Genomic DNA, 88,431 nt, shown 5'->3' on the forward strand with positions numbered 1-88,431 from the left:
TGTAAATTTTCTTCCTTTTAGATAAGTATATTTTTCTGTATTTCTATTTTTTAATGGAAATTCATAATACTCACCTTCTTCAACAGCCTCATCCAATCTATAGTCTCTACTATAAAAGGTAGGAGTATCGTTTGTTACTTTTATGGAAATAATACTTCCACTTTCTTTTACACTATGATTCATATTCGCAACATCATCTAATCCACCAACTATTCTTCTTTTATATCTTCTTGGATTATATTTTTTTAATTCTTCTTTTATTACCTCACTTTCAATTTTTTTTAAATCTTGTGAAACATCTTTATCAATTATTTTAATACAATCCTTTTTTATCTGTGAAACTACCTCTTCTAATGATTTAGCCATCAGAAATTATCTTCCTTTTTTGCTTTAATTGTTTTAGTTGTTTTAGTCGATGTATCACTCTTCTTTTTACTAGCTTCTTTCTTTACTTTTTTATTTTTCTTAGCCTTGTCATTATCTTCATTCTCTAATTTTATTTCAAATTCATTTATCATACCTTCTAATTTATCTTGTTTTGAAAGTAGTTCTACTATTTCATCATTAGATAAATTAGATAATCCATACAATTTATCCAATACATTTAACAATCTCAAATTAACTTCTTGAATTTCCCCAATAATTTCTATTACAGAAACCATAGTCTTTTGTAATACCAAACTAGGATTAGCAAATATTTTATTAATAATCTTCTCATCTTTTGGTATTTTTATATCTGTTAATCTACTGATAATTTCCTTAATTGTCACAATTGGTGGTACTACTAACTTCTTATTTTTTACATCTGTATACTGTAATAATACTGATTGTATTTCTTTTTGTTTTTCTTCGTTAGGGTTATAAATAGTAATTGTCTGCTCTACCCCTTCATTATCTCTAAATTTTATTATTTCTTTTATAGGATTAAAACCTAAGTTTTCAAGTATAACTGACATCAAAAAACCTCCTTATATTTTAAAAATAAGGTATAGATAGTTTTATCTATACCTACATAAACTTTATTAACTATTTTGCATTACAAATTACTTGTGAGAATGTTTTTACATTTTCGTTATCTTTTAATTTTACTGTTAGCATAGATTTACCTTCTGCTAAATACTCAACCTCGCCTGAAGGTGTTATTTTTGCTATTTTATTATTGTCTAAAACTAAATCCACCTGTGAGTTGTCAACTATCATAGGAGCATAAACTCCTCCTCTAATACCATATATCTTCAACATTGCTTTTTCACTTGGATTTAAAATTATTTCAGATTCAGTGAATATTTTTTGTATAGGCTCATTCGCTTTATCAACCCTTCTAATCTTAATTTTTGCATATTTACCCTTTCCAAATGCTAACGCCTTACCTGATAGCTTAGAAGTAGACGCACCGTCATGTTGTAAACTTAATTCTATATTAGAAGTTATTTTGAATCTTGGAATTTCTATTTCTATTTCCTTGTATCCTTCATGTCCTTGTTTAGACATTTTTAGTGACATAACTAATCTAATAGTCTTACCAAACTTATTTCCATCAATAGTAATCGTATCTAGGGACTCTCTTACTTGATATGTACAAAATACAGTTTCTCCATCTTTAAACTCTGGTATATTTAAATTATTACCTATAGCTGTTTTTGTTAAAATAATTTCCCCATCTGCATTTTTTACAAATACCTCGCCACTAATTGGTGTGTCGTTTAAAGTTACTTTCCCATTTTCAATTATATGTTCTTCGTCTTTATTGTAAAAATTATCTAATTCTCTTGTTATTTCAACACCATTCGTTAAAGCAATAAAAGCTTCTTTTACCTGTGAATCTTCTATTTCTACTTCACATTTTTTATCGTAATCAAATTGATACTGAGTCAAAGACCCGTATCCTCCTTTTATCTCTTTGTTACTTGAACTAATTTTGAAATCACTTTTTATAAGTGTTTGTGCGTCGAACAACAATGCATTTGTTGTTATGTCGAACCCCATTACATCCCCGACTGAAATAAGAAATTCTTTAGTATTATCCATATTTGTTCCTCCTTTATTATTGAATTATTTTATGTTAAGAAATTTCTTTGAATTTATTCAATTCACTACCAGAAATTAATATCTCATCATATTTATTTGTTTTTGGAATATGTTGTAAGCAATTAGGTATATCCTCTATTGGAATCATCCCAGAAGCCGACATAGACCAAATTTTAAAACATTCCATCATCCAACTCATACGATTAATGTTAAAATCAAACTGATATATAGTCATCTTTTTTATTTCTTCAATTGGTGTTTTTGTTGCAACACTATAAGTGGCTATTTGTTCTTCAAGTGTAGCCATTTTACCCTTTTGTTTTTTAGCAAAATATTCAATTGCCTTTTCCATGGATTTTTTAACTTCGGGATGTAAGTTTTTAGGTTGGTCTATATACATATTATTTTGCTTTAAAATTATTTCTCTTATTTTATCAAATTCCATACCTCTAATAGTCATCACTTTGTTATTTTCTACACTAACAAATATAACAGGTCTTCCTGTTTTTAAATCTGTAGCAATTGAAAAATCCTGTTCTCTTAATGCTATTTTCAACACCGAAAATAAATCCTCTAATCCATTAGGCAATAATTTATCTCCATCTTCATTAACAGCCATACATACCAACGAATTATAGAAATCAAAATATGACATTGTTAAAATTGTAGGGTCATTAAAACTTGCAGAAAACCCTTCTTTATCTATCATAATAGAATAAGATTTGTTATAAAAAGTGTCTATATCCTTCATTAACACAGGATATATTTTGATATTTTTATAACATTTATAATCACCCCATATATCTCGCAAATCACTTTTATTTTGCATTTTAAATCACTACCTAATATTCATTATTTTAAAAGTGCAGGTGGTTTTTAGATATCTATTTTGAACCTTACCACAATCAAAACCTTGTAATTCTAAGTTATTCAATCCGATTTTCAATTGCCTTCCATCAAGTAATTTTCTAATTTTGTTTAGAATCTCGATACTTCTCGAAATTCTTTTATTGTTTATATCTATCGCTTCCATACTTTTATGGACATAAATATCTATCATAAAATAATTATCTTCTATACAATAATTATCTCTATTGATATCTCCACCCGCAATGTGTATATTTATGATATTTCTCGAATCATTTTGCACATCAAATAAATAATCATATTGAAAAATATTTTCATTATACAAATCTTCATAAACTTCTTCTTTTGCATAAGGATTGACATAAATTATATTACCATCTTTATCTGTTTCATTTCCGTAATACAAAAGCTTCTTTAAGTCTATTGAATCCTGACTATCATCCAAAAGTAATATATTAACTATTTCATAAAATATATCATTGAGATTGTTATTCCCCGTATATTTTTTCATTGTAATTTTATCCTTTGTTTTACTTTATTTTTGGCTCTATTATGAATTTAACTGGATTAGTTGTTTTTAAATCAATAGTCTCTATATTATTTTTTATATAGCCTAACATTTTTTCACCACTTAAAAGAACAGTATTGAAGATTTTTTTATTAGAACCAGTATCTATCATAGTGACATCATATAAATCATTCTCATAAGACAAATCTTCTTTCATTTCTACCACAGCCTGATATTTAGATAACTCTTCTTTAGCCTTTTCAACAGTGTCTACAGTAGCTTTATCTACTATTATCTTAATTTTCCCATCTGAACCACAACAAAACTTACCTTTGCTATTTTCATCATCTAAAGCACCGTCTTCAATTTCAGTAACTTGTACACCATCTTTAGTTAACACAATAAATCCATCAACTAATGAGGTATTTAATTTCATATTTTCATCTAATTGCTTAGACCTAATTACTGCTACATTTGTATAAGTAGTTTTGTCAAAATTATCAAATTCTAATTTATCAATTAACTTTATTGACATATCATCACCCTTTCAGTTTTTTTGCATTTTTATCTTTTATTTCCTTTCATTTACTCCATATTACTTCACTTTTCAAGTGTAATTTTGTAATAAAATATGAGCTTTATATTAATTTTTTTAAAATTATTTCTTGTTCATCAAAACTTAGCCCATCAAGAGTTTTACATTTAATAATAAATTTTTTGCCTATATTTTCTTGTTTATTATAAGCTAACAAAACTATACTGTTAGATGTTTTATTTCTAATCTTAACTAACTCGTTGGTATTCTCACTTAAAACACTCCATTCAACTACTCCATCAACCTTATTACCTTTACTATTATACAGTTCTACTGTCCATTTAGATAACTTCCCTATCTTCATAAAATCATTTCCGATAATATTACAAGTGCCACTATGTACACTTGTATCTGTAATTTGTATTGGAATATTAATAATTTGCTTATCATAACAAACCTGTATATTCGTATCACCTTTTGACAAACTTGTTATTATTCCATTTTCTATTTTTGCAATTATACCATCAACTTTATAGGTAATTTTATTTAATTCTTCTTGTGATAATATTTCTTTATTTCCCTGAAATAGTTTAGGATTTAATTGATAAGTTTTATTAATTTCTAGTTGAATAGTTTTGTTGTCTATTTGCAATTTTATAGGTTCTTCTTTTTTTAAATGAGAGTTATCTGCTAAGTTATTTTTAAAATCATCAAGATTATGTTTTTCCTGCTCTCTAATTAATGTTAATTTTAATAAACCATTTTTCTCGTTGACTTGCTTAAAAGTAAAATCATCTATTAACGAAACAGAAAATATACTATTATTATTGAACATAAGTCTTTGCTGTAATTGTATTTTTTTTGTCAAATCATTATAAGGTATTAAAATACTTCTTTGGTCATTGCTTAGTATAAATTGTTTTTCTTCTAATCCATCCGAATATAGTGTTGCATTACTTAATATACAAGGATATTGATATACTTTATTTTTATATTCAAAAATTATAACGTTATTACAAGGTTTAATTATTAAAGTCTTATGAGATGATATTGTATTTTTTTCTTCAAAAACAATCATATATAATTGTTTATTCCAAAGTATCAAATCGCCTACACTATTTGTTTCATCATGTTTACAACAAAGTATTTTACAGTCAATATTTTGTGAATCATTAAAATGATAATCCTGTATAGTACATAGAATTTTTTTGTTTAATGAAGTATTATTATCTTTATACATTTCTACTTCATATTTATTTGGTGCATTATTTAAATAATATTCAAAATTTTCTTTTTCCTGTTTTATTAATTGTTCTTGGGAGGTTATACCGGATACTATTGATTTTCTTCTATACTTATTTAAATAAGAATAATCCATATTCGTACTTTCCCCTCCCTATTTATATTTTAAGTCATTGTAGGTATAACTAATTATATAATTTTTTAAGTTTCTTCTAGTTTTTTCTTCTAAATTGTTTAATTTATCTAATGTTTGCCAATTAGAACTTAATTTAAAATCTCTATCTCCTAACGATTGCCTTATAAGTTGTAATCTTTGTACTTGTGGTTGTAACCAATGTAACACCATTCCTAAACTAAGAATATAAATCTCTTCCAAATCTAACTCTATTTCAAATTTTTGTTTTTCCTTGTTTAAATTCTTTATTAAATTTTTTTTACATTTTTTAAAATCTACTATTGAATTTTCTAAATAATTAAATAAGAAAGATTCTATGTCTTCATTTTCTAATTTCAACAAATCAGTATCATCTATCTGTGCTAAGAATTTATCATAAATTCTTTGAAATGAAGTAGCCAAATTAGCCACCTCCTTTATTCAACTACACTTAAATCTAATTGCAGTTTTTCTTCTAATAAATCTATAATTCTAATATCATATAACTCTCTATTTTCAATCATTTTCCTAGCCTTTGAAGCCAAAATATTTCTTGCTCCTAAAGGAAGCTTCTCTAATTTTTCAGATATTTTGTTTAAAGGTTGTCTAAAAAATTCTTCTAAATTTTCTATTGGAACTATTGAATTATAGAGACTTTCTAATCCTAAATATTTTATCGCAGAAGGGTTATCATCTATAACTAACCAAGGTTCAAATAGAAAAACTGGTTTAGATGCTTTCATACTTAACAATTCTCCATATTCAATATATTGTTCAGCACCATAATCATCAAAACGCCACGTTGCCCCACTTCTTTCAGATACATAAGTTAATCCACCTACGACTACACTTCTACATGTTATCATTTCATCCCTATTAGGCGGTTTTAGCTCCTTTTTCTTTGTAGTTGTATTTGTTTTTTCTTTAACATCTACGTTTACCACTTTTGCATCTGTATCTTTAACTTCTTTTTTTGTTGCCATTTAAAAATTCTCCTTTCAAAGATATTAAAATAAAAAGGCTAGATTTATTTCTAGCCCTTAAAATTGTTTTATATTATGCTATTTCAAAAGAGCCATACATAGCATTAAATACTACACCCACTCCAAATTTCTTTTGAAAAGCATATTCCATAGACATATCCATATTGGTTATTCCATCACTAACTTCCTTTATTATAGTTTGTCCCTCATTAACTAGTTTTACTGGTTTTATGTTGTTTGGTATTATTAATAACTTTTTGTCATTCAATAAGAAATCAAATGTATTTGCTTTATGTACCTGACTTATAGGCATACATTCTATACCATCCCAATGTGAGATTATACCTTTTAGATTTTTAGCTTCTTTCATTCCTTCTGAAATCCACTCACTGTTAATTGTTCCTGTCATTTTATTTAAAGCAGTTCTTGTTCCAACTATAGTTATAGGTGCATTACCACAAGAACTAGAAACATGGTCACATATTTCTAACATTCTACTTTCAGTAAAATCACCTTTTTCTCTAAACGCAGATGGTAGATAAGATGAAGCGTTCATGAACGAAGTATATATTTCACCATTAATAAAATCATCATAAGATTTCTTTACTTTATTAACAAAAGCTACCCAATCTACTCTACCAGATAAAAACCTCGCAAAATCTGCATATATTTTAGCACCGTAAAATTTAGTTGGTACATTAAAACTTTCACCAACATTTAATTTTTGTCTTCTTATATCCCAATGATTTCCACTAAATCTACTTATTGTTAATAAACTTCTATCTTCAACATAAAACTCATTTTTATCTCCAAAATCTAAATCTTTTCTTTCAACAAATCTTTCAAAGAACATATTCTGATCCCAACCTTCTACTATAAGTTGGTCTATTGTTTCTTCTATAACTTCAAATATTTCATTTTGATGCCTTCTAAATATTTTATAGTCTATTTTGTCTGTACCCACCATATCAACAAAAGCTTTTCTTATTACCTCGCTTGAATCTTTTGCTGAAAAATTTGGGACTTGTCCTCTATAAGTATCTAAACATAATTTTGCTAACTCTTTCATATTTGTTTTCCTCCTTGAATTCTGTAATTTGTTTTAAAATTATTTTATTTAAGCTTTTTTAACCTGAACTGGTATAATCTTAGTCATTCTTCCCATATGTCCTGGCATACCAATTACAGTTGTTGTTCCTATTGATTCTAACGATAATATTTTTGCTACAAACACTTCTGTTCCATCTAAAGCTTCCACTTCCTTTAACTTAAATGAACCTTCTTGTGCGACAACATAATTGCCCTTCTTTGCACCATTTGATTTATCAATAACATCTATCATATTATCACTTACAGAAAATATATCTGTTTCACTTAATTCATAAGCTCTACTTGCTTCATTTGCTGGTATTGAATAGTTTTCTAAAGCATAATCACTCATTGTTCTTTCTTCGTAATTTATTTCAGGATTGGCTACAAGAACTATCTTATCTTTTTTAATACTATCAGCCGTAGGTTTTACAAGAGAATACACTTCTCTTTCACCATCTATTAATTCACCTAAATGTCCTATAAATCCATTTTGTAACTCTTCATTTGTCTGAACAGAGTATATATGTCCTACATAACAACTTTTAACTTTATCTAATCTAACTATACCTTTCTTTTCCATATTATTTCCTCCTTAAATTTGTTAATTTATTTTACTTAATAGATGGTTTTACTTTTCAACATATTTGTTTAATAAACCACCATAACCATCATCTTGGTCTTCTGTTTTTTCCACTTGGAATTTTACAGTTTTCTTTTCTTCTGTTGAGTTTTTAGAAAACTTCCTTTGATTTTTAACATATAATAACGCTAATTCTTTTTCTAAATCCTCTAATTTCTGAAATTTATTAGAAGTGTTTTTTAGTTCACTAAATTCTTTAACATCTTCTAATTCTTCGTATTGTGAAAACAATTCATTCTCTGCTTGTTTTCTATCTTCTTTTAATCTTGAAGATTTAAATTCGGATAACTTTTTATTTTCATTTTCTAAATTAGAATATTTTACTTGTAATTCTTTATATTCTTTTGTAGGTGTTACATTACATTTTGAAATTGTTTTTTTAATTAAATTACTTGAGAAGTCTTTTACTATTTCATCAAATTCTTTCTTTAATTTTGAAAAATCAGCAGTTACATTTACATCTTCTCCAACAATTTCCTTCCAATCACCCCTCATATAAGGTTTTTTACTATCATAATCTAATTTGGCAACATCTCCTGTAATTGTATAAGGAATACCATAATAGTAACTCCAAGTTTTACAGTCCGTAACTATTGCTAAATTTTCAGAAACAATCAAGTCAGAAACACAATATTCTGCTGTTTCTATTTTATCTCCACACCAGTCTTCAATTGTAATTGTTCTCTTAGCTAATTCTTTTCTTAATATCTCATAAATTTGATCATTACTTAAAGTATATTTTGTTTTACCCACATTATCTTCCTCGCTTTCCTTCATATATTCTTTAAACATTTCTAACTTATTTTGAATTTCCTTTGCAAAATTTTTATATGAAAACTCTTGCAACTCAACTGACGCTGAACGCATCGCAGGTTGTACATCTTTTCCTAATATACAAGCACCAAAGAATTGAAATTTTGTATAATGAAATAACTCATCTTCATCAAAAAAACCATCATAGTTTTCGTGCAGTTCCATTGATTGCTGTTTTTTTACATCTCTATTCATAATGTCCTGTATATCAGTCCATTTATTCCATATAAGTCCTTCACAAGTTAAAAAAGTTCTTTCTATACCATCATCACAAACTCTACTTTCCAATTTGGCATTATTTGTTTCAGGAATAACACCTACCGCCTGTCCTAAATATTTAATTTTACATTCCCCATTTTGTACTGTTAAAACTTCTCTATGATCAGAACAATCTTTTTCTCCATCGCTATTATCTTCTATATATGTCAATATAGGCGTATTTGCTAATGATGGAATAGCTTTCTTAGTAACCTCTTCATCAAAATAACTACCATTTAAGTTTTTCCCTAGATGCATAAGCCAAATTTTAACTGTTGTAAATCGAGTATCTTTGACATCAAACTCATTTAATTTCTGAAAGATAATTGGAACATTTGTATTTAGTCTCTTTTTTTTCATTTGTTCACCTCCTCTCAGCAATATCTATCCCTATTAGAATCATTTTCTCTGGTTTGTTCCCCAGCTTCTTGTAAGTCCTCTGTATCTTTCCTCGGCTTACCAACTTTTTTTTCTTCATTAGTTTGAGTATGGCTACTATTAAGTGGTAACCAACTTTCATGTAATTTCAATACATCATTTTCTAACCATGTATTGATTTGCATATCTATAGGAGAAAGTCCTACCAACGAACCTAAAATTGTTTTTACAGGTACTCCATATTGTGCTAACTTGAAATGCTTGTCTATCATTTTTTCTTGGTTATTAATAGTAACGTCCAAAAAACTAAATTTATAGTTAAATTGGTTATTAGAAAATTTTATTTTTCTATTTATCCATCTAGTACACTGTTTTAAAATTTTAAAAACAATAGATTCATCTGTTTTTATAGATAAATCTACAACAGAACCACTATTACCTTTTGAATTAAATAAATTTCCATTTACTCCAGCACTAGACCAAAATAAGTCTTCGGCTTCAATAACTCTATCGTTATTAAGAGTATCTCTTTCAAATTTAATAGAATCAATCTTCATAGGGGTTAGTATAGCCCCTATTTGGTCAGGCAAAACATTTAACGCTTGGGTATAGAAATCCTTTGCTGTAGTAAAATCTAACATAGGGACATCAGGTTCTTTATTACTCATTGGAATATTCATTGATAACAATTGATAATTTCCTATTTCTTCTTTTGCTTTTTTAAGCAGTTTATAATCATTAATATCATATAAAGCTTCAAATACATTGGCAAAAGGAGGTATGGGATACTCTATTTCTTCATTTATTTTAATACAAATAGTTTTTTTACTATTTAATTCTTGATATCTGTTATTCTTCCTATCCTTTAAATATCTATTGTATTTTGTTTCGAATTCTTTTCCATATTCCTGTAATTTTTCTTTTTTATTATCAAAAAACGTAAAGTCAAATTGATAATTATAAACACCATCTTCTATTGAACTTATAGAGCAATAATCTGGGTCTAAATTTTTAATAAAATAAGAATCTGTCGTTTCATATTCGTATCCATAAAAAATATCTTCTTTAAATGCTATCGTTAATATCTTTGCAAACTCATGGGCAAGATTCATTTTATCAATCTTTCTACATATCGTATAATATTCTTTTAAAAACTTTTTTTTATTAATTTTTGAAAAATCTATTATCCCTGTAGGTTTAAAATCATAATAAAATAAAGACATATTAGCAAAATAGTTAATAAGTCTTTTATAATGTGCTGAATTAACATATAAAAATCTTGATATTTCTCTTAGTGCTTTTTCATATTTTTGTGGATTTTGTAAATAGTCTATAACATCTTGTTTTTTATATTTTTTAAAAAAACTATTCTTTTTATTATTTTTGTTTAAATCATGTACTACTAAAGATGCTAAACTAGAAAAGAATATTTGCATTTTTTGTTTCTCTTTTTCTTCTTCTGAAACTTCTGTTACTTTTACTTCAGGCAAACTTTCACCTTCTTTCTTTTTATACACTAAATTATTTTACATTTAAATTTTTCTTATATTTGGTGCTTTAAAACCAAACAAATCTGATATATTTAAATTAGATTTTCTTGGCTTTTGCAAATCTCTTTCTTTTTCAGTTATATAATAATTTCCATATGCAATTGATATATATCTATCTTTTGTCCCACTTCTAGGTTCTACTAATTTAATCTTACTATCTCCTGTCAATTCGTAAGATAAATTTATCATTTCATTAATTAATAAATCAGTTTGCAAATTAGGCATTTCAAAATTAGCTTGTTCTTCTGGATTTGCATTATTGTATTCTTTTTTCTTTGATAAATAATCTTTTGCTTCTATTGAATTTACTAGAAATTTAATTTTTCCTTTTTCTAAAGCGTTTTTCATAAAAGTATGTATTTGATGATTTAAAGTAGCATTTGCTTTTATACTATATATTACAGGTAAAGCTTGTTTGTTTTTGATTCTTTCTGCGACATTTTCATCATTAAAACAAGTCCATGCAGAATATTCACAGTCTCTCTTTTCATCATATAACACTTTCCCTAATTCGTCACTTATTCCAAGTCCTGCATTTTGTGTGTCTAAGCATATTATATCTGCATTAAAATCTGTAAAAATTTGTTTTATTCTAATTGCTTGTTCTGTTGTATTACCACCATTAAAAGCTTCAATGTAAACAACTTGTCTTTCATAAGAATCCTTTACAGGCAAAGCCCTTATGCAAGAAATTGCGGTATTATCATTACCTTTTCTTTTAACCATAGCTATATCGACAGAAACAACCCTTAATTCGCCATTTTGTTTTGATATATCAAATGTATTTTTTTTCTTTTCTACAAAATCTATATGTTTTCTTGGATAAAATGCTTTTTTAATTGTTTGTTGCTTACTTAATAAATTAAATTCATAATAAGCATTTTCAGCTCCACCAACCATAAGATTTTGATATTCCATAGCAAAGGACATATTGTCTAATTTCTTCTTTTCTTTAATTAATTGTTTCTTTGTTCTTATACCATGTTTTAATGTGATAGCATAATCAAATCCTATTAACAATGAATCTTTTGTTTTATACATCATATTTACAGCCATTTTCATGTGTTCCCACATCCAATGTGACTTATGCCATGCAGAAGATATATATATTTCCATAGGTTCTTCTTTTAAATGCTCATATTCTTTCTTTTTCAAGTATCGTGCTGGTCTAACAATCAAAAATGGAGAAAGTACAGAATCTATAATTTCCTTTTTTATCATTCTAAATTCTTCATAAATTATTACGGTGGCTCTTAAACCTCTAGCATTGTCAGATGCAGGACACACCGTAATAGTTGAACCATTATGAAATATGACTTCTGTTTGATTAGAACTTGTTTTTATGTCTTTGATTTCTCTAGCTAAGTTTGGACTATCAGGTATTAATTCCTTTTGTATTTTTTCCGTTACTATTAAAGATGCTTGACCTTTTGTGGCTGAAGCAATGACAATCTTGCTATTTGGAAAAAGTATACATCTAGCACAAGCAAAAATAGCTATTATAAAAGATTTTGCAGCAGCACGACAAGCTACTACTACAATTAAAGGATACAAATTCATCAAATAAATTAATATTTTTTGATACAAATGTAATTCTAATTGTAAATAATGTTCTACAAATCTATGTAAATTACGTCTATAAAAAGTTACCCAGTCTATTAATTTTTTCTCGAACTCTATTTTTTTACTTACTTTCTTAATGTGATTTTTAGGCTTTTTAGCTAAGTTTTTAACATTCATATTCTTTTTTCTTTCAGTTTGATAATTTTTGTAAGAAGCCATTATTCATCACCAGCTTCTTCATCTTCATTCCCATCTTCTACATTAAAATCTTTATCAAAATCTCTTGAGCCTGTTAATAAGTTTTTTAACGGTCTGTATATCATTCTATCTAAATATTCTAAGAATCCATCAAAATCAACATATATCTTTTTATCTTTAAAATATTCAGCAGGTTTATATTTTTCTATATCTTTAATCCATAGTCCTAAAGCACTCATATTTTCAGGGTCATTTGCGACATTAGCATCTTTAGGAGTTAACCCACCATCAGATAACAATTTTCTATACGTCTCCTCTAGCTTGTCTACATTTTCTCCTTTTTCTCTTGACTTCATAATTTCTAGTTCCTTTAAGCATAAAAATTTATATGTTTTTTCTTCTGCTAATGTATCGCATTTATATCTGGTAGTCCATTCCGTAAAAGCACTATCCAAGAATTCATAATCTTCGGGTGTGTAATCTTTTCCTCTACCCCAAAAACGTATCATTTCTTTTGTAATTTTAAAATCTGAATTAATTGTAATCTCAGGAATTCCTTCTTGTCTTTTAATATTCTTCTTTTCAATTTCTAATTTTTCTTCTGTTTCTCCATCTTTCCATGTAGCATTTTTTGCTATTCCTCTATTTAAATTTAATCTTGTAATATAATCACCTAGAGGATTCTTAGGTTTCTTCCCTAATACTTTTAAAAATATATCATTAAAAAATGGCTTATTTAAGTAATTTTTTAATACATCTTTTAATGCAGTAGCATCTATATCACCATTTACATCACAAGCTAGTATTTGTAAACACTTCTTGCAAATTGGACAAATTCCATTATATAGTTTTTCATACTGTGGTAAATTACTTGAATAAAAACCAGCTTTGGTCATTTTGCCTTCGCAATTCTTACATTTTATTTTTTGTTCACTAGCCATTTTCCATTCACTTCCTTTCTTTCCCAAATAATAAAAAGAAGCTACATAGTAGCAACCTCTCTAAAATTAATTTTCTTTTTTCAATTCGTATTTAATTTTTAAAATCATATCTAGCAATTTTTCTCTAGTCATTACAGTATTATTACAATTAGGTATTTTACTAAATTCATTTTGAAGTTTATTTAAATTTTCTTTTAAAAACATATAATTATCTATATCACCAATTTCAGGAATTGAATATATCTCAAATTCATCATAATAATTAATAAAATCATCTATTCTTAATTTTTTTAGCCAATTACAATTTGCATTTTTATTAAATTGTTTAAAATTTTCTTCTGTAGTTTCATGGATACTAACATTTGTAGGAAACATTTTTCTTGTTAAAGTTTTATATCCATTGTTAAAACTATTAAATGATATAATCTGATTTGCACTAATATTTGATATATTATAAGGTAAACTTTCATCAAATATTATTAAATCAAAATGAGGCTTTAAACTCCTTGTTTCTTCATTTTTGTACCAATATATTTCAGAAATATTTCTGTCTTCATATTCTATACTTAATGATGTATAATATCTATCATTTGTTTTGTTTGTCTTAATATTTTTTATGTTTGAATTGTTTGATAACTTTTTAATTTCATCTATTTTTGAACAAAAGTATACAAAAAAACTATTTATAGGAGCTACATATAAAACTCTCCTTGGTCTGCTTCTTAAAACTTTACACATAGCTGTAAATGTTTTTCCTAAACCTCTTGATCAATTTACTATCATTGTAGAATTTTTATCTTCTACTACTTTTCTTTGATAATCATAAAGAAAAATAAACTCATCATTGTAAAATTTACTTTCATTAAAATTGCTTGTCTCTAACATAATCCACTCTCACTCTCTTATTTTATAAATAATAAAAACACACCAATACTGATGTGCTTTATAATACTTACAAAAATATTCAATAATAAATAAAGCCACCATCATTTAGACAGTAGCTTTGTTTATTAAATTGTTATTAATTAACTTTTAATAAAATTCCTATTTTAACCTATTCCTCTGTTCTTTCTAAACAAAATTCTTCTAAAACCATACCTGCAAATTCAGTTAAAGCATGTCCCAAAACTTCCTCTTTACATTCATTATCCAATATTAAACCAACATAATCCTCTATCAAATCAGCTAACTCTAAATAACAGTCGACTGTTTCCTCCATTTCATTGTCTTCACATTCTTCACAACATTCACAGCAATCACAATTGTCTTCATCATAATCTATTATTTCTACCTGAAACTCTACCTCGTCTCGTCCAGTCTCTAAATAATTAAATAAAGTAGGATTATCCTTTAGAATTTTATTATCTATAATAAAATAATTACTACTTGTTATTTTTATTTTATTATTAGATTTTAATGGCTCGACACAGAAACATTTCTCTCCAAATTTAGTAACATAATATTCATTCACATCTGATTGTAAGTCAATTCCTTTATATTCTTTATAATCCATAATACCAAACTCATACATTAACAAATCTGCTAATTCATAGTTGCAAATTGCTTGTATCTCATCCTCTTCAGTGAACTTATCTACCACATATTTTATAAATTCATCATAATTATCTAATCTCATATTTAAAATCTCCTTTATAATTATATTTCATTAAATTATTTTATATTATTTTGTTTTTTAATTTAAAATAATATCATATGTAATTCTTCTACCTCTACCTTCTTGAAAAATATCAAATATAATTCCTGCTTTTGAACCTGTTAATAAATCATCACTATAATCATCACTTCCCATAATACTAGGAGTTATTATTATCTCACAATTATTGTTAATACCATTCATAACTGTTTTATTCATTTTGTGATGTAAATGTCCTAAGTACAAATAATCTATAAAAGTCCTATATTGCATAGATAAGTTTTGTATTGCTTTTTCTATGTTTTTTATTTTATGTTTTCCAAAAATTTTATATCCAAATATGTCTAATTTAATATTTCCATCCTCATACTCAGGAATTATTATCCTATTATTTTCAGATAACATGTCTTTTATGTACATAAACACAACTCTTTCCATATTCTCTTTAGGAAACATATCTGCTTTAGTACCTAAAGGTCTTATTTGACTATGGTTTCCTGTATAAGAGTGATGATAAGTTATTTCAATATGCTTAGATAATTCATTTAAAAAATTAACCATATATCTTGCATACCTTATTACCATATCTGTCATCCCCATTTGCAAACTCATCAATTGAGATACTCTTAAACACATTCCTTCTATGTTATCTCCTAGATTCAAAATATGTATATGATTCAATTTTTGCTCATTGCAAACATTTAATATTTCTTCTGTAATTTGATTCATCCTTTGATAAAATATATCCTCAGAATAATTATTATTTAAACTTGAAAATATTTTCCCGAAATGTTCATCGGCTAAAACAACTACTCCTTCTTTTGGTGAATTATTTTCTTTAATTATTGGTTTAAATTCTGGCACATTCACTCGTCCTATAGACTTTTGCAATTCTTCAAATAATAAATCATTTCTTGATTTTTCTCTGAGAATTTTATTATATTCTATAGATATAGTTTGTTTCTTTTTTCTCTCTTCTTCTAATTCAATCTTTTTCATTTCTATTTCATTTAAAATATCATCATCTTTTATATTATTCTTCATTTTATTTTTAAAATATTTCATTACATTGTAAGAACTGAACTCTGTTGTATTACAGGCTTTTCTCAGAGAATCTCTATGTATATTTAGATTTAAATAATCAATAATGCTTTGCCAATCTAAATCTTGTGGGTTTTCTTCGCATTTGATTTCTATAAGTCTTAACCCGTATTCAAAATCCGTTTCATTTTCTTTTTTTAAATATCTATTCGACATTACCTCTCTCCTTTTAAAATACAATTATTGAATTATTTTATATTTAATTAATCCAATAAGAACTCACATCCATTTTCACAATAAACCACTACTGTATTAACTCCAATTGCTTCTGTACTAAATTCATCTAATATTATTTCTCTACCACATTCTTTACATCTGATTTTTTGTCCATATCTTTCTTTCATATTCATCTTTTAAAAATTCTCCTTTTAAAATATGTATTATTTATATTTATTAAATTATTTATCCATTCTTAAATCACTATATTGACTTTTACAAATATTTTCTATGATTTTAGACCTTTCTTCAAAGATTACTCCTGCTGTAACCAATCCGATTATCATATTCTGTAAAAAATCTATTGCTTTATTATGTTTTATTTGTAAATGCTCTCTTGTTTCTTTATCAACATAACCTAATTTACTTCTTACTTCATTTGCTTTAAATCCTAATAAATTTTGATTTATCATATTACTTTCTCTAATCATTAAATAATTAATATCAAATTCAGTAACATTATTATGCTTACTAGAATAATCTTTTATAATTGCTTCTTTCATTAAATTATAATTTTCTTTCTCTGGTTCTCTAACTTCATTATGTTGCTGAAGTCCTCGAATTGATTTTTCAATTAATATAAAATATTGTCTAAACCTATATGAGTTTTCTGTTCTTGCCATCATAGATAAATGTTTTGCCATTTCTATAGATATAGAAAAATCTTTAGCAAAATTTCCTTCAGACCTTGATTTGTCTCCATTCGTCTTAAAGAAGAGTGACTTCCAATCAATATTTTCTTTGAAAAATTCATTGTTTAATATGTTTTTCTTACTCCATCTTGACCAGTTTGTTTCTTTTAAACCTAATTTAAGATATAGTTCTCTAGCACTGTCAATTTCTTTCGCCTCATTTATTAATAATTCTGGAAATTTTCTTTGACATTCCATTGTTAATTTAACTTCTTCTTCATTAAAACCTAAAACTTCTTTTAAAAATCTTTTACTAAATTTTTTCATACTTATGCCTCCTACAGCTTAAAAATTAGATAACTAAAAAGCTATCTTTGAAGAAGGAATTAAATCCGTTCTATCCCTTCTCCTTAGTATCTAAATCGCTGTAGGAGTGCGATAGAGTGTTTAATTCACTCTTCAAAAATAGCTTTGAAAATTCATTATTAAATTATGTAAATTTGGCATGGACTGAGGGATTCGAACCCTCACTAACAGTTTTGGAGACTGTCGTGCTACACATTACACTAAACCCATATACTTTTTCTATAAATACTAAAAATTCACCCATCATGTAAGATAAAAGATGAATTTTATGATATCTACAAATTATTTTAAATTTAATAAAGAGGCAGATATAACTATCTACCCCTAATTAGTTTAGTCTATGCTTGTACAAGTCATAGCTATATTACATTTTTAACTTTTTAAAATATTCTTTTTCAATTTTATCTCTTTTTATCCATTGCTTAATGGAATCTCCATAATTAAACCATTCGTTTTTTACTCTTTCTAAACTAAAATAATTATGCAGACTGCATTCATAATCCATATTGCAATTATCTATTTTATGTATTAATTCCAAATTACAGTTAGATGTTTCTAGTTGTTTAATTCTTCTTTTTAAATTTCTAGTAAATCCAATTTTAACTAGATCAGCAGATGTATCTAATATAAAATAGACTGTACCATTTTTATTATTCATATAATTTCCCTTTTCTTTTATTCTTCTGGAATCTCTTCAACTTTATCAGTTATTGATATTTTTACAAACTTACCATTAAATTTATTTATTAAGTATTTTAAATCTTTTTCCCCTTCGTCTTCTAATTCAGCCATCAACATTCCTTCTTGTAGACTATCTACATTTAATGTACCTTCAATATCTAATTTATGAGTTGTTATTATTTTTTCATTTATTGACTGCTTCGCCATTATAAAATCTCTCCCTTAAAAATATTATTTTATACTATTAAAAATCTGCAAATAACTTACTTGCACTAGATCTTACATCTTCATCAAGCACTACTATCCCTACTAATGGATTCCCTTTTGCATATTTTATAAATTGAATCAATCCGTTATCATGCACATATTTTGCCTCAGCTTGTTTCCAATCTCCTACAAAAGCCACACATGAGTTACTTCCTATTCTTGAACCTATTAATTTAAATATTTTCTTATTTAAATCTTCACATTCATCAACTAAAACAAATGTATCTTTTAAACTCATACCCTTCATATAATATGGTATTTCCATTTCCAATTGTCCTTTTATTACCATATCATTTAATTGAAATTCTCCACCATCTAAATTTTGTTCTATTGGTTTGTAAAATTCTCTTATTTTATCTTCCTTTGTACCTTTTAGATAACCAATTTCCTCACCTGATCCTAAAGGATTTCTTACTAACATTATCTTAGAATAATTTCCTTTATCTAAAACATGATATACTGCTGATCTAATACTGAGAACAGTTTTCCCACTCCCAAAATTACCTGCTATTATTTTAATAGGAATATTCTTATCCATTAACAAATCTAAAGCACATCGTTGTTTACTATTCCATCCCTTGATAACTTTTGATGGAGGTAGTTTTATTAAATTCAGCTTCCCATTATTAAATCTATATTCATAAACTTTATCTAAGTCTGTATTTTTCAAAATTAAATATTCATTTTCCAATAAATTCAATGAATTGTTTTTCTTTTCATATTGTAAAAATAATTTATTAACATCATCTGTATTTCCTATGAATTCTTTAAAGCCTTTATATTCATCTTCTTGTTGAATTAGTCTCATTGAGTCTAAGTGAAACATTTCCTTGGCTATTTTATAAGCTAAAATATCATTACTTATAAACTTAACTTCATTTCTCTGACTTTCTTCATAAGCAGTTGCAATAATTAAATTATCATTACTCTGCTCTAAATGCTTTTCATCACAAATCTTTCTATGTTTGTCTTCACATAATATTATTTTATACTTATCTTCGTTGTGAATTATATGTCTTAATGCGATTCTTCCTCTAAATTTAACTTCATTGTCTTTTCTGGAGTCTGTTTTTATTGATTCTAATTCTTCAATAACTATACTAGATAAATACAATTCACCATATTCCTCTAATAATATATCTAAGTTATTAGTATGTAATAAAATGTTTGTATCTATGAACACTTTGATATTTTTATCCATTATAATACTCCCTTTCTTACAGAGGTGAGAGAATCTGAGTTCTCTCACATATAAGTTTATTTATGTATAATTATACATTTGTTAAAAATTATTTTATATTTATTTTATTTATGTGCTTCTTTTACTTTTTCTTTTAATTTTTTTCCTACTTTGAATGCAGGTACTACTGATGCAGGTATAGTTATTTCTTCTCCTGTAGACGGATTCCTGCCTTGTCTCTCAGCCCTCTGTCTAGTTTCAAAAGTACCAAATCCTATTAACTGTACCTTTTCTCCGCATTCTAGTGCTTCCTCAACACTTTCTATAAATGCCTTTAAAGCTAACTCTGCATCCTTCTGTGTTAATCCTGATTTCTCACTCATTTTTATTAATAAACCTTTTTTATTCATAATTGTACTCTCCTTTTTATAATTATATTTTTTAAATTATTAAGTTATTTTACATAAAATAACGAATTTATTACATTTATTTATTGTTAAAATATATTCCATTTTAATCCATCGCAACTTTATTTCCTTCTAATATTTTCCATTAGATATTACTTTTTAATTTTTAAATACAATATTAAATTCAATATCCTTATTAAATCTAATAGGAATATATCTACCCTTACAAATTAAATTATAATGATAAAGCCCAATTAAATCTGTATCTTGTACAAAGTCAAGTTCTAATTTGTTTATATAATTTATAAAATTAATATTCTTATCTTTACAGGAATATATATTATCTTCTTTTTTATTGTATGAATCAATTATTTCTTTAAGTGTTTCGATGTCTTTTAATTCTATATGGTCTATTTTCTTTATTTCAGAATAAAATAATTTTTTAATCTTATCTATTTGAATATTTCTAATAGATTCATACAAATCTTTGTACTCCCTTATAATATTCTCATAAGTATATATTAATTTTTTATAATTTTTTCTATTTCCATTAAACAAAGAGTTCATATTATTTTTCAAGTTATACTTAATTCTATATAATACATTTCTTCTTTTTATATAGAAATTTAAAGCATTTTCAATTGCACTATTATAATTATCTGTGTAAATACGCATTAATCTTTGGTATATCTCATACAAGTGAATAAACTCTTCTGGATAATATGTTTCCATATCAAAGGTTAATAGTTCATATTCGACTTTTTTAATATGTCTCTTTATCAAATCTAAATCACTTTTGATTTCTCTTTCTAAAAAACAGTTCATATAAAATTCTCCTTTAGTGATTGGTCACTACCCTTTATTTTTATATAAATCCTTGTAGATAACATACTTTATTTATTTTATTTTTAAGTCACTCATTAGTAAATAAGCCAACTTATTTAGTTTATTATTTGTTTGGAATTGAAATATTAATTCTTTATTCTCTTTTTTTTAATTTCCTCTTAAAAATTCCTCACCTGATACAAGTTTCATTTTCAACACTCCTTTTTAATACCTTCCCTTTTAAAATAGGAGGGAGGGATTGGGTAAATACAAATCTACCCATATCAATGAAAAAAATTATCTATTTAATTAAGTTACTTCCTATTGTCAAATTATTTTATATTATTTAATTTATTTATATTTTTATTTATAACAACATCTTCACTATTACACAAAGCTACTTTAAATGGACTGGTAATTACATTGTAGTTCATAGGTAATTTCATTTCTATTAATTCACATAATGAAATTGCATCATTTTGATTCATTAATAATTTACCATCTTTATTTCTTGGTATTTCAAATATAATAATCTTATCTTTCTTTACTTTTTCTTTTTCATGAAAAAATTTATTATATTTCTCATTAGATTCTTTTTCTTGTTGTTTTCTTTTTTCACATTCTTTTTTATATTCCTTTTCATTTTCTTCAAATTTTATATTCCATTCTTCTAATAACTCATTATATTTATTTTTTATATCTACATCGTAATCTTCTATTGTTTCTGCAACATATGTAATATTGTAAATTATATTTCCATTAGTATCTCTTGTTTTCTTTTGAATTTTTGTATACTTTTCTAATTCTTCTAAATAAATTTCTTCATTTACTTCAAATTCAAAATCCATTTCTTTTTCTAAAACTTTAACTCTTTCTAATGTTTCAGTATTTTCCACTAAGCTTGGTTTACTGTATTCGGATTCATATAAGCTCCAATATTTTCTAACCTTTCTTCCTAAGAATACACTTTTTACATTTTTCTTTTCCATAATTTAAACACTCTCTTTCTGGCTATGCCAATATATTTTTATTTTAAGAACTATGTTCTATATCAATATACCTATTGTTAAATTATTTTATACTAGCATCAGACCGTATTCTCGGCTAGACCATGCTAATTGCGTTGACTTGTACTTCGTCCACTAATACTGCACTCGGTTCGCATTGTTAAGAGGCGTAGTGGGTCAATTTTTTAAGTCGTCTATTAACGCAAGACCTCTCGTATTTTATATTTTTAAAATTGTCTTGATTAATTGGAGCTTTACTCCGTTGTTTATATTTTAGCACCAAGGGAGTCATTCATACTCCCTCATATTTGTCTTATATTACTATCTCAATCATCTGATTAAAATTTATTTGTCAAATTGTTTTATTTATAAATTCTTGATTTTATTAAAATAGTATTATTTACTACTACATTATAACAAACTGCACATTTTATTTAAAATCATGCTATAACCATTGATATAGCTATATTGTAACTATTTTTCTATTTTCTTAACACGCCATTTTTTCGTTCATTTCTTAGTCTTCTCATACTTTCTCTTGCTACATTTTTTGTTTGTTCTTTTTTATTTTTTTTAGCACAACTTAAACAATACTTAGCTTTATTATTTTTTATCCTTATCCATTTTTCACAATTTTCACCTTCACATCTTTTCCACTTCTCTCCTTTATATATTAAGTATTGATATACCACTCCATCAAAATCAATAATTATTAAATCATCTTCCCTTTTAACACTTTCTTTGTCTCCAAAATTTAATTTAATATTTGTTTTAGTATTTATATTACTTGTTGTTATGTATTCTTTTTTATATAATTCATTCATTATTCTTTTTTGTTTATCACCTCTTAATCCCACCTTAGCTTCTCTACAAATTACTGAACATGATTTATTAACCCAATAATCATTATTTTCTCGCTGCATTTGCATTTTTGAAATTTTAGCATAAACCAACATTATAAATGCTATTTTTTCTAATACTAAATTATCTAATTGCCTAATTGTTTGTAATTCATTTTGACTAATTCTTATTTCATTTATATCATTCATTTTTACTTCAAATTTATAAATTGATTTATCTCTATAAAATCTATTAACTATGCCTTTAACTGTTTTATTCCATTTAGTATAAATAAATTTATTGCCTAATGTTTTCTTTAAGTCTTCCATAATAAGTTTGTAAACTTCTTTTCTTTCTTTGTTTTGTAAGCAATAATCTTTTGTTAATAAATATATAATATCAGTAATCTTAATTTTTTCAGGTATACGATGATTTTGTTTATATTCTTTTAATATTTCTGTTTCATTTAATATCTCATCTAGCATTTATATATCATCCTCCTCAACTTGCACATTTTCTAATTCATAATATTCACCTTGCCAATATGTATTAGTTTTCTTATTTGTTACAACTGGTATATTTATTGAATGATTATTTTTCTTTAATAATCTATCAATGATTACATCCCCACACATATCCCATACAAATTGCTTATTTTGATTAGAGCCATAGCAAATATCTAATAATATATCACAAACCATATCCTCATTGTTACATACTCCAAATATTTTTCTTTGATACTTATCAATTAATACTTGTCTATTATCTTCTGTGTTTTCTTCGTTTTCATCTGAGTTTTTTTGGGACATTTTATATAGCTTGGCTTCTTTTTTATATTCATTATAAATTTCATTAATTATCTCTTTATCTTTTTTTGAATACTTAGCATTCAATTTTAAAAAATCATAATCAAAATTATTATTTTCTTGTCTAATGTTTGTTTCAATATCTTTAAATTTATCTTCTAATATCCAGCAAAGTCTGTTCATTAAACTTTTTTCTATAGATACTGGCATCATTAAATTATAATATTTAATAAATTCTTCTTGATCTTCACTTTTATTTTCTTTTTTTATTAATTCATCCAATGTTAAACCAAATTTTATTAAACAGTTTGTATTATTATTTTCTATATATTTTTTGTATTTTCTCTTTAATTTTGAGTAGTTATATATAAAAAAATATGGTTTTTTATTACTTAATAATTTTTGATTAAATTTCTTCCACTCTATAGTTTTTTCATCATCTTTTTCTTTTATAATTACACCATTTTTATCTACCTTGTATTCATAGTTTATCTTCAACTCTTTATAATTGTACCAATGTGAAGGTACTTTTTTAGGTATGATTCCTTTTATTGAGTCAATTATCTCCTGCTGATATCCTTGCATACAAGCTATTCTATATGACATTTCTTCATATTCTGGAGTATCTGCCTTAAATTTAACTAAAACATCATACATACCAGTACACTTGTTAGTTACATCACCAACATTATTACCAAATCCATTTTTATTTGCTTTTTTTAATAATGTTTTATTTATCTTTTTCTTTTCTGCTGATTTTTGTTCGCATATGATAGGTAATGTTTCTCTTGTGTTTGTTATTAATATTTCATTATCTGTAGTAATATTAGCGTCCCCGTCAAAATCCTCTCCATTCATAGTTTCAGCAGTACAATCCCAAGCATTAATTATTAAACAAGTTTTCATAAATCTATACCATTTTCTTGTATCTTCATTTTCAATTAAAGGCATTACCTTTATATTGTTATGTAATGTCATAGGAGCTCTATATGCTACAATCTTATTTACATCTCTATCCAACCACGTTCTTGAATAAAATTCATTAGCTTTTAGTATCCCTGTAATCTTCATACCATACATATACTGACATAACGCATACAAATCCCCACTTACTATTTCATATGACCCTTGTACTTCTATTACTCCTTTTTTAGAATCATTTATTTTTTTTCTAATCATTCTATATACTTTTTGCTGTATAAAAGGGTCTTTTTTCATTCTTTTATCTATCATTAATGCTTTTAGATAATCATAATCTTCTTTTAAAAAATCTTCTTTCGTTAGTTTACAACCTTTCAAAAATAAAATCATTTTTAAATAATCTTCTGATAAAGCACCTTTTATTGAATCTACTGTTGGTTGTACTAAATCTTTGATCTCATTATCAGTTAGTTTGTATGATTCTAAAAATTGATAATTCATATTTCTTGTTTTTTCTAAATATTCAGGTAGTATTTTAGCTACACAAAATTCAAAATCATTTTCCTTGCAACATTCAAGATAATGATCTATAGAATCATAAGCTTTCCAAAGTTTTAACATATTTGTTGTTAATATTATATCTACTTTTCTTATGTCTATCATATTGCCCCAAGCATCTTCTACCATGTAGTTATGTGCTACATCCTCCGCAAACTCTAGAAACGGAAAAGTAAACAACATACCTTTACAAAAGGCATTACGAATATTAAAACCACTAGGAGTATAAGTTGCTTCTTTTTCTTTTTTATCATTATATTTATAGCAACCCATATCAATCGCCCATTGCTTACTCAATTCTTCACTTATCATTCCACAACCATCAGTAAATTGCCTATTAATTTTATAATTTTCTCTCTTGTTTAAGTCAAATCCTCCTTTTTCATTGTCAGATAATAACAACACATCCCTTTCTATTTCATGTTCCCCATCTTTTATAACTAACACTCCCTTTGGTTGTGTTACTGGTGTAGAACCACTAAATGCTAATGCCTTATATGCTTCAAATTTTGCAGGTACATATTTTATTTTTTCATTTCTTCCATTATTTAACCTTTTATCTAATTCCTTATGTATATCCTCATCACAAAATAAGACTGTATCCTTTTTAACACCACCACTTGTACCTATTGTCCTAATTCTATTAGTTTTATTTAATTTAATTCCTTTTTTAGAATTTGCCCTATTCCAATCTGCTATAGATTCAAAAACAATAGAATTTAATTCTTTAACCAAAATTTTATCTTCTAATTCTTTATATTTTTGTTTAATTTTTTCTATGTTGGTTTTGGTTTTCCCCTTCTTTTTTAATTTTTTAATCTCTAGTTTTAACCTATCTATTTCTTTTTCATCAACTTCTTGTCCAGTCATTTTTCTTATCATTCTTAAAGCTATACTATCATTAATAGATACTATCTCTTTATTTTTTTTAGCTGTTTCTACATCTAATTCTAAGTCCCAATTAAAATCTTTAAATCTGCTTGAAGCGTTTTTGTAAATTTGTCTTTGATTTATAATTGCTTTAGACATATCTTGCATAATTCCCTCCTAAATTATCTTATTTATATATTTAAACAAAAGGTGCAAAAAATATTTCATTATAAATTATTTGAAATAATGCTTTATCTTTAAACATTAAAATTCCCCATACAATATCATATAAATGTATTTTTACTCGTCTTAAAGTTTTATCATCGTGAGTATTAAATTTTATATGTATATAATTATTTTTAATAACATAGTTCTTAATTATTACTGGTACTTGCACAGATGGATTATGATTTAGACTTTTCATGAACCATAATATGTTTTTAGTTACTTTTATTAATTCATTATAATAATCTATATTATCAAACATTAATTTTAAAAATTTATCTGAATTAAAATTAATACAAATAAAATCAACTTCTGATTTCCAATTTAAAAAGTCACTAAATTCCTTATTACTTTTTGCTATATCATTGGCAATCAACTCTGTAAATAAAACTATTTCTTCATTTTGTGTTTTTAATTCAAAACCTGTTAAATCTTCTGTTTGTATATCAATAGATTTAAAATACTCCTTATTTAATTTTTCGTTATCTTTATATTCAATATAATTTTTATATAACTCTTTTAGTTCTTTCAAAGTTTTTGTTTTTAAATTTTCAATATCATATTCTTCTTCATTGTCCATATCATCCATTGCACATTTAACATCATGTAAATATTGAAGTTTTCTAAATAAATCATTCCAACTACCTTCTGGAAACGTTGCTCCTTCTCCTCCGTTTGTTAAATTACATTTACATTGATTAATATTTCTATATTTTTCTATTAATTCTATTTCATAATTAAAGGCTTCTTTTTCTGTTAAATTTTCTTTTACTTTTCTTACACTACATTCGTACTTATTATAATAATTTTTAAAATATTGATTTCTTTTAGTCGTGTTTTTATATCTTTTATTTTTACCTTTTCCTACATAGAATACTTCTTTACTATCCATATTGTACCACTCATAAACATAAAAATTATTATCCATTCAGCCCCTCCTTAATTATTAAATTATTTTATCTTTGTTTTTAATCACTAGAAAAAGGTCTATTTCTATCACAAGATATTGAAATTTCATTTTCTTCAACTTTAATTTTTATATTACTCCAACCTTTGCCTTCTCTAAATATCATCATTTTGTCTAAATCATTCCTATTTACTCTTTCTAAAAAATCTTTTAAAGTCATATTACATCACTTCCTTCCTCAACGGTACTTTGGTTAAAAAAATGCTTTAAAATGAAATTAAACCATAAAATGAACAACTATAAATAAAAACACTATATCTTCATTTAAACCCATTTTTAGTAACCAATTCAAGGCGTTTGTAGAGGTTTTAATATTATATATTTTTGTGATTCTGGGATAGTTTTTGTTTTAAAAAATTATATCCGCATTAGTTTAAATAAAATACTTGATTTATTATATTTATTAAATTGTTTTATATTGTAAATTATTTATAAAAAACTTTTAATTCTTCTGCATTAATGCAATCAATCATAACAACTTCTTTTTCATATAGTTTTAATTTTATTTCTTCTTTTACTTCACTCAAATTATCATAATGATTGTCAAATTCTTGGAAACATAATATTACCATTCCCTTATTAATTATATTTAATAAATCTTTTATTTTCATTCCTATATGCCTTTCATAATAGGTTTTAAATCGTACAATATATTTGTATTATAAACTAACTTGCTAATCTTGAATTGGTAATTTCAACTGCTCTTTCATTAGCATCACATCCTATATAATTCCTTTTACCGTTTTTGGCACTTTCAATCATACTTCCACTACCACAGAAAAAATCACCGATTAAATCTTCTTCATTTGTGTATAAATCCCTTATTCTGTCCATTAATTTTAAAGGTTTCTGTGTTGCATAATCCAATCTTTCACTTGATGTTCTTCCTACCATTGGTATGTTCCAAATACATCTCATACCCACTAGCGTGTACCATCTTCCACATTTATCTTGATATTCTTCCACACCTTTAAACCTATAAGGTTTATAATCTCTGTTGTAGCTTATCTCTGTCATATAATTAAACTTTTGCTTTTTAGGATTTTTAGCATAAATTATTATTTCATCATTTTTTTGTGATAATTTATGCTTACTACTTCCACCACTTGAATATTGCCATTGAACCACATTTATACAGTTTTTATATCCAAAGTAAATATCACATATATCCCTAATCCAATGAGATATCCTATAATCCATTTGTAAAGCCAACGTTCCAGTTTCTTTTAAAAGCCTTTGTATTTCCTTTATTCTAGGTATATAAAAATTGTATACTTCATCTTTATTATAAGACAAGTCTTTATAATCTTTGAAGTTTCTGCCAGTAGCATATAAAATATCCCCATATATGAGGTCTATAGATTCATTAGATAACTGTTTCATGAAATCTAAATTATCCATACAAACTACTTTGTTTATTTCCATATAAAATCCCCCTTAATTAATATTCTGATAGGTAAGGCTTTGAAGTTATCTCCACCTTTTCCCCCAGTTAACACCGGACATGAGAGTTTCCAACTCATCCGGCGTCCCATCAATACTTACTTATTTACTATATTTCACAATTTCCAACCATTTTACGAAATCTATTTAACTTACTAATTTGGTCTTTATTAAGCTTAGCTATATTTTTATATTTTTCTATGGTTTCTGTTACTGTAGCATGTATTAGTTTGTGTATAGTATTACTAACAACTATTAAGTTTTTATATTTATCTGTTCCACCTTTCCCCTTCGGGATTTTATGGTGTATCTCTATTTCTCCATGCTCTAGTACTTTGCCTGTTATTCCACATTTCCCATTTTGACTTATATATAGTGAAATTCTATTATCATTAAACTCTGTTGTAGCACCCTTAACAGGGTTTTCGGTAATATATTTTAGTAATTTCACATTATATTTATTTAAATTTTCATGTATTTTATTTCTGCCTTCCACAGTATAATTATTTACACCCTTTGGAAAAGTGAACCTCACATGGCTGAAGCCACGTGCTTCCCTCATTACTTTAGGATTTCCTGCTTCCACGACCTCGTAACCTACTATCTCCACAGGCGTTAATTCCCGTAGTTCCTACGGTACTTTATTTATAGCTTTATATTAGCTAACTTTTTCTAATTAAGTATATTTATTCTAATTTTATATTAACATATGTCGCCACTAACTCATAACTGAAGTCACGAGTATGCGTGGCGATTCTTCAATTAAATCTATAATTATTTTTATTTCATCTATTGTATCTGTGTATGTCCACAATACATCATCTAAACATTTATCTCCTACGAATATTCTCCACAGAGAACCTCCTAAATCGTTTTTATATTCTAGTAGACCTTTGCTATTAAATATTTCTTTTCTGCCATCTAACAGTCTTATATGTACAATTTCACCCAAATTTTGATTTAATATATCTGTTATATAATAATTTTTTAAATCCTCTTTTTTAGATTCTAATATTCTGTAATTGCATAGCTTAGAATCTCCTTTAAACTCCCCTATTATTTGTCCTTTAACTTTTAATAAATTTTTCATAATTATATCCCCTTTCAAATTTTAAAGTTTTGTTTATTAATTGTTTTTAATTTACTTTTGAATGAAATATACCTTTTTTTATTTATCTTTGATTATTGCTATTAAATTTTTGCACTACCTATAAAATTTGAATATCTAAGCCTTACTTTTATATTTATTTTTTGGTTTAATATCTTTTCCTTTTATTACTGGTGGAAATATTTTTAATACCTTTTCTAAATCTTTTTCATGAAATTTTATTTGTGTCTCTAAGCTGGTGTTAAAATAATCTATTATTTTGATTCCTTTTAACTTGTCCATAGTTTTAGTCCTTTGCGTTACAAACGGAGTATACAACATCAATATTTCTTCTGTAGCCCTATAAATTTAAATTCCACGATAACATTTAATATATGTATTATCTCCATTATTAATTGCTTTGCTAGTTTCTACATCTCTTTCACATAGGACTCTGTATTTTCCAATATATTTTTTTATATCAATCTCCTCCTATTTAATCATGTTTTTATTTTACTAAATTATTTTATATTAAACTTTCTAATTTTTTAGTTAAAAATTTTCTTCTATCTTCATAGTTAAATTCATTTTGTATTTCTATTAAATCTGAATCATACTGTTCTAATATATGTACTAATTCTAACTCTTTTTCACTAAAACTATTTCTAATGGGGAAATGTTTAGCAAAACCTTTTCTTTTTCTATATTCTTTAGCTGACATTCCAATAATGACTTCATTTAATAAACAAAACTCAGCTATGAATTGATTATTATGCATATATTGGGGAATTGTTTTTATTACCTCTTTTTTATATTTTATTAAAGCACCTTTTAAAGTTTTGCATTTTATAAGAGTATTTTCTCTATCTAAATTCCATTCATATCTATTTTTAAAGGCTTTTTCTATGTATATAAAGTATTTTCTAGCAATTTTACTTTTTTCTTTTAATTCTTTACCTGTTCGTCCACCTTTTGCTCCTGCAACCATAGATATTTCTTTTGCTATTTCTATAATCATAAAATATTCTTTATTATAACCTAAAGCTACCATTCTATTGGAATTACTAGCGTCCCCTTTGAAGGTGTCGCTTCCTTTTATCCATTTTATATTATATTCTTCGTCTTCTTCTAAGTCCAAATCTTCTATCTGTTGTTTTATCCATGTTGTAAAATCTCTACCTACTCCTAACTCATTATGTATAGTTCTTGCATTGATCCAATTTTGATTTTCTCCTTGTAACACAGGTAATTTTTCTTGATACTCTAAAATCATATTTATCTCTTTATCTTCTAAAGCATATAATTTTAATTCATCTTTGGTTAGTTTACCTTTTTTTAAATTTTTGCTTGTTTTTGTTTTTTTCATTCTATCATTTCCTTTCATTCTTAAATTATTTTACGGTACTAATTCTATTATTTAATTCCCTTATCGTTGCCACGCTTATATATTATCAAATTGTTTTATATTAGTCAAGCCTTATTATGAAAAACTTTCTATTTTACAATAAAATTGTACATTTATATTCTTAAATTGTTTTAAATTCACTGTAAGTTATTAAAGTTTATCATATATTTTTTTTATTTGCCTTGCTCCAGTAGTATCTCCTACTTTCTCTAAATGATTAAATTTCTGTTTTAAACTTCTTTTTTTATTACTTTTTTTCTTTCCTGAAGTTGTTTGTGATTTTAGATTATTATCTTCTTTAAATCTTTTTGCATATTCTTTTAAACAATCTCTATCTTCATATCTACAATAGTAATTAACATCTTGTTTTACTTTACCCCTAACAATTCTGTATCCCCCATTAATATAGTCTATTAATTGTAATTCTTTTAAAATAGCATTATAAGACATTATTGCTTTTATACCTATTCCCACATCATACTCAATTTTATCAAACGAAGGATAACAAATTTTATTTTCCTTATTCATTCTCATAATTAGGTAACAAAAATATCCTATTAATTTAAATTTATCTGTGTTCTTTTTGCCTTTACAATATTCTAATATCTTTCTGATTTCATCGTCATACACTATAAAAAAACTATTATCAAATACATAATTTAATTGTACATAATATATTTCTCCTTTTTTTAATTTGCTTATGTCTGTAATTTCTTTCTCTAAATAAAAATCTTGATAATATTCAAAAATATCCATCTCTTTTAATTCAATTAAACAATTTCTTATTTTTTCTATCATTTTTGTTTGAGTTCTATTTACATATAAAATGTCTAACAATTGATTAATTGAAAAACTACAATGATTTCTTATTGTTATAGTTTGTGAAATTAATATGTATATAATCAAAGATTCATTAGATAAAATATAATTGTCCTTTGAATTTTTATTATCTAATATCATATAATTAGATATTTGTATAAACCAATCTTTATCCATTAATGCACTCCTCCTTTCTATATTTATATCTTTTAACATTTACACTCTTTCCTTTGTAACTAGGAAAAACATTACATAGATATGTTATACTTATATTGGTAAATAGAATTTTATTTACATCGTAGAGTCTGAGTAACTAAAATTTGGACACTAAAGAGAGTGAAACAATATATACTAATATAACAATATATACTAATAAGTTAATAAGATAGACTTATAAAGAAACAAAACCTTCGTACCTCAGTTTTTGTTTCTTATACTTTATTATTTTTTTATTTTTCGTTTCCTTTATGTTTTTATCTTACCAAATTATTTTATATTAGTCAACTATTATTTTTAGATTTTATTAAATTATTTTATATATTTTTAAAACTCTTTCTAAACTATTTTAAAGCATATTATCTTTTGCTAGTCTTATTATACCTATTTATTTTTATTCCTCTTTATATCCCCTCTCATAAAGTTCTAAATTTATAATTTTAGGTATAAGGAAGATTATCTTCCAAATAACCTTCCCAAAAATGATTTTTTCTTTTTTGCTTCCAATTCTTCTTGTTGCTTTTTTCTTTCCTGTAAATTATGTTTTAACATATCAATCATTTCTATATCTCTTGAAGTAGCTTGTCTCTCTTTATCATCTACATAAGATTTGAATTCTGAAATAGATTGGTCTAACTTTTCAGATATTATCTCATCTACTGTCAATGCTATAGTTTCATTAAGTTTATCGTTCATTTCTTGCTTAATTACAATTCCTTTATTTTGTTTTTCATCAATTTTACTTAATAACTCATTTGAAAAACAATTTAATTTCCTATCTATTTCTACTGATAAAGCTGAGATTATAGTCTGAATGGCTAATGGATTACTAGAATCTACTACACTTTGTTCTATTTCATTTATATCAAAACCTTTTGAACTACAATAATCTGACACTTGTTTCAAAGTTAATCCATCCTCTTTAGTTAATTTTTTTATAAATTTTAATTTTTCTATGTCTATTTTTCTATATCGTTTATTTTCTACATCTAATAAATCTTTAAACACTCTAGTCCAATATGTTATTGTTGATTTTGGTAAGCCTACCTTTTGTGCAACCTGAGAAGTTGTGTAAAAAAAAGGTTCCCCTCTAATAACTTTTGTTTTTGAATCTTTATTTTCTATTTCATCATCTACATCAAAAAATTCAGCATCAACTACTTTATCTTCACTAAAATTTTTCATGGAAAATCACTCCTTAAAGAAAAGTATAGTTAAAGTATACCATATATAAATAAAAAGATATAGGTTTGTTTTAATCCAATTAAACAGAACTTTAACTTTACTTCACTTATTATTTTAATAGCTTTTACTTAACTTTACTTTAAAATAATAAGTGTATTACATTTATTATTTTTAAATAAAAGATAAATGGTAAAAATATTTTAATTCAAAATATAAATCTTAATAACTATTGTTTTAATTATATTTTAATACCATATAAGTTCTATTTAAATACTATTATTGTTCTATTTTAAGTATAATAAATATTAGTTATTCTTACATTTCAATTCAATTTAAAGTATTTTATAATTCTATTTATATTCTATATAAGTTCTAAATTATTACCATTTTCATACTAAATAAATAATAAATAAATACTATTTTATAACACTATTGCATATACCACTATAATATAGTATTATATTGGTAAGGTTAAATAAGTTCTAAGTTATTTCCAAATAAGTTACAATTTAAGCATAAAAGCTTTCTACATTAATCAGCTTTAGTTAAAACTTTATTTTATTTTATTACTTAATTGATTAGAGGTGAGTTATAAATATGGACTCTGTCATATTTACAGAAAACGATTATAGGATATTAAAAGCTATAATTGATAGAAATGACAATAAAAAAGGTTTGTGTAAAGGCAATGGGACTACGATTAAAGAAATTATAGAAAAAACTTGTTTGTCAGATAAAAAAGTTAGACAAACATTAAAAAGATTTGAAACATTAGAATTTGTAAGTAAAGGATTAAAAATTGTAAAAGCAGATACTTTTTTACTTACAGAAAAAGGTTTTGAAGAATTAAATAGTTTAAGAGAAAATATTTTTGGGGAGGTATAATATATGGAAAAAGAGAAAAATCTAATTATAGGTTGTGGAGGAGCAGGCAATAGACTGGCAAATACTTTAATGAACTTAGATAGGCGTTATACCACTATATTTTTAAATTCTAATATGAGTGAAATGGAAAATTTAAAACACTTTGATAGCGAAAGACGTTGTTTTTATATTCCTAACGCTGATGGTTGTGGCAAAGACATGGATAAAATGGAAATGTTTTGTAAAGAAGAAGCTCCAAAATTTATGGTTATGATAAAAAAATTCACAACTCATAAGTATGTTACATTCTTAACTAGTGCAAATGGTGGAACAGGTGCTGAGGCAACTATTATGTATTCAGAGTTAATAAAAAAAGCTTGTCCAGAAAAATCTATAAATGTAATAGCAACTTATCCTTCTTTAACAGAAACAAGTATTGATTTTGATAATGCTACAAGATTTTGGAATGAAATGATAAATCTTAAAAAGAAAGGCTATATTGATTCTATAAGATATATAGATAACAATAAAGGTGATGAGGAAGAAATAAACATAAGAGCCATGAAGGAATTAAATGAAAGTTATGACATGGCAAATGGTAAACTAGACACTACTGATTCAGCAAAAGTACATTGTACAAACGGATATAAAGTATATTTAAAATTAGATAAAAATTGTTCTGATTTGGAAGAAGCCATAGATAAAGCTATAAAAGAAAGTGTTTTCTATATGCCTGATATCTTTGAATGTGATAAAATGATTGCAGACATCAACACACAAGATTTTGATTCACAATTAATTGAAGAAGAATTTGAATATTATGATTTTGGTAAATTTAACGAAAATACAAATGGAGAAACCAAAATACTTTTAGGCGGTTGCGAAATGCCAAGAGAAACTATTGAATTAGTACGTGAAGCATTAAAAGAAACTAAAAAAAGAAAAAGAAGAAGAAATATCCAAGAGGATTTAATTATAAGAACAGAAAATAACGAAGATAAGAAAGAAAATATAAAAACAAAGACAAAAACTAGATTGTCAGCAGATGATTTAAATAATATGTTTGCGGATGACAGTTTTTGGGATGATTAATAATACAATTAAATTAATATTTATACATTAAATAGGTTTTTAGTTAGCTTTAAAGGCAAGTAGGTGTTTAATTTCAGCACCTACTTAACCCTACCTGAAAAAATACCTAGTGAATTATGATACATTATTTACTTTAAACATTACTCTCTGAATTTCATTACTTTTTAATTTGAAAAGTAAAAACTTAATGTCATTTTCGTTCATCAACTCTAAATTTTTAACACTTCTTGCAACTTCAATACTGTTTTTATTAAACTTGCCTGTAGAACATATAATACCTTTATCAGCATTAAACATTTGCATTGAACCTAATAATTTAAAACAAATATCTCTACCAATACAACTGTTTTTATCATAATATTTACATTCTACATAAGTAGTTTCAATTACTCCATTCACTTTTCTTTTTAAAATAATATCTCTGCCATAATCGTGAGTAAATTTAGTTAGTTTAACATCATAATAACCTTGATATTTAAATACTTCTGCCATCATTACTTCAAACTGTCTAGGTGTTAAATAGTTTAATTTACTTATTAACTCATTTAAATTATATCCGTTATTATAGCTTATATTGAAGTTTCTAATTAATATGGGTAAATATTTAATTCCTTTATACATTTCCATACAAATATAACGAATCATTTCAAAAAATCTTATTGTAAATTTAAAAAAGTTTTTTTCAAATTTGCTTAATTTTATAATATTTAATAAATTATAATTGCTTTTATAGAATTTTGTTCTTTTTTTCATATATACCACCTCAGTTATATATATCTATATTATAGACAAGAAATAATATTATATTCTATAAATAGTAGTGTCATTTTGGGGTGTTACTGCATAGTATATATTAATAGATAAATAAAGAAAGGATGAATATATATTTTGTATACTGTAGTAATTATAGGAACAGGCTTCATTGTAGGCATAATTAGATGTTATATATATAAGAAAAATAAAAATTCTAATAAGATTCAATATTATAATTATAGTAAGTATGCAGTTAAATATAAAAGATTAAATAATAATATAAACCAACAATCAAAAAATATATTTTGATTAGATAATGTAGGTGAAATTTATGGATTTTATAAATAAAAATATTAATAAACAAAGTAGTAAAATTAAGCAAGAAAAATCAAAAGAAGATGAAATAAAAATAAATCAATTAATTTATAATTGGAAAAATACTTTTGGAAATTTAGAAAAATGGAATAAAGAATATAATGGATATACACTTTCTAATATTAAAGTAGAAACATATGGTTTTAGCTCTAGAGTATATGCTCCTTGGGGAATGAATCTTTTTGCACTTAGCAATTATACAGATATTATTGAAACAGGGTGTAAATGCGAATTTTTATATGAAATTCCTCAACATAGACAATTTGCTTTAGCTAAATTCATATATCCTGAACAAATAAAAATTAATAGTTGGGATTTTACTCCTGTTAAAGTTAAACCATATGAGTTTTGCCCAGGTTATGATATAACAGGGAAACCAATAGTTTTTAATCTAAATAACTCCCCACATATTTTAGTGGCTGGACAACAAAGAAGAGGGAAAAATGCTTCTGTAGATAACGCAATAGTTTCATGGATATATTCTTGTACTCATAGAGAAATAATGTTTTACATGTTTCAATGTGCTAAAAATGACCTTGTAAAATATAAAGAATGTAGTCAAGTTTATTGCTATGCAAGTACTTTAGGTGAAATTTTAATTGCCCTAAAACATTTAGAAAAGGAATTATTCAGAAGAACAAAGCTATTTGAATCAATGGTAAAAAAAGCTGATGGTAATGACAATATTTTTCATTATAATAAACTACATCCTTATAATAAATTACCTTATATTATAGTTATTATAGATGAATTTATAGAACTCATGCCTGATAATTCAACTGATGATAAAGATATAAAAATAATTAAAAATGAAATATTAAAAAGGCTACAAATGATAGGTCAATGGGGAGGTAGTTTAGGTATTAACTATTGCCCATTACATCAAAAACCTTCTGCTAAACTTATGCCACCTTTTATTAAAAATCAATCTAGTATTAGAATATGCTTTGGATTTGAAGACTTAGTATGTTGTGCAATTGTTTTAGGGGATGAGTTAGCAAAACATGCTTATAAACTTCCGCCTAGAAAGGCATATTTCTCAAATAATGAACAAAATGGTTACCTATACACTCCTAATTTAAAAGGTCGCATAAGAATGTTTATAAAAGATTCCATTAAACCAAATCATAGAAATTTATTCAGTGATTTAGAAAAATTAAAATCTTCTAATAAGAAATTACAGATAAATAAAACTTCATTAAGTAAAAATATTCAAAATAAAGAAGATTACTTACATAAAGATAAGGGAGTAGCACCAATTCCTAAAAATATAAATAAAAACTACACTAAAGAACTTAACTTTGATAAAGTAGACCCTTTCAAAAGTACATTCGATAATAAAAAATTAATTAATAATATTAAAAATAACATTCCTAATTTTGTTCCATATAATGCCAAAACAAATCCCGAAATAATAATAGATAAAACTAAATTTGACCCATCCAAAACTAAAAAACCCATTAAAAATAAATAAAAATTTTATAATATTGTTTATAAAAGGAGTGACTCTTATGCCTTTGAGAATATATTATACAGATGAAGATCATAAAATACTACAATTTGTTGAAGAATATGGTTCTATAACAATTAAACAATGCCAAAATATGTTCTATAATAGACAAGATAAAGGATATGAAATGGCTAGAAGACATTTAGCAAAACTAACTAATTATGGAAAACTTAAAATGGCAGTTAGAGATTTTAATTGTGGAGGTAGAAATGTTTATTATATAAACAAAAAACTTAATTTTCATAATTTATTAACCTTAGATTATTATTCAAATTTAATAAAACATGGGGCTAAAATTGTATACTTTAAGCAGGAGCAACCTTGGTTAAATAATAAGTATTTCAGCGATGCTTATTGTTGTTATATTATTGGTAATAAAGTTATATTTGATATTATAGAAGTCGTAAGAACTAAAAATATTGAAGTAGATAAATATATACAAATCTTCAATTCAAACGAAGCTCATGATTTAAGTAAATATATATATAATCAGCTTGGAGGAGAAAATTTAGAATTATTTCCCCATTTAATTGTTATAGACGATGTTAAACATAAAAAAAAATTATACATTAACGATGATATCAAAGTCATACAATTGAATTTTAACTTAGATAACTTTACAAATATCTTTATATAATTTGTAATCCATACCACAATGTATTACCCCAACATGTCATTATACAACCTCAAGACCACACTTACCTCATAAAATAACATTGATATATAATGGTTTTAAATTTCTAAATAGAGGGTTATAAGCGATAGTAAAATAACCCTCTGATAAAATGTAATACAATACATATCACAAAAGATAGATACATTCTCAAAAGTTTAAACTTTCATAATATTATTAAATACTAATAAAAACTAAAGATATATTTAGTAACTAAAATTATAATAATATATATTTATTATTGAGTATTTTATCCAATTTATTATAGTAACAAATACTTAAATAGGTAAAGGGCTGGATGCTATCTTCCTGTAAAAGTAAGTTTTATTATAATAAATTAATAAAATTTTTAATAATAAATTCTATATTGTTATTTATTTAAAGTTATATATAAATATATTATATAAGTTTTTTTAATTATAATATTTGATATTTATTAAGAAAGTTAAAAACAAATGTTAGATACATAAACAAAATTTAAATTGATTAACGAAAGAGTAAAAATTAAAAAATAAACCGATGGAGGAGTTTTTGATGAACTTAATTTATATTTTATTAGGTACTTTATTTATAAAAACATTGCACATTAAAAAAATTAAATTTAAATATTATAAAAGAAGTTTTAGTAAATTGTGTGACTTTTTATTTGAATTTATTTGCAATATTGTGCAATTAATTAACATGATATTGGCTTTTGTATTCTCAATTATTAAAAAGATTAATAAAAATATCTCTCAATACAAGAGAGTGAAGTATTCTATTAATAACAATAGTAAAGTAATTAATTTTGAGAAGTATAAGTCAAAAAAAGCAAAATAATTGTAAAATACATTTTATAAAAAGCCATAAGTTAGTAAATTAATTGGATTTATATAATAATTGTTATATTTAATAAAGGAGGTATTTTTATGTCAATGGGGATAATAATTACTATGGGTTCAATTTCAGTTGGTGGTGTAATAGTACAAAAAATATTATCTCAAATGGGTAAAATTGATGAGGCAAATATGATTGGTATTGTAGTTATTAGTATGTTAAGCTCCACAGTAATAGGTTGTATTATAAAAGTTTTTGAAGAAGTGGCTACATTAGGTCAATAAATTTAATAATATATTTAGGGAGGAAAATTTATGGATTTAATTCTATATGGAATCTTTTTAGCACATTTGTATTCATATAAAGCCTACTATATAAAAATTTTTATATTTTTCTCTATTACTTTTGTTATTAAGAGAATAATAAAACAGGGAAACGTTGATTATGCAAATTTAATTGGATTAGGAGGATATAGTTTAACATTATTAGAGTTCATAAAATTAATTAATGCTATGGCAAAAGCAGGTTTTAGAATGACCAATTAATTTTAAGTATATTAATTATTTAAGTTTTTATTAGAGATTTATCGGTACAAACTAATGTTCTCAATAAGATTGAGTTGTTTTAAGTATTTTTTAAGAAAATTTAATTTAAAATATAGCAAAATCGAACAAATGTATTAATATTAATGTTTAAACTACTTTTATTGGTAAAAACTACTTTATCGATAGAAAGGTTGTAAGTAATATAAACGTTGATATTAAAGGGTTTGTTCGATTTTGTTTTTTGTATTTTGGGTTACTGTCAAAATGTGTACAAACCTTGATATTATAAGGTTTTGTCGAGATTGAAAAATTAACTGTGTGGTGTGAATAGAAGTGTTGCGACAATTAATAATGATTATTGATTAATAATAAATGTAAATATACCCCCGTATATAGGTTTACATAATAATTCAGCTTAATATACATTAAGCTAAACTTATTATCCATTTTTTACTATTTTATATTTATATTATTACTTTTTATATATACATATAAAGCTTATATCATATTTAATAATAGGCTCTCTAAAATACTTCGAGATTGTTCTAGATAAAATGTATGAGTATTTATACCTTTGAAAAAATAAACGCTTAGAAAGGACGTAGGAAGGTTTTAAGCATATAAAATACTTTGCAAGTCTATTTTTAAAAATTGCATACTTAAAATATAAGAAAGATAGTTATTATTAAATACTATTTAATTTTATTTTTATAAATTATTTATATATAGTGTTTATATTATTATAAATGTAAAGTAAACTTTACATCGGATTTTATTGCAACAAAGTTCTTTTACACGAACACTTCTTATTATCCAAAAATATATTATACTATTTAAATATCTATACTACTTAATATATGTATCTAATAAATAATTACTATTAACTCATTATTGCTATTATTACTTTAAAACAATTTAATTAAATAACATTTAAACGTTTTATAAGTGCAAAAAACTTGGGAATAATTATATAAAATGGTAGAAAACCTTGACAAATATAAAATAATTTGATATAATAAAAGTGTAGTAAAGGAGGTGCAAAACGTGAATTTAGGTACAATAAAAGACCTTTTAGACTTCTTATGTGCTTTATTAAATGTATGGATTCTAATTTCGCAGTTAAAAGACATACATAATAAAAAACATAAGAAAAAGTCTAAAAGGTCTAAAAGAACTAAAAATCACAGGAAAGGGCGTTAAGCCTTTTCCCACCTAAATTCATTATATCATGATGGGAATAAAAAACAACAGGAAAATTTTGCTATCAACTTTAATTTTATTTTTAATTTATAGTATTTATAGTAAAAATATATTAATAATAGTCTTAACTATAATAAACTTAATATTATTATTCATTAATAAAAAAAGATAACTTAATATATATTTTTATAGTAGTTTTTAAGCTACTATATTTTTTTATTTAAATACAAAATAATTCAATAAACTAGTTGACAATATGTTGTTATAAGTGTATAATATAATTAAAGGTTAAGAGATATTTTAGGAATAGATTAATATAGAAAATAAATTTATTCATATGATGTCTTAAGATAATGAATCAAAAAAATATAAACTCATCTAATAAACTCAATTAAATCATTTCAGGTTAACAACTGCAAGTGTAAGAACATAAATCAATTAATAAAAAATAATTTAATAAATTATATGAAAGGATTTGCAAGTCAATTTGAGGAAATATTAAAAGCAATAGAAAACGAAAAAGTTATTAATTTAAATAATTATAGATAAAAAGGGAGGGTGTTAAAATGAAAAAAGTAACTAAAAAAGAAGTAAGAGAGTTTTTAAAAGAATGCAGGGAGGATAATCCTTTTGGTTGGAGGCTCTGGAGATGTGGAGCATTTATATACAATGACAAAGTTAGTTTATTCGTTGCTTATCATGGGCAAGGATTAAATGAGATAGTATACAACCAAAAATATGATGATATTGTAGAATTTGAGGATTTATGCAACACATATGAATATAATTTAAAAACTGCAACAAATATAGCACACGAACAAATAAAAAATATGATAGAAAATTATTTAGAAAAATAAAAGATATTTTAACAATAAAATAAGTTAGTATTAATGTGAAAAATAATTTAATAAAAATAAAGGGAGTTGTTTGAAAATGAAATTAAATTCTAAAAAATTCAATTTTAATTTTTTCTTAGGAGGTGTTAAAAAAGTACAGTCTTTGGAATCTGGGGCTTTAGAAAATGGTGGAGCTACAAAGTTTGAAAGTGGAATATATAGCAATATAGAAAAAGACGAGTATATAAACATAAACAAAGAAAATAATAAAATAAGTTTGTTTGTGCCAGACACAATAAATGTAAATAATAAAACAGATAATAGTAAATACATAGAATTTTGTATTAATCAATTGCAAAATTTATATAATGATGTTAATTTAAAATATTATAACACTCAAGGCAGTTGGTATTCAGAAGATCTTAAAAAAGTTGTATATGATAATATAACAATTCTAACTTTACAACTTAATACCTTAACAGAAAAGGATATAGAAAATTTTATAGATTTAGCAAATTGGATTAAAACAGAAATGCATCAAGAAGGTGTAAGCATAAATATAAATGATGCTTTAGCAATAGTATAAAAGGGCTTTAAAGCCCTTTATTTTAACTTTAACTTAACTAATGTATATGTTATAATAAAAATTATAATAAACTATAAGGAGTTTTAAAATGGATTTAAAGGAGAACAAAAAAAACGGATATGTGATTCATAAAGTAACAGATAATAATTATTGTTTATGTAAAATTTTGAATGAATATAATACAAAAGAAGAATGCAATAAAGATTTAATAAAACTACTTACAAACAAGAAAAAAGAAAAGGACGTATTAAAAGATTATAGTAAAAAAGATATATTAAAATAGAATTATAAAAATTCGATATAACAGAAAAGTTTTAATAATTCATGTAAAATAATTCTATAAAATCCATTGACATTTTATCTGATAAGAGTATAATAATAATTGTAAGATAAATATAAACAATTTAATAGACATAAAAGGAGTTGTGTTAAAATGAATAAAAATTTATTTGAAGAAATATCTAATTACATTGTAAAAACAGTACAAGAAGAAAGCACACTAGAGGGGTTTCCGTACACTATTAGCTATGCTGTCATTCAAGAAAGATTTGGGAAGGAAATAGATGAATATATAAATGATAAAATAATAGAAGCAACTTCTAAAAAAGAAGAAGTAGCAGATATATTCACAGATACAGACGGGTTTGACATTACATTATACAATGATAATAATAAATAACCTTCTGAGATGCTCCAGAATAGATTTAAATTAATTATTAATGTATTTGTATGTATAAAAATATAATAGTCTTATATCGTCTTAGAATTAATTATATACAAAATTCATGTAAATATAAAATAGTTTAATAATTTACAAAAACCTATTGCAAAATAATTTGATTATGGTATAATTATAAGTGTGATAGGGGATTAATAAATTAAATAGTAAGGAGTTGTTTTAAAATGAAAATATTTGTAAATGAAATTATAGGAAATGTATATAATAAAAGTGAATATCTTGAATTATTAAAAAGAGAAAATGAACTATGTGATAATTTAGATACTACAACACCTTTTAAAAATAATGCAGTAAAAGATATTTTAGAAAATAAAAGTATATCTTATAAAATAATAGATAGTTGGAATTTAAATGTTGAGTTTGATATAATAGAGCTAGATAAAGAAAATTTAATAGAAAGTATAATAAAAATTACTAACATAGAATTAGTATAGTAGATTTAAATCTACTATACTATGCTATAAATTACAACTTTTATATTAATAAAAAGAGGTGGGATTATATGAAGGAAATTAAAAAAGCATTTCAAAAAATGTATAAGGAATATAATAAAATTAATAATACAGAGTTAACGGGTAATTTTAGGGAAAAGAACAAAATCGCTTTAATATCTTTTGGAAAATATAGTATAGAAAACGGGATAATTCAAGATAGACACAATAATAATCATGGTGAAAATGAGCAACTATGGGAAAAACAATTACAAAGAGATAGAGATACTTTTATGCGTTCTGACCAGTTTAAAGAATTTATAAATTTTTCATGTTCAACTTATACGGAGGAAGATAATATAAATTGGAGTGTTGGATCTGGTATTATAGTAATGTCAAAGCAAATTAGATTTAAATTTTAATAAAGAGGTGTTTTAAAATGTTAAATAAATTAGAAGAAATTAAAAATATAGATTTTGGAGAAATAAAAACTGAAGAAGAATTTAAAAAAGTTCTTGAAATATCAAGTAGTGAATGGGAGAAAATAATCACATTTTCACAATGTAGTTCAGACGAAACAACTCCCGAAGGTTTAGAGGATATTAGAATAGGAATTAATGTTATAGATGAGGAAGGGTACAGTAATGTATTAAACTTTGATTTAGTATACAATATCAAAAATGAAAAAACAGAAGAAGATGGATATAGACATTATGATTTAGATAGTTTAAATCATGTTATAGTTTATTTTTAGAAGCAGACAGGGCATAATTTATAATATAGATTTTGTAAAAAACTATAAAGAAGAGTTTGTAAAAGAAATTAAAAATAAATTTGGTAATATGCTAGAAATTGCTTAAACTAGTATTAATATAAAAAATAAATTTTATCATATAATGACTTTACCAGAAGGCTTTTAAAACCATTTAAATCAATTTAAGGTGTAATTATATTTGTAAAATTAAAATCGTTTAAAAGTCCTTACATTAAGTTTTAGATTAGAATAAATATTTTTTATTAAATTAAAAATAATTTAATAAAAAGCATTGACATTACTTATAATATAGTGTAATATTATAATTGTAGTAAGGAGATAGAAAAAATAAATAATAATTCAAAACAATTTAATAATTAAATAAACGGGAGTTGTTACATAAATGAAAATATTAAATTTAAAAATAGGTCAAAAGGTATCAATTTTAAAATCACACGATTTAGTACCAACTTTATACAAAGGAGTTTTAAAAGGTTATTATTTTAGCAATTTTGCACAATATAGAAATGCATTATATATGTATATACAACGTCCAAGAGCTAAAAAAGTAGATAGAATTATTTTAATAGAAAATGAAACATTTTTCATTTTTGATAGTTATAAATTTAAAGACACACATAAAAAAGAAGTAATAAAAGATACTAAAGAAATAACACATACATTATTGAATAGATGGACATATTCAGATTTAAAAGATAACAAAGATTTAGTTTTTGCTCATAAATACAGTGAAAAATTTGAAGGTGTTGAAGATGATTTTAATACATTTGTAGACCTAACAGGAGATTATATATGTTGTAATAACATAAAGCCGAAAGAAGCTGTTAAAAGTGAAAAATATATAAATTACATTAAAGAGTTAATACAAGGCTTTAACGTAAATAATCTATTAGTTACTGCTAAAGAATTGGAGTTTTGTATATTAGAGGATTGTTTAAAACAAGCTATAAATTATAACTGGTAACTTAAAATAATTTAATGAATTCCAATTAGGAGGGTTTTATATGATATTTTGTGCAGATATTAGAGAGAAAAAAACAGGAAATACAATTAAAACGGTTTTAAAAACTGCTTCACATGATGAAGCATATCAAGCCGTTAATGAATATAATAAAGAGTATGGAACATTCGCAATACTATTACAAGAATATCCAAAGAAAAAATATTTTATAGATATTTACAAAGATGAAATAGAATAGAATAGAATAACTTAAAATGTAGATTTTAAATCAAAATATCTTATATTAACAGGAGGATTCACAATGACAAAAATAAAAGTGTTTAATTTTGAAGTTTCTAATTTTGCATATCATGCAAGTGGTGAAGATTTAATTAGAGAATGGTATAAAAAACAAGTAAAAAAATTAGTACCTTATAGTGATATTGAAAAAATATTAAATAAATTTTTAGAAAATAAAACATTGATAAGTTTAAACGTTAATACTGTAGATGCTTATTATCATAATAATGGTAGGGCAAACATAATCCAGTTAGTTTATACTATAATTTATTCTGAATAGAAATAAAATCCTAGGCTATAGACATATAACAGATTTAAGCCTATAGCCTAAATTTAAATTTTAATATGAGTTATCAAAAATAAAAATTCTATAACAGAAAAGCTTTGATAATTGATATAAAAATTTAAAGAGGAGTTGTTACATAAATGAAAAAAGATTATATAATTGAGCAAACAGCCGAAACAGTTTGGTTTTATAAATTTACAGATGTAAATGAAAAAGGTGAAAAATTAATTCTTGAATTGTCTTTATGTGAAGATTGGAAGAAAGATAAAAATTCACTACCTAAACTATGGAAAAAAGAAGGATATATTGACAGGGTTTTAGAAACGTATTGGAGCATTCAAACGTATGTCGAAGATACAGAAGGAAACAGTTATGGTATGTATAACCCACAAAGCAAAAGAGAAAATGGAAGAAATGTTATAAATTTTGATTGGATGTTTGAAGCTACAGAAGAGAATAAGGAAAAATTAATTAATGAGGTTTACAGACTATTTTCAGCAGCTAAAGGAGAAACAGCAACAGAAGAAAAGCATAGAAAAATAAGAGAATACGCAAAAGAACACAATATTGATATTTATAAGACTATTCCAAAAGGGTGGAAAGAATTAAATGGTGCTTTAACTGCTCCGATGGGTACGGTTTGGGTAAGTAACATGGAATTATTTAAAAGTGGAAATTTAAAAAGAGGTATATTACTTGCAGATTAGTAGTTGGTAAATAAAAAATCAAAGGAGTTGTTTTAAATGAATAATAATATAGAAGGTTATCACAAGGATTGGAACAAAATTCAAGAGGTTAAAAGCAATTTATTCAAAGGTATAAAAATAGATAGTTTAATAAATCTAAGAGATACAGCAGAATCAGAAGTAACAAAGAACAAAATTCAAAATATAATACATGATATAGGCAACATGATGAATGGTATTAGTGATAGTTTAGACGATTTACAATCATGTGCGGAAAGCCCACTCCTTCAGGTGTGGGATGGATAGCACACAATAATATAAAAAACATTTTTAATAATTGTGTATAAATATATTGACTACATACACAATAAGTTATATAATATACTTATGGAAAATAATTATAGAAGTACTAAAACAACAGTAAGTTTAATTAATTATCATTTTGTGTTTTGTCCAAGATATAGAAGGAAAATATTTAATATTCCTAATGTAGAAGATAGGTTTAAACATATAGTCAAATATATATGTAAGGAGTTGAATATTGAAATAATTGCTATTGAATGTGATAAAGACCATACACATATGTTTCTAAATTGTCTTCCAACATTAAGCCCCTCAGATATAATGCAAAAAATAAAAGGTGTAACAAGTAGGATATTAAGAGATGAATTTAAGGAATTATCAAAGATGCCTAGTTTATGGACTAGAAGCTATTTTGTTTCAACTGCTGGAAATGTGTGTAGTGAAACTATTAAAAGATATGTAGAAAATCAAAAAACAAGATATTAGAAAGTGAGGTGAATATTCATGAGTAAAACTCCTAAACAAAGATATGTTTTAAATTTAAAGTTAAAAACTCAATTATTTCAAGAAGATATATTAGATAAGCGTTTTGATATAGGAAGAAAAATATATAATGCTGTTTTAGGTCAAGCTTTAAAGAGATATAGAGAAATGATTAAAACTAAAAGATGGAGAGAAAATCAAAATAATATATTAAATGTATACAAAGTTCACAAAGATGGTAAAGAAAGAAATAAACTTTACAAACCATATTTTAATATTAAAAACGATATGTTGAAAGAATTTAGATTAAATGAATATTCACTTCACGCAGATGTTAAACCAATACAAAGACATTTTAAAAAGAATATAGATAGTTTCAGTGCCCAAAAGATAGCAAGTAGAGTTTGGATTTCCTTGAATGATAATTTATTTGGAAAAGGCGAAGAAGTACATTTTAAAGGTATAAACAAACCATTGAATTCCTTGGAAGGTAAATCTAATGGTACTGGTATTAGATATAATATAGAAACTAATATGTTCTCATGGAATGGGTTAGAAATACCAGTTAAATTAGATATTAATAATAAATATGAAACAGATGCTTTAAGAGATAAAATTTGTTTTTGTAGAATTAAAAGAAAATTTGTTCGTGGAAAATACAAATACATTTTACAATTAATATTAGAAGGAATTCCTCCTATTAAAATTAATAAGCAAGGTGAAGTTAAGAATGATATAGGTTTAGGCGTTTGTGGTATTGATATTGGCACTCAAACAGTTGCTTATATATCTGATTATGATTGTAAATTATTAGAATTAGTACCTAGAGTTCAAAATATAGAAAATGAAAAAAGAAAAATATTAAGATATATGGATAGAAGTAAAAGAGCAACTAATCCTAATAATTTTAATGAAAATGGTACTATCAAACGTGGTATTAAATTGGAGTGGAATTATTCAAAGAGGTATATAAAAGCAAAGAATATCCTTAAAGATTTATATAGAAAACAAGCAGATGTAAGAGAACAAGACCATAATATAATGATTAATGAAATACTAAGAAATTGTGATACTGTTTATGTAGAAGATATGAACTATAAGGGATTACAAAAACGTAGCAAAATCACAGAAAAGAATGATAAGGGTAAGTTTAAAAGAAAGAAACGTTTTGGTAAATCATTAGCAAATAAAGCACCAAGTATGTTTTTAACTATGTTACAAAATAAATTAAAAGCTAAGGGTGGTTTATATAAAGAGGTAAATACTAGAGAAGTTAAAGCATCTCAATATAATCATTTAAATCAAGAATATAATAAAAAGAAATTAAGTCAAAGATGGAATTATTTTAATTATAATGAAGAACAAATTAAAGTTCAGAGAGATATTTATAGTGCATATTTAATAAAAAATGTAAATGATGATTTAAAAAGTATAAATAATGAATTATGTATAAAAGATTTTGATAAATTTCTAAAAATGCATAACAAAGAAATATTAAGACTACAAGGATTAAGTAATTTAAGTAGTATGGGAATATAAAAAACAATAAACGTCTTAAAACGGGCGTTATACTATCGTTAATATGGTCATGGGACTGTTTGATAGTGAAAGTCTTAGGGAAAATAATTAGTGATATTATACTTTCGAGGTAATATAGAAGTTATTTAGTACCTAAGAACCCCATGCCTTTAGGCTTGGGAGTTTCAGAGGAAGATTTGCACGACTTGGAAATGAAGGAATATACAAAAGATTGGACTGCTCAAGAATGGGCAGAATATCATATGTCATGCAATAATATAGATTAAGATATAAATAATTATAGGGGTTATAGGGATTATTTTAAATCCTATACAACAGAAAAAGTCCTGTAACTCCTATAATAACAAATAATTTAAAAGGTGGTTATCGAATATGAAAAAGTATATAATTAATAACACTAATAATTTAACTTTTCAAACTAGAGACAAAGCGGACGAATATGCAGAGGAAGTTTTAAAATTAAAAAAATATATTATTACTGATAAAGTTAGTAATCAGATATGGGAATATGAACTAACAAAAACAGGATATAAGTACAGAATATCATCTCTTCAAGCAAGTTCAAGTAAATACGGCAAATGTAAATGTTGTGGTAAACATGTTAGTGAAGTATTCCTTCAAGATGAAGCAAGATATCTTAAATATGAAGAAAATGAAGAAATTGATAACGGATATACCTGTCATAGATGTAATAATTATGTTGGTCATAAAGAATGTTTAGAAGCTAAAAGAAGATAATCGTATATAATATAATTTAATAAAAGGTAGGTTTTATAAAAATGAAATGAAAAGGATGATTTATTATAAAATTTAATACAGAAAAAGAGGCTATGGAATTTGCAGGTGAATCTTATAAAAAACAAGATTGTATGACTATTATGAAACATTCACAAAATACAAATAAGTTTCTTAATGAATTTACAAGCAAATACAAAAGACAGATTGGAGAGCCTAACATACAATACGAAAACAATCAATATTTTTATGTGGAGTTTGATAAAGAGTCTTGTTTTAATTGTAAAGATTTAATATTAAGTGAAGAAGAAGTAAAATCTAAGCATCCATATCAATATTATAATATTCAATATGAAGAAATGCTTAAAGATAGTAATAATTGGGTGTTTGACGAGTATATAACAAAAAAAATGATAAAAAATAGAAATGAGATATTTAAGGGCATATGTAAAGTTTTTATGAGAATAGGTTAACCAAAATAAAAACATGTATTTTGGTTTCAGTGGGAAATTTATTATATATTTTCTTATTAATCTTTTTATGTATTCTTGCATGGGGTTAATATGATGTAATAAATGTCAAATTTTATTAAAAATAATTTTAAAATATAAATAATTACTATTGACTTATATAAAACAATTTGATAAAATATAATTAAAGATAAGGACAGAAATTAAATAAAAGGGAGTTGTTGAGAAATGAAAAAATTAATAAATAATTATAAAGAACTTAAAAAAGGTATTTATCAATTAAAACCTTTAAATAATAAAGGAGAATATGCAAATATAAATACTAATACAGGAATCATTATATATTATAAAAAAGTTACTAATATGCCTATGCCTGCGAGTAAAATTACAATTAAGGAATTTGAAAAGGAATTAAATAAAAATAATGCTAAATGGTTATTAAAAGACTATAAAGCATGGCGAGGGAAATATCCAGAAGCTTATAATAATATGATAGATAAAATTAATCAAGGAGATATTTTACAATAAAAATTTTAGGAGGTGTATTTAATGGAGCATTATAATATTAATTTTGAAAAAGCAAAATTAATGAATATATATAAATATTCAAAATATGTAAATAACATAGAAGAATATTTTAAAAATTATAAAAATCAAGATAAGGAAATTTTAGCAGATTTAGAGTTCGGAAATATTGCTATAGAATTGAATGTTGATAATGTTGACGGTGTAAAATCACTAGATTACTATGTTTGTTCCAAATGTTCTGAAGACCATTGTAGTAACGGGGGATGGTATAGTGATTATAAGCCATTAGATGATAAAGCGGATTTAGATAATTTAGAAGAAAATATGTATAATTGTTTAATGAAATATGCAAAAGAAAATAATTTAAAATGGAGCAAGTTAAATTAAAAAAGGAATATACAATAACTTCAAAAGCTGAGTAATATCAGCTTTTTTATATTATCTTACTTTACTAGAAGGGATTTAAAGGCATTTAGAATATATTATAGTATAATTACACTTATAAAATTAAAACCGTTTAAAACAGGTTAGAACAAGTTTTGTATTAAAAATAAAAGGTTTTATTAAATTAAAAATAATTTGATAAATTCTATTGACATTGTATATAATATAGTGTAATATAATAAGTGTCAGGAGGAAATGAAAACTTACATAGTAATTCAAAATAATTTAATAAAAATAAAAGGAGTTGTTCAAAAATGAATAAATTAATAGGATGTATAAATAATTCAAGTTGCAAAGTAATAAAAACTAGGTGGTTCTATTTAGATAACAAAAATAATATATGTAAAGATGTAACTAAAGAATTATTTATAATAATAGATAAATTTAATAAAAAACAAAGACAAATAAAAGATACTTATCATGTTTTCAATATACCATATGAATATAAGAATGGCTTAACAGAATATAGTCTTGGTTGTGGTTTATCTCATTATTTACAAGAGGATTTGTTTGACGAACTTAACAAAGTAGGTAAAAACATATTAACTTTTAATTTAACAGAGTGTAAATTGCAAATGTTGACTAAAAATGATATAAATAATATCCTTAACTGTAAAAATAGTTGGGATTTAAATATTGAAGAATCACTAATTGAGAATTTATAAAATAAATTAAGTTAAAATATACTAATGACTTCTATTTTTACAATACTATTAGAATTATGATAAAATAAATTATATAACAAAGCTAATATTAAAAGGAGATTATAGAGACAATGATAAAAATTGAAGTTATAAATAAAATAGGTGTAAAGATAGATGAATATATTAATAATACAGGAGCGACAAAGACATGGATTGCTAAACAATTGGGATATAAAACAAGACAGTCATTAGATGGAGCTGTAAACTCAACAAATTTAACTATAAAGACTATAGGATTATTTTCAACTTTTCTTAATTGTAAGCCAGAGGAACTATACGAGATAAAGGTAGTGAAAGAATAGAAATTTATATTTTAAATAAAGGAAAGATAAATTTTAAAATATAGCAAATTATATATTGACATTCTTAATTAATAGGTGTATTATAATATTTGTAAGGTGATTGAAGGAAATTAAGTAAAAAATAAACACCTTGCAAATATTATAATAAAGGATTGATAAATTATGATAAAAAATTTATTAAATGTATTAAAAAAGACATCTATGATAAGTTGGGTCACAAATGATGATGTGCCTACTATGTTTAATATTAAAGTTAAAAATACCAACAATGAAATTATTATGATAGGGAATGTACTCGTACAAGAAGCTACAGCAGAAATGAATATCTTACATAATTACGAATTAAAAATAAATAAAAATAATTTGACTAAATTTAATAAAAGTTTAGATGATATCTTAACAATATTTTGTAATGATTATAACAAAGAATTAATATTAAATTGTTAATATAAAATAAAAATAATTTAAAAAATATTTATTAATGAGGAGAGTGTATTAAATGAAAAAAGAACAAATGGAAACAAAATTAATTAATTTTAATGGAGATGAATTGTTAGGCATTAAAACAAAAGAAAATAATATTTATTTAGGTGTTAAAAAGGCTTGTTTAGATATTGGATTTAATGAAAGACAATCAAAATATCAAGTCGAAAAATTATCAGATGATTTAGTTTTAAATAAAGGTGTCCGAAATTTTGTACTACCTTCAAGAGGAGGAAAACAGGAAACTGTATGTTTACACGAAGATTTAGTTACTCTATGGTTAGCTAAAATAACATTAACTCCAAAAATGCAGAAAGAAAATCCAAGAGTAATAGAAAAGTTAATTAAATATCAATTACAATGTGCAAAAGTTCTTCATGATGCTTTTATGGGTACGGAAGAAAAGAAGAAAGATTTCTACAATGAAATAGGATTAAAAGGTAAAATAGTAGAACTTCAAGACAATGTACAAGGTTTAACAAATGAATTACATCAAACTAGAGAAACGTTAGATACTTTAATAGATAACTCTGTAATTAATAGTTATCAAGCACAAAAATTAAATAAATTAGCTAGAAATAGAGTTAAAGAATTATCAGGTGGAAGTATTCAAACAAAAGAATATAAAAAGAATTCAAGAATGTATTTTAAAAGATTATGGAATAATTTAAATGACACTTTAATGGTAAGTACATATAAAGATATAAATCCAATGGATTATGAAAAAGCTATTCACATAATTGAGTCATGGGAAAATACAGTATATTAAAATATATCAATAAAAAGTTGGGTATAACTAAAAATTATATCCAACTATATAAAATAATTCAACAACAAATGAAAGATTACAAAGGGTTTGATTTTAAGTATTTATAATCTTTACTGCTAGAAGATAAAAAAGATGTTATAATAAATATAAGAGGAGTTGGGAAAACATGTATAAAAATGAATATTTGGAAAAAGGCATAGAAAATGCAAAAGGGAATGAATATTTGTTGCGAGGGTATATTCATACTCAAAATAATAAGTATAATGAATTAGTAATTAATGATTTAGGTTTTATCAGTAATAACATAGATGAATTAAAAAATTTTAAAGATGAGCTTGTAAAAGCAAATATAAAGAAATTTATATTAACAGAATCAAGTTCAGGACTTATGAGTAATTTGCATTGGTTAGATAAGGTTAGCATAAAAATTAAAGGTGTGAAGAAAGTTTCATATATAGATAAATGGGAGAAGGAAGAATGTTTCAAAGAAGGGTTAGAAATGATAGTGAAATAAGTATTTATTATCGAAGTATTGAATAAGTATAAAATATAGATATTAAGGAGTGTTTTATTGTGGAAAAATATATAGTATGTGGCAAAAATAAAATACCTACAGATAAAGAATATAAAATAGGTGATAGATTTATGACTAAAAATTTAACACCTATTAAATGTACAAAAATTGAAGAAATTAATAATGAAATATTATATCATTTCATTACTAATGATGAAAATTTTAATATAGATGAAGCGTTAAATATGCCAGAAGACCCAGCAATTGATAAGCTTTTAGACTTTTTGCAAGAAAATTATAAAAACCAATTGAATAATAAATAAAGATATTCTTAAGTAGCTAATTTAAAATTAGCTACTTATTTTTGTTTTTCTACTAGAATGAATCTCACCACACTATTTGCCAAGCTTTAGCTTGTGCAAAGGTTCAGTAGGGGTATAATAACACCTATAAAATTAAAATCGTTTAAAACAGCTTAGAATAGCATTTTGTGGATACAATAAAAGATTTTCTTTAATATAAAATAATTTAATAATTTCTTGACAATATGGATAAAAGTGTTATACTTATAAGTATAGAAAGAAAATACATCAATCAAATTCAATTCAAAAAATCTATTTTGACACCTGCAAGGATTAAGACACAAAGCAATCAATAAAAAATAATTTATAATTTTAATCAGGTAGATAAATGATAAAAGAATTAAATCTAAAAGCGTATTAATCAATACAGAGGTGATAAAATTTGTTTTTTATTATATGTTTTATAATTCTAATAATATATGCATTTAGCTAACTATGTTATAATTATTGTATTATAATATTTAATTTTGGAGGATAATTATGGCAGTAAAAAATAGATTAAAAGAAATAATAGATGGCAAAGGTATAAAGCAAGTATGGTTAGCCAAACATGTAGGAGTTAATAAATCTACTATATCTAATATAATTAATAATAGATATAAAACTACTATTGAACTGGGGTTTAAAATTGCAGATGTTTTAGGGGTAGAATTTACAGATATTTTTTATTATGAAAAGGAAGATTAGTATTATTATATAATTTTACTAAAATATTCATAAATAAGTATTGACATACGCAACTATAAGGTGTATTATATATTTGTAAGGTAAAACAAACCAATTAATCCAAACCTTGCAAATATTATAATAGGGATGTGTTAAATATGATAAAAAATTTATTAAATGTATTAAGAAAAACTTCTATGATAAGTTGGAACACAAATAATGATGTGCCTACTATGTTTAATATTAAAATTCAGGATAATAATAATGTAATTCTTATTATAGCCGACTTACTTATACAAGAAGCTACGGGACAAATGGATATAATACATAATTATAAAATTAAAATAGAAAAAGGTGAATTAATTAAATTTAATAAAAGTTTAGATGGTGTCTTAACATTATTTTATAAAGATTGTAGTAAAAATTTAATCTTAAGCTACTAATATTAAATAAAAATAATTTTAAAAAATAATAATGGTATACGAAAGGTAAGGGTGATAAAATGTCTGATGTAAAAGAACAATTAAAATGGGATATAGTATGTACTGGAAATGAAGTCGAAATTTCTGATATTCCTATCAAAATTAAAGAATTGTATGGTGGTTTTGGTCAAGGTCAAAAAATATTAACAGTACCACAGATTGCAAAACTCCATTGTGACAATCCGAATGATAAAAAAGATATAACTAAAAAAGTAGCAAGAATAAATGAACTAATTAATAATAATATTATTCTAGATAGTGGAGATAAATATTTTGAAGAATCGCCACGCACTCTCGTGACTTCAGTCATGAGTTAGTGGCGACATATGTTAATATAAACTTATAATAAATACACTATAAATACTTGATTTACTAATATACATATGTTATATTATATATAGAGGTGAATAACATATGTCAGAAATGCATAAAGGCAGAGGATACGTATATTCTATAGAATACCATATAGTATGGTGTGTGAAATATAGACATAAAATATTAACTGATGAAATAGAAAATAAATTGATAGAAATATTAAATAAAATAGCAAGTGATAATAATTTTAAAATATTAGAAATCAATGGAGATTTAGACCATATACATTTATTAATAGAATGTAGTCCTCAGCATTATATTCCGAACCTTATGAGAGCATTAAAAGGTGTTAGTGCTAGATTATTAATGAAAGAATATGGCAATGAATTAAAAAAGAAACTATGGGGAGGACATTTGTGGAATCCTAGTTATTTCGTAGCTACTGTATCAGAAAATACAGAAGAACAAATAAAACAATATATTCAAAGTCAAAAACAAAAATAGAAAGGTAGGTGAATTTATCTATGAATACAGTTATAAAAGGTTTCAAATATCGTATATATCCAACTGAAAAACAAGAAATACAATTAAATAAAACATTTGGATGTGTTAGATTCGTATATAATCAAATACTAGCAAAGAAAATAGATTTATATAAGGAAGATAAAGATAATAAACAACTAAAAAATAAAACAACTTGTAATAATTATTGTAATAGAGAACTTAAAAAAGAATATCCTTGGCTTAAAGAAGTAGATAAATTCGCTTTAACTAATTCTATTTACAATTTAGATAATGCTTATAAGAAATTTTTCACTGAGCATATTGGATTTCCTAAGTTTAAATCAAAGAAAAATCATTATTATTCTTATATTACTAATTTTACAAATAATAATATAAAGGTAGATTTTAATAATAATAAAATTCAATTGCCTAAATTAAAATGGATAAAGGCTAAGTTACACAGGGAATTTAAAGGTAAAATATTATTTGCAACAGTATCTAAAACTCCTAGTGGTAAATATTTTGTTAGTTTTAATGTGGAATGTGAACATCAAGAATTAAAACAAAATAATAATAAAATAGCTATGGATTTAGGTATTAAAGATTTATTAATTACATCAAATGGTACTAAAATAGATAATAAAAAATTAACATATAAATACGAACAAAAGTTAGCAAAACTACAAAGACAAATTGCTAAAAAGAAAATAGGTAGTCAAAATTGGAAAAAACAAAGAATAAAAATTGCTAGATTACATGAAAAAATAACTAATACTAGAAAAGATAATTTACATAAGATTTCTCATAAAATGATTAAGGAAAACCAACTTATATTTAGTGAGAATCTTAATATTAAAGGTATGGTTAAAAATCATAATTTAGCTAAATCAATACATGATTGTGGATGGTATGAATTAACAAGACAATTAACTTATAAATCAGAATGGAATGGACGTAAGTATCATAAAGTAGATAGATATTATCCTAGTAGTCAATTATGTAATGTATGTGGATATAAAAATGAAGATACTAAAAATCTAAATATAAGATTTTGGGAATGTCCACAATGCAATACAAAACATGATAGGGATGAAAATGCAAGTATAAATATACTTAATCAAGGATTAAAAGAATTAGAATTAGAAAAAGTTAGTTAATATAAAACTATATAAATAAAATAGGGTAGGGACTATCCAAATTTACGCCTGTGGAGATAGTAGGTTACGAGGTCGTAGAAACAGGAAATCCTAAAGTAATGAGGGAAGCACGTGGCTTCAGCCATGTGAGGTTCACTTTGGTATTGATATAATAGATTTAAAACAAGACGTTTCAAACGTGGTGTTTTCAAATCTAAAAAAAGCTAAAATTTATACACAATCACAAATAGGTAATGCTAAAAATTTATATATTTTATCTGAACAAGGCTATTCTCTATTAATAAATTTAATGAAAGATACAAAATCTAAGATTATTTATAAAAAAGTAATTAGAGATTACTTCAGAATGAAAGAATTAATTCTAAATAAGGATGATACAGAACAATATATGCTTAGATTGTTAGGTAAAAAAGAAAGAAAGAAAACTACCGATACAATAAAATATTTTATTGAAAAAGGTGATTTTCCTTGGCATAATCCAAAAGATGTAAAAAATAATGCTTATGCTAGAGAAACTAATTATGTATATAAATTATTATTTGGAATGACAGCAAAAAAGATAGAAGATTTTTTAGGATTAAAATTAAAATCCTATGATACAGTTAGAAATTATTTATCAGTACAAGATATCGATGATATAAGAGATATTGAAGGTAGAGTTGGATATATGCAACAAGATGGTAAAAGTTATCAAGAAATTCATAAAAGATTAAAAGAATTATATCCAATTCCTAGACGTCCTAAAATGGCAGATAAGAATATTTCAATTATAAGAAGATTGATGCTAGAACAATAGAGTTATTGGGTATAATTAAATTTATACCTAATAATATAAAACAATCTAATAATTAAGGAGGATATAAAATGGAAATTTTATCACAAGAGTATAATAGTAAAAAAAATACTAAAAGTAATAAAACCCGTTTAAAAGTCACTATTTTAGGAAAGACTTGGATCGTTAAAAAAGAAGCTTACAATAGATGGAATAGGTTTATTAAACTTAAAAATTTCCTTAATTCAATTTCAGATGCTGTGAGTGTAATTTTCATAATTGTAACTGGATATGTATTATTGCTTTTGTTATAAAAAAAATTGTAGATTGGAGTTAAAAGATGCTATATTTAATATTGTTTTTAATATTATCAATTGGTATTTATTTAGGGACTTCTATTTGCTACTATCTTTGTGTTTATAATAGCATTATCCACAAAATTATAAATTATTGTCAACTGCCAACTACCCTAAATGGTAGTGGCTTTCTAGCTAGAACTTTGTAAAATAAAACAAGAAGTGCAAAGTTTACATAGTTTTCAGCAACGGTGTTTAAATGAATAAAAAATTTAAGTTAAAACAATTTAATATCAAAACAAATCTCTATAACAGAAAAAATCCTGTAACTGTGGGCAAAGAAATAAAAATTATATTTCATGATGCTATAGTTTTTTCAGGGCAAATTACAGAAAAGAATATAGATAAGATACAGAAAATGATAGGTTATTCAGATAATTATATCATAAAATAATTTATTAATATTAATCAATATAACAGCCACAGTTATAAAACTGTGGTGATGACATAAATTAATAATAAATCAAACCGTTGCGTTTAAAACGTGATGGTAAAATCAAAAATAAAGAAAGAGGGAATGTGTTTTATGAGAAATGAAGAGATAATGGAAAGAAAAGATTTAAGAGAAAAATTAATAGAAAATGTGGAGGTATTAGATAAAGTTAAGAAGGTGATGTTATTGCCTTATGGAAAATGCATGACTATGCAGATGGTTGCTGATTATTTTGAAGTGGGTGAGAAAGCTATTAATTCTTTAATGCTTAGAAATAAAGATGAATTATTAGCTAATGGGTTAAAAATTTTAAAAGGTAAAGAATTAAAAGATTTTAAAGGTAAACTTCAGGATGAAGTTACCCTTGAAAAATTAAAGTTCACCTCACAATTAGCTATATTTATTCGTAGAACTATATTAAATATAGCTATGTTGTTAACTGAAAGTGATGTAGCAAAAGAAATAAGAACAAGACTATTAGATATATCAGAAAATGAACAAATAATTAAAAATATTACAAATGAAATAGATGAAGAAAAGCAATTAATGTTGAATATAATGATGGCTAAAGATGATATGGAACAGGCTATGGCAGTAAATAAATTAAAACAATATAAGGATGAGAAAGAAAAGAAGATTAAAGAAGAAAGAGATAGAGCAGTTAAAAAAGTAATTAATTTAACTGATTCAGATGCAACATTCGGATTAAGAGAAGCTAAAAATAATCTTGGTGTAAAAGAAAAGCAGTTCAAAAACTGGTTAATACATAATAAATATATGTATAGGCAGATAAAAACAAGTGATAAGAAAAATAAGCCTACTGGTAGGTTAAAAGCATTTTCAAAATACACACAAGAAGATACTAGATATTTTACGGATATAAAAATTGTAGATAGAATAGGTAGAGAATTCAGCCAAACAGTCTTCACAATAGAAGGAATAGAATTTTTTAGAACTAAAATAGATGAAATAAATAAATTTAATAAATAAAAGTTTTTACTTTATATACATAAAACAATTTAATATAAATACATATATTTGTGAAAAAACTGAAACTTATAATATTTTATGGTATAATTGGAATATAATAATATTCATCAAATGAGGAGCTGATTTATATTGCAAAAAGTAATAGATATTATTACAAAAATGATTAAATCATCAAAAATAGTTGCTATAATAATTTTATTATTTACAAAACATGTGCGAAAAGCCCACTCCTTCAGGTGTGGGATGGATAGCACAAGATAATATAAAAAATAATTTAAATAAAAATGTATAAAGGTATTGACTACATACACAAATAATAATATAATAAAAATATGGAAAATAATTATAGAAAAACAAAAACAACAGTAAGTTTAATTAATTATCATTTTGTATTTTGTCCTAGATATAGAAGAAAAATATTTAATATTCCTAATGTAGAAGAAAGATTTAAGCATATAGTCAAATATGTATGTAAGGAGTTGGATATTGAAATAATAGCCATTGAGTGTGATAAAGACCATACGTATATGTTTTTAAATTGTTTACCTACATTAAGTCCTTCAGATATTATGCAAAAGATAAAAGGTGTGACAAGTAGAGTTTTAAGAGATGAATTTCAAGAATTATCAAAAATGCCTAGTTTGTGGACTAGAAGTTATTTTGTTTCAACTGCTGGAAATGTATGTAGTGAAACAATAAAGAAATATGTAGAAAATCAAAAAAAGAGATATTAGAAAGTGAGGTGAATATTCATGAGTAAAACTCCTAAACAAAGATATGTTTTAAATTTAAAGTTAAAAACTCAATTATTTCAAGAAGATATATTAGATAAGCGTTTTGATATAGGAAGAAAAATATATAATGCTGTTTTAGGTCAAGCTTTAAAGAGATATAGAGAAATGATTAAAACTAAAAGATGGAGAGAAAATCAAAATAATATATTAAATGTATACAAAGTTCACAAAGATGGTAAAGAAAGAAATAAACTTTACAAACCATATTTTAATATTAAAAACGATATGTTGAAAGAATTTAGATTAAATGAATATTCACTTCATACAGATGTTAAACCAATACAAAGACATTTTAAAAAGAATATAGATAGTTTCAGTGCCCAAAAGATAGCAAGTAGAGTTTGGATTTCCTTGAATGATAATTTATTTGGAAAAGGCGAAGAAGTACATTTTAAAGGTATAAACAAACCATTGAATTCCTTGGAAGGTAAATCTAATGGTACTGGTATTAGATATAATATAGAAACTAATATGTTCTCATGGAATGGGTTAGAAATACCAGTTAAATTAGATATTAATAATAAATATGAAACAGATGCTTTAAGAGATAAAATTTGTTTTTGTAGAATTAAAAGAAAATTTGTTCGTGGAAAATACAAATACATTTTACAATTAATATTAGAAGGTATTCCACCTATTAAAATTAATAAGCAAGGTGAAGTTAAGAATGATATAGGTTTAGGCGTTTGTGGTATTGATATTGGCACTCAAACAGTTGCTTATATATCTGATTATGATTGTAAATTATTAGAATTAGTACCTAGAGTTCAAAATATAGAAAATGAAAAAAGAAAAATATTAAGATATATGGATAGAAGTAAAAGAGCAACTAATCCTAATAATTTTAATGAAAATGGTACTATCAAACGTGGTATTAAATTGGAGTGGAATTATTCAAAGAGGTATATAAAAGCAAAGAATATCCTTAAAGATTTATATAGAAAACAAGCAGATGTAAGAGAACAAGACCATAATATAATGATTAATGAAATACTAAGAAATTGTGATACTGTTTATGTAGAAGATATGAACTATAAGGGATTACAAAAACGTAGCAAAATCACAGAAAAGAATGATAAGGGTAAATTTAAAAGGAAGAAAAGATTTGGTAAATCATTAGCAAATAAAGCACCAAGTATGTTTTTAACTATATTGAAAAATAAATTAAAAGCTAAAGGTGGATTGTATTATGAGATAAATACTAGAGAAGTGAAAGCATCTCAATATAATCATTTAAATCAAGAATATAATAAAAAGAAATTAAGTCAAAGATGGAATTATTTTAAATATAATGAAGAACAAATTAAAGTTCAAAGAGATTTATATTCTAGTTATTTAATTAAAAATGTAAATAATGATTTAAAAAGCATTAATAATGAATTATGTATAAAAGATTTTGATAGATTTTTAGAATTGCATAATAAAGAAATATTAAGACTACAAGGATTAAAGAATCTAAGTAGTATGGGTATATAAGTTATTAAAACGCCTTGAAATGGGCGTTATACTATTGTTAATAAATTGGTAGCAATTTTTGATAGTGAAAGTTTTAGGGAAAATAATTAGTGATATTATACTTTCGAGATAATATAGAAATTATTTAGTACCTAAGAACCCCATGCCTTTAGGCTTGGGAGTTTCAGAGGAACCAGAATTAAGTTCATTGACAAATAAAAATATTGATACAGTATCGTACTTTTAAGAGCGATAATTTAGGTTGTCGCTCTATTTATTAAAATTTGTATTAAAAAGATAGTTTTATAAAAATATTCCATTTATCTATTGACATATATAAAATAATTTCATAAACGAAAAATATGGAGAAAATGTGCTAAAGGTAATTGAATATTTTATTTAATGCTTGACAATCATAAAACAATTTGATAAAATTAAATTGTAATCAAGAGGATATATAAAAGGAGATGTTAAAAATGACTTATGCGTATATAGTAATATACAATAATTCGGTAAGTACAACAGGATTTTTCACAGTAGATAAAGCTATAAATTTCATAGAAGGCAGATATGGCAATCCAATACAAAATAAAGACAGAGGTTGGCTATGGACTAATTCAAAAGGCAATGAATACAGGATTAAGGAAATTAAAATAGAATAAAGGGTACTAGCTTAGGCTAGTATTCCTTTATAGGAGGTTTAATAATGGAAAATAAATGTTTTAATTGTAGATTTTATAATAACGGAAAATGTTATAATAAAGATTTTAGAGGAAGTTTCAATCAAAATGTTATAGAAGATAACTTTGTAGCATTAACCGAATCAGGTGTTCTTGCAGAACATATAAGAGAAAATGATGATAAGATATATAATTTAGCAAATATAATATTAGAAAACTTAAATGAATTAGAATACATAAAAAAATCTAAAAAGAAAATTAATAACTATAGAGGTATAGATAGTTATGAAGAATTTTTAATTAATTCTACAGAGATTATGGATGATTTAATAAGTAGTTTTGTAATACCTAAATTAATAAATGTAAAAATAAATTATAATGTTGATAATGAATTCTGTTGTAAATTTTGGAAATAGAAATTATAATTAAAATGAAAGGAAGATGTAAAATGGAAAATATTCAACAAATAAATAAAGGTGAAATTAAGTTTATCTATATTGACGTAGATGATATAACAGACGAAATAGAACAATTAATTAATAAAGGTTTGATAAAATATGTTTATGGAGAAGAAGCTTGTGAGCCTGAATTTATATTTCTAGCTAAAAATGAAGATGTTATAAAAAATACTTTAACATCAGATTATAGAATTTTAAATATTGTTGATAAATTATCTGAAATGTTTGATGGTGCAGATATGTCAGTAAGAAATTCAGGGAGAAATGAATTATCTATTTATCATGGAACAGTAGAAAGCTTAATAAGTGATGATTTGTACGGATATATTTCAGAGGATAAACAAAAGGAAATATTCTATGCTAAGAATCCATCAGAAAAGATTACAGAAATTTTTAATAAAATAGGAAGAGAACAATTAAAAATGCAAATAAAAGAATTATTAAAAGAAGTAGATAATGCAGAGTTTATATGACTGTAGAATAAGTATAACAGCCATAAAATCATAAGTGTGGTTGTTATACTATATATTTTAATAAATGAGGGTTTTTATTATAACTTAAAATAATTTAATGCATAATAAACACTTTAAAATAAATGGGGGATTGATAAAATGATAAGTGATGAAAGTTTAATGGTATTAGTGGAAAGTTTGGTCGCAGACGGGGATTCTGATAAGGAAACTATAAATATTTATTTAATAGATAAAACAAAAACTATTAGTGATTTTGCGAAAGAATTAAATGAAGAATTTAAAGATTCATTGTTTAATATATTATATATTGGTAATAAAAACACTGAATTTATAAATAAATTTAGTAAAGAATATATAGATAGTAGATTCAAATATTTGATAGATTTTTATAAAAACAATAAATACATATATAAACAATATAGTGAATGCAAAGTATTAGAGAAATACGATGAGCAAGGGAATTTTTATAATTTTTTTAAGAAAATTGATAAAATATATAAGATTAAAAATAAATTCACTATAGATGAAATGATAAAAAACAAAGAGTGTTTTTTTAAAACATGCTATATAGACTATAAAATTTGTAATGGAAATCATAGTTATTGGAATGATAGTGAAAGTGAATATGCAAATATTAATAGTTTTGAAGGTTTTTCTATGAATTTAGTTGGTCGTATTTTTGAATCTAAATTCGAAGAGAATAAAGAAAATTACAAAGACTATTGTAAAAAAGAGATTGAGAGTATATTAGAGGCATATTTACAAAAGAACATATATAATAAAGATACTTTTATAGAATTTAATAGATGGGGAAATATAAAAATAGAATTAGGATTTTCTTGTAATAATGATGAAGATAGTATTATTTCATTATTAGAAAGAAGTATTATTGAAAACAATATTGAGAATGATTTTGAGAGTTTATTAGATTATTAATTTCAATTAGTTAAATTGCCTATAGAATACTTAGTTAATTACACTATATTTCTATAGGCAATTTGTATAAATTCCTTCTTTTATCTTATTTTGACCACAATATATATACATTTTAAAACACCAAACCACAACATATAGTATAATTTAAGATTAATATAAAATAATTTAAAATTAATTATAAAAAGTATTGACATTATACTTATAGTATAATATACTATAGTTAATAAACAAATTAAAAATAATTTTAAAAAATAAATGGGGTTGAAAATAAATAAAATGGAAAGGAAGAATAATAAATGATAAAAAGAGGATATGTTATAGAAGTAAATTTTGGAGAAAGGTTAACAGGCGTACAAGGAGGAATAAGACCTTGTATTGTTGTTGCAAACAACTTGTGTAACAAATATAGTCCAGCCATACATGTTGTTCCACTTACATCCAAGTTGAACAAAAAAAGAATGATAACTCATATCTTTATAAAGAAAGATATGTTTAATAATTTAAAATATGATTCTCTTATTTTAACAGAACAGGTTACTCTAATTAGTACAAAGCAAATAATTGGCTACATAGGAAGAGCTTCAGGAGAAATTATGGAACAAGTAGATTCCAAACTTATAATACAGTTAGCTTTAGATAGTAACTCCAGACCATCAAATATATTAAATATTAACAAACCAGATGTAAAAAGAATAAAAAGAATGGCTGAAGCTATAAAAGAATTGGAATCTTATATTATAAGTCAAAAATACCAAAAAATAGATTTATTAAATTCTTTAAATTTACAGATAAATAATTTTAAAGATTATTGTACAGAGTATAATATAGATTATTCAAAGTATTATATTTCAAAAATAAAAGAAATTAACAATTACTTGAATAAAACAGCAGCTTAAATAACTAAAGAGGGGGATATGTCTTTTATGGATTACACGTTTTTAAAAATTAATATACGGAACTTATATAATAAGTGTAATTATGCAAAGTGTAATTTAATTCTAAAAAACCTACTAGTATGTATATTACAAGATATGCTATTAGATGGGTATGAACGAAATAGTTTAATTTGGTTTTATTATTTTTATAAATCAAACATAGAAAAAAGAAATGGCAATTATAAAGACTCATTATTATTATGTAATAAGAGTCTTGAGTTTGTAGAGGAAGATGAAAAAGATTGTTATAATTATAAATACCTATCTTCGTTATTTTTATTGGGTAAAATCCATGAAGATAAGGGTTCTATTTCTAAATCAATTAAACAATACGAAAAAATTTTAAGTATATTAAACAACAAAAAACATAAAGAAAAAATGTTACTATTATATTTGATTAATAAATTAAGTAACAATTCAAGATTTAAAGAAATAGAAGCCAATTACAATAAAATATTTAAAAATAGCATACAGGAAAGTTTGAATTTTTATTGCTATTTTTAAATATTAGTTGTAAAATAAATTTATACTAAACAAGGAGTTGTTTTAAATGAAAGATAAAAAATTAGAAACAGAAGAAAGAAAAAGGGTATCTCTGTTTCAACTCGAAGAGTATGCTAAAAATTATAATTTAACAATACAGAAAATTAACGACACTATAATAGTTATATCTTTATTCGATGAATGGTTTATAGAACCTTTTAAAAATAATTTGTTTGTATTACATCATTATAATAAAAAAAATACTAATTCAAAAGGTAAGTTTCACAAACAAGGTATTTTCTATTCTTATTTTTCTGCAATAAGACATATTGCAGAGCATGATAAAAATAAGCTTATTATCTAAAATTTTAAATAATAAGTTATTAAATTCTATATTTTTCTATAATTTGCTAACTTTAAGGGATATATAACAATGTTTTCATTGCAAATTGTTGTATATAAATGATATAATGTATTATATACTTTTAAGGGAGGATTTTAAATGTTAGAAGATAAATATAACAAATTAGTAAAGGAACTAACAGGCTGTTTAAGCCTAAAACAATTTTTAATGAAAAAGGGATTTGTAATTAAACAATTGGAAAATAAAGTAGATGAAGATATTATAAATAATTTGTATAATCAAGATATACAAATTGATATGCTTAATGAGAGGGAATTATATTTAATAACAGAAACATTTTACAAAATGTTATTAGACGAAGATTTTCTTTCTAAATTAAACGAACTACAACAACAATTACAAAAAGAGCTAAACCCTCAATTGTATTTCACAGAGGATGAAATAAGAAAATATAAAAACTCAATATTACCCATAGAAGAAGAAAAGGATTATAAAACAGTCATTTTTAAAAATGTTAGTTTTATGAAAGAAGGTGTGTATAGCACAGTTGGTGACTTTAACTATATTTTAGATTTAAGAGAGAAGGGTATTCTATATTACAATATAGATTGCCAGAGAGAGACGGAGAAATATGAGTGGAGAGGAACTTATGTTGAAAAGGCAAAAGTATTTCCAAAATCAGTGAATGAGATATCTAAAAGCATGTTTGAGGATACGTATATACCGACTTATATAGCTATAAATGTTCCTGCCAATGGAAGTGAAGATTTTCACGTAATTGAAAAAGAAGATAATTTATATGATATTGTTATAAAGATAAATAAAAATACAAGTTTAAATTTAGTAGATGGAAACCATAGAACTACTGGTGGAAGTTTAGCTAGAAATATGTGTCGTAGAAAAGGTAAAGATTTTATTCTAAATATGGGTATTCAAATCATGAATTTAGATCCATATTTGGCTAGACAATATATCTTTCAAGAAAGTAAAAAGAACCCTCTTGACGAATCTTTAACGAAATCTATGGAAATGACTATAGAGAACAAAATGGCTTACTATATGAACAGAGGTGGTGGACTATCTGGTAATCCACTTGCAAATAGGCTTGGTAAAGATTTAAAGGATGTTAAAAGATTAGATAAACTTACACCTTTATATATATTTGCAGATGGGTTAAAATATTTTAAATTAGATGAATTGGATATTATAAGAGAAGATAAAGTTAAGATTTTTTTGAAAGAATTCTTTAAATATATATTAAGCTATCATAAAAACCATTTAAGAGATATTAAATTATCAAGAGAAAATGGTTATGAGTTAAATATGCATATGTTCAGAGGATATTTATATTTAGCTTCTAAATTATTCAATGATATTAATTGGAGAGAACGATTAATTAATGTATTAAAGAAAATAGACTATAGAAAAGGTGGAATATTAGAAGATATGCACTTGCACAAAGATGAAATTAGTAAAAAAAATATAAAAAAACTAGAAGATTATTTAGATAATCTTTTAGAAGTCGAAAGTGGTGAAAAGGATAATGATAGGTAGAACAAGAGAGTTTACTAGTCTTAATAAATTATATTATAGAGAATTAGATTCTAGAAAAAAAGAATATATTGATTTTTTAAAGAACGAACAAGACTTACAGAATGTGACTATAGATAATTATGAAAATCAGATGTATAAAATTCGTACCTTTGAAGAAACAATAGACAAAAATAGAAATATAGAATATTACACTGTAGATGAAATTTCCAGGCTATTAGAAAACATGACTTTTAGTTCTGAAAGTTCAGCGATGGTTTATAAGAATAGAATTTTAGACTATTTAAAATTTTGCACAGAGCATTATGGCATTCAAAAAGATATTGGTTTACTAAATACTATATCTCAAAAATCTTATTTACAAGGACTAGTAAATAAAAGGCTAAAGTATTTAAAATATATAACAGAAAGTATGTTATATGAAGCTGTACAAGATTTAGTAAACCCTCAAGATATTGTTATATCTCTTTTAATTTTTGAAGGAATAAAAGGAACTAATAATCAAGACTTAATTAATATTAAAAAAGAACAATATAATAAAGAAACTAAAATATTAGAATATGTAAAGCAAGATACACTAGAAACAATAGAAATAAAATGCAATGAATTTCTTTCAGATGCAATAGAAAGATCATTATTATCAGATACTTATTATTTCAAGAATGGTAAGGGAATGGGATGTCACGACATGACAAAAATAGTTGATTCTCCTTATTTAATAGCTCCTACTGCTCAGTTAAACGCTAGGATAAATAATTACAGTGGTCAAAAAGTTTATGGGCAGACAATTCAATCTAGAGTACTTAAGATATTTAAGCATTTTTTAAATGTTAATTCTCAGCATGTAACTGTTCAAAGTCTCTATCATTCAGGCATTATCAACAGAATGGTAAAACTTACAGAAAATAAATATAGTGGGAATAAGTTAAGAAAGATAGATTTTGCTCGATATATTGAGCAAAACGAAAAATTAGGTATCCAAACAGGATATCGTCTTTATGATATATATGATATTTTATACAATAAATTCAAATTAGATATAATAGATTTATCATAATTTAAAATTGACTTTTTCCAATTAACCCTATATTTTATTGGGTTAATTGGAAAAAGTATTATTATATAAAATTCGACAAGTTTATATTTTTTTATACTCCTATTCAAAATAATTTTAAAACATTCTTCATTATATTATTTAATTTCAGTTATAGTATTATTAAACTTATCGTTGTAAATAAATTGTATAATAACAAATATATTTAAAAAGTATAAAAAATTGATTGTTCCAATATTTAGGTTGTGGTATAATTAAAATATATCATAATCGAACATTTGTTCGCAGTATTGAAAATTTTATAACTTTAAAAGAAAAATGGAGGTATTATTAATGAAAATAGAAATTATAGATTATTTAAATGAAAACAAAGGATATGGTATAACTATTTCCGAAATAGAAGGAAACGAAAAGGTTTTAAGTAATGTCAGATATAATTTTGATAAGAATATAACAATAGAAGGTTTAAATGAATTTAGAGAAATGGAGAAATACATAATAGACACAAAAGAAATAAAAAAAATTGAAAAAGATGTAACTAATATCATTATACATACTACTACAAAACAAATAATCATTGAAAATTGGAATTGATAATTATTTGTTGGAAATGTAAATAAAAACAATTCAATCAAAGAAATATTAATACTTATGTAATAATTAGAGTTTGTATATTATTATTAAACTGTCCAAGCATTAATAATAAATGTCTTAAAACGACTTAAAAATTTATGTATTATATAAAAATTAATAAAAAAAAGATTAAAAGAAAGGAATAGGGAAGATTAGAGTTTTTTCTTCTTATATCTATTTCTTATAATATATTCTTATAAAGTTCTTATAAAGTTCTTATTGGAATTTATAAGTGTTGGTGTTAAAAGGTTTATGCACATTTTAAGTTCATAAGAATACTCGATAAGGTTCATGAACTAACTATAGTAAGAGCATGGTTGTACTATAGTTAGTTCATGAGAATACTTGATAAGGTTCATGGTTCTACTATAGTTAAATGTTATTGTGTATAACAATACTGTTGATAATGTTAATAATTCTATGTAGCTTTGTTAAATTAACAATTGTAACTGTTGATAAGTATGTGGATAACATATATGTAAGTGAATATTTTATATTTTCTCTTACTATTCAAGGTCACTATAAAGTAAGTTTATTTTCTTGGAAGATTGCATTCATAATGTTATCATATTATATATAGTGAACTTTATAAAGGTCTGTCAACTGCCAACTACCCTTTAGGGTAGTGGCTTGTAGAAATTACGGAAAATAATTAGTGATATTATACTTTCGAGATAATATAGAAATTATTTAGTACCTAAGAACCCCATGCCTTTAGGCTTGGGAGTTTCAGATTAGTGTCTATTGATTATGGATATGAAAATAATATGGTTGATAGATTATGGAACGAAATTGAAAACTATTGCAAAGATTTATATAAATATAGAGTAAATAAAAATCAAACTAATTTTCTAGTTACTCAATAATCAATTTAGGCTATAGATATATAACAGCCTATAGCCTAACTTTAAGTTTTAATATGAGTTATCAAAATAAAACCATATAACAGAAAAATTTTGATAATTGATATTAAAACTTAAAAATCAATTAATAAGGAGTTGTTTTTAAATGTCAAATTATTATGATATGAGAGAAGCAAAAGTAAATATAGCTAATGAATTAAGAAATAGAGGTTGGGAGATATTAGACTATAAAGAGGATGAAAGCGACATGATGACAGACTATTATAGCCCTGCAAATTGGGGAGGAATAGCAAAAAAGAATGGTTTTGTTTTATGTGTAGATACTCCATATTCTGCAAAAAGTATGCCAATTGAAAAATATAACTATGGTTCATGTTTAAGTCAATCTGATTTAAATAAAATCGAAAAACTTGAAGCATTAACACAAGAAAGAGGAGCAACAGAAGGAGAAGAAACAAACGCTAAAATGTTAATAGAAAAAATTAAAAATAATAAATCAAATGCTCCAGAAGTTGAAATAATAGGTTATACTACTGCCCATATGTCAAACCCTGGTCGCTGTAAATGGCATATTGAAAAAGATAGTAGTGTTTATGATAAAGGAATTGGCATAACAAAATACAGAGATCTTCCAAATTCATGGGTATTTGATATTAATACAATGCAATTTAAAGATGGTTATAATAAATGGAATGGTAAAAAAAGAGAATTACCAGAAGAAACAAAAAAAATAATTAATGATTTTAAAAAATTAGTACTAAGATGGGAAAGAGTAGTAAACAGTATGAATGGAATAGGAGACGGTACAGAAGAAACAGAAAAAGAAGCACAAGAACAACAACAAAACGAAAAAATGGAAAGAGTTATAAAAAAGGTAACTAAAAAAGTATGGAAAATGATTGAAGTTAAAAGAGATACTTTTAAAGTAGGTGATTATATAACTTTACCATATCATGGGCACTATTGGAAAATAACAACAGAATATATGAAAACAGGAACATGGAAGGGTATAAAAGACACTAGAAAGGCTTTTATATATGAAATAGTTAGAAGTGCTTCAAGAGGATATAAAGATTTAAAAAATCCTAAAAGATATTATGATTTTGAATATAGAATGTCAAAATCACTTGAAGAAGGAAAAATAAAAATATTTGAATTAAAAGAAGTCGAAGAAGTTCAAGAAGTTGAAAAATGGGTAAGAGTTAAAGCACAAAAGAAAAATACATATAAAAAAGAAGATACTACTATAACAGAAAAAGAACCACAACAAAACTCAAAAGAGGAAAATATAACAGCAAACAAGAAGAAAAGCAAGAAAATAATATAAATGTATCTGTAAAATTTAACGAAGCTAAGCAGGGTATTGAATTACATTCGTTACAAGTAAAAATCCAATGTAATAAAAAATACTATAGTATTTTCAAGTGGATACATGAGATGTTATATGAGGAGAGAGAAGTATGAAGGAAATCGAACAGTTAGCTATTGTAGATAAAGTCAATAATATATTAGGGTTTAAAGATGACATTGAATATAGACAACCTAAAAAACCTAAAAAACAGGAGCAAACATATAAAGGAATGAAACCTTCACAAAAAGTAAAAGTTTTAAAGATTCCAGTTGACGAAAGTATACTAGAAGGGAATCTAATAGAAATTCCTTTTATAAGTTATTATAAAGAAAAAGAACCATTAACAGCTGTTGAGTATGTTTGGGTTGATAGTAAAGGTGTAGAAAAAACAATAGAAGTAAGAGGGAGTAAGTGGGGTGTTCCAGACGAATATTGTTTTGATGTATTAACTGCTTTATTTAGATTGCATATAAAGCAAAATAAATGCATTGAATTTGATATAGAAAATAAAAAATGGAATATGAATAAAACAATTAATTTTTCTCTTAGTGAGTTGGCTAGAGAAATGGGATATAAAAGTTTAGGGAAGAATGTCTTTGATAAATTAGATATAGCACTTGAAATACTGAATGATACAACCATATATAATAAGGCAGGAGGAACATTCCTAGATGTAAAAACTAATACTTATTTAACACCAGAAAAAAAAGAGTCTATAAGAATAGTCACACACTACAAAAGTTATCGATATAGTAATAAAGATAAAAATCAAAAACGTCTTAACTATAGAAAAATTAAAGATTACACGAGTGTAAAAATAGATGACTTCATATATGAAAGCTTGTGTAATTCTTATTTTAAAATCTTTAATTATGAGAGCTATAGGTTGTTAAAGATGGGAATAGCTAAAAAAATTTATTTATTACTAAGTAAGTGGAGAGCAAATAGAAGTAAAGTATTTTTAAAATGGGAAACACTATATCAAAAAATTCCACTAACTGATAAAAAACCAGAAAAATATCGTAGGAAAAGAATAAGGGATGCTTATAATAAACTTATAGAAATAGGGTTTTTAGTTAGGGTGCATGAAAATACTAAAGGGGTTGAATTTATTTTTGAAGATACAGCAAGCGATGAACTAGCGTTGGATGTTGTTGAAAGCAAAGATAAACCTAAAAAATATAATACTATTATGGAAATATTAATGGCTTTAAATGAATTAAAGATAGATAATGTTATTATACAAAATATATTAAATAGCGTAAGTATAGAAGTGATAAAGGCTACATTAGAAGAATCAGAAGGAGTAGCTTTAGAAGAAATGCAAGGCAAAATAAAATCATTACTATAGTATTTATATGAACTATTATAATTTTGAATAACACTATAGTATAACCATGAACTTTATACAGAATAATATATAAAGTTCATGGTTATACGAATAAAGTATTGTACTTATTATTTTTTAATTAATACTATAGTCGGTTCATGAATTTTATAAAAAGGATTAACAATATGAAGATAATAAATAGAAATCATTATTTTACAGATTTGAGTTTTATATACACCAATTAATCACCCGTAGTATTTTATATATCATGATGCTATAAATGAGAAATTTTATACTAATGTAAAATAATTTAATAAAAACATTGACAAAAGATAATAAAAACAATATAATAAAAATATAGGAAGAAGGAGATGAATTATTAGCAGTACAATGTAAAATAATTTGTTGTAAAATGTGTTGGTATATAAAAGGTTTTTATTTTTATCCATGAGTACAAAAATTTGTAGTTGCGACTATAAAAACCTGTGTTTGTATGATACAATAAAATGGATAAATAAGACAAGGAGGGTGAAATATGAAATGAATATAGCACAAGTTATAATGGAAACAATAAAAGATCAAAGACACGATATTAAATGGGTAGCTGAAAAAGTAGATATACCCTATACTACATTTTTATACAAATTGAAAAATGATAACTTTTTAGCAGAAGAGTTATTGAGGGTAGGGAAGTTATTAAATATTGATTTAGAAGAATTAAAAAATAAAATTTAAAGGAGACAAATATGAACAAATCAAATTTAAAAGTAATGATAGACAGCAGACTTAAAAAGAACATAGAATCGTTAATGATATATGAAAATGGTTGTTGTTCAGTAAAATTCAAAGATATAGAAGATACATTCTGGTTTGATAAGGTAGAAGATTTACAAGAATTTATGCTTATTCAAGCAAAAGAAAGATATTATGATAAATCTCTTAGAAAAGGTTATTTTCGATATATAAATGAAAACAATGAAGAAGTTATATATAAAATTAACAATGTTTCAAGAGGAAAACTAGAAGTAGAGGAAGGAGTGCGTTAATAATGGAATTTGCAAAATATTATAAAGTTACAAATAAATTAAATAAATTATTAGAACAAAAGAAAGTGTTTTCTTATACAAAAGATTACTGTAAAGACTTATTTATATGTGAAGATACACATATATTTTGGATATGTAGAATATTAGAAGGATATAATGAAGAGTATGAAAAAGAAGATGGAAAATGGTTAGTAGAACGTAATAAAATAGATAAGTATGATTTTATAAATTTTATAGAAGAAAAACACAAAGAGAAATTTATAGTTAAACATAGACAAGATAGAGACAATATTATAAGCTCTTTAGAGGATAATTTTGTCATAGAAAATGTAATTCTATTTGATGATGACCAAGGATTAGAAAATTGGGATAATTATGAATGCGAAAGCTATGAAGAAGCAATAAGTGTCATAGATGGAGGACATGGAATAATAGAAGAGTATTAAGAAGAAGGTGCTTAAATGGATAAACAGAGCTATTTATTAACATATATTGATTGTGGTGAAGAAGACTTTGGATGGTTTGAGTCAGAGGAAGATGTAAGGAAGTTTATAATTGATAGAAGAGTAGCAGTAATTGAGTGTTAGCATATCAAAGATGCTGAAAAAATTGAAATCTAATAGGGAGGATTTATAATTGGTAAAACTAATTAATTTGAATACAGGGGGATGTAATAGAAATAGATGTATTTGCTTTAAGAGAAAGAGGAATTCCAGAAAATTATAGAGTAGCTGATGATATAACTACCAATGAATGGATTGAACTTTACTGTAAACAACTTAATAAAGAGTAAAAATACTATAGGTTGTTAATAAAATCAGAAATTTATATTAAAAATGGGGGATGAATGTATGAGAGATTATTTGTTTTATAGCAAAGGAGACTTATATAATACAATTGAATGCCATAAACAAAATATAAAGAAAAATATAGAAAATCAAAAATCTGATTATATCTTAAATGTTAATCAAGATGATTATATTGAATATTTATATAATAAATATATAATCAATCCTTTAGTTTTACATGAAGAAGAAATTAGTATTATTGAACAAAAAGAAATAGATGTAGATATATCCCATGAATGGGATAGGGCGATTTCTGATAGAACTAGACCTTTTTATATAAAAGGAAATTCAATTACAATTGGAATACCTTACGAAGGAGATAGAGAATTATTTTATTTAAAACCATCCACATTTTCAACTATAATTCCTTGTGGAGTTGTAAAAGATACTGATTTATTACTCACTTTTGAGAATACAAATTTAACAAGTGAACAAATTAAGAGTGATTTAGATAAAAACATTAAATTGATAAAACAATATATAGATTGGCAAAATGAAAGCATATTACCTTTTAATGATAATTTAAAAAATTATTTAAAACAATTGTTTTTTAAAAGAAAAGATAAGTTGTTAAAAGATTTAAATTTAGTTGCATCATTAGGAATCCCATTAAGAAAAAATACTGAATATGCAAAAACTTATGTAGTTCCAACAACTAAAAAAAATGTAGAAATAGAAAAACCTATAATAAAAGAGAAAACTTTTGTTCCCGAACCAAGTATTGATATGTCAACATATGAAGATATTCTTAATACGTTAAATAATATGAGCATAGTTATGGAAAGGTGTCCTGAAGCTTTTAGTAAGATGGATGAAGAATCCTTGAGACAGCATTTTTTAGTTCAATTAAATGGTATTTATGAAGGTAATGCAACAGGAGAAACTTTTAATGCAAATGGCAAAACAGATATATTAATGAGAGAAAATGGGAAAAACGTATTTATAGGTGAATGTAAATTTTGGAAAGGCGACAAGGTGTTTACAGATACTATAGATCAAATTTTAAGTTATATGTGTTGGAGAGATACAAAAGGAGCTATACTTATATTCAATAGAAATAAAAATTTAAGTAATATAATAAAAAAAATACCTGATTTAGCACAAAAACACCCTAGTTATAAAAAAGAAATTAATATTCAGCAAGAAACATGTTTTAGATATATTTTTACTCAACCCAATGACAACAATAGAGAAATATTGTTAACTATAATGGTATTTGATATCCCTGTTAAAAAAAGTAATTAAAATAAATGGAAAAGTTTATATACTTTGTATAATAAAAAGGAGGAAAACCATGAAAAATAATACAGTATGCGAGAAAACAATTAAGGATGCAATTGTAAGTTATATGAATCCATATCATGTAAAATATATAAAAGAATATCCATATAATTCAATTTATAAATTATTCCAATCGTTAGATAGTCTTGAAGAAGAAAAGCTATATGAAATTATGGGGATAGCAGGGAGTTTTTATATAAAAGGAATAAATAAAACGTTATTTAATGATAAAGATAAATTATTCACTCAAGTAAAATCTAAATGTATAGAAATAGCTAAAACAACTTCAGAATTAGTTGCAATTAATGCTTTTGTAAGCGTTGTTGCAAATGGTTTGCTATGTGTAGGAAATCCATTAAATGTAAATGAGAAAATAATTGAGAATAAAAATATGTTGGAAAATATGAAATACAATGAAAAAGAAATAATTGGAAAAGTTAAACAAACTAATGGAAATAAAACAATAAGTGATGATAATATAAAACATGTATATAATATGTTTCAAGAATCAATAGATAAAATGAAAATCAACCAAGAAAAAAACTTAGATTTATATAACTATTTTTGCAATAATGTAATAAAAGATTTACTAAATGAAAATTATTTACAAACAAAAAAAGAATTACAAGATGATTAGTTTATTATAGATTAGCAAATAAAAAGTTGTTTTAAAATAAAGAGGTGATATAATGCTATTTACAAGAACAAAACAATATTTAGATATAATTCCACCTATAGATATTAAAAAACTCATATTTATAGCTAAAAAAACACTTCCAGATGTTATTTTTAATATGGGAAGTTTAGAGGGAAACCCTTTCACATATCCTGAAGTTCAGACATTATTAGATGGAATAACTGTAGGTGGTCATAGAGTGTCAGATGAACAACAAATTTATGACTTAAAAAATAGTTGGGAGTATTTATTTGAATTGGTTCAAAAGGATGAATTTCAACTTAGCCAAGAAATATTTAATAATATAAATAATAAAGTAGCAATTAATGAAGCATTAGTAAGTGGAAAATTTAGAGATGGTCAAGTAAGAATAGGTGGAACTGATTATATTCCTCCACAAGCAGAAGACTTAAATTCTGTATTTTTAAATGAGCTACCTGAAATTATAGATAGATGTAAAAGTAAAACTGAGTTAGCTTTTGAGATATTCTTATTTGTAGCTTTAAATCAATTCTATTATGATGGTAATAAAAGAACAGGCAGGCTACTAGCAAATGGGATTTTACTATCTAATGGTCAAGGGGTTTTGAATATAAAAGCAAAAAATAAGCTGGAATTCAATACATTAATGGTTGAATTCTATAATACACAAAAGGCTGATAGTATTTGTGATTTTTTATATAATAAATGCTTAGAGAGATAATGAGAGAAATTAAAATGATAGAAGAAGGTGAAAACTTATCAATAACGATGAATTATTAATGATATTAGATAAATTAAGTTTTAAAACTACTTTAGGTAAAAGTCTAAAAAATACTTTAAGAAAATTTAAGAAAAATGAATTAATAAATGATTTAGAAAACTATATAGATTTTCTAAATGATAATGTAGATTTATTACAAAATTATAATTATAGAATTAAATCTTTACAATCAATATTATTAAAATATGATAAATACTATCCTAGCAAAGAAGTTTATGGTTGTTTTAATGATATACTAGGAATAAGAGTTATAGTAGATAGTTATAACAATATTAATCTTGATTCAGAGCTAGTAAGGTGTGTAGATATGACAAAAGGAAAATCTAATGATGATGGATATAGAGGATATCACATTTATTATAGAAGAAGCAATTATCATTATCCAATAGAAATACAATTTTTTACCAATAAGGATTTTAAATTCAATATTTGGCTACACACATATGTATATAAGTATAAAGATAATGATATTGGAGTAAAATTAAGAAAAATGTATGATTCAGATAAAATAAATGATAAAAAAGATTTTGAGAGGTGTTTAGAATATGTGCTATTTAATAGTAAAAGATTTTAATAAAAAAGGGTCTTTAGCACTTGAATTAAATAATGGCAAAGAAGTGGCAGGATTATCAAAATTTCTTACTGCAAGACTAAAAAATACTTCAAAACAAGTAGTTACCATCAGTGATTTGGAAACTTGGGAAGAATATGCTCCGTTTAATATTGTAAATAATGCAAGTGAATTTATTGATAAAGCTGAAAAAATGTAAGAAGTGAAAATTATTTTAAAAGTAAGAAAGGAAATAGAATTAATATAAATTCACGATTTTATTTTAAACTGGGGGGGAGAACATGAAAGAATATGAAGTGAGTACAATCTCAGAATATCTCGATGTAATTCGTGATAATAATTTCGAGTCTTATATATTTAGGGGGCAAAATGAACCATATTATGGAATAGAAGCTAGTGGATTTAGACCTTATAAAGGAGGATGGGATTCTGATACTTTTTATGATTTCAATAGTATTCAAAAAGACTATTATGATAAAATCATTAGTCGTATATCTGAAGATGAAAAAAAGCATTTTACTTCTTTTTGTCAGCATCATCAATTACCAACTAATTTAGTGGATTTTACACATTCTCCGTTAATATCTCTATTTTTTGCTTGTTATGGAAAGGGTGAACAACCTTATTATTTAAGTGATTTACTTAATAATCCAAGTAAACAGCAAATAGAAGATTTGAAGAATGATAAATCTCTACAAGATACATTAATATACAATTTATGTAATAATATTTCAAAGAAATATTTTAGTAACACTGCTGAAGTATATTTAATAAATAAAAACAGGCTTGTTGATATTAGTGACATCGTTATTGAAATTAAGGGGGGTAATTTTTTTGAAGTATTAACAAAAGATTTGGATATTCAAAATGAAATTTACAAAAGAATACTTAATACTTTTTATAATAATTCAGACGAGGTTGAATCTTGGGTTTTAAATTTGGTGGGAAATTATGAATACAATAATGTAAATCTTAATGGAATTAAAGGACTATTAGATAGTGATAGCGATAATAAATTTTTAGAATTAAGAAAATTATTAAAAAATAGCAAAAAGAAATTAATAGATATGTATTATTTTTTGAAGAAAAATTTACATGATGAAGATATAATTTCCTCTAAATTTTATGAGTTTGAGGATTATATGATTTTTGGGGATGAAGATTATTCAAAAGAAGATTTTATTATTGTAGGGGCTAAAATATATTTAGCATTATTTATAAATCTTTTGAAAATATTTAAATTTTACAAAGACAGATGTTATATAAACTTAGATATATATTTTATATATCAGCCACCCAATTTATTTGATAGAATATCCAATCAAAAAGGATTGTTTATATATCAAGGTTATATGTATTATAAAGAAGATTGCTATGGATACCATTATTTAAATTATCAAAATATACTACCTGATGTAACAATTAAAATTAATAATTATGAAAAGATATTAAGTGAATTAGATTGCTTGGGGATAAATTTGGAAATGGTTTATAGTGATTTTGATAGTATTGCAAAATCTGTGAGACATAAACATGAGGTGGAAATTAGAAAAAATAAAAGTGGCAAATAAAGGAGTAATAATGAGCTTTACAAGTAATATTTATAAAATGGAACATTCAAATGTAACAAACCTAACACCAATAACGATATATAAAAGTGATGGAGAGATTAATAAGTTTATTAAAACTATTAATAAACTGAATTTAGATATAAATAATTTCTACAAAGTTGAAGGAAAGTTATATAAATATTGTTATTTAAAAGGTACTGTATTAGTAGAAATATATGATATAAATGAAGATTATTTTATTAATTTTAAAGTTAAAGAGCAAATTGAACAAAGAGAAAAAATTCATCAAAGATGTATTGAAGAATCGCCACGCACTCTCGTGACTTCAGTCATGAGTTAGTGGCGACATATGTTAATATAAAGCTTTAAAAGGTGGTACTAAAAATGCTTGAAGAAAGATATTTTAAAACAGGAGCTATTATAATATTTTGCGATGAAGAATTTGAGGTATTGGACAACTATGGTAGTTCTGGTAAGGTTAAAGAAAATAGTCCTAATGGCACTATAATTAGTAATTTTTATTGGAATTATGCTGAGCAAGATGCGAACTAAAAAAGTAATTAATATAAAAAGTTACTTTTGTCCATATTATTACAAGGAAATTTTGTAATAACCCTTGTAATTTTTTCTAATATATGTTATTATATAAATATAAAATAATTTAATAAAAATTACAAGGGGTTGTTTTTAAATGAATGAATTACCTAAAAGAGTAGAAGACTTCTTAAATTATTTAAAAGTCATAAAAAATAAAAGTCAAAATACAATAGATGGATATGAAGTAGATTTAAGAATGTTTTTTAGATTTTATAAGATAGATAAAGGTTTAGTATCTAAAGATATAAAGTTTTCGAGTGTAGATATATCAGATATTACAGATAATCATATTAAATCTATTATATTACAGGATTTATATAATTTTATGTATTTTTTACAGAATGAAAGACATAATAGCGAAAAATCAAGAGGTAGAAAAATAGCTAGTTTAAAATCATTCTTTAATTATTTAGAAACCAAAGCAAATTTAATTAAAGAGAATCCAACAAAGGAATTAGAAACTCCAGATATAAAAAGAAGAGAACCTGTATATTTAACCTTAGAAGAATGTAGTAAATTATTAAATGCAATACAAGATGGAAGTATTAACAGTAAGAGAAATTATTGTATGATAATTATCATGCTTAACCATGGACTTAGAGTAAGTGAATTATTAAATTTAAAAGTAGAAGATATAAACAATGAAAAAATAAGAGTAATAGGTAAAGGTAGTAAGATAAGATTTATGTATCTAAATAATACTACCAGAGAAGCCATAAGAAGTTACTTTTGTTTTGAAGATATAAAGAGTGGTAAGATGTTTAATATTACTAAAGAACAGGTTAATAACGTAATTAAAGGCTATTCTAAGAAAGCCAAAATAAATAAACATGTAACAGCCCATACTTTAAGGCATACATCAGCAACAATAAATTTAAAACAAACAAAAGATTTGAGATATGTTCAGGAATTTTTAGGTCATAGTAATTTATCTACTACTCAAATATATGTTCATGTGTTAGATGAAGATAAAAAGAAGTATGCAAATAAAGTTCAAATAAGATAAGCAATTACAATAAACGAAAGATAAGCATTTATTTTCTTGTTAGTTAATATAAAACAATTTGACAAATTAGTAATAAAATGATACTATAAGATTATAGGAAATATTTACTATAAAATAATACTTTTAAAGCAATATAAAATAATCTAATAAATATCAAATAAATTATGAAAGGCTATACGTAGATTTGGATGTAAATTCATGGTATGATTTAAAAATGAAAGATAAAGTTAAATTAGAAAAATAGTTTAATTATGAATATAGGAGAGTTTCTTTATGGCTAAAATAAAAAAAATTATAGTGAACTATCCAGAAGACCCTAAAGTAATGGAAGAACTGCAAGATAGAGCTATGGGCATATTAGCCAGAGCCTTAGTTAAAAAACTTCCTACGGAGGATATAGAAGAAATTATAAAAGAGTTAGAAGAGAGGTAGCAAAATTCATGGTAAGAGGTGCAGAAATTAAAAAAGTAACTATTAAAATCCCAGAAGATATAGAAAGAGAAGAAGTGGAAAGAAGTGCATGTAAAGCTTATGCAAAAATTTTATCTGAGATGTATCCCTCATAAGTTATAGAGAAAATAATAGAAAGATTAGAATCAGGAGATATAGAATTATAAATAAAGAGCTTAAGTTTGATGTAATAATAAAATATTTTTATACTATAAAATTTAAAGAGAAAATATTAAGAGAAAGAGAAGGATAGAAGTTGAATGGAAAAGATAAAATTTAATACATTAGAAAGTATAATCAATAATAATTCCTGTGCATTTTTATATGGAAATGGTTTAAGTATAAATTTTGATAGAAGTTTTGGTACAATTTTTAATCGCTTGTATGAAGCACATAAGATTTTGATTAGAAATGGAGTATTTAAAACAAAATTTAATAGTAGATTTAGAAAAAAGAATATGACTAATTATAATGAGGTATTACAATATATTAAATATAGCAAAGAAGATGAAATATTAAAAATTTTTAAAGATGCTTTAATATTTGCTCAATCTATTATAGAAAATAACAAACTAATTGAAGCTTTAGAAAATAGCAAACAATTAGTAACTACAACATTTGGTATTGGACAATTAGATTTAGTTAAACAAATTTGTGATTCAGGCAAAAGGGGAGTGCAATGTGTAAATATAGAATATTGGACAATCCTTATACACTTTTATTTTTTAATTAAAAAGCTGAATTTGGATAAAGACATATATGACTTTCCTGATAATAATATTTTTATTACATTGGTGCATATTGGAGATAAAAGCACAATTACATTGCTAAATAGTGAAGACATTAAAGAAAAACTATTAGAGAGTACATTATTTAATGGCTTTAATATATATTATAGACTATTATTTTGTATAGCTATTTTTGATAATGGTAAGGCAATTAATTATAACAAATTGGAAAATAGTAAAAATATTCATTTAAATAAATTGCAAACATCCTTAAATAAATTTAATGCAATTTTAACTTTAAATTATGATAGAATTTTAGAACTAATTTTAGATAAACAAATTCATCACTTACATGGAAAATTTGTATTAAATAAAGAGGAAGTAGTAGCAAATCAAGTTCTAGGTTTAAAATATAATAATAATTATATAAGTTTTTCAGATATTTTAATTGGAGATTACTTTTATAACAAGATTCAAAAGAGCATGGTAAACACACTAGCAGGTAAAGATTATGTAAATAAAAAAACACAATATCCTTCAAAAATTATTGGTGAAATAATACATGAAAAATATATAAATACATTTTTAATAATGGGGATGTCTATCCAGAATGACCAACATATTATAAGATTAATAATGTCAGAATTATATTTTAATAAAGCAAATAATCCTAAGATAATTTATGGTTACTACGAAGAGAAAGATATGGAAGAGTTTAATAAGATATTCTACGAAGTAATTAATTTTAGTGAGGAATTAAATAGATATGCACAAAATATAGATGTAAAGTATATAGATATTAAACCAATTATAAGTATGTATAAAAAATAATTAAGCTTTTATATAATGTAAAAAAGATATTTTACTTCATATTTTCAATTAATAGTTCATAAATTCATTTTATGTATATTATAATTATATATAAGATGAAAGAAGGTGTATTTAATGCAGGAAAATAAGAAAGAAATATTAAATACTATGATTGATTTTAAAATATCTTCAAGGCGTTTTCCGTCTGCAAAAGAACTTGGGAAATATGGATATGATGAATTAATGTTTATAGATATGTTTGGAGGATATGGTAAAGCTTTGTTATTAGCAGAAACAAGAAAAGAACAGATAATATTAGAACAAGCTGGAACGAATGTCCTACTTGTGGAAATTCAATAGGATACTATCCAAAAGATAATGAATTTAGATGTTCAAAATGCAACCAAAGAATATTATGGAAATAAGTTGTAGCATATAAAATATTCGTTTTATCGTAACATAAAACAATTAAAAAAGGAGCGATACAGATATTTAAATGGTTTAAAGAAAAACAAAAAGAAAGATACGAAAATAAAATTAAATATATGATAAATTATAATGAATACATGATAAACAAATATAAAAATATGCCTAAAATAATCAAAGATATAGTGGAAAAATATGAAGAAGAAAGTTGTATTTGTATGTGTTATCGAGAAGAATTTTTAAGTAAAATTCATGTAAAATATAATGTTGATATTAATTTAATAAAAGAGTTAATAGAATCAGATACAATTGCAATAGAAGAAAATAAAAAAGCAGATATTAGAACAAAAGAATTAGAACAAGAAAAAGAAACTAGAGAAAAAATAGATTTGTATAAAAGAGCTATATTAGAATTAAAACAAGATGATAAAATCTAAAAATAATAGCTCACTAATATAAAATAATTTAATAAAACAAAAAGAGGGGCGTTGTTTATGAGTTATAATGCGTACATAACAAGAATAAAAAATATTAGAAAACATATTAATGCAGATAGATTAAACGTAGGGGAATGCTTTGGAAATTCAGTAATAATCTCACTAGATGTAAAAGAAAATGAATTAGGTATATATTTTCCTACTGATGGGAAATTAGGAATGGAATTTTGTGAAATCAATAATTTATTAAGGGAGAAAGATGAAGATGGAAATCAAATAGGAGGATATTTAGAACCTGAAAAACGTCATGTATCCACTTTAAAGCTTAGAGGAGAAAAGTCAGATGGTTTATTTATGCCATTAAAATGTTTAGAATCATTTTGTGATATTACAACGCTAAAAGAGGGGGATATGATAACCACATTAAATGGTATTTTAATATGTGAAAAATACATTCCTAAAGGAAAAGTAAGAATACAAGGAGTATCTAAAGAAAAAAACAAGAAAATTAGTTCTGAATCATATCCACTTTTTAAAGAGCATAGTGATACAGCACAACTTGCATATAATACACATCAATTTAAAAAAGGTGATTTGTGTTATATTACTTTAAAGATGCATGGTACAAGTCAACGTAGTTCGTATACGATTAAAGAGAGGAAAAGAAAAACACCACATTTAATATATAAATTGTTAAAATTTATGAATGTTAATATAAGCCCTAAAAGAAATTGGGATAATGTCACAGGTACAAGAAGAGTTATAATAAAAGATTATGATAAAGGCTTTTATGGTAGTAATGAATTTAGAAAACAATATCATGATTTATTCGCAAATAGATTGAGAAAAGGTGAAACAGTTTATTATGAAGTTGTAGGATATACAGATAAAAATCAAACAATTATGCCTGAATGTGACAATAAGAAAATAAGAGATAAAGAATTTATAAAACAATATGGCAAAACTACTAAGTTTACATATGGATGTGATATTGGAAAAAATGATATTTATGTATATAGAATGACTATGACAAATGAAGATGGTGATATAGTAGAATATCCTTGGTATTTAGTTAAATTACGTTGCGAACAAATGGGCATTAAATATTGTCCCCAATTAGATAGTTTTACTTTTACAGATATCGAAGATTTAATGAATAGGGTAGAAAAGTTTGTAGATGGATCAGACCCAATAGGTAAAACTCATATTAGAGAAGGTGTAGTTGTAAGAATAGACAATAAAGAAAAGTTTACTGCATATAAACATAAGAATTTTACTTTTAAATTATTAGAAGGAATTATTAAAGAAAGTGATATATTAGATATGGAAGAATCAGAAAGTGAGAATAAAAATGAATAAGTTAATTATGATGGTTGGATTACCAGCTAGTGGAAAATCTTATTATGCAGATAAAATAGCTAAAAAGGAAAATGCAGTTATATTATCTTCAGATAAATTAAGAAAAGAATTATTCAATAATGAAAATGACCAAAACCATAATACAGAAGTATTTAAAGAATTATATAAAAGAGTAAAAGAAAATTTAAAACAGGCAAATAATATTATAATAGATGCTACAAATATAAATCATAAAATAAGGAAAGCGTTGTTAGATGAATTAAAGAGATTTAATTGTTTTAAAGAATGCTATTTAATAGCAACTCCATATAAAAAATGTTTAGAACAAAATAAGCGAAGAGAAAGAGAAATTCCAGAGCATGTAATAAAAAGAATGTATAAAAATATATTTATTCCACAATATTATGAAGGATGGAATAAAATTAATATAATTAAAAATTTTAATAAAGAAGATTTTAGTATTAATGAATTATTTAATGGAGAAAACGGACTTGATAAAATAAATCAAGATAATCCTCATCATACCTTAACAATAGGAAAACATTGTTTAAAATGCAGTGCCAATGTAGAAAATGATGAAAGTGCAAAGGATTTAGTAGAATTATCATTGATAAGTATTGCAGGACTACTTCACGACATAGGTAAAGCTTTTACTAAAGAATTTAAAAATACCAAAGGTGAAGTAACTGATATTGCACATTATTATGCACATCATAATGTATCTGCATATTTAAGCTTATTTTATTTAAATCTTTGTGATGAAGATATATTAAAAGTAATTAAGTATATTCAATGGCATATGCAACCATTCTTTATTAAAACAGAAAAATCTAAAAATAAATTTATTAGATTAACTGGTGAAGAATTTTATAATAATTTATTAATATTACATAGAGCTGATTTAATGGCAAAATAAACATTGACTAATATAAAATAATTTAATAATTTAATTTGACAAAACAAGAAAATGGTGGTAATATATAAATATAGTAATACAAAACAATTTAAAAATGATTTAAAATTTGAATTTTATTAAAACTGATAGATAGGAAATAGTATTTAAATATTGTTATTTACATATTAAGCTTTAGTTATGATATTATTAATTATAGGTAGTGATTAAAGTATTTTAAAATAAAGTTGAGGAGATTAGACTTAATATCAAAGAGAATTAAGAAAAATAAAATTGAAAATTTAAATAATAATAGAAAAATAAAATCATCAGATAATAAAGCAACTTACTGTAAATATTATAAAAATAATATATGTTTGTTAGATAATAAGAAGTGTCATTTAAAGGAAATAAATGAGAAGGGATTTACATTTGATTGTTATAAAATAGTATATGATAAATAGTTTAAGGGGAGGTAAAGATGAAATTAAAATGTATTAAAGAAGTCGAAGGATTTACAGTAGGAAAAACATATAAATTATTAGGTTGTGCAGGAGAATATGTTTGTTTGAAAGATGATAACAATGAACAATATACGTTATTTGAAAGTTATTTTGAAATTGTAAAATAATTTAAAAGATGGTGTGTTATATATGGAAAATTTAAAAATTCAAGCTATAAGTATATTCAAAAAATATCCAGAAAACATCAATATAGATTTGTTAAGAAGACATTTAAAAATAGGTTTGGTAAAGGCAAATAAGTTAATGGATTTACTTGAAAAAGAAGGTTTTGTTAGTGAGTATGATAAGAACGGGAAAAGAGAGCTTATAATAAAATAATTTAAAACACTTGTTTTATCAAAAAAATGATGAATAATTTGAAATTATTGTTCATTAATAAGGAGGAAGAAGATAAATGATTACTAATAATGATAACAGAAGTGATAAGTTTTATCCTATGAACCATGAATTATTTAATAAATGTGTAGCATTTACTTTAAGAAATGGAGATAGAAAGGTTTCTTATTGTAAGATAAAAGATGGAGTATTTTATGGTGGTATGGCAGATTCCCTTGAAGATGCATTTGAATGGTGCAAAGTGTTTTATGAAGAGGATAATAGTTTTGATTTATCTATTGGTGATTTTAGGGAAGAAGGTAGTATATGGAGTACAAAAGACATTTTGCATGAAATGGGGATTATTCCAAATGAAGAATATAATAAATATATTGATAATTTAAAAACTGATTAGTTGCACAATACAAAAAATGGAGGAGATAAAATGTTTAATAATAGATTTTGCTATAGAATAGCCAAAGAAGCCGAAGTTGGTTTGGATGAAGAATTGAAGGACTATTGTGAGGCTTATATCGAAACAACAATGCAAACCAAAAAAGAAATACCAGAAGAACTCAAAAGTGATATTGCAGAAAATCTAAAAATAGGATTAGCTGGTCAATTA

122 protein-coding genes and 1 tRNA gene (1 of these 123 cut by a window edge) are annotated in these 88,431 nt (G+C 24.5%); 83 read left to right on the forward strand and 40 right to left on the reverse strand.

Features of this window, described 5'->3' with window-relative positions:
- From EJL03_RS13180 to EJL03_RS13350, 39 genes are all read right to left on the reverse strand, one after another.
- Positions 1–366, reverse strand: the 5' portion of a protein-coding gene (locus EJL03_RS13180; protein WP_125154440.1) for a hypothetical protein. The gene continues 84 nt to the left of window position 1, outside the view; the window shows 366 of its 450 coding nt (coding positions 1–366); the start codon lies at positions 364–366; its stop codon lies beyond the left edge, outside the window.
- Positions 366–956 carry a hypothetical protein gene (locus EJL03_RS13185; RefSeq protein ID WP_125154441.1) on the reverse strand — a complete coding sequence of 197 codons (591 nt, stop codon included), beginning with the start codon at positions 954–956 and terminating at the stop codon, positions 366–368. The genes EJL03_RS13180 and EJL03_RS13185 overlap by 1 nt, the downstream gene beginning before the upstream one ends.
- A 70-nt stretch (positions 957–1,026) precedes the next feature.
- On the reverse strand, positions 1,027–2,028 hold the full coding sequence (locus EJL03_RS13190) for a hypothetical protein (protein WP_125154442.1): 1,002 nt from the start codon (positions 2,026–2,028) through the stop codon (positions 1,027–1,029).
- Positions 2,029–2,062: 34 nt separating this feature from the next.
- A complete protein-coding gene (locus tag EJL03_RS13195; RefSeq protein ID WP_125154443.1) occupies positions 2,063–2,857 on the reverse strand; it encodes a hypothetical protein in 795 nt (264 codons plus the stop codon).
- A 9-nt stretch (positions 2,858–2,866) separates the two neighbouring features.
- Positions 2,867–3,406, reverse strand: coding sequence for a hypothetical protein (locus EJL03_RS13200; RefSeq protein WP_125154444.1), 540 nt, complete (start codon positions 3,404–3,406; stop codon positions 2,867–2,869).
- A 19-nt stretch (positions 3,407–3,425) separates the two neighbouring features.
- Positions 3,426–3,938, reverse strand: a complete 513-nt coding sequence (locus EJL03_RS13205; protein ID WP_125154445.1) for a hypothetical protein — start codon at positions 3,936–3,938, stop codon at positions 3,426–3,428.
- Between the two features lie 103 nt (positions 3,939–4,041).
- Positions 4,042–5,316 carry a hypothetical protein gene (locus tag EJL03_RS13210; RefSeq protein WP_125154446.1) on the reverse strand — a complete coding sequence of 425 codons (1,275 nt, stop codon included), beginning with the start codon at positions 5,314–5,316 and terminating at the stop codon, positions 4,042–4,044.
- Between the two features lie 18 nt (positions 5,317–5,334).
- The gene (locus EJL03_RS13215) at positions 5,335–5,757 is read right to left on the reverse strand and encodes a hypothetical protein (protein WP_125154447.1); all 423 of its coding nucleotides are present in this window, start codon (positions 5,755–5,757) and stop codon (positions 5,335–5,337) included.
- Between the two features lie 14 nt (positions 5,758–5,771).
- Complete coding sequence (locus EJL03_RS13220; RefSeq protein WP_125154448.1) at positions 5,772–6,317, reverse strand: hypothetical protein; 546 nt, start codon at positions 6,315–6,317, stop codon at positions 5,772–5,774.
- A 73-nt stretch (positions 6,318–6,390) separates the two neighbouring features.
- Positions 6,391–7,386 carry a hypothetical protein gene (locus tag EJL03_RS13225; RefSeq protein ID WP_125154449.1) on the reverse strand — a complete coding sequence of 332 codons (996 nt, stop codon included), beginning with the start codon at positions 7,384–7,386 and terminating at the stop codon, positions 6,391–6,393.
- A gap of 48 nt (positions 7,387–7,434) precedes the next feature.
- Positions 7,435–7,989 (reverse strand): hypothetical protein, encoded by a 555-nt coding sequence (locus EJL03_RS13230; protein WP_125154450.1) that lies wholly within the window; start codon positions 7,987–7,989, stop codon positions 7,435–7,437.
- 48 nt (positions 7,990–8,037) lie between these two features.
- Positions 8,038–9,480 carry a hypothetical protein gene (locus EJL03_RS13235; protein ID WP_125154451.1) on the reverse strand — a complete coding sequence of 481 codons (1,443 nt, stop codon included), beginning with the start codon at positions 9,478–9,480 and terminating at the stop codon, positions 8,038–8,040.
- A gap of 14 nt (positions 9,481–9,494) precedes the next feature.
- The gene (locus EJL03_RS13240; protein WP_164509090.1) at positions 9,495–10,988 is read right to left on the reverse strand and encodes a hypothetical protein; all 1,494 of its coding nucleotides are present in this window, start codon (positions 10,986–10,988) and stop codon (positions 9,495–9,497) included.
- 42 nt (positions 10,989–11,030) lie between these two features.
- Positions 11,031–12,830, reverse strand: coding sequence for a terminase large subunit domain-containing protein (locus EJL03_RS13245; RefSeq protein WP_125154453.1), 1,800 nt, complete (start codon positions 12,828–12,830; stop codon positions 11,031–11,033).
- Positions 12,830–13,750 carry a hypothetical protein gene (locus EJL03_RS13250; protein WP_164509091.1) on the reverse strand — a complete coding sequence of 307 codons (921 nt, stop codon included), beginning with the start codon at positions 13,748–13,750 and terminating at the stop codon, positions 12,830–12,832. Before EJL03_RS13250 ends, EJL03_RS13245 begins: the two co-directional genes overlap by 1 nt.
- Before the next feature lie 66 nt (positions 13,751–13,816).
- Positions 13,817–14,488 carry a hypothetical protein gene (locus EJL03_RS13255; protein ID WP_125154455.1) on the reverse strand — a complete coding sequence of 224 codons (672 nt, stop codon included), beginning with the start codon at positions 14,486–14,488 and terminating at the stop codon, positions 13,817–13,819.
- A 316-nt stretch (positions 14,489–14,804) separates the two neighbouring features.
- On the reverse strand, positions 14,805–15,386 hold the full coding sequence (locus tag EJL03_RS13260) for a hypothetical protein (protein WP_125154456.1): 582 nt from the start codon (positions 15,384–15,386) through the stop codon (positions 14,805–14,807).
- A gap of 57 nt (positions 15,387–15,443) precedes the next feature.
- On the reverse strand, positions 15,444–16,661 hold the full coding sequence (locus EJL03_RS13265; RefSeq protein WP_125154457.1) for a hypothetical protein: 1,218 nt from the start codon (positions 16,659–16,661) through the stop codon (positions 15,444–15,446).
- Positions 16,662–16,708: 47 nt separating this feature from the next.
- Positions 16,709–16,855, reverse strand: coding sequence for a hypothetical protein (locus EJL03_RS16160; protein WP_164509092.1), 147 nt, complete (start codon positions 16,853–16,855; stop codon positions 16,709–16,711).
- Positions 16,856–16,903: 48 nt separating this feature from the next.
- Positions 16,904–17,680 (reverse strand): antA/AntB antirepressor family protein, encoded by a 777-nt coding sequence (locus EJL03_RS13270; RefSeq protein ID WP_243108719.1) that lies wholly within the window; start codon positions 17,678–17,680, stop codon positions 16,904–16,906.
- Positions 17,681–17,854: 174 nt separating this feature from the next.
- Positions 17,855–17,929: transfer RNA gene (locus EJL03_RS13275), tRNA-Trp, on the reverse strand.
- 154 nt (positions 17,930–18,083) lie between these two features.
- Positions 18,084–18,377 carry a GIY-YIG nuclease family protein gene (locus EJL03_RS13280; RefSeq protein ID WP_125154458.1) on the reverse strand — a complete coding sequence of 98 codons (294 nt, stop codon included), beginning with the start codon at positions 18,375–18,377 and terminating at the stop codon, positions 18,084–18,086.
- Between the two features lie 17 nt (positions 18,378–18,394).
- Positions 18,395–18,607 carry a hypothetical protein gene (locus EJL03_RS13285; RefSeq protein ID WP_125154459.1) on the reverse strand — a complete coding sequence of 71 codons (213 nt, stop codon included), beginning with the start codon at positions 18,605–18,607 and terminating at the stop codon, positions 18,395–18,397.
- 37 nt (positions 18,608–18,644) lie between these two features.
- On the reverse strand, positions 18,645–19,868 hold the full coding sequence (locus tag EJL03_RS13290; RefSeq protein WP_125154460.1) for a PhoH family protein: 1,224 nt from the start codon (positions 19,866–19,868) through the stop codon (positions 18,645–18,647).
- 104 nt (positions 19,869–19,972) lie between these two features.
- Complete coding sequence (locus tag EJL03_RS13295) at positions 19,973–20,257, reverse strand: HU family DNA-binding protein (protein ID WP_125154461.1); 285 nt, start codon at positions 20,255–20,257, stop codon at positions 19,973–19,975.
- A gap of 156 nt (positions 20,258–20,413) precedes the next feature.
- Entirely contained in the window at positions 20,414–21,079 is a 666-nt protein-coding gene (locus EJL03_RS13300) for a hypothetical protein (protein ID WP_125154462.1), read from the reverse strand.
- A gap of 332 nt (positions 21,080–21,411) precedes the next feature.
- On the reverse strand, positions 21,412–22,068 hold the full coding sequence (locus tag EJL03_RS16165) for a hypothetical protein (protein WP_164509093.1): 657 nt from the start codon (positions 22,066–22,068) through the stop codon (positions 21,412–21,414).
- A gap of 500 nt (positions 22,069–22,568) precedes the next feature.
- Positions 22,569–23,411 carry a hypothetical protein gene (locus tag EJL03_RS13305; protein WP_125154463.1) on the reverse strand — a complete coding sequence of 281 codons (843 nt, stop codon included), beginning with the start codon at positions 23,409–23,411 and terminating at the stop codon, positions 22,569–22,571.
- Positions 23,412–26,249: an RNA dependent RNA polymerase gene (locus EJL03_RS13310; protein ID WP_243108720.1), complete on the reverse strand. Its 2,838-nt coding sequence runs from the start codon at positions 26,247–26,249 to the stop codon at positions 23,412–23,414.
- Between the two features lie 31 nt (positions 26,250–26,280).
- Positions 26,281–27,234: a GIY-YIG nuclease family protein gene (locus EJL03_RS13315; protein WP_125154464.1), complete on the reverse strand. Its 954-nt coding sequence runs from the start codon at positions 27,232–27,234 to the stop codon at positions 26,281–26,283.
- A 40-nt stretch (positions 27,235–27,274) separates the two neighbouring features.
- A complete protein-coding gene (locus EJL03_RS16170) occupies positions 27,275–27,433 on the reverse strand; it encodes a hypothetical protein (RefSeq protein ID WP_164509094.1) in 159 nt (52 codons plus the stop codon).
- A gap of 265 nt (positions 27,434–27,698) precedes the next feature.
- Complete coding sequence (locus tag EJL03_RS13320) at positions 27,699–27,884, reverse strand: hypothetical protein (protein WP_125154465.1); 186 nt, start codon at positions 27,882–27,884, stop codon at positions 27,699–27,701.
- 55 nt (positions 27,885–27,939) lie between these two features.
- Positions 27,940–28,698 carry a DNA-methyltransferase gene (locus tag EJL03_RS13325; RefSeq protein WP_125154466.1) on the reverse strand — a complete coding sequence of 253 codons (759 nt, stop codon included), beginning with the start codon at positions 28,696–28,698 and terminating at the stop codon, positions 27,940–27,942.
- A 127-nt stretch (positions 28,699–28,825) separates the two neighbouring features.
- Positions 28,826–29,326: an HNH endonuclease gene (locus tag EJL03_RS13330; RefSeq protein WP_243108721.1), complete on the reverse strand. Its 501-nt coding sequence runs from the start codon at positions 29,324–29,326 to the stop codon at positions 28,826–28,828.
- Positions 29,327–29,434: 108 nt separating this feature from the next.
- Positions 29,435–29,806 (reverse strand): hypothetical protein, encoded by a 372-nt coding sequence (locus EJL03_RS13335; RefSeq protein ID WP_125154467.1) that lies wholly within the window; start codon positions 29,804–29,806, stop codon positions 29,435–29,437.
- Positions 29,807–29,941: 135 nt separating this feature from the next.
- Complete coding sequence (locus EJL03_RS16175) at positions 29,942–30,145, reverse strand: hypothetical protein (protein WP_164509095.1); 204 nt, start codon at positions 30,143–30,145, stop codon at positions 29,942–29,944.
- A gap of 184 nt (positions 30,146–30,329) precedes the next feature.
- Entirely contained in the window at positions 30,330–31,169 is an 840-nt protein-coding gene (locus tag EJL03_RS13340) for an antA/AntB antirepressor family protein (RefSeq protein WP_164509096.1), read from the reverse strand.
- 189 nt (positions 31,170–31,358) lie between these two features.
- Complete coding sequence (locus EJL03_RS13345; protein ID WP_125154469.1) at positions 31,359–32,204, reverse strand: hypothetical protein; 846 nt, start codon at positions 32,202–32,204, stop codon at positions 31,359–31,361.
- 495 nt (positions 32,205–32,699) lie between these two features.
- Complete coding sequence (locus EJL03_RS13350; RefSeq protein WP_125154470.1) at positions 32,700–33,428, reverse strand: helix-turn-helix domain-containing protein; 729 nt, start codon at positions 33,426–33,428, stop codon at positions 32,700–32,702.
- 597 nt (positions 33,429–34,025) lie between these two features.
- Between EJL03_RS13350 and EJL03_RS13355 the strand changes: the two genes are divergently transcribed.
- The gene (locus tag EJL03_RS13355; RefSeq protein WP_125154471.1) at positions 34,026–34,313 is read left to right on the forward strand and encodes a hypothetical protein; all 288 of its coding nucleotides are present in this window, start codon (positions 34,026–34,028) and stop codon (positions 34,311–34,313) included.
- Positions 34,314–34,316: 3 nt separating this feature from the next.
- The gene (locus EJL03_RS13360) at positions 34,317–35,384 is read left to right on the forward strand and encodes an FtsZ/tubulin family protein (RefSeq protein WP_125154472.1); all 1,068 of its coding nucleotides are present in this window, start codon (positions 34,317–34,319) and stop codon (positions 35,382–35,384) included.
- A 114-nt stretch (positions 35,385–35,498) separates the two neighbouring features.
- Here EJL03_RS13360 and EJL03_RS13365 read toward each other — a convergent pair whose 3' ends face one another.
- Complete coding sequence (locus tag EJL03_RS13365; RefSeq protein WP_125154473.1) at positions 35,499–36,137, reverse strand: restriction endonuclease; 639 nt, start codon at positions 36,135–36,137, stop codon at positions 35,499–35,501.
- Positions 36,138–36,272: 135 nt separating this feature from the next.
- Between EJL03_RS13365 and EJL03_RS16180 the strand changes: the two genes are divergently transcribed.
- The 81 genes from EJL03_RS16180 to EJL03_RS13720 all read left to right on the forward strand — a co-directional run.
- Positions 36,273–36,446, forward strand: coding sequence for a hypothetical protein (locus EJL03_RS16180; RefSeq protein WP_164509097.1), 174 nt, complete (start codon positions 36,273–36,275; stop codon positions 36,444–36,446).
- Positions 36,447–36,468: 22 nt separating this feature from the next.
- On the forward strand, positions 36,469–37,986 hold the full coding sequence (locus EJL03_RS13370) for an FtsK/SpoIIIE domain-containing protein (RefSeq protein WP_125154474.1): 1,518 nt from the start codon (positions 36,469–36,471) through the stop codon (positions 37,984–37,986).
- A 37-nt stretch (positions 37,987–38,023) separates the two neighbouring features.
- Positions 38,024–38,659 carry a hypothetical protein gene (locus EJL03_RS13375; RefSeq protein ID WP_125154475.1) on the forward strand — a complete coding sequence of 212 codons (636 nt, stop codon included), beginning with the start codon at positions 38,024–38,026 and terminating at the stop codon, positions 38,657–38,659.
- Between the two features lie 944 nt (positions 38,660–39,603).
- Positions 39,604–39,795, forward strand: a complete 192-nt coding sequence (locus EJL03_RS13380; RefSeq protein ID WP_125154476.1) for a hypothetical protein — start codon at positions 39,604–39,606, stop codon at positions 39,793–39,795.
- Positions 39,796–39,825: 30 nt separating this feature from the next.
- Positions 39,826–40,056: a hypothetical protein gene (locus EJL03_RS13385; RefSeq protein WP_125154477.1), complete on the forward strand. Its 231-nt coding sequence runs from the start codon at positions 39,826–39,828 to the stop codon at positions 40,054–40,056.
- A gap of 1,044 nt (positions 40,057–41,100) precedes the next feature.
- Complete coding sequence (locus tag EJL03_RS16185) at positions 41,101–41,256, forward strand: hypothetical protein (RefSeq protein ID WP_164509098.1); 156 nt, start codon at positions 41,101–41,103, stop codon at positions 41,254–41,256.
- A 566-nt stretch (positions 41,257–41,822) separates the two neighbouring features.
- On the forward strand, positions 41,823–42,113 hold the full coding sequence (locus EJL03_RS13390; RefSeq protein ID WP_125154478.1) for a hypothetical protein: 291 nt from the start codon (positions 41,823–41,825) through the stop codon (positions 42,111–42,113).
- 76 nt (positions 42,114–42,189) lie between these two features.
- Complete coding sequence (locus EJL03_RS13395; protein WP_125154479.1) at positions 42,190–42,678, forward strand: hypothetical protein; 489 nt, start codon at positions 42,190–42,192, stop codon at positions 42,676–42,678.
- A gap of 88 nt (positions 42,679–42,766) precedes the next feature.
- The gene (locus EJL03_RS13400) at positions 42,767–42,961 is read left to right on the forward strand and encodes a hypothetical protein (RefSeq protein WP_125154480.1); all 195 of its coding nucleotides are present in this window, start codon (positions 42,767–42,769) and stop codon (positions 42,959–42,961) included.
- A gap of 150 nt (positions 42,962–43,111) precedes the next feature.
- Positions 43,112–43,357 carry a hypothetical protein gene (locus EJL03_RS13405; RefSeq protein WP_125154481.1) on the forward strand — a complete coding sequence of 82 codons (246 nt, stop codon included), beginning with the start codon at positions 43,112–43,114 and terminating at the stop codon, positions 43,355–43,357.
- Positions 43,358–43,581: 224 nt separating this feature from the next.
- Entirely contained in the window at positions 43,582–43,851 is a 270-nt protein-coding gene (locus EJL03_RS13410; RefSeq protein WP_125154482.1) for a hypothetical protein, read from the forward strand.
- A 68-nt stretch (positions 43,852–43,919) separates the two neighbouring features.
- Positions 43,920–44,270 (forward strand): hypothetical protein, encoded by a 351-nt coding sequence (locus EJL03_RS13415; RefSeq protein ID WP_125154483.1) that lies wholly within the window; start codon positions 43,920–43,922, stop codon positions 44,268–44,270.
- A gap of 17 nt (positions 44,271–44,287) precedes the next feature.
- Positions 44,288–44,602 carry a hypothetical protein gene (locus EJL03_RS13420; protein WP_125154484.1) on the forward strand — a complete coding sequence of 105 codons (315 nt, stop codon included), beginning with the start codon at positions 44,288–44,290 and terminating at the stop codon, positions 44,600–44,602.
- Between the two features lie 403 nt (positions 44,603–45,005).
- Complete coding sequence (locus EJL03_RS13425; RefSeq protein ID WP_125154485.1) at positions 45,006–45,587, forward strand: hypothetical protein; 582 nt, start codon at positions 45,006–45,008, stop codon at positions 45,585–45,587.
- A gap of 40 nt (positions 45,588–45,627) precedes the next feature.
- Positions 45,628–45,822 carry a hypothetical protein gene (locus tag EJL03_RS13430; RefSeq protein WP_125154486.1) on the forward strand — a complete coding sequence of 65 codons (195 nt, stop codon included), beginning with the start codon at positions 45,628–45,630 and terminating at the stop codon, positions 45,820–45,822.
- 63 nt (positions 45,823–45,885) lie between these two features.
- Positions 45,886–46,143 carry a hypothetical protein gene (locus tag EJL03_RS13435; protein ID WP_125154487.1) on the forward strand — a complete coding sequence of 86 codons (258 nt, stop codon included), beginning with the start codon at positions 45,886–45,888 and terminating at the stop codon, positions 46,141–46,143.
- A gap of 146 nt (positions 46,144–46,289) precedes the next feature.
- Positions 46,290–46,856 (forward strand): hypothetical protein, encoded by a 567-nt coding sequence (locus EJL03_RS13440; protein WP_125154488.1) that lies wholly within the window; start codon positions 46,290–46,292, stop codon positions 46,854–46,856.
- Positions 46,857–46,892: 36 nt separating this feature from the next.
- Positions 46,893–47,141: a hypothetical protein gene (locus EJL03_RS13445; RefSeq protein ID WP_125154489.1), complete on the forward strand. Its 249-nt coding sequence runs from the start codon at positions 46,893–46,895 to the stop codon at positions 47,139–47,141.
- A gap of 81 nt (positions 47,142–47,222) precedes the next feature.
- The gene (tnpA, locus tag EJL03_RS13450; RefSeq protein ID WP_125154490.1) at positions 47,223–47,624 is read left to right on the forward strand and encodes an IS200/IS605 family transposase; all 402 of its coding nucleotides are present in this window, start codon (positions 47,223–47,225) and stop codon (positions 47,622–47,624) included.
- Positions 47,625–47,642: 18 nt separating this feature from the next.
- Entirely contained in the window at positions 47,643–49,160 is a 1,518-nt protein-coding gene (locus tag EJL03_RS13455) for a transposase (RefSeq protein ID WP_125154491.1), read from the forward strand.
- 143 nt (positions 49,161–49,303) lie between these two features.
- Entirely contained in the window at positions 49,304–49,426 is a 123-nt protein-coding gene (locus EJL03_RS16635; protein ID WP_279222083.1) for a hypothetical protein, read from the forward strand.
- Between the two features lie 106 nt (positions 49,427–49,532).
- Positions 49,533–49,898 (forward strand): hypothetical protein, encoded by a 366-nt coding sequence (locus tag EJL03_RS13460; protein WP_125154492.1) that lies wholly within the window; start codon positions 49,533–49,535, stop codon positions 49,896–49,898.
- Between the two features lie 92 nt (positions 49,899–49,990).
- Positions 49,991–50,368, forward strand: coding sequence for a hypothetical protein (locus EJL03_RS13465; RefSeq protein ID WP_125154493.1), 378 nt, complete (start codon positions 49,991–49,993; stop codon positions 50,366–50,368).
- 225 nt (positions 50,369–50,593) lie between these two features.
- Entirely contained in the window at positions 50,594–50,893 is a 300-nt protein-coding gene (locus EJL03_RS13470; RefSeq protein ID WP_125154494.1) for a hypothetical protein, read from the forward strand.
- A 21-nt stretch (positions 50,894–50,914) separates the two neighbouring features.
- Entirely contained in the window at positions 50,915–51,280 is a 366-nt protein-coding gene (locus tag EJL03_RS13475) for a hypothetical protein (RefSeq protein ID WP_125154495.1), read from the forward strand.
- A 311-nt stretch (positions 51,281–51,591) separates the two neighbouring features.
- On the forward strand, positions 51,592–52,002 hold the full coding sequence (locus EJL03_RS13480; protein WP_125154496.1) for a hypothetical protein: 411 nt from the start codon (positions 51,592–51,594) through the stop codon (positions 52,000–52,002).
- Positions 52,003–52,112: 110 nt separating this feature from the next.
- The gene (locus EJL03_RS13485) at positions 52,113–52,343 is read left to right on the forward strand and encodes a hypothetical protein (protein WP_125154497.1); all 231 of its coding nucleotides are present in this window, start codon (positions 52,113–52,115) and stop codon (positions 52,341–52,343) included.
- Positions 52,344–52,505: 162 nt separating this feature from the next.
- A complete protein-coding gene (locus EJL03_RS13490) occupies positions 52,506–52,790 on the forward strand; it encodes a hypothetical protein (protein WP_125154498.1) in 285 nt (94 codons plus the stop codon).
- A gap of 52 nt (positions 52,791–52,842) precedes the next feature.
- A complete protein-coding gene (locus tag EJL03_RS13495; protein WP_125154499.1) occupies positions 52,843–53,595 on the forward strand; it encodes a phage antirepressor N-terminal domain-containing protein in 753 nt (250 codons plus the stop codon).
- Between the two features lie 166 nt (positions 53,596–53,761).
- The gene (locus EJL03_RS13500; protein ID WP_125154500.1) at positions 53,762–54,109 is read left to right on the forward strand and encodes a hypothetical protein; all 348 of its coding nucleotides are present in this window, start codon (positions 53,762–53,764) and stop codon (positions 54,107–54,109) included.
- Between the two features lie 59 nt (positions 54,110–54,168).
- Positions 54,169–54,432: a hypothetical protein gene (locus tag EJL03_RS13505; RefSeq protein WP_125154501.1), complete on the forward strand. Its 264-nt coding sequence runs from the start codon at positions 54,169–54,171 to the stop codon at positions 54,430–54,432.
- A gap of 519 nt (positions 54,433–54,951) precedes the next feature.
- Positions 54,952–55,158 carry a helix-turn-helix transcriptional regulator gene (locus tag EJL03_RS13510; protein WP_125154502.1) on the forward strand — a complete coding sequence of 69 codons (207 nt, stop codon included), beginning with the start codon at positions 54,952–54,954 and terminating at the stop codon, positions 55,156–55,158.
- 137 nt (positions 55,159–55,295) lie between these two features.
- Positions 55,296–55,580 (forward strand): hypothetical protein, encoded by a 285-nt coding sequence (locus EJL03_RS13515; RefSeq protein WP_125154503.1) that lies wholly within the window; start codon positions 55,296–55,298, stop codon positions 55,578–55,580.
- A 59-nt stretch (positions 55,581–55,639) separates the two neighbouring features.
- Positions 55,640–55,936: a hypothetical protein gene (locus tag EJL03_RS13520; RefSeq protein ID WP_125154504.1), complete on the forward strand. Its 297-nt coding sequence runs from the start codon at positions 55,640–55,642 to the stop codon at positions 55,934–55,936.
- 97 nt (positions 55,937–56,033) lie between these two features.
- Complete coding sequence (gene tnpA / locus EJL03_RS13525; protein WP_125154505.1) at positions 56,034–56,438, forward strand: IS200/IS605 family transposase; 405 nt, start codon at positions 56,034–56,036, stop codon at positions 56,436–56,438.
- 20 nt (positions 56,439–56,458) lie between these two features.
- A complete protein-coding gene (gene tnpB, locus EJL03_RS13530) occupies positions 56,459–57,595 on the forward strand; it encodes an IS200/IS605 family element RNA-guided endonuclease TnpB (RefSeq protein WP_125154506.1) in 1,137 nt (378 codons plus the stop codon).
- Between the two features lie 178 nt (positions 57,596–57,773).
- A complete protein-coding gene (locus EJL03_RS13535; RefSeq protein ID WP_125154507.1) occupies positions 57,774–58,391 on the forward strand; it encodes a hypothetical protein in 618 nt (205 codons plus the stop codon).
- A gap of 68 nt (positions 58,392–58,459) precedes the next feature.
- The gene (locus EJL03_RS13540; RefSeq protein ID WP_125154508.1) at positions 58,460–58,681 is read left to right on the forward strand and encodes a hypothetical protein; all 222 of its coding nucleotides are present in this window, start codon (positions 58,460–58,462) and stop codon (positions 58,679–58,681) included.
- 241 nt (positions 58,682–58,922) lie between these two features.
- A complete protein-coding gene (locus EJL03_RS13545; RefSeq protein ID WP_125154509.1) occupies positions 58,923–59,117 on the forward strand; it encodes a hypothetical protein in 195 nt (64 codons plus the stop codon).
- 132 nt (positions 59,118–59,249) lie between these two features.
- Complete coding sequence (locus EJL03_RS13550; RefSeq protein WP_164509099.1) at positions 59,250–60,146, forward strand: phage antirepressor KilAC domain-containing protein; 897 nt, start codon at positions 59,250–59,252, stop codon at positions 60,144–60,146.
- A 332-nt stretch (positions 60,147–60,478) separates the two neighbouring features.
- Entirely contained in the window at positions 60,479–60,880 is a 402-nt protein-coding gene (tnpA, locus tag EJL03_RS13555; RefSeq protein ID WP_125154511.1) for an IS200/IS605 family transposase, read from the forward strand.
- An 18-nt stretch (positions 60,881–60,898) separates the two neighbouring features.
- The gene (locus EJL03_RS13560) at positions 60,899–62,416 is read left to right on the forward strand and encodes a transposase (RefSeq protein ID WP_125154512.1); all 1,518 of its coding nucleotides are present in this window, start codon (positions 60,899–60,901) and stop codon (positions 62,414–62,416) included.
- Between the two features lie 455 nt (positions 62,417–62,871).
- The gene (locus EJL03_RS13565) at positions 62,872–63,057 is read left to right on the forward strand and encodes a hypothetical protein (RefSeq protein ID WP_125154513.1); all 186 of its coding nucleotides are present in this window, start codon (positions 62,872–62,874) and stop codon (positions 63,055–63,057) included.
- Between the two features lie 44 nt (positions 63,058–63,101).
- Positions 63,102–63,491 carry a hypothetical protein gene (locus EJL03_RS13570; protein ID WP_125154514.1) on the forward strand — a complete coding sequence of 130 codons (390 nt, stop codon included), beginning with the start codon at positions 63,102–63,104 and terminating at the stop codon, positions 63,489–63,491.
- A 14-nt stretch (positions 63,492–63,505) separates the two neighbouring features.
- A complete protein-coding gene (locus EJL03_RS13575; protein ID WP_125154515.1) occupies positions 63,506–64,006 on the forward strand; it encodes a hypothetical protein in 501 nt (166 codons plus the stop codon).
- 138 nt (positions 64,007–64,144) lie between these two features.
- Positions 64,145–64,942, forward strand: a complete 798-nt coding sequence (locus tag EJL03_RS13580; RefSeq protein ID WP_125154516.1) for a hypothetical protein — start codon at positions 64,145–64,147, stop codon at positions 64,940–64,942.
- A gap of 296 nt (positions 64,943–65,238) precedes the next feature.
- Positions 65,239–65,838 carry a type II toxin-antitoxin system PemK/MazF family toxin gene (locus tag EJL03_RS13585; RefSeq protein WP_125154517.1) on the forward strand — a complete coding sequence of 200 codons (600 nt, stop codon included), beginning with the start codon at positions 65,239–65,241 and terminating at the stop codon, positions 65,836–65,838.
- A 27-nt stretch (positions 65,839–65,865) separates the two neighbouring features.
- Positions 65,866–66,381: a hypothetical protein gene (locus tag EJL03_RS13590; protein ID WP_125154518.1), complete on the forward strand. Its 516-nt coding sequence runs from the start codon at positions 65,866–65,868 to the stop codon at positions 66,379–66,381.
- A gap of 46 nt (positions 66,382–66,427) precedes the next feature.
- Complete coding sequence (locus tag EJL03_RS13595) at positions 66,428–66,724, forward strand: hypothetical protein (RefSeq protein WP_125154519.1); 297 nt, start codon at positions 66,428–66,430, stop codon at positions 66,722–66,724.
- 138 nt (positions 66,725–66,862) lie between these two features.
- On the forward strand, positions 66,863–68,278 hold the full coding sequence (locus tag EJL03_RS13600; RefSeq protein WP_125154520.1) for a hypothetical protein: 1,416 nt from the start codon (positions 66,863–66,865) through the stop codon (positions 68,276–68,278).
- The gene (locus EJL03_RS13605) at positions 68,268–69,332 is read left to right on the forward strand and encodes a hypothetical protein (protein WP_125154521.1); all 1,065 of its coding nucleotides are present in this window, start codon (positions 68,268–68,270) and stop codon (positions 69,330–69,332) included. Before EJL03_RS13600 ends, EJL03_RS13605 begins: the two co-directional genes overlap by 11 nt.
- Before the next feature lie 330 nt (positions 69,333–69,662).
- Complete coding sequence (locus EJL03_RS13610; RefSeq protein ID WP_125154522.1) at positions 69,663–69,923, forward strand: hypothetical protein; 261 nt, start codon at positions 69,663–69,665, stop codon at positions 69,921–69,923.
- Between the two features lie 776 nt (positions 69,924–70,699).
- Positions 70,700–70,828: a hypothetical protein gene (locus EJL03_RS16640; RefSeq protein WP_279222084.1), complete on the forward strand. Its 129-nt coding sequence runs from the start codon at positions 70,700–70,702 to the stop codon at positions 70,826–70,828.
- Positions 70,829–70,970: 142 nt separating this feature from the next.
- Positions 70,971–72,152 carry a hypothetical protein gene (locus EJL03_RS13615; protein WP_125154523.1) on the forward strand — a complete coding sequence of 394 codons (1,182 nt, stop codon included), beginning with the start codon at positions 70,971–70,973 and terminating at the stop codon, positions 72,150–72,152.
- A gap of 133 nt (positions 72,153–72,285) precedes the next feature.
- Positions 72,286–73,527 carry a hypothetical protein gene (locus EJL03_RS13620; RefSeq protein ID WP_125154524.1) on the forward strand — a complete coding sequence of 414 codons (1,242 nt, stop codon included), beginning with the start codon at positions 72,286–72,288 and terminating at the stop codon, positions 73,525–73,527.
- A gap of 519 nt (positions 73,528–74,046) precedes the next feature.
- A complete protein-coding gene (locus tag EJL03_RS13625) occupies positions 74,047–74,241 on the forward strand; it encodes a hypothetical protein (protein WP_125154525.1) in 195 nt (64 codons plus the stop codon).
- An 11-nt stretch (positions 74,242–74,252) separates the two neighbouring features.
- Positions 74,253–74,552 (forward strand): hypothetical protein, encoded by a 300-nt coding sequence (locus EJL03_RS13630; protein WP_125154526.1) that lies wholly within the window; start codon positions 74,253–74,255, stop codon positions 74,550–74,552.
- A gap of 2 nt (positions 74,553–74,554) precedes the next feature.
- The gene (locus tag EJL03_RS13635) at positions 74,555–74,998 is read left to right on the forward strand and encodes a hypothetical protein (protein ID WP_125154527.1); all 444 of its coding nucleotides are present in this window, start codon (positions 74,555–74,557) and stop codon (positions 74,996–74,998) included.
- 15 nt (positions 74,999–75,013) lie between these two features.
- Positions 75,014–75,139 (forward strand): hypothetical protein, encoded by a 126-nt coding sequence (locus EJL03_RS16645; protein WP_279222085.1) that lies wholly within the window; start codon positions 75,014–75,016, stop codon positions 75,137–75,139.
- A gap of 264 nt (positions 75,140–75,403) precedes the next feature.
- Positions 75,404–76,645, forward strand: a complete 1,242-nt coding sequence (locus tag EJL03_RS13640) for a hypothetical protein (RefSeq protein ID WP_125154528.1) — start codon at positions 75,404–75,406, stop codon at positions 76,643–76,645.
- Positions 76,646–76,694: 49 nt separating this feature from the next.
- Complete coding sequence (locus EJL03_RS13645) at positions 76,695–77,318, forward strand: hypothetical protein (protein WP_125154529.1); 624 nt, start codon at positions 76,695–76,697, stop codon at positions 77,316–77,318.
- Between the two features lie 52 nt (positions 77,319–77,370).
- Positions 77,371–78,060, forward strand: coding sequence for a Fic family protein (locus EJL03_RS13650; protein WP_125154530.1), 690 nt, complete (start codon positions 77,371–77,373; stop codon positions 78,058–78,060).
- 58 nt (positions 78,061–78,118) lie between these two features.
- On the forward strand, positions 78,119–78,694 hold the full coding sequence (locus tag EJL03_RS13655; RefSeq protein WP_125154531.1) for a nucleotidyltransferase family protein: 576 nt from the start codon (positions 78,119–78,121) through the stop codon (positions 78,692–78,694).
- Positions 78,666–78,890 carry a DUF6718 family protein gene (locus EJL03_RS13660; RefSeq protein ID WP_125154532.1) on the forward strand — a complete coding sequence of 75 codons (225 nt, stop codon included), beginning with the start codon at positions 78,666–78,668 and terminating at the stop codon, positions 78,888–78,890. The genes EJL03_RS13655 and EJL03_RS13660 overlap by 29 nt, the downstream gene beginning before the upstream one ends.
- 82 nt (positions 78,891–78,972) lie before the next feature.
- Positions 78,973–80,262, forward strand: a complete 1,290-nt coding sequence (locus EJL03_RS13665; RefSeq protein ID WP_125154533.1) for an FRG domain-containing protein — start codon at positions 78,973–78,975, stop codon at positions 80,260–80,262.
- Positions 80,225–80,602, forward strand: a complete 378-nt coding sequence (locus EJL03_RS13670) for a hypothetical protein (protein ID WP_164509100.1) — start codon at positions 80,225–80,227, stop codon at positions 80,600–80,602. The genes EJL03_RS13665 and EJL03_RS13670 overlap by 38 nt, the downstream gene beginning before the upstream one ends.
- 44 nt (positions 80,603–80,646) lie before the next feature.
- The gene (locus tag EJL03_RS16190; RefSeq protein WP_164509101.1) at positions 80,647–80,814 is read left to right on the forward strand and encodes a hypothetical protein; all 168 of its coding nucleotides are present in this window, start codon (positions 80,647–80,649) and stop codon (positions 80,812–80,814) included.
- 139 nt (positions 80,815–80,953) lie between these two features.
- Positions 80,954–81,865 carry a tyrosine-type recombinase/integrase gene (locus EJL03_RS13675; protein ID WP_125154535.1) on the forward strand — a complete coding sequence of 304 codons (912 nt, stop codon included), beginning with the start codon at positions 80,954–80,956 and terminating at the stop codon, positions 81,863–81,865.
- A 273-nt stretch (positions 81,866–82,138) separates the two neighbouring features.
- The gene (locus EJL03_RS16195; RefSeq protein ID WP_164509102.1) at positions 82,139–82,297 is read left to right on the forward strand and encodes a hypothetical protein; all 159 of its coding nucleotides are present in this window, start codon (positions 82,139–82,141) and stop codon (positions 82,295–82,297) included.
- A gap of 8 nt (positions 82,298–82,305) precedes the next feature.
- A complete protein-coding gene (locus EJL03_RS16650; protein ID WP_279222086.1) occupies positions 82,306–82,431 on the forward strand; it encodes a hypothetical protein in 126 nt (41 codons plus the stop codon).
- Positions 82,432–82,575: 144 nt separating this feature from the next.
- Complete coding sequence (locus tag EJL03_RS13680) at positions 82,576–83,874, forward strand: hypothetical protein (RefSeq protein ID WP_125154536.1); 1,299 nt, start codon at positions 82,576–82,578, stop codon at positions 83,872–83,874.
- A gap of 114 nt (positions 83,875–83,988) precedes the next feature.
- Positions 83,989–84,213, forward strand: a complete 225-nt coding sequence (locus EJL03_RS16475) for a hypothetical protein (RefSeq protein ID WP_243108722.1) — start codon at positions 83,989–83,991, stop codon at positions 84,211–84,213.
- On the forward strand, positions 84,168–84,278 hold the full coding sequence (locus tag EJL03_RS16845) for a hypothetical protein (RefSeq protein WP_423243353.1): 111 nt from the start codon (positions 84,168–84,170) through the stop codon (positions 84,276–84,278). Before EJL03_RS16475 ends, EJL03_RS16845 begins: the two co-directional genes overlap by 46 nt.
- 120 nt (positions 84,279–84,398) lie before the next feature.
- On the forward strand, positions 84,399–84,716 hold the full coding sequence (locus EJL03_RS13690; protein ID WP_125154537.1) for a hypothetical protein: 318 nt from the start codon (positions 84,399–84,401) through the stop codon (positions 84,714–84,716).
- 57 nt (positions 84,717–84,773) lie between these two features.
- The gene (locus EJL03_RS13695; protein WP_125154538.1) at positions 84,774–86,075 is read left to right on the forward strand and encodes an RNA ligase family protein; all 1,302 of its coding nucleotides are present in this window, start codon (positions 84,774–84,776) and stop codon (positions 86,073–86,075) included.
- Positions 86,068–86,991 carry an AAA family ATPase gene (locus tag EJL03_RS13700; protein ID WP_125154539.1) on the forward strand — a complete coding sequence of 308 codons (924 nt, stop codon included), beginning with the start codon at positions 86,068–86,070 and terminating at the stop codon, positions 86,989–86,991. Before EJL03_RS13695 ends, EJL03_RS13700 begins: the two co-directional genes overlap by 8 nt.
- Positions 86,992–87,215: 224 nt before the next feature.
- The gene (locus EJL03_RS13705; RefSeq protein WP_125154540.1) at positions 87,216–87,431 is read left to right on the forward strand and encodes a hypothetical protein; all 216 of its coding nucleotides are present in this window, start codon (positions 87,216–87,218) and stop codon (positions 87,429–87,431) included.
- A gap of 17 nt (positions 87,432–87,448) precedes the next feature.
- Positions 87,449–87,598, forward strand: coding sequence for a hypothetical protein (locus EJL03_RS16200; protein WP_164509103.1), 150 nt, complete (start codon positions 87,449–87,451; stop codon positions 87,596–87,598).
- A 22-nt stretch (positions 87,599–87,620) separates the two neighbouring features.
- Positions 87,621–87,809: a DNA translocase FtsK gene (locus EJL03_RS13710; RefSeq protein WP_125154541.1), complete on the forward strand. Its 189-nt coding sequence runs from the start codon at positions 87,621–87,623 to the stop codon at positions 87,807–87,809.
- Between the two features lie 76 nt (positions 87,810–87,885).
- Positions 87,886–88,221, forward strand: coding sequence for a hypothetical protein (locus EJL03_RS13715; RefSeq protein WP_125154542.1), 336 nt, complete (start codon positions 87,886–87,888; stop codon positions 88,219–88,221).
- Positions 88,222–88,431: hypothetical protein (locus EJL03_RS13720; RefSeq protein WP_243108723.1), on the forward strand; the 210-nt coding region annotated here is incomplete at its 3' end.

This window comes from Clostridium rectalis (assembly GCF_900626095.1).
Classification (GTDB): Bacteria; Bacillota; Clostridia; order Clostridiales; family Clostridiaceae; genus Clostridium_AS; species Clostridium_AS rectalis.

Excerpts from the sequence above, each read along its gene's own strand:
- EJL03_RS13375 (WP_125154475.1), top strand. The coding sequence starts at position 38,024 with ATGCCTTTGAGAATATATTATACAGATGAAGATCATAAAATACTACAA.
- EJL03_RS13300 (WP_125154462.1), bottom strand. The coding sequence starts at position 21,079 with ATGAACTGTTTTTTAGAAAGAGAAATCAAAAGTGATTTAGATTTGATA.
- EJL03_RS13340 (WP_164509096.1), bottom strand. The coding sequence starts at position 31,169 with ATGAAAAAAACAAAAACAAGCAAAAATTTAAAAAAAGGTAAACTAACC.
- EJL03_RS13590 (WP_125154518.1), top strand. The coding sequence starts at position 65,866 with ATGGATTACACGTTTTTAAAAATTAATATACGGAACTTATATAATAAG.
- EJL03_RS13370 (WP_125154474.1), top strand. The coding sequence starts at position 36,469 with ATGGATTTTATAAATAAAAATATTAATAAACAAAGTAGTAAAATTAAG.
- EJL03_RS13595 (WP_125154519.1), top strand. The coding sequence starts at position 66,428 with ATGAAAGATAAAAAATTAGAAACAGAAGAAAGAAAAAGGGTATCTCTG.
- EJL03_RS16170 (WP_164509094.1), bottom strand. The coding sequence starts at position 27,433 with ATGACTTTAAAAGATTTTTTAGAAAGAGTAAATAGGAATGATTTAGAC.
- EJL03_RS13560 (WP_125154512.1), top strand. The coding sequence starts at position 60,899 with ATGAGTAAAACTCCTAAACAAAGATATGTTTTAAATTTAAAGTTAAAA.
- EJL03_RS13295 (WP_125154461.1), bottom strand. The coding sequence starts at position 20,257 with ATGAATAAAAAAGGTTTATTAATAAAAATGAGTGAGAAATCAGGATTA.
- EJL03_RS13435 (WP_125154487.1), top strand. The coding sequence starts at position 45,886 with ATGACAAAAATAAAAGTGTTTAATTTTGAAGTTTCTAATTTTGCATAT.
- EJL03_RS16175 (WP_164509095.1), bottom strand. The coding sequence starts at position 30,145 with ATGTTGTATACTCCGTTTGTAACGCAAAGGACTAAAACTATGGACAAG.
- EJL03_RS13200 (WP_125154444.1), bottom strand. The coding sequence starts at position 3,406 with ATGAAAAAATATACGGGGAATAACAATCTCAATGATATATTTTATGAA.
- EJL03_RS13250 (WP_164509091.1), bottom strand. The coding sequence starts at position 13,750 with ATGGCTAGTGAACAAAAAATAAAATGTAAGAATTGCGAAGGCAAAATG.
- EJL03_RS16475 (WP_243108722.1), top strand. The coding sequence starts at position 83,989 with ATGCAGGAAAATAAGAAAGAAATATTAAATACTATGATTGATTTTAAA.
- EJL03_RS13280 (WP_125154458.1), bottom strand. The coding sequence starts at position 18,377 with ATGAATAATAAAAATGGTACAGTCTATTTTATATTAGATACATCTGCT.
- EJL03_RS13365 (WP_125154473.1), bottom strand. The coding sequence starts at position 36,137 with ATGAAAAAAAGAACAAAATTCTATAAAAGCAATTATAATTTATTAAAT.
- EJL03_RS13185 (WP_125154441.1), bottom strand. The coding sequence starts at position 956 with ATGTCAGTTATACTTGAAAACTTAGGTTTTAATCCTATAAAAGAAATA.
- EJL03_RS13495 (WP_125154499.1), top strand. The coding sequence starts at position 52,843 with ATGAAAAAAGAACAAATGGAAACAAAATTAATTAATTTTAATGGAGAT.
- EJL03_RS13645 (WP_125154529.1), top strand. The coding sequence starts at position 76,695 with ATGAAAAATAATACAGTATGCGAGAAAACAATTAAGGATGCAATTGTA.
- EJL03_RS13410 (WP_125154482.1), top strand. The coding sequence starts at position 43,582 with ATGAAAATATTTGTAAATGAAATTATAGGAAATGTATATAATAAAAGT.
- EJL03_RS13260 (WP_125154456.1), bottom strand. The coding sequence starts at position 15,386 with ATGAGATTAGATAATTATGATGAATTTATAAAATATGTGGTAGATAAG.
- EJL03_RS13605 (WP_125154521.1), top strand. The coding sequence starts at position 68,268 with ATGATAGGTAGAACAAGAGAGTTTACTAGTCTTAATAAATTATATTAT.
- EJL03_RS13610 (WP_125154522.1), top strand. The coding sequence starts at position 69,663 with ATGAAAATAGAAATTATAGATTATTTAAATGAAAACAAAGGATATGGT.
- tnpB (WP_125154506.1), top strand. The coding sequence starts at position 56,459 with ATGAATACAGTTATAAAAGGTTTCAAATATCGTATATATCCAACTGAA.
- EJL03_RS13235 (WP_125154451.1), bottom strand. The coding sequence starts at position 9,480 with ATGAAAAAAAAGAGACTAAATACAAATGTTCCAATTATCTTTCAGAAA.
- EJL03_RS16160 (WP_164509092.1), bottom strand. The coding sequence starts at position 16,855 with ATGAATATGAAAGAAAGATATGGACAAAAAATCAGATGTAAAGAATGT.
- EJL03_RS13675 (WP_125154535.1), top strand. The coding sequence starts at position 80,954 with ATGAATGAATTACCTAAAAGAGTAGAAGACTTCTTAAATTATTTAAAA.
- EJL03_RS13680 (WP_125154536.1), top strand. The coding sequence starts at position 82,576 with ATGGAAAAGATAAAATTTAATACATTAGAAAGTATAATCAATAATAAT.
- EJL03_RS13395 (WP_125154479.1), top strand. The coding sequence starts at position 42,190 with ATGAAATTAAATTCTAAAAAATTCAATTTTAATTTTTTCTTAGGAGGT.
- EJL03_RS13490 (WP_125154498.1), top strand. The coding sequence starts at position 52,506 with ATGATAAAAAATTTATTAAATGTATTAAAAAAGACATCTATGATAAGT.
- EJL03_RS13465 (WP_125154493.1), top strand. The coding sequence starts at position 49,991 with ATGGAATTTGCAGGTGAATCTTATAAAAAACAAGATTGTATGACTATT.
- EJL03_RS13270 (WP_243108719.1), bottom strand. The coding sequence starts at position 17,680 with ATGAAAAAATTTAGTAAAAGATTTTTAAAAGAAGTTTTAGGTTTTAAT.
- EJL03_RS13430 (WP_125154486.1), top strand. The coding sequence starts at position 45,628 with ATGATATTTTGTGCAGATATTAGAGAGAAAAAAACAGGAAATACAATT.
- EJL03_RS13455 (WP_125154491.1), top strand. The coding sequence starts at position 47,643 with ATGAGTAAAACTCCTAAACAAAGATATGTTTTAAATTTAAAGTTAAAA.
- EJL03_RS13575 (WP_125154515.1), top strand. The coding sequence starts at position 63,506 with ATGAAAGGAAGATGTAAAATGGAAAATATTCAACAAATAAATAAAGGT.
- EJL03_RS16190 (WP_164509101.1), top strand. The coding sequence starts at position 80,647 with ATGCTTGAAGAAAGATATTTTAAAACAGGAGCTATTATAATATTTTGC.
- EJL03_RS13460 (WP_125154492.1), top strand. The coding sequence starts at position 49,533 with ATGAAAAAGTATATAATTAATAACACTAATAATTTAACTTTTCAAACT.
- EJL03_RS13405 (WP_125154481.1), top strand. The coding sequence starts at position 43,112 with ATGAATAAAAATTTATTTGAAGAAATATCTAATTACATTGTAAAAACA.
- EJL03_RS13670 (WP_164509100.1), top strand. The coding sequence starts at position 80,225 with ATGAGGTGGAAATTAGAAAAAATAAAAGTGGCAAATAAAGGAGTAATA.
- EJL03_RS16200 (WP_164509103.1), top strand. The coding sequence starts at position 87,449 with ATGAAATTAAAATGTATTAAAGAAGTCGAAGGATTTACAGTAGGAAAA.
- EJL03_RS13195 (WP_125154443.1), bottom strand. The coding sequence starts at position 2,857 with ATGCAAAATAAAAGTGATTTGCGAGATATATGGGGTGATTATAAATGT.
- EJL03_RS13265 (WP_125154457.1), bottom strand. The coding sequence starts at position 16,661 with ATGTCGAATAGATATTTAAAAAAAGAAAATGAAACGGATTTTGAATAC.
- EJL03_RS13475 (WP_125154495.1), top strand. The coding sequence starts at position 50,915 with ATGGAGCATTATAATATTAATTTTGAAAAAGCAAAATTAATGAATATA.
- EJL03_RS13440 (WP_125154488.1), top strand. The coding sequence starts at position 46,290 with ATGAAAAAAGATTATATAATTGAGCAAACAGCCGAAACAGTTTGGTTT.
- EJL03_RS13325 (WP_125154466.1), bottom strand. The coding sequence starts at position 28,698 with ATGGAAATAAACAAAGTAGTTTGTATGGATAATTTAGATTTCATGAAA.
- EJL03_RS13655 (WP_125154531.1), top strand. The coding sequence starts at position 78,119 with ATGATATTAGATAAATTAAGTTTTAAAACTACTTTAGGTAAAAGTCTA.
- EJL03_RS16650 (WP_279222086.1), top strand. The coding sequence starts at position 82,306 with ATGGTAAGAGGTGCAGAAATTAAAAAAGTAACTATTAAAATCCCAGAA.
- EJL03_RS13480 (WP_125154496.1), top strand. The coding sequence starts at position 51,592 with ATGAATAAATTAATAGGATGTATAAATAATTCAAGTTGCAAAGTAATA.
- EJL03_RS16165 (WP_164509093.1), bottom strand. The coding sequence starts at position 22,068 with ATGGAAAAGAAAAATGTAAAAAGTGTATTCTTAGGAAGAAAGGTTAGA.
- EJL03_RS13640 (WP_125154528.1), top strand. The coding sequence starts at position 75,404 with ATGAGAGATTATTTGTTTTATAGCAAAGGAGACTTATATAATACAATT.
- EJL03_RS16645 (WP_279222085.1), top strand. The coding sequence starts at position 75,014 with ATGGATAAACAGAGCTATTTATTAACATATATTGATTGTGGTGAAGAA.
- EJL03_RS13380 (WP_125154476.1), top strand. The coding sequence starts at position 39,604 with ATGTCAATGGGGATAATAATTACTATGGGTTCAATTTCAGTTGGTGGT.
- EJL03_RS13320 (WP_125154465.1), bottom strand. The coding sequence starts at position 27,884 with ATGAAAATAAAAGATTTATTAAATATAATTAATAAGGGAATGGTAATA.
- EJL03_RS13485 (WP_125154497.1), top strand. The coding sequence starts at position 52,113 with ATGATAAAAATTGAAGTTATAAATAAAATAGGTGTAAAGATAGATGAA.
- EJL03_RS13650 (WP_125154530.1), top strand. The coding sequence starts at position 77,371 with ATGCTATTTACAAGAACAAAACAATATTTAGATATAATTCCACCTATA.
- EJL03_RS13305 (WP_125154463.1), bottom strand. The coding sequence starts at position 23,411 with ATGCTAGATGAGATATTAAATGAAACAGAAATATTAAAAGAATATAAA.
- EJL03_RS13500 (WP_125154500.1), top strand. The coding sequence starts at position 53,762 with ATGTATAAAAATGAATATTTGGAAAAAGGCATAGAAAATGCAAAAGGG.
- EJL03_RS13290 (WP_125154460.1), bottom strand. The coding sequence starts at position 19,868 with ATGGATAAAAATATCAAAGTGTTCATAGATACAAACATTTTATTACAT.
- EJL03_RS13220 (WP_125154448.1), bottom strand. The coding sequence starts at position 6,317 with ATGGCAACAAAAAAAGAAGTTAAAGATACAGATGCAAAAGTGGTAAAC.
- EJL03_RS13310 (WP_243108720.1), bottom strand. The coding sequence starts at position 26,249 with ATGCAAGATATGTCTAAAGCAATTATAAATCAAAGACAAATTTACAAA.
- EJL03_RS16195 (WP_164509102.1), top strand. The coding sequence starts at position 82,139 with ATGGCTAAAATAAAAAAAATTATAGTGAACTATCCAGAAGACCCTAAA.
- EJL03_RS13425 (WP_125154485.1), top strand. The coding sequence starts at position 45,006 with ATGAAAATATTAAATTTAAAAATAGGTCAAAAGGTATCAATTTTAAAA.
- EJL03_RS13710 (WP_125154541.1), top strand. The coding sequence starts at position 87,621 with ATGGAAAATTTAAAAATTCAAGCTATAAGTATATTCAAAAAATATCCA.
- EJL03_RS13660 (WP_125154532.1), top strand. The coding sequence starts at position 78,666 with ATGTGCTATTTAATAGTAAAAGATTTTAATAAAAAAGGGTCTTTAGCA.
- EJL03_RS13415 (WP_125154483.1), top strand. The coding sequence starts at position 43,920 with ATGAAGGAAATTAAAAAAGCATTTCAAAAAATGTATAAGGAATATAAT.
- EJL03_RS13585 (WP_125154517.1), top strand. The coding sequence starts at position 65,239 with ATGATAAAAAGAGGATATGTTATAGAAGTAAATTTTGGAGAAAGGTTA.
- EJL03_RS13255 (WP_125154455.1), bottom strand. The coding sequence starts at position 14,488 with ATGTGTAAAGTTTTAAGAAGCAGACCAAGGAGAGTTTTATATGTAGCT.
- EJL03_RS13545 (WP_125154509.1), top strand. The coding sequence starts at position 58,923 with ATGAATAAAAAATTTAAGTTAAAACAATTTAATATCAAAACAAATCTC.
- EJL03_RS13390 (WP_125154478.1), top strand. The coding sequence starts at position 41,823 with ATGAAAAAAGTAACTAAAAAAGAAGTAAGAGAGTTTTTAAAAGAATGC.
- EJL03_RS13245 (WP_125154453.1), bottom strand. The coding sequence starts at position 12,830 with ATGGCTTCTTACAAAAATTATCAAACTGAAAGAAAAAAGAATATGAAT.
- EJL03_RS13400 (WP_125154480.1), top strand. The coding sequence starts at position 42,767 with ATGGATTTAAAGGAGAACAAAAAAAACGGATATGTGATTCATAAAGTA.
- tnpA (WP_125154505.1), top strand. The coding sequence starts at position 56,034 with ATGTCAGAAATGCATAAAGGCAGAGGATACGTATATTCTATAGAATAC.
- EJL03_RS13620 (WP_125154524.1), top strand. The coding sequence starts at position 72,286 with ATGAAGGAAATCGAACAGTTAGCTATTGTAGATAAAGTCAATAATATA.
- EJL03_RS13715 (WP_125154542.1), top strand. The coding sequence starts at position 87,886 with ATGATTACTAATAATGATAACAGAAGTGATAAGTTTTATCCTATGAAC.
- EJL03_RS13515 (WP_125154503.1), top strand. The coding sequence starts at position 55,296 with ATGATAAAAAATTTATTAAATGTATTAAGAAAAACTTCTATGATAAGT.
- EJL03_RS13345 (WP_125154469.1), bottom strand. The coding sequence starts at position 32,204 with ATGGATAAAGATTGGTTTATACAAATATCTAATTATATGATATTAGAT.
- EJL03_RS13420 (WP_125154484.1), top strand. The coding sequence starts at position 44,288 with ATGTTAAATAAATTAGAAGAAATTAAAAATATAGATTTTGGAGAAATA.
- EJL03_RS13700 (WP_125154539.1), top strand. The coding sequence starts at position 86,068 with ATGAATAAGTTAATTATGATGGTTGGATTACCAGCTAGTGGAAAATCT.
- EJL03_RS13225 (WP_125154449.1), bottom strand. The coding sequence starts at position 7,386 with ATGAAAGAGTTAGCAAAATTATGTTTAGATACTTATAGAGGACAAGTC.
- EJL03_RS16635 (WP_279222083.1), top strand. The coding sequence starts at position 49,304 with ATGCCTTTAGGCTTGGGAGTTTCAGAGGAAGATTTGCACGACTTGGAA.
- EJL03_RS13615 (WP_125154523.1), top strand. The coding sequence starts at position 70,971 with ATGTCAAATTATTATGATATGAGAGAAGCAAAAGTAAATATAGCTAAT.
- EJL03_RS13355 (WP_125154471.1), top strand. The coding sequence starts at position 34,026 with ATGGACTCTGTCATATTTACAGAAAACGATTATAGGATATTAAAAGCT.
- EJL03_RS13210 (WP_125154446.1), bottom strand. The coding sequence starts at position 5,316 with ATGGATTATTCTTATTTAAATAAGTATAGAAGAAAATCAATAGTATCC.
- tnpA (WP_125154490.1), top strand. The coding sequence starts at position 47,223 with ATGGAAAATAATTATAGAAGTACTAAAACAACAGTAAGTTTAATTAAT.
- EJL03_RS13510 (WP_125154502.1), top strand. The coding sequence starts at position 54,952 with ATGGCAGTAAAAAATAGATTAAAAGAAATAATAGATGGCAAAGGTATA.
- EJL03_RS13470 (WP_125154494.1), top strand. The coding sequence starts at position 50,594 with ATGAAAAAATTAATAAATAATTATAAAGAACTTAAAAAAGGTATTTAT.
- tnpA (WP_125154511.1), top strand. The coding sequence starts at position 60,479 with ATGGAAAATAATTATAGAAAAACAAAAACAACAGTAAGTTTAATTAAT.
- EJL03_RS13550 (WP_164509099.1), top strand. The coding sequence starts at position 59,250 with ATGAGAAATGAAGAGATAATGGAAAGAAAAGATTTAAGAGAAAAATTA.
- EJL03_RS13565 (WP_125154513.1), top strand. The coding sequence starts at position 62,872 with ATGACTTATGCGTATATAGTAATATACAATAATTCGGTAAGTACAACA.
- EJL03_RS13665 (WP_125154533.1), top strand. The coding sequence starts at position 78,973 with ATGAAAGAATATGAAGTGAGTACAATCTCAGAATATCTCGATGTAATT.
- EJL03_RS13540 (WP_125154508.1), top strand. The coding sequence starts at position 58,460 with ATGGAAATTTTATCACAAGAGTATAATAGTAAAAAAAATACTAAAAGT.
- EJL03_RS13600 (WP_125154520.1), top strand. The coding sequence starts at position 66,863 with ATGTTAGAAGATAAATATAACAAATTAGTAAAGGAACTAACAGGCTGT.
- EJL03_RS13580 (WP_125154516.1), top strand. The coding sequence starts at position 64,145 with ATGATAAGTGATGAAAGTTTAATGGTATTAGTGGAAAGTTTGGTCGCA.
- EJL03_RS13635 (WP_125154527.1), top strand. The coding sequence starts at position 74,555 with ATGGAATTTGCAAAATATTATAAAGTTACAAATAAATTAAATAAATTA.
- EJL03_RS13205 (WP_125154445.1), bottom strand. The coding sequence starts at position 3,938 with ATGTCAATAAAGTTAATTGATAAATTAGAATTTGATAATTTTGACAAA.
- EJL03_RS13695 (WP_125154538.1), top strand. The coding sequence starts at position 84,774 with ATGAGTTATAATGCGTACATAACAAGAATAAAAAATATTAGAAAACAT.
- EJL03_RS13285 (WP_125154459.1), bottom strand. The coding sequence starts at position 18,607 with ATGGCGAAGCAGTCAATAAATGAAAAAATAATAACAACTCATAAATTA.
- EJL03_RS13335 (WP_125154467.1), bottom strand. The coding sequence starts at position 29,806 with ATGAAAAATTTATTAAAAGTTAAAGGACAAATAATAGGGGAGTTTAAA.
- EJL03_RS13350 (WP_125154470.1), bottom strand. The coding sequence starts at position 33,428 with ATGAAAAATTTTAGTGAAGATAAAGTAGTTGATGCTGAATTTTTTGAT.
- EJL03_RS13360 (WP_125154472.1), top strand. The coding sequence starts at position 34,317 with ATGGAAAAAGAGAAAAATCTAATTATAGGTTGTGGAGGAGCAGGCAAT.
- EJL03_RS13630 (WP_125154526.1), top strand. The coding sequence starts at position 74,253 with ATGAACAAATCAAATTTAAAAGTAATGATAGACAGCAGACTTAAAAAG.
- EJL03_RS13690 (WP_125154537.1), top strand. The coding sequence starts at position 84,399 with ATGATAAATTATAATGAATACATGATAAACAAATATAAAAATATGCCT.
- EJL03_RS13315 (WP_125154464.1), bottom strand. The coding sequence starts at position 27,234 with ATGGATAATAATTTTTATGTTTATGAGTGGTACAATATGGATAGTAAA.
- EJL03_RS13190 (WP_125154442.1), bottom strand. The coding sequence starts at position 2,028 with ATGGATAATACTAAAGAATTTCTTATTTCAGTCGGGGATGTAATGGGG.
- EJL03_RS13520 (WP_125154504.1), top strand. The coding sequence starts at position 55,640 with ATGTCTGATGTAAAAGAACAATTAAAATGGGATATAGTATGTACTGGA.
- EJL03_RS13570 (WP_125154514.1), top strand. The coding sequence starts at position 63,102 with ATGGAAAATAAATGTTTTAATTGTAGATTTTATAATAACGGAAAATGT.
- EJL03_RS13385 (WP_125154477.1), top strand. The coding sequence starts at position 39,826 with ATGGATTTAATTCTATATGGAATCTTTTTAGCACATTTGTATTCATAT.
- EJL03_RS13625 (WP_125154525.1), top strand. The coding sequence starts at position 74,047 with ATGAATATAGCACAAGTTATAATGGAAACAATAAAAGATCAAAGACAC.
- EJL03_RS13230 (WP_125154450.1), bottom strand. The coding sequence starts at position 7,989 with ATGGAAAAGAAAGGTATAGTTAGATTAGATAAAGTTAAAAGTTGTTAT.
- EJL03_RS13445 (WP_125154489.1), top strand. The coding sequence starts at position 46,893 with ATGAATAATAATATAGAAGGTTATCACAAGGATTGGAACAAAATTCAA.